Here is a 115,343-nt window from a genome sequence, read left to right as displayed (position 1 = left end):
GCGTGCCGAGGTGAGGCACAATCGCCCCCAAGTTCAGCGAGCCGCCGATCGCCCGGTTATGGGCATCGTTTTGGCGCAGTTTGTTGCCGATCACCGTTTTTTCTTCGTTGGCCCACAGCGTACTGAAACCACCGGGCAGCGTGGCGCTCACGGTATTGATCAGCGTCCAGGATCGGTCTGTGGCTACCATGCTCTGCGTGCTAACCTGCACCGCATCGATGATCGGTATGCTTAAACGGCCTTCCGCCACCGAAGTGCTGTCCAGGGAATAGCCGGACAGCGCCCAGTTAAAGCGAGACAGGTTGCCAGAGGCTGAAGCCCCCAGCAGGTAGCTATCTTTAGCCTCAGCGAAGCGATCGTTGTCGCCACGCCACTCATCCATACGCACCATGCCGCCCCAATACTGCCAGAACATCGGCGCACCCGCGGCGTGCAGCGGACTATAGAGTTTGTTAACCCGCTGCATACGGCGGTTGATCACCTGACCATTGACGATCACCTCAACCTGCACATCATAAATACCAAAAGGCAGCGTGCCGGTATCCACTTCGTGGTTACCCATAGAGAAATTCTGTACGCTGAGCAGACGGCCATCACGTGACAGGTGAACCTCACCCGCCGAGGGGAAGAAGGCGACAATCGGTGTTAACGACTGGCTATTATCAAACACCGTCGAATTGGCCCGGCTGCCATAGGACATGCCGTAGATTTTGCTCGAATTGATGGTGGTCACTGGCCCCAGCGATTGCAGGTTCCAGCTGTCGAGCATGCCTGCGGCAAAGCGTCGGCCAGCGAAGTCACGCTCATACATCAGCTTATACAGCGTCGAATCCTGGTTGCTGCTGCCAATCCCATAGACAGAACCGTTCACTTCCACATGATGCTCACGCAGAGAAGTGACGTTATTCAGCGATAAATAGCTGGAGGTAAAACCTTCACTGGCTTTGGTGCGATTATCGTAAACGCCCAGGTTGTAGGCCAGCGTGCTGCTTATCTCATCAACACTCGACGCACCAATATCGCTGGCACGCTCACGCAATACCGTACCCAAGGCCGATTGCTTCACTACCAATTGCAGGTTCAACTGGCGGAAATCCAACGCCAGCCAGGCATCATCCGACAGCGTAATGCGTTGCTTGTCATCAAAGTTGGCGTCATTGAGCGTATTGAGCTGCTTGGTGATCGCGGCGGTCAGCTGTGCGCCACCTTCGTTATCTTCCAGGGTAATTTCGCTAATTTTCAGATGATTGTCATCAAGCACCAGCAATGCGCGCCCAATGCGTTGATCGTCTTTCAGGGTGCTGTTTTGTTCAAAATGCAGCAATAATGGGATGCTCATCCCCTCACGCAATGCCATGCTGAAAGTCTGGGGGATCAACACGCCATCAATTTGGGTTAACCCGGCGGCAAGAGCCGACTGCCCAGGGATCATCACGGCCGGGATAACGCTCATCCCCACCGCTACTGATATCTTGAGTAATGCACTATCCAGTGCTAGTTTCACGTCTAACTCCTTGAACTATTATGCATCCCTTTACTGCAACATCCCGTGGCAGCCCAACTCGGTGTTATTTGACTTGAATAAATTGCTCTCCATACCAAAGCGCAACGTGGCTTTTCTTATCATTGATATCCACTTTTGACAGGCCACGATCTTTACCTGGCATGACAAAGTAGTTTTCCTTGCAACTGCTGCCTTCTTTCTTATTCTTGCAGGGGCCGTAGGCCACCATTTTGAAGGTGGCATTGCCGGTATTGGCGACTTTGTTATTGGCAAACTGATGATTAAAATTAACCTGGCGTGGCGTAACGACTAAAATGGTGCCAATACGCGCGGAGGTGGTGGCCACGCCATTGCGTTTGGCGGTGTTCTGCCCCGCATCCGTCAATGCCTGATCGAACCAGACAATCCGGTAATAGCGCTCTTGGCTATCTTCTGGGCCCTTATAATAAAAACGGATCACATCCCTGGCGTTGGCTGGCATCATCAGGCTGGCCGGTGACAACAGCATTTCGTCTTTCGTCGCCATCGGGATCACCACGCCGGATTCCGTCGGGTCGGAAATCCTTTCTATTTTTATATTCACCAGGCGGCCGCTATCCGTCGTATTTTTAATTTCTTTACTTAGCGTCGCGCTATTACTGGGCATAAAGGAACTGACCGCGCCAACATCCAGCGCAAAGGCGCTATGGCATAGGGACAGCAACAGGGGAATAGAAAAATAGAAACGATTCATAGCGGTATTCCAAACTCTTTAGCTGACAAAAACAGGGGGTTTCCCCCCTGTTAAGACGCATTACTCTGGGGAAACGATTATGCGGTAGTCCAGGTAGCGTTGAACTCTACGCTCACGTCGCCACTCCAGATACCTTCAGGCAGGGTGCTGAAATCAGTCACAGCAGTTGCGCCATCAGCCGTTGCGCCGATGATGCTGAAGGTGAACTGATCTTGTGCACTGGTACGAACAGCTTTGTCGTAAGCGCCAGACAGTGCGCTCAGGTTGCCACCCATAATACCGGCATTAACGTCGATCATGGTGGTTTCAGCAGTTTTCTCTACTGCTGCGCCATTGTAGTTAACGCCCACTTCCAGGGTAGAACCAGAGGTGTCGAGCTGAGTCAGAGTATTGGCCACCAGCTTGGAGGTCAGTTTAAAATCGGTGGCGGTTCCTTCGCCCTCGATAGTCACGTCGAACAGACCTTTCTGGCTGTTGAAACCTTTGATGCCTTCAGCATATTGGAAAGACAGGCTGCCGATTGGCGTCACAACCAACTTGCTGGTGGTATCTTTCTTGGCAGTGGCTGACCAGGTAGCCAAGGCTTGTGCGGTAACGTCTGCTGCCTGAGCGGTGCCCACTACTGCGAATGCTGAAACGATTGCCAGAGCAAGTGTGATCTTTTTCATGGTAAAACTCCCTAAGTTATAGATTTCTATTGTCCGTTAAATGTGCCGATCTTTGTCATCTCCACTCACTCCGGTATTGCCAGTTGCTAGCGGGATAACGCCAAGTATTGATATGCAACGTGAGTATGCCTCCCGTCCTACTTGACGAGAAAAATCTTAACCCAAATTAATCTTAATATAATCATTAACTAGTAAATGTGAAATGTTTAGATTTAAATCCTGTGTTTAATCTTTTTAATACTCAATTAAGGATAGAAACCCCACCTACGTAAGGAAGGTAGCAGAATTATCCTAGATTAATTCGAGCAAACATTAACCACATTATAACTGTCGTTATTCGGTGCCATTTCTGGTGAAAAATCAGCCTGTACATTTAATGTGTGTCAGTTAAGGCACCCCATTTTCCCTCACCCCAACCTTCTCCCAAAGGGCGAGGGAGCTAGTACAGCGCCGTATTCAGGTGCAAAGGTGAGCGGCGACAAGGTTGATGCAGAGGCGGAGTGCCGTAATAAAATGGTGGCACGTTCGGTCCCCTCTCCTTTTGGGGTAGGGTGCTGGTATGGTGCCGTGTTCGGGTACAGAGGTGATCTGTAACAAGGTTGATGCAGAAGCGGAGTGCCGTAATAAAATGGTGGCACGTTCGGTCTCCACTCCTTTTGGGAGAGGGCTAGCGTGAGGAGCATTACTGTTTCAGGGTAGTCAGCCAGCGGAATAATAAGGGGGATAAATCACTGCAGCGATCGTACTTGAGGGAAAATAACGTTAGTAAAGTGGTTAAATCTCAGGCCACGATGTTCTGGCTGTCGGTCGTTTATCCCGCCAGCCAAGCATCATTATTCAATTAAAGGGAGGATTCGCTTTCCAGACCAGAGCAAAGTTCAATCTTATGCTCTCGCAAAATCTTGCAGCGGAGAAAAAATAGCCGTGAGATGCCAGAAATATACGACTTCACCTGATTGCCACGCATCAGTAACAGGTATTCATCCGGTTGGCATTGGATTTTTTGCCTTGCCACCTGCACCAACACATCATCGCTGAATGCCGGATCTGCCCGAACCGTGGAGTTCGACATAAATACCGCACAGTTACCCGATTTGCCCAGATAGCTCTCTTGCCGGATGCTTGGATTGAAAATATAGAACGCGATGCCGGCCAACACCACACACACAAAGCCCACTATCCCCCAACCATAGCGCAAGGAAGCACGTGAAAACACCTTGCCCACCACCACGGGTATGGTTTTAGCGGCTGATACCGGCGGTTCGGCATCAAGGATCGGCGTATCCTTTTCATCCTCACAAGACACAATCTGGATTTCGCTGTGCAGCATAAAACCCACCTTGGGAACCGTGACGATCACTTCCTCATCAATTCCCAGCGCCTTGATCACTCTACGTAACTTGCTCACGCACTGGTTAAGATTATTGTTACTGGAAATCATCCCATAATCATCCCACACCTTTTTGAAGATCACTTCACGGCTCACGGCATCGCCCTGGTGGACAATCAGTAACTGTAGCAAGCGCTTGGATGGGTTGGAGATGGTGACAGTATCGTCAAACAGATCGCTCAAACTCAGCGTTCCGCTATCGACATCGAAGATAATACGGTCATTAAGTTTATATTTCATTATATTCACGACTTTCACTATAAAAACAGACAGCCCAGGCATTAATCGTTAATAAAATCATTTAATTGAAATTAAAAAAAAGCCTGCGTGAACGTTTTTATCGCTAGTAAATAGACCGCGGGTAATTGTCATTAACTGTGGCATTTTTCCTTCTCCCTGGAATAAGAATTTTCTCATGACCAAAACAAAGATTATCGAAACAAGCTGATTATTGATATATTGATTCGTTAAAATTCATAAGGTTAGATTTTTATGTCGCCATAAATTTATTTTTAGCGAAAAACTTCACAAAAACACCCTGCAGAGCCTTTTTTAATGTAAAAATATCGCAGATTTAACCATCACTAAGATCTTACAGGACTGGGAAAGTAGGAGTTTTCAGCTATCGTTGATAACCTTTATCATTTAAATCAATAGTTTTAACCTGCCACACTGCCAGATAACTGCCTTAGCATGACACTGACTTTACATAGCGATATAACCTGGTGTTACCCATACTCATTAGGATGTATACCAGCACCACATTAAGGTGGATCCTTAAAAATAACTTATTAACTTTTTATAGGTAAATATTATGTGGTAGCAGGCTGGCGGTGCCACTGGCTGGCACCTGGACGTGATGGAATTATTGCGGCTCAATGCCTGGTATTATCCGTTGTGGAGTCTGTGGCCACGATCTTGGGGCAGTGATAACCACCCCGGTGTTTATCAGATTCGTGGGGTTTAAGGTCACTGCACCGCAGTAAGCAACGTAATATTTGCCTGCATAATCGCCTCACGCGCCGCTTCCGGCAGATGATCGTCAGTGATAATCACCTCAAAGACCGAAATCGGCAGCGCCAGATAGGTGGCCACCTTGCCATATTTGGAAGTATCACTCAGCAAAATGCGGCGGCGGCTGGCCTCAACGATGGCGTTTTTCACCACCACCTTATCCTCGTTCGGAGTAGACAAACCCCGCATGCTCCATGAAGAAGCAGAGATAAACGCCAGATCGATAAACAGATTACGTAAAGCCTGAGCCGCAGCGGCGCCCACGCAGGAACGGTTTTCCCGGCATACCGTACCGCCGGTGTGGATCAGCTTGCACTGGCTGTGTTCGAGCAAATAGGCGGCGATAACAAAATCGTTGGTTACCACGGTGATATCGTCACGGTCGCCGAGCTGGCGAGCCAGGGCCAACGTGGTGGTGCCTGCGTCCAGATAGATGCAACTGTTGGCCGGGATCTGCCGCGCGGCCAGTTGCCCAATAGCGGCTTTCTGCTGGCTGAACATCCCTTCCTTATCCTGATGCGAAGGCTCAATCGCCACGCGCTCGGCCGCCTGTACGCCGCCGGAGACGGACAGTACACTGCCCTGCTCTTCCAGTTTTTGCAGATCGCGCCGGATGGTCATGTGCGAGACTCCCAGCCTTTCGGTCAGTTCAGCTATGCTGACTGCGCCGCGCTCGGACACCAGCGCCAAAATTTGTTGGTGGCGTTCAACAGGTATCACGGTTCCCCCTCTCAGACTGCGATGATAATAATTGTGATTTTACGTCAATTTTCGTGCGACGGTAGTAAAGCTTTTCAGGCTGTGAAGCCGGTCATAATCATAAAAAACATTTAAAAGCATTATGTTAGCAAGAGTAACCGTTTTTTAGACCGTCCGTTACATTGTTAATAATTGTGAAGACGATCACCGATATCCGCGCCAATAACGCTTACATTTAACACATCAAAACAAATAATCACTAAAATTAACAGAGGTGCATCATGGCACAACCAGGAAACTATGCAGTTTGTATCGTCGGTTTGGGTTCAATGGGCATGGGCGCGGCAACGTCCTGCATCAATGCCGGGCTGACTACCTATGGCGTCGATCTCAACCCACAGGCACTGGCAGCGCTACAGCAAGCCGGTGCCAAACAGGCCGCCACCAGCGCAGCAGACTTTGCAACCGAACTGGATGCGGTGCTGCTGTTGGTGGTTAATGCCAACCAGGTAAAACAGATCCTGTTTGGGGAAAACGGCCTGGCGGCCCAGTTGAAACCGAATACGCCGGTGATGGTGTCCTCCACCATTGCGGCTGCGGATGCCAAAGAGATCGAACAGAAACTGTTGGCGTATAACCTGCCGATGCTGGATGCCCCGGTTTCCGGCGGTGCAGCCAAGGCAGCGGCTGGCCAAATGACCGTGATGGCCTCGGGCAGTGAGAGCACCTTCGCCCAGTTGCAACCGGTACTAGATGCCGTGGCCGGGAAAGTGTACCGCATCGGCGACGAGATTGGCCTGGGTGCAACGGTCAAGATCATCCATCAACTGTTGGCAGGCGTACATATTGCCGCCGGTGCCGAAGCGATGGCGCTGGCCGCTCGCGCCGGTATCCCGCTGGACGTGATGTACGATGTGGTCACCAACGCCGCAGGCAACTCCTGGATGTTTGAGAACCGTATGCGCCACGTGGTCGATGGCGACTACTCACCAAAATCTGCAGTAGATATCTTCGTCAAGGATCTTGGGCTGGTGGCCGATACTGCCAAAGCGCTGCACTTCCCGCTGCCATTGGCCTCCACGGCGTTCAACATGTTTACTTCCGCCAGCAACGCAGGTTTCGGCAAGGAAGATGACAGCGCAGTGATCAAAATCTTCGCCGGGATCGAACTGCCGAAGAATAAGGAGAACTCATAATGTTACTCGGAGTGATTGCAGACGACTTTACCGGCGCCACCGATATCGCCAGCTTCCTGGTAGAAAACGGTTTGCCTACGGTCCAGCTCAATGGCGTGCCGCAGGATGATACCCCTGTCGACTCGCAGGCGGTGGTAATCAGCCTGAAATCGCGCTCCTGCCCGGTCGACCAGGCGGTCGAGCAGTCGTTGCAGGCTTTAGCCTGGCTACAGCGCCAGGGTTGCCGCCAGTTCTACTTTAAATACTGTTCCACCTTCGACAGCACAGCCCAGGGCAATATCGGACCGGTTACCGATGCCTTGCTCGATGCGCTTGGCGAACAGCAAACGGTGATTTCCCCTGCACTACCGGTAAATGGCCGCACGGTATATCAAGGCTATCTGTTCGTGATGGACCAGTTGCTGTCGGAATCCGGTATGCGCAACCATCCGGTGACGCCAATGACCGACAGTAATCTGATGCGGCTGATGGAGGCCCAGGCCAGCGGGCGTTGCGGGCTGGTCAACGCAGTAGAGATGGATCGTGGTGCCGATGCGGTGCAGGAGAAACTGCAACAGTTGGCGCAACAAGGTGTGCGCTACGCGGTATTGGATACCCTGAACGAACAGCATCTGCTGACCCAGGGCGAAGCGCTGAAAACCATGAAGTTGGTCACCGGAGGTTCAGGGCTGGCGATCGGCATTGCCCGCCAATGGGCGCAGCCAGGTCAGGAAAAAGCTCAATCAGCCGGAGCGCCACAGGGGAAGAAAGCCGTGGTACTTTCCGGCTCCTGCTCCACCATGACCAACAAGCAGGTAGCACGCTACCGCCAACAGGCTCCAGCACAGAGTATTGATGTCTCGCGCTGCATCACAGCAGGCGATCGCAGCGCCTACGCAGCCGAACTAAGCGCTTGGGTAGAACAGCAGGCCGCGCAGCCACTGGCCCCGTTGCTGTACGCCACCGTCGAACCGGAGCAACTGCAAAAAACCCAGCAGCAATACGGCACCGAAGCCGCCAGCCAGGCGGTTGAAGCCCTGTTTGCTGAAGTGGTTAAACGCCTGCAACAACAGGGTTTCAGCCGCTTTATCGTCGCCGGTGGTGAAACCTCTGGCGTGGTCACCCAGGCATTGGGGATCCGCGGCTTCCATATCGGCCCATGCATTTCTCCAGGTGTGCCTTGGGTACGCGCAATTGAACAACCGGTATCACTGGCCCTGAAATCGGGCAACTTCGGCGATGAAAACTTTTTCGCCAGAGCACAAACGGAGTTTTCAGTATGACGATGACCGCTGACACTGAACAGCTGGCAAGGGAAGAGATGGTGCGCCTGGGGGCTTCGTTCTTCCAGCGCGGCTACGCTACCGGTTCAGCAGGCAACCTTTCGCTGTTGTTGCCAGATGGTACCCTGCTTGCCACCCCCACCGGCTCTTGCCTGGGGGAGTTGCAGGTAGACAAACTGTCGAAAGTCAGCCTGAGCGGTGAATGGATTTCTGGCGACAAGCCCTCGAAAGAGATCAGCTTTCACCGCGCGCTGTACCAGAACAACCCGGCGTGCAAGGCAGTAGTGCACCTGCATTGCACCTATCTGACCGCGCTTTCCTGCCTGCAAGGGCTGGATACGGCAAATGCCATCAAGCCGTTCACCCCTTATGTGGTGATGCGCGTCGGCCAGGTGCCGGTGGTGCCTTACTACCGCCCCGGCGATCTGCGGCTGGCGGAAGATCTGGGCAAGCTGGCCCCAAGCTACAAGGCTTTCCTGTTGGCGAACCACGGCCCCGTGGTCACCGGCGAGAGCCTGCGGGAAGCCGCGAACAATACCGAAGAAATGGAAGATGCGGCCAAGCTGATTTTCACCCTCGGCAACCGCCCAATTCGCTATTTAACCGATGATGAAATTGCCGAGTTACGGAGCTGAACCATGCCAAAATTTGCTGCCAATTTATCGATGATGTTTACCGAGCATTCGTTTCTGGATCGTTTTGATGCCGCTGCGGCGGCCGGATTTAAAGCGGTAGAGTTCCTGTTCCCTTATGATTACCCCGCCGATCTACTGACGGAGAAACTGCAACAAAATGGTCTACAGCAGGTGTTGTTCAATACCGCGCCGGGCGATGTGGGCGCAGGTGAATGGGGGCTGGCAGTGTTACCGGGCCGCGAGCAGGATGCCCGCGCGGATATCGATCGTGCTCTGGAATATGCCATCGCCCTCAAGTGCCCTAACGTTCACGTGATGGCTGGCGTAGTGCCGCCAGGGGAAGATATTGCCCGCTATCGGGAAACCTTCATCAGCAATATCCGTTACGCCGCCGACGCCTTCGCCCCTCACGGCATCAAGGTGTTGATCGAAGCGCTCAGCCCACCGATCAAGCCCAACTACCTGTTCTCCAGCCAGCATCAGGCGGCGGAACTGGTAGCCACCATCGATCGCCCGAACGTGTTTATTCAGTTCGACTTCTTCCACGCGCAACTGGTGGACGGCAATATCAGTAATCTGATTGCAACGCTTGCCGGGCGCTATGCCCATATCCAGATCGCCTCGGTGCCAGACCGTAATGAACCCGATGACGGTGAGCTGAATTATCCTTGGCTATTCGCCCAACTCGACAAGGTGGGTTACCAAGGGTGGATCGGTTGTGAATATAAACCTCGTGGAGAAACGACGGCGGGTCTGGGTTGGGTGAAACCTTACCTGTAATCAACAACTCGTAGTGCCAACACCAGTTTCAATAATATAAAAAATAAACGCACCCGTATCGCCCCAGGGCGATCGCGGTGCCGGACTCTTACCTGAATTAAAGGCTATGCTATGTCTCCAACTATGCTACTGATCATTGCCGTACTGGGTGTCATACTGCTGCTATTGATGGTCATCAAGGCGAAGGTTCAGCCGTTTGTCGCCCTGCTGGTCGTTAGTCTACTGGTCGCGCTTGCCAGCGGGATCCCAACCGGTGAAGTCATGAAAGTGATGACCGCCGGGATGGGCGGTGTACTCGGCTCGGTGACCATTATCATCGGCCTGGGTGCCATGCTGGGTAGAATGATCGAACATTCGGGCGGCGCTGAATCCCTGGCGCAACGTTTCAGCAAAGCGCTGGGGCCAAAACGCACCATTGCCGCGCTAACCAGTGCCGCGTTCGTCCTGGGTATTCCGGTGTTTTTCGACGTCGGCTTTATCATCCTGGCACCGATCATCTATGGCTTTGCCAAAGTGGCAAAAGTCTCACCATTGAAGTTTGGCTTGCCGATGGCCGGTGTGATGCTGACGGTCCACGTTGCTCTGCCACCACACCCAGGCCCGGTCGCGGCAGCGGGGTTGTTGAATGCCGATATCGGTTGGTTGACCATTATCGGCCTGGTCATCTGTATCCCGGTGGGGATTATTGGTTACTTCGCGGCGAAATATCTTAACCGTAAAGCCTACCCCCTCTCCATTGAGGTGTTGGAACAGCTGCAACTGGCATCCCCAGAACCGGCACCGGAAGACAGAGCCCCACTCAGCGATCGGATCAATCCTCCGAGCGCCGGGTTGATTACCGCGCTGATCGTGATCCCTATCGCCATCATTATGCTGGGTACCGTTTCTGCAACCTTGTTACCTGCCGGTTCACCAATCCGTGATGCCTTGTCATTAATCGGCTCGCCGGGCGTAGCGTTAATGATCGCTCTGGTATTGGCATTCTATTTCCTGGCAATCCGCCGTGGCTGGAGCTTGCAACACACTAGCGATGTGATGGGAGGTGCGTTACCGACAGCAGCGGTGGTCATTATGGTTACCGGTGCGGGTGGGGTGTTTGGCAAGGTGCTGGTCGAGTCTGGCGTAGGTAAAGCGCTGGCAGATGTGCTGACCACCATTGGCCTGCCATTGATCCCGGCGGCATTTATCATCTCGCTGGCACTGCGTGCCTCGCAGGGGTCGGCTACCGTCGCCATTCTGACGACCGGCGGGTTGCTGTCCGAAGCGGTTATCGGGCTTAACCCGATGCAGTTGGTGTTGGTCACGCTCGCCACCTGTTTTGGCGGCCTGGGGCTATCCCACGTTAACGACTCCGGTTTCTGGATTGTCACCAAATACCTTGGCCTGTCAGTGGCTGATGGCCTGAAAACCTGGACGGTATTAACCACCCTGCTCGGTTTAAGTGGCTTCGCCTTTACCTGGCTGCTGTGGCTGGTAGTGTAACTTCCCGGTATTGCTAGAGCCAAAGCAGTTCGGCTACAGTAATGAGTATCTTGAGGCGTTGCTCCGGCAGCGCCTTTTCTCTTGTTCAGGAAGGAAGCCATGCCCACTCACACCGTTGCCCCCACCTTGATCACCGAACGTCTGGTCCTGGATGCCCACCGGCTGGAAGATTTTGACGATTTGGCCGCTATGTGGGCCGATCCTGCGGTAGTGCGCTATATCGGCAGCACGCCACGCGACAAGGAGGACAGCTGGGGCCGCCTGTTGCGCTACATCGGCCACTGGAAATTGCTGGGGTATGGCTACTGGGCGGTGCGGGAGAAAAACACCGGCAGGTATATCGGCGGCATTGGCTTCGCCGATTTTCACCGTGATATTCAACCCGCACTCGATGTCCCCGAAATGGGCTGGACGCTGATCACGGCTGCGCACGGTAAAGGTTATGCCACCGAAGCCTTGAATGCCGCACTAGTCTGGGCCAAAGAGAATTTCTCACAGGACAAAGTCGTTTGTATCATCTCGCCGGATAACCGCCCTTCGCTTGGCCTGGCGAAGAAAGTCGGCTTTGTGGCAAGCCACCGCAGCGAATACCACCAGCTGCCAACGGTGGTGTTATACCGGCCGCTGTGAGTTCAAGATACTCTGGATGAAATTATCCCGTAGCGCATCAGGCCGCTGCGGGTTCCACGCCAGCCCAACCTGCCACTGCGTCTGCTCGCCGCTTAACGGCAGAATATCGACCCCAGCCGGAGCAATAAACGCAATGCTTTGTGGCAACAGCGCCACGCCTATCCCCGCTGCCACCAGCGCCAACAAGGTTTGGATATCCTCTGCCTGCTGTACCACGTTGGCCCGCAGCCCCTGAGCGGCAATAAAACGCAAAGCCTGCTCACTCAACCCTCGGCCACGCGAAGGCTCCAACTGTAACAGAGGAAAACGGTGGAAATCCGTCAACAGACTCTCCTCCTGCAACGCCATCGTTCGCGGCGCGGCCAGCACCAGCCGATCGTTCAGCAAAGGCAAAGCCTGCAAGGGAGCAACAACGGGCAAGCGTACAAATCCAGCCTGTAGATCGCCGCTTAGCAACAACTGGCATTGCCGTTCAGAAGGAAGATCCTCCAAGCCAACCACCACCGACGGAAAGCGCTGGCGAAATGCCGCCACCCGTTGCGGCGCCAGATGAAAGCTGGAAAGCCCAAAGCCTAAGGCCAGACGCCCGGTTTCCCCCTTCACCACCTGCACCGCGTACAGATGAAACTGCTCGTATTGGGTCAATAACTCCCGCGCTCTGGGCAGCAGTGCAGCACCGTTGGCCGTCAATTGCGCACCTTGGCGGCCCCGTTCAAACAGGCGGGTGCCCAGTTGCAGTTCGATGGCTTGAATTTGCTTACTCAACGCGGGCTGGGTGATGCACAGCCGCTCGGCGGCCAGGTGATAGCGCCCCAGTTCGGCCAACGCGACAAAGGCACGTAGTTGACGATTATCCATTCCATTAAGTTATCAAAAGAGGATTTTAATTGATTATACAGTAATCGATGCGGCTGCTGTAATTAGCGAACAAAAACCCCACAGGAGCTTGCTATGACCACGACCCTTCGTGCTGCGTCGGTACAATTTCAACACCGCGCCAACGACAAGAACTACAATCTCGACGTTATGGAAGACTTTATCGCCCAAGCCGCCGCCGACAACGTACAGGTCCTCGCTTTCCCGGAAATGTGCATTACCGGCTACTGGCACGTACGCCATCTGGCCGACAGCGAAATCACCGCTTTAGCTGAGCCTATCGCCACCAGTCCTTCGCTGGCACGCATCCGCCCGCTGGCAGAGCGGTATCGAATGGCCATCGGCGTTGGGCTGATTGAGCTAGGTGAAGACGGCCAGCTGTACAACGCTTATGCGGTTTGCCTGCCGGATGGCCAAACTCATGTGCACCGCAAGCTCCACCCTTTTGAACATCCGCTAATCGCTAAAGGCGATAGTTATACCGTGTTTGACACCCCTTGGGGCGTTCGCATGGGGATCCTGATCTGCTGGGACAACAACCTGGTAGAGAACGCCCGTGCCACTACGCTGCTGGGTGCCGATATTCTGTTCGCCCCTCACCAAACCGGGGGGACAAATTCACGCAGCCCGCACGGCATGAAGCCGATACCGCTGGCGCTATGGCAGCAGCGTAAAGAAAATCCGGCGGCGATCGAAGAGGCTTTTCGCGGCGAAACTGGCCGCGGTTGGCTACTGCGCTGGCTGCCTTCTCGCGCCCATGATAATGGCCTGTTTATTTTGTTCAGCAACGGCGTGGGGCGAGACGATGATGAGGTGCGCACCGGCAATGCGATGCTGCTGGATCCTTATGGACGTATCCTGTCAGAGACCTGGGAAGCGCAGGACTCTATGGTCACCGCCGATCTGGATCTGAGCTTAATCCCCATGAGCAGCGGGCGGCGTTGGATCCACGGCCGTCGGCCAGAGCTCTATGGGTTGCTGACCGAGCCGCAGGGATATGAGCGCGATCCCCGTACGGCGCGTTTTTCATTGCAACCGACCACGGTATTGGGCAAGCCCGATAAATCGATGGATTAGCTAGAGGAGAAATTAGACGGGTACCACATTCAACTAAACGGGCACAGCATGCTGCGCCCCCTTACGTATGGAGTCGGCTAACGCTAGAGGTTTATCGATCGTTTCAATGAGTTACCGGCAAAAAAAATCCGCCCCTAAAAGGCGGATTTTCATTGAGCATGACCAACAAGGTCACACCCTCATGCCCGAAGGCATGGGGAAATCTTAGAAGCGGTAACCTACACCCACATTCCAGGTGCCAACGTCAACGCTGCGGATACGGCTCTGCTCGTAACCCACGTCCAGAGCAACCTGTTGCATTGGGTTGAACTGCAGACCAGCACCGTAGGTGAAGCCGTAGTCGCTGGTGTTGTTGTGGTCTGAACCGTCTTGAGCGTTGGAAGTGAATTTACCATAGCCCACACCGATCACACCGTAGATGCTCGCCCAATCGTTGAAACGATAAGCAGGACCCGCAGTGATGGAGTTGTATTGTGCTTTGTTGTAGAAGCCGTCTTCAGAGTTGTTCTTTTCCAGGTGGGTGAAAGAACCGATCACACCCAGTGGGCTGTTGTCGTACTCGTAACGGTACTTCAGGTTGAAACCACCGGCCTTGTTGGCAACGCCTTGGAGATCGCCCTGGGCATAGCCAGCGGATACGGTGCTCTCACCAGCAAATGCGGTACCTGCTGTTACGGCCAATACACAAGCTGCTACTGCGGAAAGACATGCAATTTTTTTCATAACCACCTCAAACGCGTTTTATTATTAAAGTGCTTCAATTTCTCATACATTGAAAATATAGCAAAAATTAGCGTGAAACTCTGCCTTTAAATGAGTGTCTAAATCTTTGTATCGTGTAACAGAAGATTTCAAGAACACTATAGCATGCTAATTTTCCTATACTTTTCGCGAATTATACTCCTTTTTGTGACGCTAATCACCTATCTGAGTTCCAGAATACTCTTAAAAAAAGCGCACTTATTGGTTGCTTGAACCAAGTTGGCGCATATTTTTGACAGATTCAACCCAGTCCCCCGTTTTTCGCCAACACCTTGCTGCCAATTCCTTTACACTGTGCAACACCTGAATTCATTACCTTCCCAGACGCTGGGGAGTTCCATAAGGCCAGAAAGGATGTCTTCGTCTGTAACCACTAAAGCGTCTTCCACGCTGGTGCCCGTGTGTTTACTGATCATTGCCATGATCTCGATCCAGAGCGGGGCTTCATTAGCCAAAAGCCTGTTCCCACTGGTGGGTGCCGAAGGCATCACCACCTTGCGCCTGAGCATCGGTACGCTGATCCTGTTTATCATTTTCCGTCCGTGGCGCATGCGTTTCGCCGCCGGTAGCCGGTTGCCCTTGCTGATCTATGGTCTGTCACTGGGGGCGATGAACTACCTGTTTTATCTTTCATTACGCACGGTGCCGCTGGGCATTGCGGTAGCACTGGAGTTTACCGGCCCACTGGCGGTGGCAATGTTCTCTTCCCGCCGCCCGATCGATTTTATCTGGGTGGCGCTGGCGATTGCCGGTTTGTGGTTCCTGCTGCCGCTTGGCCACGATATGGGCAGTATCGATCCCGTGGGAGCAGCTTGTGCGTTGGGTGCCGGTGCTTGCTGGGCGATATACATTATTTTTGGCCAGAAGGCCGGAGGCGATCACGGGCCGGGCACCGTAGCCGTGGGGTCATTGATCGCCGCCATCGTGTTCTGCCCGATCGGTGCCTGGCAAGCCGGCAGTGCACTGTTGAACGTGGATATTCTACCGGTGGCGTTGGCCGTCGCGGTGCTGTCTACCGCGTTGCCTTACTCATTGGAAATTATCGCGTTACCCAAGATCCCCGCGCGTACCTTTGGCACCCTGATGAGCCTGGAACCGGCAATGGCCGCCCTTTCCGGCATGATCTTCCTCAACGAGCATCTTAACCAAACGCAATGGTTGGCATTGGCCGCCATCATTACCGCCTCCATGGGGGCCACGTTAACCATCAAGCCCAAGCCACAGGTTGAAAGCCTCTCGTAAGCCCGCTGGCGCCTGGCGGAAAGTCCCCGGCGCCAGGCTCAAAAGGTTGCATGATTGCAAGCCAGTTAACTTTTTTCCTGAACAATAATAGACATACTCTCAGCAGGTCTTTTATTTATTAGGGAGCATCAGGATGATCTATGGCAGTTTGTACAACCCCCGCTTTGGACGTGGTCTCTCACCCGCTTTAGCCAATATCCTCAATACCGTACGTCAGTATGATTTGCCTAACCTGCCGTTGGGCCGGCACGAGATCGATGGCGAACGGGTGTTTATGAACGTGATGGAGCTGATGACGGAGCCAGCAGAAAGCAAACGCGCCGAGCTTCACCAGGAGTATCTGGATATCCAGATCCTGATCGGCGGTGAAGAGCGGATCGATTTTGGCCTGCCAGACAGTTGGGAAAGCAACGATCTTTACGATGAAAGCAAAGATCTGCAATGGCTGGATATCAAACGCAGCCCGCAAACCCTGAACCTAATGCCGGGCATGTATGTAATCTTCTTCCCATTGGAGCCGCACAAACCCGGCTGCCAGATAACTGAGCCGAAAAACATCAAGAAAGTGGTGGTGAAAGTCCACTACGAACTGCTGCTTTGACGCCAAAGAGCCGGTCGCTTGACCGGCTTCCCCTCACCAGATGCTATTCCACCGCAATTGGAGTATCGACCAGTTTAACTTCACGGTCACCTTGCAGCGTTTTTATCTTGTTTTGGTACTCTTTTACTTGTTCAGCATTGTTCAGCAAAGTGTAAGTCAGCTCGAAATCGGTACTCTTCCCAGGCTGTAATTGTTTGATTCGCCCCTGCTCACGTTCGATTTTTACCGGATACGCGTAGCTGGTCCCTGGCTCAATCCCGGTAACATAGCCCTGACGTTCAGTATCCGTGTTTTTCCACAACGTCAATACCGGCAACTGGTGAGTATCAAAACCAATTGCAACTCCCCGATCCGCTTTCTTGTTGTTCATCATCGCCAGGGTTTTTCCTTGAGAATCACTGTAAGGCACGATATTGAACACCATCTCATCAAAGCCTTTGGTAGGCCCCAAGTAAGTATGCCAATCTTTCAAACCGCCCTTGGCATAATCATTAAACGGCGAAATCTCCTTGATTGCCGCACTGAACACCGCTCCCTCTTCCAGCAGCGGCTTACCGAAGTTACTGTGATAAATAATCTGATAGTCACGAGGATAATCAGCATGATTGGTTAGACGATCGTGAACCGTAAACTGCTGCGTACCGGGGACGTAACGCAGTTCAGTCCAGGTTTCCAGATTACTTTTCTTAAAGGTATTCTCTTTCAGCAGACCGCGGATACGGATTTCATATGGCGCTTTTTCTGCAATTTCTACCACCACCTTGGAAGCCGGGGTATTTCCTGCACGCCCGTGTAACGTATACAGCGTGCCATTTTCTACGCCCGGGTGCCCGGTCCATTCGTAGCCGCAGCGCACCAGCATTTCGTTAAAACCGTCAAGCCAACCTACCCCGTTGCGACTCTCCAGGTTGATATAAGCCGGGTTGACCACCTCGGTCACCGGCGAATCCCACCCCAACCTTACGCCGGAACCATTGACATGCAGAATATCCATACCGCGCGTTGGGCTAAGGGTGATGGTCAACCCCTCACTGGTCAGGGTAAGGACTTTCGATCCCTCTTGCTTGCCACCATGCAAGACTTGCTGTTGCAAGCTGAAGCGCTGAGCGGGAATTTTCAGCTGTGAGCTGTCAATCCGCCAATTGCCAAGTTCAATACCGTTCTCACTGTCGGTTAATACGATAGTTTGAGCACCGGCATACCCAGAAATCAAAGAGATAGCGAGCGAAAGTACAGTAAGCTTGTTCATTTATTGTTCCGTCCTGGTTAGCTGAATGGTTTTAGCAAAACCATCACAAACTAAGTTCTTAGCCCACTTGAAAATGCGATGAGGGTCACTTTTTCTACAATGAGGATGGATAAAACAAAAATTTCGTGACCTACAGCCAGTAAAATTATGAACATTGGAGCTTATCTGACAAATTAATCAGATGAAGATCATGTTACAGGCTGAAGTAGATTCAGCCTGGAACAGAGCCTCATGCCTAGCGAACATTAAAAGCTGAATCGAATAAAGCTCACTAACAGAGGCTAGCCAGAAAAGTCGCTGTTTCCGCCGGAGAGCGCAGTTGGATAAAACGAATATGGCGATTGGCTGGGTCCTGCTGGTCCGCCAGATACTTTATACGATTCTTGCGGTAGGTTTTGATGGTCCACAGGATGATCGACTCACGGCTAAAGAAAGAGCGGTGAAAGCTCTCGCAATTGCCGGTATCGGACCAGAGCTCAGTCTTGTGCCAAGCCCGCACCGATGCGCGGCGAACGGCCTGCCATAGCGTGCGACAGAATCCGTAGTCAACCCAGACAACCCAATCAACGTCCCGCCATTTCACGGCTTTGGTACGGGTATAGTTGCCATCCAATACCCACCCCGCAGGGGCTGATACCAACGCCTGCTCGACCAGGTGCAAAAACTCGTCATCTGAGGCATTTTGCCAGTGTGGCCGCCAGTAAAGCTTATCCATTTCGATATAAGGTACGGCCAGCTTTTGCGCCAATTGGCGGGCAACGGTGCTTTTACCGCTGCCACTGGTGCCCACCACATTAATTTTCATGCTTTCCGTCGGTATCCATTTTAACTGACTTATAGACACCTGATATTACAATAGGTCTGCTGCATTTCACTCAAGAAGGTTTATAGAATTAACCTTAAATGTCAGTCTATGCTCAGATTCAATAAAACTTCTGACCCCCTCCGCATCGGGTAATGCTGTTAAAGCTCCTTTTTGTGTAGTCGCCAACGCGCCACAGGCGCTGGCTTGCGTCAGGGCTAATTTCAATTGTTCAAAATCCTGCAAACCATTTCCGAGAGAGATACTTGCCAGCAATCCAGCGATAAAGGCATCTCCTGCCCCCGTCGTATCTACACTTTTCACCTTGTACGAGTCTACGTGTATGACCAGCTCTTGCCATAAGACAATAGCCCCTTGGATTCCACGGGTGACAATTTTAAGGCTAGAAGGAAATCGCTTAACTCTTTCCAACGCTTTTTCATAATGAGTCGTACCGGTTATCCAGTATAATTCTTCCTCTGAGAGTTTTAAAATATCTGACTGATGAGCAAATTGAGTTACCGTTGCCAGCATCTCCTGTGGATTTCCCCACATTTTCTCCCGCAAGTTGACATCAAAGCTCAAGATGCCACCGCGTTGCTTTACTAAACTTATCGCCTTGACCAAGGTCTCCCGGCTCTGCTTGGCAACCAGAGCCAACGAACAAAAGTGCAATATATCATCATCAAAATCGGGTAGATTTTTAGAGGATAAAAACTGGTCGGCAGAAGGATTTACCAGAAATGTAAAACTGCGATCGCCATCATTCCCCAGCGCTACCAGCACGGTACTGGTATGATATTGCTCATCAAATTGTATATGCTGCGTTTCGACTCCCTCTGAATAGAGTGTTTGCTGGAGAAAGTGGCCAAATGGGTCATCACCGACTCTGCCAATAAAACCACAATCACATCCCAAACGAGCTGCACCCACAGCAACATTTAACGGCGCACCACCAGCGCAAGCTTTATATTGCCTATCTGGCTGAGGTAATAAATCGATTACCGCATCGCCAACTGTCCACAGTTTCATAGTATTTCCTTAACCCCCCAATTTTAGAATAAATATTTGAAGCGCACCCTCATGCCATAGCGCATATCGGTGTCACCTGGATTTATCGTCGAAGCATCCAGCCAGGAAGCATAAGCCCCTAGGTAGGTATTAAAGTTTGGCATATCCATAATATTCGGCAGTTGCCAGGAAGTATGAATGGTGTGGATATCGTAGTTTCCTGGTGCCAGGATCGCGCAATCGCCGTCGCATTCAGCATTCACACTGTCCATATTGAAGCGGTCGATTTTATTATGCGCGTAGATATAGCCCAGCTCAACGCGGTGCCATAGCGCATTGATACCTGCGCTGAAGTTCTTTTCATCCGTCGCATCAAGATATGCGGTGCTCAGGTTCACCACCGCCCCGTTCTGCGCATCGGTTTTCAGCGTGTTCCAGCTCATGGTCATGCCGTAGCCGGTTCGACTGGACTGATCGACCCAAAGGCCCTGCTGATTCTGATAGCCGTAGGCATTATTAACGAGGTTGCTCTCCAGTGCTGCAGCCACCGACCACTCGCCGGATTGCCACGCGGCTACAGGGCGCACGTAAACGACGTTTTTACGGCTATCCAGCGCGTTGCCATGATAGTTCTGGTCGACAAACAGCGAACTACCGTCCTCCACCAGCGTATTCACTTCAAAATACCAGTTATCAAGCGTTTTACTGAACAGGAAGTTGCCTCCGCTGCTGCTGCGCCCGCGCCCCTCTTTCATCATGTAAATGTAGCCGTAGCCGTCGGAATACAGGTCGTTGGCCGTATTACCCGAATATTGAATAAAGGTATCCTGATTAAGCGGAAACATATCAAATGCTTCAAAACGCCCCATTTTAATCTTCCAGTCATCCGGCTGGCCGAAGAAAAATGCCGCATCATCAAGATTCATTTTGCCATTCATATCCGCAAGCGGCTGTACGCTGAAGCCGGCATATTTCCCATTCGACCCTTTACGTAATCCATCAAAGCCAAGCAGTATACGCCCGTTAATATCCCAGCGTTCTTTATCGCCCGGCGCCCAGTTTTTATTAGCGCTGGTTTTCAACGAGGTCAGACTGCCGGTACGGCTAGCGCCATCCATATTAAACTCAACGTCACCATAGAATTTTAATTCACCATAGTCATTAAGCTGTAATGCCGGCTTGGTCGGTGTCACGTTGGCCACCGTTACCGGTGTATCCTGCCGTTTCAGCGCACGAATCTCCGTCTCCGCACGGACGGCCCGCTGCTCGGTCTCGTTCAGCCGCTGTTCCAGGTACGCCAAACGCTCCTCGATGGATAGAGGTGCTTGGGCGTTCGCGTAAGCGCTTGCTAAAAGCGTGAGCAAACATCCGACCAGAACTTTTTTCACATGTAAACCATCATTATTTTTCATCGTTAATCCATTATTATTTAATTTATATTTATGGGTGAAGCTCGATGATGACGACAATAATTCCCCACCCGTCATGACAAACGGGTTATTAACACATTTCAAACCTATACTTTAAATCGTTCGGGATGCGGCACCAGCGTGCGAAATACTTTAGTTACCACATCCCTGACATATGAATAGATTATTCGAGCTGCCAGGCCCCCGCCTCAGATAGGGAGGCCGAACCGCTCCAGGAAAATAGCATTAGCTCACGGCGCGCAGCGTCCGGGTAAATACGGCTACTGAGGCACGCTTCGCCATCATTAGCAAAAACTTCCACGGAGGAGCTATCAAAGAACAACCGCAGTTTAAGCGATGCTCCTGCTGTCAACGGTACGCTTCGTACCCCGCACAGGCCATACTGCGGATAATGGCGCTCCAGAACCAGACGCTGCATCTGCGCATCAACATAAACGCGCAGACCGTCGCCGAAGCTGATGCCATACTGTTCTGCGCTGCTGTTAGCACAATCCCAGTTTAGGATCACCTCCATCGCTTCGCAGTTTTCTACCATCGTAGTCTGCTGATTTTTCAACGTGCTGACTGGCCATGGGAACCACGCGCCACGCAGGCCCTCTACCTCTTTGGCCGGGCGCATTTGCAGACGGTTGTCTGCGCCGAGGCTCAGTTCTCGCGGAAGAGAGAGCATTCCCGCCCAGCCATCTTGCTGTTCGGGCAACGGCGATTCCCACATATCCAGCCAGCCGATAACGATGCGGCGGCCATCGGGAGTCAGGAAGCTTTGCGGTGCATAAAAATCGTGGCCGTGGTCGATTTCAATAAACTCGCTTTTGCGAACAAACGGCTGCCCCGGTTGCCATTCACCAAGCAGATAGCCGCTCTGGAACAGATTACGGTTGTTGAAACCTTCAGCCGCCATCCCCTGGGGAGAAAACATCAGGATGCGTTTATCCTCGAGGCTGAAAAAGTCCGGGCACTCCCACATATAGCCCATCTCTTTTTCCGCCTCATCAAGGACTCCGGCATCGTGCCACTGATGCAGGTCGGCGGAACGATACAGGCGCACCTGGCCGGTCTCGCCATCGCGAGCGCCGACTATCATGTACCAGCTATCCCCTTCACGCCACACCTTCGGATCGCGGAAATGGTGCAGACCCGGTGGAGTATCCACCACGATCCCCTGACGCTCGAAGTAGACGCCGTCGCGGCTAGTCGCAAGACACTGCACCTGATAAAGGTTAGCCTCATCGCTGGCGTCGCCATGGAATTTATGCCCGGTATAAATCAACGCCAGCGTGTCGCCATCAACAACCGCCGAGCCAGAGAAACAACCGTCTTTATCTTCCGGGCCTTCCGGAGCCAGCGCGACCGGCAGGTGCTCCCAATGAACCAGATCTTTACTGCGCGCATGGCCCCAGTGCATCGGCCCCCACTGCGTGGAATACGGATGATGCTGGTAAAAAGCGTGATACCAACCATCAAACCAGACCAGACCGTTAGGATCGTTAATCCAGCCCGCGCGTGCGGCAAGATGGTAGCGCGGATACCAACGCAAGTTCAGCGTTTCACGTTTAGCCTGCAGTTCCTGTTCAGCCTTGGATATTGAACACGTCATATTCTTTACTCTTTTCAATCATATAGCGGAAGGTTGCGACATCAGAGGATCTGAAGATAACTTACTGGAGCGCAACAGGAAGATGGAGATAAAGGTGGTGCAGAACACCAGGAGTCCCATAATCAGATAGGATTGGGCAAAGCCGTATTTTTCGTAGCTATAGCCTGCCAGCGGCGACAGTACCGAAGCGATAACCGAGCTGGTGCAGGCGAACCCCACCAGATAGAGAGTGGCAGACAGGCGTTTGTCGAAATTCAAGCTGTTGTATTTAAAGATAGCGACCAGCAGGATCGGCAGCTCTACCGCGTGCAACAGTTTAGTGATGGAAATCAGCAGCGGCCCTTCCACCAGCCCGGAGGCCACCATACGCAACGCCATCACCATCCCGGCGAAAATCAGACCATTTTTCGCGCCGATGCGGTTCACTAACCACGGGGCGCAAAACATCCCGGCGGCTTCGAGGAACACCTGGAACGAGTTGAGATAACCGTACATGGCGTTGCCTTCCTGCAACGTTGGGAACTGTGAAGAGAAGTAAACCGGGAACTGCTGATCGTAAACGCCGTAAATGCAGGTACCGATGACGAAAAACACCAGCGCCCAGAAGCGCGGCAGCGTCAGCAGACGCAGCACGTCATCCAGCTTCACTTTGCCACCGGACACCGCCTCCTGCATCGCATGCGGTGCAGATGACACCCGCAGCCGCGCCAGCAGGATAAAGAACACCAGCCCGGCACAGCTGGAGACCGCGAAGTTGAGTTTCGGGTTGATGTTAAACAGCAGCCCTGCGAAGAACGTCGCCACCGCCCAGCCCAGCGATCCCCACATCCGCGCCTTGCCGAATTCGAACTGGCTCTGGCGCGCCACGCGTTCGGTGTACGATTCGAGCACGCCGATACCGCCGTTAAAGGTTATGCCGATATAGATCCCACCGAAGATACTTCCGAGCAATATATTGATTTGTAACAGATAACTAAACAACAAATAGGCTGGCCCGGAAAGGATTAACAGCCCGGTAAGGGTCCAGAGCAGGTTTTTACGCAGGCCGAGTTTATCCTGGATAAAGCCGTAGAAGATTTGCGCAAATAACGCGGAGACAGAGAGCACCGCGTAGATAATACCGGTATCTCCCGCTTTCAGCCCCACTTCCTGGTGCAACCAGATGGAGAGTAAAGAGCCAGTAGAGGACCAGGACACGAAAAAGAAGAACAGTAATGCACTGAGTAGTGGGTAGCTATGAGAGTGATGCGCTTTCATTATGGCATTCTCGTATTGGAATAATGCTCGCATGGTAACGTTAACAAATAAAAAGGCGCTTGTCGTTTTGCTGAGATTCATGATGTTAATCACAAAAGTTAACGTTAACATTGAAAAAATGAGATCGCGATCAAAAATTACTCGCTACGGTTCTTTCGCTTTCTACGACAGAATAGCCGCTGAACCTTTTACATCAGTAACTTCGTCGTATAGCCTGTTACCTGAGAGTAATGACGAGAGTAATAGATATGGCTTCTCTAAAGGATGTGGCGAAACTGGCCAATGTGTCGCTCATGACGGTCTCCCGCGCGCTCAATAGCCCGGAAAGGCTAAAGCCTGAGACCCTGGCACGCGTGCAGGTCGCCATCAATGAGACCAATTACGTTCCCGATTTGTCAGCGAAAAAAATACGCGGTGCTCATGCTACGCCGAATACTATCGGGGTGCTGGCTCTCGATACTGTTACCACGCCATTCTCGGTGGAAATCACTCTGTCGATCGAAGAGACCGCCCGCGCGTATGGCTGGAACAGTTTCGTGGTAAATATGTTCTCTGACGATAACCCAGATACCATTGTCGACCTTCTGCTTTCACACCGGCCAGACGGCATCATCTACACCACCATGGGGCTACGTCAGGTGCCACTGCCGCCCAAACTGCTCAGCCTCCCGTGCGTGCTGGCCAACTGTGAAAGTTTGCACGATCCTGTCGCCAGCTACATTCCGGACGACGAACAAGGTCAGTTCGAGGCGGTCCAGGCTCTGCTCGCGGCAGGTCATCGTCAACCACTCTGCCTGCATCTGCCAAAACACCATCTTGCCACCTTGCGTCGCCGTCAGGGACTTGAGCGCGCCTGCCGGCAAGCAGGTATCAATCCTGACACCCTCATGCATGTCTATATGGAGCATGGCGATGAGCACTACCGTGATATCCCAGCCATTGTGCTAGCGCATATCAAGCAGGGTAATCCGATGTTCGACTCGGTCATATGCGGCAACGATCGTATCGCCTTTATGGTCTATCAGACACTACTGGCGCAGGGCCTGCGCATACCACAAGATGTGGCAGTCGTGGGTTACGACAATATGGTTGGCATTGGCGAGCTATTCTTACCGCCGCTCTCGACGGTACAACTGCCGCATTACGAAATAGGTCGTCATGCTGCGCTGCATATTATCCAGGGCAAAACGCAGACCGATACGGTCAAGATACCCGCGCCCTTGCTCAACAGAGACTCGATCCATAGCAAGCTGTGATGGTACAAAAAAGAGTTACGGCGCACCCCCTGGGGATAATTGGCTATCAATATGAATTAATGGAAAAAACAAGCCCTATTTCAACGCTCAGAAACACCCTGCAATAATTGCGTATTGAAATATCCCTTCAATCGGTGTCTATTATTAGTGGGGGATCTCAACCCTTACCCTCAAAAAGCTTAAAAAACGTTTTTTATCAACACCTCACGAATCATCAAATATGCCATACGCCTTTCTACTGAAAATATCCAGCGGTTATTGCCTATTTATTTAATCGCCCTTTTCGCCCTGCAAAATAAATTTAAGCTGCTATAATTTCTCCCGTAACAAAATAGGATTACACCCATCAAGAAGAGGATATCTATATGAGTACCGCTAAACTGGTGAAAACGAAATCTTCTGACCTGTTGTACACACGTAATGACGTGGATGAGCAAACCAAGCAGGCCGCAATCAAGGCGCTGAACCATCAGGTTGTGCAGTTCATCGATCTGTCGTTGATCACCAAGCAGGCGCATTGGAACATGCGTGGTGCCAATTTTATTGCCGTGCATGAAATGCTTGACGGCTTCCGCACCGCCATCACCGACCATCAAGATACTTTTGCAGAACGTGTCGTACAACTCGGTGGCGTTGCGCTGGGTACGGTACAGGTGGTGAATGACAAAACCCCGCTGAAAAGCTATCCGACCAATATTCACAGCGTGCAAGATCACCTGAAAGCGCTGGCCGATCGTTATGCAGCCGTCGCCAACGACATCCGCCAAGCCATCACGGAAGTTCCGGATGAAGACACCGCAGACATGTTCACCGCCGCATCGCGCGATCTGGACAAGTTCCTGTGGTTTATCGAATCCAATATCGAATAAAGCCAGGCATCTTTGCACGAAACAACAGGTTGTGGGCCTTGCCCCAGCCTGTTTTTTTATCTGCCAGCCGAGTTGTATAAAAAACAGGCTGGATTACACTGATTATGATCCAATCAGGATTGCAAGCATTCACAGGTTCAATAGTGAGGTGGGCATGGCAGGCGGATGGACAGCGGACGGCGCGGTGCAGGATCAAATCGACTCAACGGTAGATGATGCCGTACAACGTGCTCGTCAGGCGCTCGGCCACGGCGAAAGCGAACACTATTGCCAGGAATGTGGCACAGAGATCCCCGAAGCCCGGCGTCTGGCGCTACAAGGCGTGCGTTACTGTGTTAACTGCCAGGCTGAAATGGATAAAAAACAGGCTGCCAGCAGCCTATTCAATCGCCGGGGCAGTAAAGACAGCCAGCTGCGTTAACCCGACTTCCCTTCAAAACACGCCTGTTTGCACCAAATGAAATCGGACTATGGCTATAAAGTTAGAGTTAGTTATCATTATTGATCGATAATTGTTAATTATCGGTTGTTTCCTGGCTATTGTTTAGTTGATGATAGCTCCGTTGCACCACCACGGTCGCGCCGCACCATTTTGGTGCCCATCTATGGTGCATAAAAATTATAATTGGCTATCCAAACCCAACACCACAACGCAACCCCTTGTTTTTATAATGATTGCAAACTTGGCACGATTCTTCCATAGCACAAAATGCAACATAAAAAATGGGTAATCCGCAACCTGTACAGGAATTCCTCTCATGAAGTCTATTTTTAAAGTTTCCCTGGCCGCACTTTCCCTGGCCTTCGCCGTTAGCTCTCACGCAGCAGACAAGCTGGTTGTCGCCACGGACACCGCTTTCGTGCCGTTTGAATTCAAACAAGGTGACCAATACGTCGGTTTCGATATCGACCTGTGGGCGGCGATTGCCAAAGAGCTGAAGCTGGATTACACCCTGAAGCCAATGGACTTTAGCGGCATCATTCCTGCGCTGCAAACCAAGAACGTCGATCTGGCGCTGGCCGGTATCACCATTACCGACGAACGCAAAAAAGCGATCGACTTCTCCGACGGCTACTACAAAAGCGGCCTGCTGGTGATGGTCAACGCTAACAACGACAGCGTGAAAGGCATCCAGGATCTGGACAGCAAAGTGGTAGCAGTGAAGAGCGGCACCGGCTCGGTGGATTACGCCAAGCAGCACATCAAAACCAAAGATCTGCGCCAGTTCCCGAATATCGACAACGCCTATATGGAACTGGGCACCAAGCGTGCTGACGCCGTGCTGCACGATACGCCAAACATCCTGTACTTCATCAAAACTGCAGGCGCTGGCAAGTTCAAAACCGTAGGCGAATCCCTTGAAGCCCAGCAGTATGGCATCGCCTTCCCGAAAGGCAGCGACGAGCTGCGTGAAAAGGTCAACGCCGCACTGAAAACGCTGCGCGACAACGGGACTTACAACGAAATCTACAAAAAATGGTTTGGTACCGAACCTAAGTAATTGATGAAGTTAATAAGCCAATAAGTTATTAGTTAAGCACAGGGGAGGTGTACCCGCCCCCTGTGCTTTGTTGTTTATTGATCCCCTTGCTTGGATCACCGGGAGATAACACTATGCAATTCGACTGGAGCGCCATTTGGCCCGCCATCCCAATTTTGTTAGAAGGTGCCAAGATGACCCTATGGATTTCGGTCCTCGGTCTGATTGGCGGCCTGATCATCGGCCTGGTTGCCGGCTTCGCCCGCACCTATGGCGGCTGGATCGCCAACCATGTGGCACTGGTATTCATTGAAGTGATCCGCGGCACGCCGATTGTGGTACAGGTGATGTTTATCTACTTCGCCCTGCCGATGGCCTTTAGCGATTTCCGCATTGATCCTTTCACCGCCGCCGTGGTCACCATCATGATCAACTCGGGCGCCTATATTGCGGAAATTACCCGTGGTGCGGTGTTGTCGATCCACAGCGGTTTCCGCGAAGCCGGGCTGGCGCTGGGGCTGTCACGCCGCGAGACCATTCGCTATGTCATCATGCCGCTGGCACTGCGCCGCATGCTGCCGCCATTGGGAAACCAGTGGATCATCAGCATCAAGGATACTTCGCTGTTCATCGTGATCGGTGTAGCGGAACTGACCCGTCAGGGGCAGGAAATTATTGCCGGTAACTTCCGCGCGCTGGAAATCTGGAGCGCCGTTGCGGTGGTGTACCTGATTATTACCCTGATGCTGAGCTTCGTGCTGCGTCGTCTGGAAAGAAGGATGAAAATCCTGTGATTGAATTTAAAAACGTCTCCAAGCACTTCGGCCAGACCCAGGTGCTGCACAATATCGATCTGCATATCAAACAGGGTGAAGTGGTGGTGATCATCGGGCCTTCTGGTTCCGGTAAATCAACCCTGCTGCGCTGCATCAACAAACTGGAAGAGATCACCAGTGGTGAACTGGTGGTCGACGGCCTGAGGGTGAACGATCCGAAGGTTGACGACCGCCTGATCCGTCAGGAAGCCGGTATGGTGTTCCAGCAGTTCTACCTGTTCCCGCACCTGACGGCGCTGGAAAACGTCGCCTTTGGCCCAATCCGCGTACGCGGTTTGAAGAAGGCCGATGCCGAAAAGCTGGCACACACGCTGTTAGCCAAGGTTGGGTTGGCCGAGCGTTCTCACCACTACCCTTCCGAGCTTTCCGGCGGGCAGCAGCAGCGGGTGGCCATTGCCCGGGCGTTGGCGGTGAAGCCTAAAATGATGCTGTTCGATGAACCCACCTCGGCGCTCGATCCGGAATTGCGTCACGAAGTGCTGAAGGTCATGCAGGATTTGGCCGAAGAAGGCATGACGATGGTGATCGTGACTCACGAAGTCGGCTTTGCCGAAAAAGTGGCCTCACGCCTGATCTTCATCGACAAAGGCCGGATCGCCGAAGATGGCAACCCTCATGACCTGATCAACAACCCGCCGAGCCCACGCCTGCGCGAGTTCTTGCAGCACGTTTCCTGAAGCGATAAACAAAAAGCCCCACAAGGGGCTCAGATTGATGACAAAGTGGCAATATTGCTGAATGGGTCGGGATCTATCTATACCAGTATTTGCTAACCCATTGATTATCCAGTCGGGCGCAGCATGCAGCGCCCCTACATTGTAAGCCCGGTGAGGGTTTGTCAGCAGTCTCAAGCCCCGCAAGGGGCTTTTTATTGATGGCAATGATTGCTCAATCACATGTTCAACTGCAGAGTCATGCTCGCTGCACCCATTTAACAGTATGCAACTCTGCAAAACCTCAGTGGATCACGTCACCCTGTTTGACCGAGGTAAACGCCTGCATCAGCTTGACCACGTCCTGCATACCTACATTGACCTGATTGATCACCTCCCCGGCATCCTTGGCTAGCGCCACGCCGCCGCCCGCCTGTTCCACGCAGGTCACCATCTTGTTGATTGCCGCCGTTACCCCTTGCTGAATGGTTTTGGTGACTTGCTCAATCTCGCTGGCCGCTTTACGGGACTGTTCGGCCAAGGTACGCACCTCATTAGCCACTACGGAAAAACCGCGCCCATGCTCGCCCGCATGCGCCGCTTCGATCGAGGCGTTAATCGCCAGTAGATTGGTCTGGGCGGCGATTTTGCGGATCGCCTCCACCATATTGCCAATCTGTTGCGAACAGCGCCCCAAATCGCTGACCACGTCCGAAGTCTGCCGCGCGGCCATCTCCACCTGCTGCATCCCCTGCACCGCCTGCTGCACAATGATCGCCCCTTGCGCAGCGGTTTTATCGGTCCCCATGGAGAGATGGTGGACATTTCGCACCATTTCCTCTTCATGTTGCTGTTGGAAAGTCTGGCGGGTGATGTCCTGGGCGATTTTCACCACCTTTAATACCCGCCCTTCATTGTCGATGATTGGGTTGTAGCTGGCTTCCAGCCATACCCGCTCCCCACGCCGGTTGATGCGCTCGAAACGCCCGGTCAAAAACTCCCCCTGGGCCAGCCGTTGCCAGTGCTGATGATACTCATCAGAGTCGGCGAACTCCGGCGTACAAAGTATGCTGTGCGCCTGGCCGCGTGCCTCTTCCAGCCTATAGCCCATCAGATCGAGCATATTGTCGTTGGCATCCAGGATAATGCCGGTTGGTGAGAAGGTGATCATCGCCATTGAGCGATTCAGCGCCGTTAACAGGCTCTGATGCTCCTGGGCCTGAGTGATACGGCTGGTCACCTCGCTGGCAATCTTGATGATCTCCACCACCTCACCGTGCTTATTTAACACCGGGGTATAAGTTCCCTGCAGCCAGACCACTTCACCATCCTTGCGAATGCGCCTGATATTATCGGTAATGGCTTCGCCGCGATTTAACCTTTGCCAATGCCGCTGATAGGCCGGGCTGGCGACATAGCTTTGATCGCAGAAAATACGATGATGCTGACCAATGACTTCCTGGCGCTCAAACCCCATCGTTTGCAAGAACAGATCGTTGGCACGTAATACAGTGCCGTCGGGTTTAAATACGATCATCGCTACCGCGTCTTCAATGGCTGCCAATTCAGCATGCCACGGGCTATTTGACTGACGGAGGTTTAAAAACATCGGGTAAATCCTTCTGGCAGATGGAGTTAACGGCAAGCACTCTCTATTTTTTCTGCATCTATTGCTCGCCAGTAAGCGCGCTATCGCCCTGAACATTGCGCACGACAATGCTCCAGATTAACTGGATAAAAACGGTTATTAAGCTAGGTAATTATTGTTTTTTTAACTAATGAGCAGCGTGGGAATTTATTAACAATATTGAGGATAACGCAAGCCAGACAGAATGAAAGGAACGACAGAATAAATAATCGTTGCCGGCACGATCGCCGGCAACGGTCGGGCAATTACTGCCAGCGTTCTGCCGCCCAGGCGGCTTGCTGCTCGGCATCAAGGAAGGTCCAGGCCACAAAGCGGCTAATCTTCTGCCCCTGTGCCATTTCGATGGTGCGCACCTCAGCAGCCCCGGCCTGCTTGAGCGCGTAGTAAATGGCAGGCAGCGTGGTGTTTTTCGAGATCAGCGATGTGAACCACAGGCAGTTCTTGGCTTTGCCGACGCTCTCTTCCACCATCTTGCGAACAAAGGCCTCTTCGCCTCCTTCGCACCACAGTTCGTTGTTCTTGCCACCGAAGTTCTGCACCGGCTTTTCTGCCACCGCCCCTTTGCCCAACTTATGCAACTTGAGGCGAGTGCTGGCGCGCGCTTCCTGCTCGGAACCGTGGAACGGCGGGTTACACAAGGTGGCATCGAAGCGCTCGGCAACGCCGATAATGCCGTTGAAGATACACTCCAGCTGTTTCTGCTGGCGCAGGCGCACGGTGTTTTTTAACGTCGGGTTCATGGCCACGATCATCTTGGCAGCCCCCAGCGAGACCGGATCGGTTTCCGAACCGGTAAAGCGCCAGCCATATTCGCGCTGGCCGATGATCGGGTAAATACAGTTGGCCCCCACGCCGATATCCAGGATCGCCACGCCTTTGCCACGTGGGATCTCGCCGCCGTTGCTGGTCGCCAGCAGATCGGCCAGGTGATGCAGATAATCGGCACGCCCCGGGATCGGCGGGCAAAGATAGTCGGCCGGGATATCCCAGTGTTCAATGCCGTAAAAGTGCATCAGCAAGGCACGGTTGAGCATTTTCACCGCGGCAGGATCGGCGAAATCCACCGAGATATCGCCCCAGGCGTTGGGCTTCACAAAGGGTTCCAATCCCGGACAGGTAGCGATCAAGGTAGGGAAATCATAGCGTGAGCGATGGCGATTGCGCGGATGCAGGCCGCTTTTCTGCTGCGGGAAACTTTTCTTTTTTTCCACCGTGACGGGCTCTCTGAAAGGGTTTTCTGGCGCGTAAGATAGCACAAAGCCCGGCGAGGCGCTTGCCGCAGAGGAGAAAAGTGCCAAGTTGTACTAGAGTTGGCTGCGCTGCGCCCAGTAGGCCAACAGGTGCAGGCTGGCAGAATAGTAGTCCTCATCAGGCGCCAGGCGATCTTTCAGCGGCCCCCGATCTCCCACCGTCAGATCCCTGACCGCCCTCATTCCCGGGCTTTGATTATACTCTGAGCGTTGGCCGCTAAGCACATCCAGCCAGGCCGGTGTCGCCCGGCGATCAAAGCCGCGCCAAAAGCTGGCAAAGGGGCTCAGTGACAGGCTGTCGGCCTTGTCCCAATAGAGATAAAGCGGAACCCGCACCGCATCAAAACCAAATCGCGGCGCCCAGTTGCTGGCCGGAGCCATCTGCCCATTGGCCTGTAGCGTGACCCAGTCGCTGGGCAGATGCTGTTTGCCAAAGCGCATTCTGCTGACCATGGTCATGCTATCGTCGATAAGCTTTTTCCACGCCGGCAAATGGCTTTCCTGGTAAAACGCGTGCCAGGCGGGAAAGACAAAATAGGAAGGATTCACGATCACCGAACCGTTTTGCCTGAAACCGTTAGCACCGGGTAACATCACCCGATATCCAGCATAGTCGATCACAGTATGTTTGAGCAGGGCTTGCTGTATCTGCGCCGAGGAGGTTAGGTAGGCAGGCACATTCCAGCGTTTCCCCGCCTTCAACAAGGCCCAGGCGATTAAGATATCGCCATCGGTGGCATTATTTTTATCGGCTATCGGCACTGCCTTCCCCGGCTCATAGCGCCAGGAAAACAGGCCGATATCCTGGCGATACAAGGTGTTGCGGGTCCATTGCCAGAGGTTGTCAAACGCAGGACGGTCGTCATTGTAGACCGCCAACAGCATGGCAAACCCTTGCCCTTCGGTATGGCTGACGTTGTTATTGCCGGTATCGACAATCCGTCCGTCAGCTAACAGGAAACGCTGTTTGTATTGCGCCCAACCGCTGTCGGCAGCTTGGGCACCAAGGGAAAACACCAACCCCAGCCAAAGCAGGAGTACGCGGAGCCTACCAAACCTGCTTTTCGTCATCATGTTTGCCTGCGTTGCTCGTTTCTGTAGCAAAAGACCAGGGTGTTATCTTTGGCCGGGCTGCGCCAGCGCAGGGAAACATGCGGCTCACCGCCCTGAGCCAGCAGCCAGGTGTCATAGGCCCCCTCAAGCACCGTGGCAAAAGAGAGTGCCCAGACGTCCTCGTTGGCCGGATCGGCACTGTGCGGGTAGGCATAATGGGTCAGGATCATCTGTTCGCCATTCGCCTCAATCTGCACCCTGCCCCAGTCAAACTGACGTAGTAAGGCATTGAGAGCATCCTCCAACTCTCCCACCGTTTCCGCCTCCGGCAATGGCAGCTTCTTCGCGAGGTTACTCCCCATCAAACGCAGAAAATCGCGGCTGTCCGTATCATCAGCAGAAGCCAGAATGCCGGAGAACACCACTTCGATCAGATCCTGCCAACCCGCCTTAAACTGACGCTGGCGATAATAATCAAGCTCATACCAGGTAGTGTTAATATCTTGCATGGTTATTTTCCATCTAACAGATATTTAAAATAGAGCAAAGCCGTGCTCTCGGAATAGCTGCCGAAAGTGTCATAACCCAACTGCCCCCCAACCAACACGCTTGGCGTGACCTTATAGGTCCCCCCCGCCTTCAGGCTGTAGCCAATGCCACTCTTGTCCTCGCTGGCATATCTGGCCTCTTTGCCGTAACCCTGGCTGACCAGGCTTTCCAACTGAGACTGGAGCTCCGGATCGTTCGGGTAATACAGGCTTTCCTGATTGTTATAGGTCTGATAACCGACGTTGCCACTCAGAATATAGGTGAAGTTATCCTGCCTTTTGGTGTACTCCACCGGCAGCGAAATGCTGAGATAGTCCTGCGGGCTGAAGTAACCCCCTTGGCCATAACTGAAATAGCTGAGGTTTTTGTCAAAGTCCATATAGTTGACGTTAACGCCCACCTTCAGCTCGCTATCATCATCCTTATAAGGGCGGATGTAGGCTCCCAGGATGCCGGTCACGCTATGGTTATCCGCCACGTTATCACCCACGTAGCTGTAATATCCCGCGCCACCGTAAGCTCCGAGCACGCCATCATCGTATCCAAGATTTACGCCGCCGCCGTTCTTGGTCACCGCCCCCCATTTCTTGCCGGTGATGGTATCTTCGGTCCCGACATAGGAGAGCAGGCTATCTTTTACCGCGCGACGTTCAAGCGTCATATCCAACGTTGAGTGTTCGGTCAGCTTGGGTGACCATTTCACGCCACCCACTACCGAACTGATGCCGCTGCCCATTGGCGTACTGCCCACGTCCAGCTTATAGCTGTCACCGCTTAGTGCTAACGCCAGCTCTACCCCGGTATCTTGCTGCTGCCCCGGTGAATCGGCATAGATATCGTTCGGGCCAAAGGTCTTCGGCTGTGTCACCAAGCCAGCCAACGTCTGCCTTTCGTTAAAGGCCTGATCCTGCGCCACCGTGGCAGCGGCACACTCTGGCGAGGTGGCGTCAATAGAACACAGACTATCGCGGGTAGCATGCAGTTGCTGATAACGCAGATCGGCGGCCTGTGCGGCAGCAATCGAGGTCTGTGAGGCAATGACGGAGGCCTGAGTTGCGGCTTCGATAGCCCTGGCCTGCTGCAGCGCACCGGTACCAAAACGGCTGTTGGCGCTGTCGGATGGCGTACCGGATTTCAGCATCACCGGCGTCACATCAACACTGAGCCTGCCATTATCGAACGGCATGCCTGACAAGGTGATCGGGCTTCTCACTTCCGTGATATTACTCAGGCCGTTTTCACCACTGCTGTTATCGCGCAGAGAAATATTCCCCTGAACCCAGGTGGCAGTCTTGCCCTGCACCTCGTCCATCAACTTATCAATCTGCTGCAAGGTAGGATTTTTCACCACCGCAGCTGGAGCGCGGGCATAACCCGGGGCTGCAACCTGCCAAGGCAGCACCTCACCGTAAGCCGAGGAAGAGGTATTCACGCTCGACGATGCCGTGCTCTGCGCGGTAAACGGGTTATCCGCCAGCCGCAAACCGCCAATCACTGCCGGCCCCCCGCCTGGCGCACCGGTTACGCCATTGACTCGGTTTTTCGCCTCGCGCAGAAACACCATCGCCTGTGGATAGTTACCGTCCGCTTGAGCAACGCGCGCCGCCAGCAGCAACTGATCCGGCGTTTTAAGCGCAGGCAAGCCGCGCAGTAACTGTTTGGCCCGATCGACATCGCCATCGGACAATGCAACCCCAACAGCACCTTCGCGCGCCCCCTGATTCAGGCTGTCACGGCTGAGCAGATAGTTGTAAACCTGCCCGGCCTCTTTGTTCATGTTGCCAGACTGATAGAGTCGCCCCATCGCCAGCATGATATCGGTATTTTGCGGATCGTTTTGCAGCGCGCCGATCAGCTTGTCATACGCCGCACTGTACTGCCCCTGTAAACGCAGTTTATCCGCCTCATTGATCACGCTGCCGTTGCGCAGTTGGCCAATCTCGCGGGTTGAACTGCGCGCCCGCAGCGCCGGGTTATTCAGCCAGGCATCGGCCTCCTGGCTTAACCCAGCCTGATTGAGCACCGCGATCTGGGCCGCGTAATCGCCCGCATTGCCTTTAACCCCCAGGCGCATGTTGTCACGCACCAGTTGGACCGCCGTTGAGGTATCCCCCACCGTCATCAAATCTTTTGCCAGTTCCCCAAGGGCCGCGGGTTCAGTCGGCGGCTTTTGCGCCAACTGCCGCAAGATGACCGCTGCGCTGGCCGTGTTGCCCTGGCGAAGATAACTTTCTGCGCTGGCCCGCTGCTGGTTAGCCGACGCAGAAGCCGCCAGAGCCCGCATGCTGCTGTTCTGCCTCCCTTGCGGGATACGCGCCATCAGGGTGGAAACGTTCAGCCAGTCGTTACGTTCTGAGGCAAACAACGCTGCCGCGTACAGGCTGTCTGGCGAAGCGCCAACCTGCATCAGCGGGGAGATCAAGGTTTGCGCCTGCAACTCTTGCCCCTGTTTGTTCAGGATGCGTGCCATATCGAGCCGCACCCAAACGTTCGAGGGCTGCTTTTCCAGCGCCTGTTGCAGGATCATCATCGCACGCTGCGGATCGCCATTCTGCATGGCGGCCTCGGCCTGCCTGCGCTGGGGATCGACATTCACCCCCACCACCGCCTGAGGAACTTTAGGCCGTTGATCGGCTGGAATAGTTTGCAGGATCTGCGCAGCTTCCGGGCCTTTGTCACGCTGTTGCTGCAACAAATAATACAGCCCCAGCCTGGCGTCATTATTCTGCGGATTTTGCGTCAGCAAGCCTCGATACATCTGCTCAGACGCCGTGAAATCCCCTTTCTTGCGAGCCAGATCGGCCCGGAACAGCGTCGCCGCGTTGCCTTTATCCCCTGTGGCACGGCTCAGGGGCGCACTGATCGCCAGAGCTTCATCCAATTGCCCTGCGTTGGCAGCCTGCTTGGCTTTATCCAATGTCGCGTAAAACGCCGCTTCCTGAGCCAACGCTCCCCACTGCGCACTCTGTGGGCCGCCCTGTTTTGCCGCCTGGGTGAGGTAGTTTTCTGCCTGCGCGAAGTCTCCGCTGCGCATCGCCGTAAATCCCATCCCGGCCAAAGCATCCGCATCATTCGGGTTGCTGGCCAGGATAGCGGCAAACTGATCCTTGGCGCCGCCCAGATCCCCTTTATTCAGCTCAGAGAATCCTACGCCTTTGGCCGAACCGGCAATAGTCTGCTGATAATAGCCAGCCACAGCCTTGTCCTCCGGATGCCGTTGCTGATAGGCATCATACAGCGGCTTGTCAGCCGGAAGCGGAGCCAGCCACAGCAGCGCCTGTTTCAACGCCTGATCCGCTTCATTATTGTTCGGGGCCATCGCTGCCAACATATCGATCCCTTCACGGCGGGTCGATTCCTGATAGGTCAGCACCTTGCCCAGCACCACGCGGGTTTGCGTGTCATTGGGTTGCATAGCCAGCCGCTGCTTGAGGCCATCAATCGCCTCCTGCCTGCCCGCAGGTGAACCTGCCAAAGTGAGGTAATACTCATTGGCAAGGTTATCGATCGGTGTCTTGCCGTTGAACACCGTCTGATAGGCCGCAGCCGCCTGGGCAAACTCCCCCTTGGCCGCCAACTGCCGAGCCTGCGCTAACAGATTCTTGGAGACCGACGGAGCCGCTTCGGTGTTACTCAACGCCTGGAGACGAGGATCGTTAGGCGCGACGGCACTCAGTTTTTTGCGCCAGATTTCGGCCTTGGCCTTATCCCCGCCCTGCATGGCATACAGGGAGAGCAGATACATCGCCTCGGCGTTGTTCTCGTCGATCAGCAGGACTTTCTGCAACGCCCCCTGGGCCAGTTCGTCATGCGATTTGTCATGCCAGTAAGCCGCCTGTTGAAACAGGGCTTTCAGCGCCGGGTTATTGTCATCCGCCAACGCCGACACCGAAAAAATCGTCAGCCCGGCCAGAGAGACCCAATACAGTTTCTTTTTCAGCAATAGGTTCATTGGCGGCTCCTGTCTAGCTTCTGGTCGAGACGTGTTTTAACGTTCATCTTCTGCATCTCTCCCCAGGCGTTTGGCGGCGTGCTTGCGTAGCAAGATATACAGCCCCAGCCCCAACACCACGGAAATCCCCAACACGGTCAGGGATAAAAGCACCACATGTTTACTGGCATACCAGATAAAGATCAGATACCAGGGCAGCTCCCCGCTCGGGAACTGTTCGCCAACCTGGAAACTGCGTACGCCGTTCTGATCGGTGATCACCGCCAGATCGCCACGCACCCCGGCGTTGATCCGGGCAGATTTCAGATCGCCATAGATCTTGTTCAGGCCATCGTCGGAAGAGGCGCTGGCCACCACCACCACCCGTTGCGGATCCCAACCGGAGCGGAAGCTGAAAAATCCACGCCAATCCGTCAAAGAGGAGAGGTAACGATCGGCGTCGATGCTCTGGGTCCGCCAGTTACCTTTCAGGTAGGACTGCAGTTTTTCCAGCGTAGACTGCGCCTTCACCACCAGCGCGCCGCTATCGTTTAGCGCAAAAGGCACCTGTTGCAACAACCGCTGATAGAGGGCGCTCTGAGCCAGTGAGGCGACTACCAGCACATCCTTGCCCTTGAAGTGGTCTAACTCGTTCTCGTTGCCCCGCAGGCCAAAGCGGATATCTACGTTACCCACCGAGCTGCCAGTAGCCGCACCGGAACGAGCAGTCAGGTTCAACAGCGCACGCACTTCGTTGACGGTAGGCTTTTCCGCCATTAACAGCACGGTTTGCGAGAAGTCCGCCAGCTTGGAGAATGGGAAGGAGGCCCCGACGTAATAAGAGAGATTGGGCAGCTCGGTGAAATGGTAGGTATCGCTCAGATCAATATACGAGTTGGGCCCGATATGGCTCTTGAGGGTGTTGCTATCCGCCGGATCGCAGGAGGAGCCGTTTTTCGGCACGATAGAGAAATAAAGCTCCAGCATGTTGTCGCCGTAAATCAGATACGGTGGCAGAGCCAAGGTGTATTGTTCCTGGCGAATATCACCGCCAAACTGGTGCCACAGCAGCTCCAGCAGTCCGCGTTTGTTCACCGGCAGGTTACGCAGGAAGGTGCCATTCAGCGTGGCACTGAGCTGGGATTTATTCTCATCGATCCAGTTGTCGGTGGGGAAACGGTAGTTGATTTGCAGCGGGACGTTTCTGCCATCCCACATAAACAGGTCCGGGGCGGCACGGAAAGCAATGCGCACCGCGTCATGGTAAACACCAGTGACGGTCAGTTCCTCATTACTGGCCACCAGCTTATCAAAGCTGACCGGCTTGCTGGTATCAATCCAGCGTGGGGCATCGTAGGGCTGGCGCAGCGGAATAGTCACCGGCTTCACAGCCAGCGAAGCAGTTTTCTCCGGCAACGGCTGGCTGACCAGACGATACGCGGCCTGGCGCATCTCGGTGGCGTTACGCCCCATCACCAACAGCAGCTTGTAAACCGGGTTCAGCGGATTATCAATCATCTGAATGGTCGGGCCGTCGGCCTGTGGCAGAGTCAACTGGCCAATCTGCTCGCCGGGGCGCGCAAAGATAATGCCGTTCTGCTCAGGCAAGCTGTCCTGCAACACCTGGAAGTTCAGGTTGTTATGGCGCGTAATTTTCCCCAGATAAGAGCTGACGATAGCGGCGGCTGCCACCTCCTCCGGCCGTTTTTCCTGGCCGAAGATCACGTCCACCAGGGTGGGTTGCATGGCCTGAGGATCGAAGAACGGATTGGGGAAACGGCCAAGGTTCGGGCTGATATTCAGCACCTGGTTTTCCAGATGCAACTGGCTGGTTGGCAGCACCTTGAGCCAATATTTGTTAGCCGCCCCCTTTTCGCACAGCATGGCCGCATTGCTGCCATTGCCGATGCTGAAACTCAGGTTGTTGCGCGCTACGATCATGGCGGCCGGGATCGGCACCTGCAAACTTACCTTGCCTTCATGCAATTGGTTCAGCTTCTGGGTGCTCAAGGGTTGCCCATTGAGCATCAGTTGCAGTTCGGTATCGGTTCCCATCAGGGCCGGGGAAATGTCGAGATCCAGCACCAGATTGCCGTCCGTTACCACCCAGTCTGAGGGTAAGGTAAAGGTGAAGCCGGACTGCTGTTGCCAGTTGCTCAACGTCAATCCTGTGGTTTGCCCCATCTCGCCCACGCTGAGCGTGGAAGCGAGCGACTGATTGAAGACGGTAACCGGTGGCGTAGCAATATCAAGCGGAGCCGTTTGCTCAACACTGCCCGGCACTGCAACCGTTGGTGGAGCATCTGTTGGACGCGGCAAGGTAGGAAAACCTGGCATCTCGACACCCTCGCTGGCATGAGACGGCGCAGGCTGCGGATCGGCCGCAAGGGCGAGACCAGAAAGCCCCATCCCCAACATCAGGCCGCTGACCAGGGCAATGAGCGTAGATCTGCCTGTTGGCAACTTGGTTTTCACCCGGCTCATAGGGCTTGTTCCTTATCCCGCTTTAGCTCAGGCCGTTTCTGCTGCTTTTTGGCCCGACGATCGCGCCAGGAAAAATAGAACAACTCGAAAATACAGCGCAGGACGCCCAACAACGAACGCAGTGGCCGATCCTGGGGGAAAGGTTTGGTCTGGATCCAGGCATCTGCCCGCGCCAATACTACCCGCACCAGCTCCCGTCGTTTCTCAATCGGCATCTCTTTGAACATTAACCGGGTCACCGACTTGTCGGCATCGATCAGCTCTACCGGGAAACAGACGGCACCAGACTTAAGCGATATTTCCACCTCTTCAATCTGATCGTTGAGGAAGCGCTCATCCGGCGTTTTCAATTTGACCCCGCCCATCGAAAGATCCAGGGTTTCGGTACGCATCGCCGCGCCGCTGGCAAAATACAGCACCGCAGGCAAAGTGGCATCGATACGGATGGTTTTTCGTACCTGGCGCGTTTCCCGCGCTACGGCAATGGCAGCCAGCAGGATAATCATGCTGAAACTGGCCCAGGCAATATTTAGCCAAATTACCTGCGGGTTAGCACCATAGTGATCCGGCATTACCAGGCGGATCACGCCCCAGGCGGTACCGATTAACAGCAAGGACACGGCGATAATATGTGGCCGGACAATATGGGAATCGAAATAGTTAACGTCCAGCAACGCACCTTTATCCGTCACGTTAAACTTGCCGTGCTTTGGCGAGATCATCGTCAGCAGGGTCGGTATCACCAGATGGAAACACATCACCGTTTCATAGATTTCCCCCCAGAACGAATAGCGATAGCGTCCGTTGGCTCTGGAGTTGATATAGATCGACATCACCAGATGCGGTAACACATAGGCGAAAATCAGCCCGGCGGAGGAGGCAATGATATTGAGGTTGAACAGCAGATAAACCAGCGGTGCCACGCAGAATATCACCCTGGGTAAGCCGTACTGGAAATGCAGCATGGCGTTCAGATAGCATAAACGCTGCTGCCAGGTCAGGCCGCGCCCCAGCAAGGGGTTATCCACCCGGAAGATCTGCGTCATGCCACGCGCCCAGCGGGTACGTTGGATCACGTGCAGCCCCAAGCGTTCGGTGGCCAGCCCGGCTGCCAATGGCAATGCCAGGAATGCCGTGTTCCAGCCCCGGCGCTGCATCTTCAAGGCGGTGTGGGCATCTTCGGTCACGGTTTCTACCGCAAAACCGCCCACCTCTTCCAGCGCCGAACGGCGGATCACGGCACAGGAGCCACAGAAGAAAGTGGCGTTCCAGTTATCATTACCCTGCTGCACCGGCCCGTAGAACAGTGCGCCCTCGTTAGGGACTTTACTCGCCTCTGACAGGTTGCGTTCAAACGGATCCGGGGAATAGAAGTAGTGCGGGGTCTGGATCAACGCCAGGCGCTCATCCACCAGGAAGCTGCCGACCGTCGCCTGCAAAAAGGCGCGGGTTGCCACGTGATCGCAGTCAAACACGGTGATCAATTCACCCTGAGTCACTTTCATCGCGTTATTCAGATTGCCCGCTTTGGCATGGTGGTTATTGTTGCGGGTAATATAGCCTACGCCCGCATCGGCACAGAATACGGCAAACTCATTACGTTTGCCGTCATCCAGCACGTAGATTTTCATTTTGTCTTTCGGGTAGTCAATGCACTGCGCCGCCAGGATGGTGTCGCGCACCACGTCCATACTTTCGTTGTAAGTAGGAATATAGACATCTACCGTTGGCCATAGCGACGTGTCGTCGGGCAGCGGTTCAATAGTGCGTTTTAATGACCAGGTGGTCTGAATATAACCAAACAGCAATATCACCAGGGCATACAGCTCGGTGATAAACAGGGCAATACCTAGCACAGCCTCCAGAGTACTGTTGAAATGCAGGGTTTCTGTCGCGCGCCAGTAGATGTAACGTAATGACATCAGGGTCGACATCACAATCATGACCAGGGTAACTTTTTTGCTTTTACTCACCCCTAAAATAAACACGATCGCAATGCAGATCAGGCCAAAGATATACTGATTATCACTGCTCATGGGGGCAATGATAATCAACAGCATAAAAGGTAAGGCCAACAGCAGTAAGAAATAAAAGAGTATTTTATTCATAACTAACCAGACAATCCTTACGAAGAGCCATAAATAGACGTAGTATGATGATACGTACCATCTCCAACACTAAGCCCTAAAATTACTGCGACCTTTTTACTGATCTGCTCAATATCAAATGCGGCAGCCGACACCGGGCTAATATCCATGATCGCCCGTTGCGATGCGTTGGCCTCTGGGACACACTCATCGCGGTGGATGGTTCCTAGCAGTTTGTCTTGCAAACGATGTTCGAAGAATTGCGTCACGTCCCTGCTCAACGTACGCCGCATGTCACTCTGGTTTACCACATAATACTCGCCGACTTCATTGCTGGCGGGCGCACTCATAAACTTATGCTGCTCAATAGTGGGCAATAAACTGAGCGATGCGGTATCGGCCAGCAACACCATAATGCGCATGTCCGCCGCGGCCTGCATGGCCTGCACTGCCGCGTTGCGCCCCGGCGGCATATCGGCGATCACCACCATGCCGGGGATCTTCAGCACCGCACTCAGGCCACGTTGAATAAACATGGGCTCATTGAGCAGATTGTCATCGAACTGAAGGCGCTGCTCATCGGTGACGTCACCGTAAGGTAAAACGAACAGGTTCGGCCCAACTTTGAGAATAAACTGGCTCCAATCGGATAAACTTGCCGACTGGGCAACAAAACCTCGGTTATCAGAAATAGGCACGCCAAAATGCAGCCTTAACGCATTTTGCGTGTCGAAGTCGACAACCAACACCTTACTGCCGCTACGGGCCAATGCATAAGCCAGATTAGCAGTAACCGTGGTTTTCCCTACCCCTCCTTTCGGAGAACAAACACAGACTAACGGCATGAGGCAATAGACTCTAAAAGTGGTTTGAGTAATGTATTACGACCAGCGTCCATCACCTCACCGGCAGAGGACGCTTTCTTGCTGAACATCTGCTTAAAACGTTGGTTCTCTGGCTGCGGAGCGGACGGCGGAATGCTTGCAGGGGAATTAACAGGGTTACCCTGAGCAAGAACGTCACGCGGGCTTTCCGGCTGGGCGGTTTTAGTGAGTTTAGGCTCCACCGGCGGAGCAAAACGATCAAAATTATGAGGAATGTGGCCGGGCAAGGCGGTATTTTCTGTTATCACCGCCTTGGGCTGTGCAGGAGGCTCGAACCCTAAAGGCGCGCTGGAAGAGAGGTCTGTACTAGTGATCGGCGTTGGCTGCGAGGTGCTGGTAGGGATGCCGCCATTACCTGCCACCTGATCAACAATAGACCAGCGGTGCGGAGCCGATGCCACATCGTCGCGAGGAAATTCTTTATAATCAAGCCCTTTGAGATTTGTCTTGTCTTTAAATCCTTGGACATCATCATATTTACTCATAATCCAGACCTATAAGATTACACTTGGCACTGTATGAATACATACAAATCACGAATACAAAATAACGTGATCTATAACCCAAATAAATAATGGAAAACGTCTATGTATTTTAAGCGCTTCTCTTCTTATGGTTTAGATAGAGTAGCTTACAAGTCCCTTTTTACAACCAAAACGGAGCAAACCTCCGCAATCGATGGAAAATCCTGCAAGACCCCAAAGCTGATGGGCTGAGTGTAATCTACTTCTTTAAAGTTATACACTGAGTTTTAAACGTTTTTACCCTGTCTTATCACATATCCCACCAGCTTATGCCATAATTTAAGTGGTTAGTAATATATAGTTTGGCATTTGAGATTTTTTTTACTCAAAATAACCAGCACAGCAGTGATAAATACTCGGGGCAAAGGTATTCGCCCCTGGTAATAATTGATGGTAATAAGACAGATTATCGCAGTCTGACCAGCCCCTGCTCGAATGTCTCCACTTGGCCGGCAGCGACCAGGCAACAGGCAACCTGCCGAGCGATAGGCTCGGGAATGGCAACCTCACCAGCCAGACAACGTTCTGTCCAACGCGCCGTAGTTGCGGCATCCTTGGCGGCAGGCACCTCAGCTAACGCATCCTGTTCTGGCCGTTCCAGCAAAATCTGCTGCTCACCACCGACGATATAGTGGATTTTTGGACAGCGTTGCGGATTGGCGTAAGCCTCCCCTTCGGTGCCATGCATCAGTAATCCCCGTGCACCGATCTGGCAGAAAAATGAGGCAACGCGCTCGACGTATTCCGGATGAGAAACGCTGGCGATGCGCAGCACGTCCTGCTCACCAAATGGCGTCGCCAATTTTGCCAGCGTGTGGGCGCTGTTACGCACGCCCATCTTCCAACGTAAGCCAAGCTGGTTTTCCAACGCTGGCGCAAGCGCCGACACTGGGATAAACACCGCATCTCCACCGTCCAAACGCTGTTGGGCAGTCTGAGGATCTTCAGACCACGGCACCCCAAGCTCACGGAAAATCTCTGCGCTGGTGACACGCGTGCTGTCGTTCACTACACCGTGAACCACTACCGGCAGCCCGGCTTTGGCCAACAACAGCGCCAGTAATGGCGTCAGGTTGGCCTGTTTACGAGCACCATTGTAACTGGGTAGCACCACCGGCATCGGGCGGCCCTGCGGGGGTTGCAGCCGCATTACCTGCTGTTGCATCGCCTGATAGAAGCCGAGCATTTCCTCCTCGGCTTCCCCCTTGATACGCATGGCGATCAGGATAGCTCCCAACTCCAGGGGCGGCACGGCATCGGCCAGCATCGCCTGATAGAGCTCAAAAGCCGTTTGCCGATCCAGATCGCGCGCATGGTTCTTGCCACGGCCTATTTCTTTGATAATTTTGCTGTAATCCATCATTCGCTCTGCAGAAAACATTTGTATTAAGCATACCTTATCCGCGACGGCGCTCAACCTCATCGGCAAGTTGCTGCTGGCAATCGTCACCGACTCGCAGGCCGTCGATCACCCCGTCGATATCACCAGCGCTGCGGTTCTGGCTCATTTTCCATTTCCCTTCACGCCGGGTGACGATGATTTCGATGCCAATAATGCCTTTGATATTGGCGGCAATATACTCCGCAGGCGCATCGTCAAGACGCCAAGGTTGCGACTGGTTGCCTTCATGCACCGCCGTCAGTTCCGTCAGCAACTGACGCAGCCAGGCGCTATCTTGCGTGACCATTGGCGTTCCCCACATGTGTACGCCGGCATAATTCCATGTCGGCACCGCTTTGCCAGTGAGCCGCTTGGTTTCATACCATCCCGGCGAGATATAGCCTTCGGCCCCCTGGAATACTACCAGGCATTCTTGCCCGGCTTGCAGCACCGACCAATGTGGGTTACCTCGCGATAAATGCGCCCTGAGTGTCAGTTGCCCCTGCTCATCGGTATCTATCAGAAAGGGGATCGGATCCGCCATCAATCCTTGTGGCCCTTGGCTGATGATCAACCCCAACGGATTGGCGCGAACCAAAGCTATCTGGGCGTCCAAATCGTCTTCACGGAATGACGCTATCTGGTACATGGCTGACGTTTTCCTTATTTTATTGCTGAGAGCTTGCGGATATAGCGAGATCTAGTGGATTAAGGCAGTATCCGCAAGCATAGAATAGAATGATGTATTCCCCGTCATACATGGCATGAAAAATGGGGAGCTATGTCGCTATGGCAGCGATCGCCGTAGCAGTGGAGTTCCGGTGATAGCTGATAAACTACAACGCAGCGCCGGGCAAACCGGCGCAATAATGCGTTAACAGCCCCTGCCTAACTGCCGGTGGGTAAAGAGCAGCAGGACCAAAGCAGCCAGCATCGCCAGCAGGTTGTAACCCATTGCACCAGCAAAGGCTCTGGCATAGCGCTGTGGCTCTGCCCCCCGGCCAGCAACGGAACAAAGAACATACCGCTGGCCGCTATCCCCAGAGCACCACCTACCTGCTGAACCGTTGACACCAGGCCTGCAGCCATACCGGCCTGATGCTCCTTCGCCAGGCCAAGCACCCAATTAAGCAAGGGCGTCATACTCAATGCCTGACCAAAGCCCAAAATCATCAGGCCGGGTAAAAGTTGTAACGGATGGCTGAACGCCCGTCCCCATAGCACCTCCACCACCAGCAATACCATGCCACTGGCGTAGACCACCACCCCGCCAGCCAACACAATATTCCCCCAGCGTTGCACCCAGCCCGGAGCCAAAAAGGAGGCCAGCATAAAGGCGGCGCTGGCCGGAGCGAACAGGCAACCCGCCTGGAATGGCGTCAGCCCTATTCCGGCCTGTAACAGCAGGGCAAAACAAAGAAAGAATGAGGATGCGGTGGAGTAAATCGCCAGCACAATTGCCGTGCCACGGCCAAAATGACCTTGGCGAAATAGCGCCGGATCGAGCACCGCATCACCGGAGTGACGGGCAAGTTGCCGTTCCCAGCGCACAAACCAAGCTAATAGCGCCACCGCCAGCACCATCATCGGCACAGTCCACCAAGGCCAGTGGCGCGATGGGCCTTCGAGTAACGGGAACAGTAACAGCAGCAAACCGCCAGCGGCCAGCAGCAGGCCTTTAGCATCCAGCCGCTGGGCCTGCGCCAGTCTGGACTCAGGAATGCGTCGCGCCGCCATCACCGCCAATACGCCAATCGGCAGGTTGATCAGAAAGATCATGCGCCAACTGCTGCCCAGAATATTGGCCTCGATAATAAAACCGCCCAACACCTGGCCACAAATCGCCGCCAGCCCCAGCGTCATCCCCAAACGAGCAAAGGCTCGCCGCCGCTGCTCTTCGCCATACAGCACGCGTAATAAGGCATAAATTTGCGGAAACAGCAGCGCCGCCGCCGCACCTTGCAAAAAGCGAGCAACAATCAGCACCCACAGCGAACCGGCCAAACCGCAAAGCGTCGACGTCAGCGCAAAAGCCAACATGCCATAGCTAAACATACGCCGCCGGCCGAAGCGGTCACCCAATCTCCCGCCAGCAATCAGTAAAATGCCAAAAGCCAGTTCATAACCGGCAATAATCAGCCCAACCTCTGCAAAGCTGGCGTTGAATTGTTGCTGGATAATCGGCACCGCCACGTTAACCACAAACAAATCGAACATAGTGACGAACCCACCGAGCAGCAACACCGGCAGCCCAGGTAATCCAGCCTTGCTGTTAGAAAAACTCTGTTCCATAACGCCCCCTGATATCATGATGGCGGCAGTATGGAACATGCTTTAAACTGTTACTATATAGCCATTTATACTATTACTAAGAGTAACAGGACCCGTCGATGCCACCACGTACCCTTAACCGAACCCGCCAAGAGCTGGCAGATTTTCTGCGTATGAAGCGTGAAAAACTCTCTCCCCAGGCCGTTGGCCTGCCGAGCGGTACGCGGCGGCGTACGCCTGGTCTAAGACGTGAAGAGGTTGCCGCATTAGCTGGCGTGGGCCTGACCTGGTACACCTGGCTGGAACAGGGGCGGGAAATCAATGCTTCGGTGGAGTTTTTGGAGGATCTGGCACGGGTTCTGAAGCTGGATGCGACCGAACGCTATCATCTGTTTTTACTGGCGCATCAGCGGCCACCGGTGGTAGCAGGCCATCAATGGTGCCAGGTTACCCCTTTGGTACGCCGCTTGCTGGACGATCTCACCCTACGCCCGGCCTATGTGATGAACCTGAGCTGGGATATTATCGCCTGGAACCCGGCGGCAGACCGCCTGTTTGCCATCGCTGAACGTCAGCCAGAACAGCGCAATATGCTGTGGATGCTGTTTGCCGATCCCGAACTCAATCAACGGTTGATGGGATGGCAGGAGCAGGCCCCGCAAATTCTGGCCAGCTTTCGCCGTGATTACGCCCGCGCCCCTCAAGATGCCACCATGTTGCAACGCATTCAGGCTCTGAGCGATGTTTCACCCCAATTTCGCCAACTGTGGCAGCAGCACGATATTCATGGCCGCTGCCAGGGGCAACGCACTTTCTTGGTTGCAGGGGCAGGCGAAGTCACGTTTGAACACGCCTCGTTTATTGTCGACGAAGAAAACCACCTGCGGCTGGTCATGTACAGCGCACAACCTGATTGCCTACCCAGTGCCGCGTTTGAAGCAATGCTGTAATCAGCGGGTACGGCGGCGAGCAAACGGATTTTTGCGCTTTTTCTCTTTTTTGGTGGCTTCTGCCGCAGATTTTAACGCCGCCTTATGGGCTTTGTCCGCTTCCGGCACCTCGCGCTGTTCGATCGGGAACACCGGCAGCGCCGCCAACAGGCGTGAGCCATAGCTCTTGGTCAACAGGCGGCGGTCATAAATCACGATTTCACCGTGGCACTCGTTGCTTCGGATCAGGCGGCCCACCTGTTGAATCAGGTTAAACGACGCGCTTGGCAAACTCTGCACCTCAAACGGATAACGATTGAGGGATTTAAGCCATTCGCCCTCGGTTAGGATCACCGGGCTGTCGATCGGCGGGAAAGCTATCTTGTGGATATGCACCTGGGTCAGCAGTTCACCTTTCAGATCCAAACCTTCGGCAAATGACTGTAGCCCGACCAACACGCTGGCAGTGCCTTTCTCTACCCGCTTACGGTGTTCTTCCACTAGCCGGTAGCGTGGCTGATCGCCCTGCACCAGTAACATCAGACGCAGATCGGTGACATAGCTGAGGAAGGTCTGCATCGCACGGTGGCTGCTGAACAGGATCAGCATTCCCTTATGCTGGCCGCTGGCCTGCTCGCCACGGAAAAAGCGCGCCATCTCTTCCAGATGCTCGGCCTCGTTGGCCATCGCCGGTTCAAAACGCATTTTGGGAATGACGATTTTACCCTGTTCGACGTGATTAAACGGCGAAGACAGCGTTTCGAAGCGATCGCCCGCTTTTTCGCTCAGCCCGCTCATCTCTTGCAGCCGCGAAAAGCTATTCAATGAACGTAACGTTGCCGAGGTGATCACCACGTGCGGCACCTTGCGCCACAGCAGTTTTTCCAACTGATCGCTGACGCGGATGCCCACGCAATGCAGATAAAGATGGGTAACGTTATCGCGTAGTTCACGCGCAATCCATTTGGAGATCGGCGCGTTGGAGGATTTATCCATCGCCGCCAGCCGCCACAGCTTGCTCATCGCCTCCAGATAGCCCAACGTGCGACTCATCTGGATGATGGAACGATGCAGCCGCACAATGTCGTGCTTGCCGGTCTGCTCGGTGAGGTCGTTAAGAATAAATTCGGCCAGGCCGCGCAGGCCGTCCGTCAGTTTGAACAGACGTGCGCAGATCTCGACCATCTCCGCAGGCAGTTCGCCCATTTCGAAGCGATATTCGGCGTTACCGCTATCTGGCGGCAGGTAGGCGTTGGCCTGGTGCTCAAAAATCTGGATCAGCTCACGCAATTCTTCGCAGTGGTTTTTTAGCCGTTCGCTATTGGCCAACCCCGGCGGGTTCTTTGGCCGGTACTGTGTCATGCACTGTTCTACCTGGCGCACGATCATATCGAGCTGGAGGTTGGTTGACAGCGCGGTGATCTCACCGTCAATCTCCAGCGCATCCCGTGCCACCTCCGGCAGATGATGGCCTTCGTCCAGCACCAGCAGCAGCTCTTTCGGGTTCGGCAATACCGACTCGGTTTCCAGCGCCGCCATCACCAGCGCGTGGTTGGCTACCACCACGTCGGCGGTTTCAATTTCTTTGCGGGCGATATAGAACGGGCATTCACGAATATAGTGGCAGTTGCGCCCCAGGCAGTTGGCCTTGTCGGTACTCAGCTTGCCCCATAGGGGGTCATCGATCGATAGCTGGTAGTGATCGCGCAGGCCATCCCATTCATGGCGCGCCAGGGCTTTCGCCAGCTTTTGGCACAGCGCCTGCTCTTCACCACTGGATGGCGCCAGCTCGTCTTCGTCCAGGTACAGCATCAAATCGCCCTGCTCGACCACGTCGGTGCTCATCGCCGCCAGATTGCGCGGGCAAACATAGCGCCCACGGCCAAACGCGCCGGTGAATTTCAGATCGGGAATGATCTTTTTCAACAGCGGCAAATCTTTGCTGTAGATCTGATCCTGCAGCGCCACGTTGGCGGTACTGACAACCAGCGGTTTGCTTTCGGCACGGCCAACGGCAATACCCGGTATCAGGTACGAGAGCGTTTTACCCACGCCGGTTGGCGCTTCGATCGCCAGATGGCGTGGGTAATCTCCGGCCAGAGTCTTCGCGACTTCAGCGATCATCTGCCGCTGAGGGGCGCGGGAAATAAAATCCGGTATTTGCTGCTGCAGGGCTTTGTACCACTGGCCGATCTGATCTTTAACTGCGGGGGAAAGCGCCATTCAACTCTTATCTAAACGAAATGATGGCGCTATTGTCCCACAGACCGTCCGCGGCGTCAGCCCGAGTTACGATTGGCTGGTCAACATTGCGAAACGCACCTCAAGGAAGCCCCTTCTCCCACAGTGGGACATCGAACTTTTTGCGCATAACCTCGCATGTTTGCACAACAGAGCCCCGCCCATCTGCAACAAAAAATGCATCTCCTGGGTTATTTTTCACTATTCAATATCCATTTACCTGACCTGTCATAAATACATCACACAACTGCGGTAAAAAATCTGCGCTGCGCTAACTCCGGCAGCAAAGTAAAACAGCGATACAGCTGATGATAAACGTCTTTCAATCATATAAAGCAGGGAACACCATGAAACCTAATCTTCTTGCCGTTATTGCGGCACTTTTCATTGCCCAGACCGCACAGGCAGCAGAGATCTACAATAAAGACGGCAACAAGCTTGATTTTTATGGTCGGGTAAAAGCACTGCACTATTTCTCTGACGATACCAGCAATGATGGTGATAAAACCTACGTACGTATCGGCTTTAAAGGGGCAACCCAGATTAACGATATGCTGACCGGTTATGGCCAGTGGGAATATCAGATCGCCGCCAACCATAGCGAATCGGATGGCACTAAAGACACTAAAACCCGTCTTGGTTTTGCTGGCTTGAAAGTGAAAAACTTTGGTTCATTCGACTATGGCCGTAACTACGGCGTTATTTACGACGTTGCCGCCTGGACGGATATGCTGCCGGAATTCGGCGATGATACCTATATCAAAACCGACAACTTTATGACCGGGCGCGCCAACGGCGTGGCTACCTACCGTAACAACGACTTCTTCGGCCTGGTCGACGGCCTGAAGTTTGCGTTGCAGTACCAAGGCAAGAACGAAAACGATGGCCGTGCCGGCAGCAAAGCTAACGGCGACGGCTTCGGTCTGTCTTCCAGCTACGAGATCATCGATGGCGTCAGCGTTACGGCCGCCTATGCCTCTTCTAACCGGACTACCGGCCAGAAACAGAGCAGCTATGGCAAGGGCGATAAAGCCGACGTGTGGGCAACTGGCCTGAAATACGACGCCAACAGCGTGTATCTGGCCGCTACCTATGCCGAAACTCATAACCTGACGCCAATTTCCGGCACTGCGACCATTAATAATGCCGCGACCTCCGTAAGCGGGTTTGCCAATAAAACCCAGAACGTGGAAGTGGTTGCGCAATATCAGTTCGACTTTGGCCTACGCCCGTCACTGGCTTATGTCCAGTCTAAGGCAAAAGACATTGAAAATATCGGTGACACCGACCTGGTGAAATATATTGATGTGGGTGCTTACTATTACTTCAATAAAAACATGTCCACCTATGTGGATTATAAAATCAACCAGCTCGATGACAACAACAAGCTAGGTCTGAAAACCGACGACGTGATTGCCGTGGCTCTGACCTATCAGTTCTGATTTACGCTGTGACACATAACCACTACTGCAATTTATAGCTACGGCTATTTCTCAAGTGACTTCGCCGGGTGAACTCGCCCGGCTTTTTCATCACGACTCTTCAGCCAGAACCACACATGCCACCGAAACTGCAGAGCCTGCTATTAGACGGGCGCAGCATGCGGCGCCCCTACTTTCGAACATGTTCCCCCCCCACAGGTTTGTGGCGTAAAGCTTGCCTGTTAGTCTATTCCCGGCTAAATGTATAGCTTTGGTTATTTGCTTTGGAACCGTCATGCCTATCGATAGTCAGTTCGAGTTTCACACCGCCTTGCCCTACAGCAGTATGCAGTTGGCGCAAATGCTCAGCCACTGTTTTGAGAACTACATTGTTCCCTTTGTGATCGACGGCGAAACCTTTAGCAGCCGCTTTGCCGCCGAAGACCTCAGCCTGAATCACAGCATTGTCGTCACCCACCAGCAGCACCCGGTGGCTCTGGCCCTGATCGCGCGCCGGGGCCAACATAGCCGTGTAGCGGCCTTGTCTATCCGCCCGGAAATGCGTGGCAGAGGGTTAGGCAGGACGTTGATGCAACGCATTATCGCGGATGCCCATACGCGAGGCGATCGCCAGCTTTCGCTGGAAGTGATCGCCGGTAATCAAGCGGCACTGGCGCTGTATCAACAGGCTGGCTTGGCCATCACCCGTACGCTATTGGGATTTCACGCCCCCTTGGCAATCCCGGAACCCTCGGCAGCCTTGCAACAGATCGACCCGTTGGCACTTGCCCAGCAGATGACCGCCGACGGCCAGCGTGGCTTACCGTGGTTGATCGCCCCAGAGTCGCTGTACAAGCTGCCCGGTACCCCACGCGCCTTCACTCTGGACCAGCAGGCTTTTGCTTTGGTGATGCCGGGCGCACAACAGTGCCATCTACGCATGATTTATGTGCCACCAGCGCTACGCGGCCAAGGCCAGGCGCGCCGTCTGTTGCAAGCGCTGCAAGCCCAGTTTGCCCCACTGGCGCTGTCGGCCAATGTGTTTGTCCCAGACGACGTCGCTCCCTTCTTCCAGCACCTTGGCTGGCGCGAAGATCCGTTGCGTCAGTTTGAAATGACAATGGCAATGTGATGCTCTCCCCCTGATTGATCCAGGGGGAAAATTGTGGGGCGTGGGTTACAGCAGTGTACGTAGCAGAATAAACATCAGCATACTCAACACCACGACCGCCAGCGTATTACGCAGGAAAACGGCCAGAACAATGGCGAACACGGCTCCCCATAGATAAGGGTTTTCGGGCAGTGCACGCCACTCATCCCCGTTGAAAGCGATGATTGGTCCGCAGATGGCGGTCAGTACTGCAGGTACCGAGAAGCTCAACAGGGTCCTCATCCGTTGCGATAAGCGCACCGGCAGGCCAGGTGCCAGGAAACAGTAGCGGTTGAAGAAGACGATCACGCCCATCAACACAATGGTCAGCCAGATCATTCTTTCCCCCTGCTGCACAGCAGCCCAACCAGCATCGCCACCACGGTGGTAATAATCAATGCCCCAGGCACTTGATAATGGTGCAAACCAATCGACAGCACCAGGGATGTCAACACGCAGGCCAGCACCGGCAGATTACGTACCAGCGGCACAATGATGGCGATAAAGGTCGCGGCGATCGAGAAATCAAGCCCGTAGCGATCCAGATCGATGCTGCTGGCCGCCACTACGCCGAGCAAGGTGGCAAAGAACCAGCTCAAATAGAACGCCAGCCCTGCCCCCAATGCATACCAACGGTTAAAGCGTGCCGGGCCATGATCGCCGGTCAGGGCAAACAGCTCATCGGTCAGCAAAAACGCCAGTGCGACACGCCATCTCAATGGTAGCGGAGCAATACATTCCCGCAGGCGCAGGCCGTAGAGGAAGTGCTGGGCGGTGACAAAAAAAGTAGAAATCAGGATCGCCAGCATACCGGCACCGGTCTTGATCATCCCCATAGCCACCAGTTGGGAGGCCCCGGCAAAAACAATCGCCGACATCCCCAGCCCCTCTGCCGCCGTCAGGCCACTCTGGATCGCCATTGACCCTGCCAGGATCCCCCAGGGCAATACCGCCAGGCACAGCGGCAGGATCGCCACAGCACCCTGCAAGGCCGGGCGCAGGCGCAACGTTGGCGGCTCCGTGAGTGTTGATTGGTAAGTCATTATTTTCTCCTTCGAACGAAGGAGTAGAATAGCGCAGGAAAGAGGGCGAGTATTGTATCCGCTTGCGTATTTATCTCAACGATTTGACGTAGTCACCGGGCGTCACGCCGATGGACTTGCGGAAATGACGGTGGAAATGGCTCTGATCGTGAAAACCGCAGGCCAGTGCCGTTTCCAGCACGCCATTGCCCGCCTTTAACAGCTGGCGCCCTTTACGTAAGCGCGCCTGGATCTGATAGGCATGGGGCGGCAAACCGGTCGCCTGTTGAAACTGACGCAACAAATAATAAGGACTCAGCCCGGCTTTCTCTGCCAATTCCAGCAGGGAAATATTGGCCTCGGGGAAATCATCCAGGAAGGCTTTGATCCGCGCTATCTGGCTTTGCGCCTTACTTTGGGTGGCAGGCTCTATGCGGCTTTTGCCGTGGCGCAGCATTAACCAGGTCAGCGCCGAAAACACCAATGTCTCTTTCACTAGGCGGTTTTCGTTACTGCGCATCATGCCAAAGGCTAAGCGTAATTGCCCGGCGAGCCCGGCATCCTGCACCACTGGATTAGGGAAATAGGGCGCGGCCCCGGCGACGGTTTTCAGATCGCGGGATAAGAAGGCCAACAGCTCCGGTTTGGGGTACATGGCCTGATAGGACCAGCCGTCTTCGCTGGCAGAGCTACCGGTATGGATATCATCGGCGTTGACCAGGATCACACTGCCCAACGGCGCGACATGCTCGCCGCCGGTACGGTAAAAACGCTGGGCCCCCTCGTCAATCACGCCTACGCAGAAACCCTCGTGACTGTGGCGGGAGAAGGTCTGGTGGCGATAGGTGGCCTGCAACACTTCCAGCCCGCCGAGATCGTCGACGTGCATGAAATTAGCCTGTTCCTGACGCCCTTTCCGGCTCATGCTCTTCGCCATACTAACCTTCCCCGCTGAATGAAAAGCATTCTAGCACTCACCTGAACCAGGCGTTTGTACAAAATTGCTCGGATCCTCGGCTGGCTGGCTAATGGCCGCACTGCGCCAGGCGCTGTAGATCGCCAACAGCGGAGCCAAGGCAAACAGCAGGAACAGCCAATGAGCAGCGGAGGCCGCACCCTCAATGCCACCCGGCGTGGTAAATCCGGCCAGGTTGGTGACCATCCCCGCCAATGCCGCGCCAAACGCCGTGGCGAACAGTTGCACCGTGGTAATGGAAGCCCCGGCGATATCTTTATCGGCCTGAGGAGCCACCTGCAAAATGCGCGTCAGCAAGTGCGGCCAACCAAAACCGATCCCGAAACCGACCAACGTCAAAGCCAGCACGATCGGCGCCAGTGCCTGCCAGTGGCCATTAGAGGGAATAGGCATCAGTACCGCCAACCCCAGCAAACCAAGCAGCACCAAAATCGGCCCGCTGATGATCGCCAAACGGATCCCTACCCCGCGCCAACCGGAGCTGAGGATTTCCGACAGGGTCCAACCCGCCGCCATAGTGGCAGCAATATAGCCGGAAATCAGCGGTGACTGACCATGCAGAGTTTGTAGGAAATAAGGCACAAAGATCTCGCTGGTCATGCCGATCACCAACAGAGTTACCGTAGCGTACAGCGAAGCCAGAGCCGAACCACGACGCAATGCCTGATATGGCAGCAGGCGGGCGCGGGAATGTCCCTCACGCCGGATTAACCCAATCAACAACAGCAACGCCAGCACGATGCCGCCCACGTTTAACCAACCGCTATCTGCCAGGCTGCCAGCCGATACCACCAATACCGCGCCAGCCAGCAGCAGCAACTGCATCAACGGTAACGGCGTTGGCCGCTGCTGCGGTTTACCTTTGGGCAGGATACGGAACGTAAAGGCGGCGTACAGCACCATGATCGGCAACAGAATACCGAACGCCCAGCGCCAGGCGTTCAATTCGGCAAAAATCCCGCCGACGGCAGGGCCCACCAACGTGGCAATCCCCCACATCGCGGAGATTAGCGCCATGGCGCGTGGCCAGAGTTTCTGTTCAAACACCAGGTTAATCATCGCGTAGGACAGTGCAAAGATCAGGCCGCCGCCAAACCCCTGTACCGTGCGGCCAATCAACATCACCGGCATGGAGGGGGCCAGCGCACACAGCATCGCGCCCACGATGAAGAACAGCGACGCCACCAGATAAGCACTACGCGCCCCGTAGCCACTCAGCAAACGTGCCGACAGCGCCGAGCCTAAGATCGAGGCCACCACAAACAGGGTGGTGTTCCAGGCATAGAGATCCAACCCACCGATGTCCTGCACCACTGACGGTAAAATGGTGGTCGCCACCAGAATATTGATCGCATGCAAGGCGACGCCGAGCGACAGTGCGATGGCACTGGCGGCATTTTTGCCGGAAAAGAGATCGCTCCAACGGCTATTATCATCGGTTATCACGGTTATCGTCCTGTTTTCAGAGGAATGGCATTGAGTTGATCTTGCTATTAGGCTAAATTTAACAAGCAATATCTTGGAATAATTAAGGGCGAGGCGCTGTAATATGTCAAGAATTAACTTGGAAAATGGCGAATGCACCGCACATTCGGTCAGTGACCGCTTGCTGAAGCTGTTGAAAACCCACGGTCCGCAGCAAGCCTCAGAAGCGGGAAAAGTCCTCGGCACCACCGGTGAAGCAGCTCGTCAGCAATTCGTCAAGCTGGCAAAAGAAGGCCTGGTGGAAGCCAAGGCCGAAACCCGCGGCGTTGGCCGCCCGGTACAGCTCTGGCAGTTGACCGCAGCAGGTAACGCCCACTTTCCCGACGCCCATGCCGAATTAACCGCCCAACTGTTACGCACGGTGCGTGACAAACTGGGTGAACAGGCGATGGACCTGCTGATCGACAGCCGAGAGCAGGAGACCCGAATTAATTATAAACAGGCGATGATCGGTGCAGCCGATTTACGTGAACGTGTTGCTCGTCTGGCGGCCATCCGTTGCCGTGAAGGGTATATGGCCGAGTGGAGCGAAGAAAAAGACGGCGCGTTTCTATTGGTGGAAAACCACTGCCCCATCTGCAGCGCCGCGGCGGTATGCCAAGGATTTTGCCGCGCCGAGCTGAACGTATTTACCGAGGTGCTGCAAGCCAAGGTTGAGCGCAGCGAACATATTCTTACCGGTGCCCGCCGCTGCGCCTACCAGATCTCTCAGTCGTAATTCCTTGATTGTAGGCCAGGGACTGGCAGCCTCCCCCGGTACCACGACACGACTAAACGGGTAGAAAAGCATTGCTTATCGGCCATGCCTTAAGGTTTACTGAGTGTCCTAACGATTTTTCACCCTATCGAATAAAAACCCATGCTGAGCCAACAAAATCGTCATCTCCTGCCGTTAATCGGGGCGCTGTTTACGTTATATATTGTCTGGGGATCGACCTACTTCGCTATCCGAGTGGGAGTGGCAAGCTGGCCTCCCTTGATGATGGCGGGCATTCGTTTTCTGATTGCCGGTATCATTCTGTTCGTTTTCCTGTTGCTGCGGGGACATGCCCTGCCCACTCTGAAACAGTGGGTCGCCGCTGGCACCATTGGCATTCTGTTGCTGGCCGTGGGTAACGGCCTGGTCACGGTTGCCGAGCATCAGGATGTGCCCTCAGGCATTGCCGCGGTGATGGTCGCAACGGTTCCGCTGTTCACCCTCTGCTTCAGCATGTTTTGGGGTATCCGCAACACCAAGCTGGAATGGACCGGCATCGCCCTTGGACTGGTGGGCATTGTGTTGCTCAACACCGGCAATAACCTGGTGGGTAACCCGACCGGCGCGCTGTTAATCCTGTTGGCTTCCGCCAGTTGGGCCTTTGGTTCGGTACTCGGCTCACGCATTTCGCTCCCTGCCGGGCCAATGGCCGGTGCCGCAGAAATGCTGGTGGCCGGCGTGGTGCTGACCATCGCCAGCCAACTGAGCGGTGAGCATTTGGATAAAATGCCCACCTTCAGCGGCTTTATAGCGCTCGGTTATCTGATTGTTTTCGGTTCAATGCTGGCGATCAGCGCCTATATGTTCCTGCTGAAAAACGTACGCCCGGCTGTAGCGACCAGCTATGCCTATGTTAATCCGGTGGTGGCGGTGCTGCTCGGCGTCGGCTTTGCTGGCGAATCCCTGGGTCCGCGCGAGTGGCTAGCGTTGGTGATTATCGTCTCGGCGGTGGTATTGGTGACGCTGGGTAAATACCTGTTTGCCCGCCCGGCCAAGGTGCAACCAGCCGTCAAGTAAAGCATTACTCCTAACTTCTCCCCAAGGGGGAGGTTAGGTCTGCTAGTTGTTATTCCAGCCTCAGCCTAACCACTAATGAATAATAAACTCGGGGGTCACTAGACCTACCGCCGATGTTAGTGGCGGATTTGCGCCAAATCGTCCGCGGAAAGACCGGTCAACTTCATTACCATGGCACGATCAAAGCCTTCAGCCAGCATGGAACTCGCTATTTCCAGCACGGTTTCCCGCCCTTTTTCCATGCCTTGCTCAATGCCTTTTTCCATGCCTTGCTTAATCCCTTTCTCGAAACCTTTTTGCTCGAGATATTCTGCAATAGTCATCAATTCCTCCTCATGCCGCGGCGCGCGTCTGGCCAACTCACGGATCAGGCTACCATAACATTATGAGCGAATGGGTTCTGAATCCGCCTCGCAAAACCTTTGAACCTCAGTTGCGAACCTGATCCTGCCCAAAAAGACCAGAGGATCGGTGCAGTCCGCATACCCCCAATTAAACGAGTGTTGTTTCACCCGGGGAAGGGGCTATAATTCCCGCTGTTCTGGACAACCTGCGAAATAATCATTATGCGGAAAAAAGCGTTCCTCATCGTCATCGCCTTATGTGCCTTCGGCTCTCTGAGCGGCGTGTTCCTGGCCGGGCTGAATATGTACACCCGTTCCACCACGCCACAAGAAGAGACCACTACCACCAACGATGCCGCTACCGATAGCGCTCCAACGGCCACTATCCAAGCGAAATAACCCGCTTTATAACGCCGTGACGCCAGCGTTGGCCGCTAGCCTTTCAAGCTCGGCCACCCGCTGATAAGCGGCACGCGACACCAGGCTAAAATCGCCGATCAGCAGGCTTTCACTGGCCGTATGGTTGACCATGGCGCTGGCCGCGGTGCGCAGGATTGCCAATTGTGAGTCTGGCGTTCCAGCCGCCGTGATCAACGGCAAGCCCGGTACCGCAGCGGTACGGCCAATAATCTTCAGCCCAGTAACGGCCTGTGGCCGTGCGCGTTTCAACAGGGCAAAGCTGATACAGTCGATAGCCGCAATATCCGCCAGCCCCTCTAGGATCATCTCCAATGAGCGATAGTGGCTGCCAGAGGCGATCGCCTGGCGGAAAAACCGCCCTTCTCGCGCCAACGGTGCAATCAAGGCTCGCAGGCTGTTATACCCCGACTGTGAATCACGGCTGTTATACGCCACCACGCGATCGCGAAAATCTTCCAGACGGTCAGCCGGTTCATCCTCACGCACCACCAGCCAACTGCTGTAGTTCGCTCCGCTGCAACCCTCCACGCGGTAATGGTAAGTGCCCACCAGCTGTACCTGTGGTAACACCGTCACCAATGGATAACCACAAGTCTGGCTAAGTAGCAGATCCGGCCGTTGCCAGTGTTGCGGCAAATCCTGCGGCCAACTCAGCGTCTGGGGAACCTCCGCCATACCCAGTTGCTGCAGCTTATCGCGTAGCGCCTGCCAGAACGGTTCCACCTGTTGGTGGCTAACGCCGTACATCGGTAAAGAGACTATCGCCATGGAAGTTACCCCGCAGAAGATGAGACAGTCAGCCGTTGCTGACGCCAGGCGGTGAGGTAGCCTACCCAGCGTTCGAACAGCATGTCGGTAATGATCGCCAACAACGCCACTACCACCGCTCCCTGGATCACATACGCCGTATTGAAGCCGCTCAGGCCAATAATGATCGGCGTTCCCAGCGTTTTGGTGCCTACCGTCGAGGCTATCGCCGCCGTGCCGATATTGATAATCACCGAAGTACGGATCCCCGCGACGATCACCGGGGCCGCCAACGGCAACTCAACGCGCCACAAAACTTGCCAGCGGCTCATCCCCACCCCTTGAGCCACTTCACGTGTACCCGCCGGAACCGACTCTATCCCGGTCAAGGTGCCTTGCAGGATCGGTAATAAACCATACAGCACCAGCGCAATAATCGCTGGCTGTTCACTAAAGCCCATTACCGGTACCGCCACCGCCAATACCGCGACCGGTGGAAAAGTCTGCCCAACGGCAACCACGGTTTCCACCAATGAGCGAAACTCCCTCCCGGCACCACGCGTCACCGCAATGCCAGCGCTTACGCCAATCATTACCGCAATCAGGCTCGATACGGCTACCAGCGATAAGTGCGCAACAACCAGCGAGAAAAAGCTGTCCTGCTGATACACCGGCCGCTCCAACTGTGGGAACCAAGCGGCAAACAGGCCGTGCAGATGGTTCATGCCGAAGACCAACGCCACTAGCAGAGCAAATGTCCACGGCAGCGGATCGCGCCACCAGCGCGTGATATTCATGATAGCGCCTTGTGTGTAATCAAATCGCTGAAATGCAACACGCCAAGCGCTTGCCCCTGTTCGTCAACCACCGGCAAACGTTCGCTGCCTCGGGCAACAAACACCGACAGCGCCTCACGCAGGCTCATCATGGCCTGGATAGGTTCCCCTTCCGCCTCGCCCGGCTGCACCCTTTCGGCTACCGTGCCCAACGCCAACAGCTTGATCCCCCGATCGCTGCGGCCAAAGAAGTCACGCACAAAATCATTCACCGGGTTGGTCAGCAGCTCCAACGGAGTGCCCTGCTGCACCACTCGCCCCTGATCGAGCAGCACGATCCGATCGGCCAGCCCCAGCGCTTCATCGATATCGTGCGTCACCAGTACGATGGTGCGGCCAGAAAGTTGATGAATGCGGGCAATCTCCGCCTGCAACGAGGCCCGGGTAACCGGATCGAGCGCACCAAAGGGTTCATCCATCAGCAACACCTCCGGATCGGCGGCCAGCGCTCGTGCCACCCCAACCCGCTGCTGCTGTCCGCCGGAAAGCTGATGTGGATAGCGGCGGCGGAACAGGTCCGGCTCCAGTTGCAGCAGCTCCATCAGCTCAGTCACCCGATCGCGGATGCGTGCCCGTGGCCACTTCAGCAACTGTGGCACCGTGGCGATATTCTCTTCTACCGTCCAATGGGGGAACAGGCCAATCGACTGGATGGCATAGCCCATTCGGCGGCGCAAATCCTGCGGCTTGAACTTATGGATCTCCTCACCGGCAAACCTGATCTTGCCTTTATCATGCTCGATCAGGCGGTTGATCATCTTCAAAGTGGTGGATTTGCCAGAACCGGAAGTGCCGATCAGCACGGTAAACTCCCCTTCCGCCATGCTTAGCGAGAGATCGTCCACCGCCGGTTTCCCCTGAAAAATCTTGCTTACCCGGTCAAAGTTAATCATCTGGCAGTCACTTCCAACATTGAAATTATGAATTTAAACAGCGAATCGACGATCACCGCCATGGCGATCACCGGGATCACCCCGAGCAGCACCAGATCCAGCGCGCTGCTGAGTAATCCTTGAAACACGATCGCACCAAAACCCCCGGCCCCGATCAGCGCGGCCACCACCGCCATTCCCACGGTTTGCACCGCCAGGATCCGCACGCCGGTCAGGAACAGCGGCAATGCCAGTGGCAGCTGTACCCCAAAGAAAATCTGCCCGCGCGTCATTCCCATGCCGCTGGCGGACTCAATCACGCTGGCGGGCACGCTTTGCAAACCGGCGACCACGCTACGCACCAGCGGCAACAGGGCATAGAGCACCAATGCCACAATCGCCGGGGCCATGCCGATACCGCTGATGCCTAAGTTAGCCAACCAAGGGAGCGCCGCCGCCAGCCCGGCCAACGGGGCGATCAACAGGCCAAACAGCGCAATGGATGGTACGGTCTGGATGATATTCAGCGTAGAGAAGATCGGGCCCTGCCAGCGGGTTGAACGAAAACACAGCACGCCCAACGGCACGCCAATCAGCAGAGCCGGTACCAAGGTAGCCAGCAAGATGGTCAAATGCTGGAGTAACGCAGCGTCAAATACCTCTTGCCGGTTGTGGTACTCCTTCATCAGGGAAAGCTGGTCCAACTGATGGGTAAACAGCAGCAGCGCGGCAGGTAGCATCACCAAAGCGTTACCCAGAATGCGCCACAGGTGCGAGGGAGTGATCCGCGTCATGGCATCTGCGGCGATCAGGCCGCTCAATGCTGCCATTAACGCACAGCCGCTGCTCCAGGAAGTCCGCGCCAACGGCGAGCCTTGCAATGCCAGTTGCTGCGCGGTATAGCCGCTCAACCAAAAGATCATCGCCAATAGAACAGCGGCAACGCAAGCGGTCAGCCGCGCCCGATTGCGCGTGGGGGTCAACAGGCTGAGCACGGCCAACGCCAGTAATGGCAGCAGCAGCCACAGCGCTGGGCCATGCAACAGTGAAATCAGAGAGATACTCTTGCCAGACAGCAGGCGATTAGGGGCATAACTGAGGAACGGCAGGCCAAAGGCCGCAAGCAGCAGCAAAACAAACAGTGTCAGTAATACGCGGTTTTTCAAGACAATAATCAAAATCACTCCCAGGGTCTAATCAGCCAGTTAAGCGCAGAATGCATAGCTACGCGTAAGCTGACGTCCCCTCACCCTAACCCTCTCCCACAGGGAGAGGGGACTGAACGTGCCACAAATGAGCTCCTGCACCTAACCTCAATGCCGCATCCGTTCCATCTCCTGCGGGGAGGGGATTAAACGTTCTAAAGATTGAATCCTGCTCCGTATCGGTTCCCAAAGGAAGAGAGGATTACCCATGCCACAGATTGAATCCTGCCCTTAATGGCTGCTCTATACCAGCCCCCTCTCCCTGTGGGAGAGGGGACTGAACGTGCCACAAGTGGGCTCCTGCACCTAACCTCAATGCCGCATCCGTTCCATCTCCTGCGGGGAGGGGATTAAACGTTCTAAAGATTGAATCCTGCGCTTAATGGCTGCTCCGTACCAGCTCCCTCTCCCTGTGGGAGAGGGTTGGGGTGAGGGGCAATATCAGATTCAGTCGTCAAATCAAGGTTACTTAATCAACCCTTTCTGTTTCAGGTAATTGACCGCTACCTGTTTGGCATCCTGACCTTCTACGGCGATCTGCGCGTTCAACTGCTGCAAGGTTGGGCCGTCTAACGTAGCGAATACCGGTTTGAGCAGTTCGGCGATATTGGCGTGCTGCTGCAGCGTTGCTTCACGAATAATCGGAGCCGGGGCATAGATCGGCTGTACGCCCTGTGGGTCTTCCAACGTTTGCAGCCCCAGCGCAGCTACCGGGCCATCGGTCCCATACGCCATCGCCGCATTCACCCCAGAGGTTTGTTCCGCCGCTGCCTTGATGGTCACCGCCGTATCGCCGCCAGCCAGTGACAGCAACTGATCCTGATTAAGCTTGAAGCCATAAGCATTCTGGAAGGCCGGTAGCGCGTCCGGGCGTTCGATAAACTCCGCCGATGCCGCCAGTTTGAACTTACCGCCGTCGTTGATCCACTTGGCCAGGTCTGCCAGGGTTTTCAGATGGTTGGCCTGCGCCACGTCCTGGCGAACGGCGATCGTCCAGGTGTTGTTTGCCGGGGCGGCATCCAGCCAGACGATTTTGTTCTGGTCATAGTCGAGCTTTTTCACCTTCTCGAACCCGGCCTGAGCGTTTTTCCACGCCGGATCTTTTTCATCGGAGAAGAAGAAGGCACCGTTACCGGTGTATTCCGGGTAGATATCAATCTCGCCGGAGGTGATCGCACCACGCAGTACCTTGGTGGTGCCTAGCTGCAGTTTGTTGGTGGTTTTGATGCCGTTGGCTTCCAGCACCTGCACAATGATATTGCCAAGCAACGAGCCTTCGGTATCAATTTTAGAACCCACGCGTACCGTATCGGCCGCCTGTGCAACACCGCTGGCTCCTGCCAGCACGGTCAAAGCCAATGCCAAAAAACGTGCGCGTAATGGGGTAATAGCCATGCTTTATCCTCTTTGATGATGCTTTCCGGCTATTTCGCCAGATCGATTGGAAAATCCTGCGCGGTATGGGTCCAGCGTATCACATGCTGTTTCCCGACACTCTCCTGTTCAAACGGGTGTACTTCAACGGCAATCGGCGTCACGGCATGATCGACAAACCAGTTGCCATAGCCCTGTACCACAAACCCCTGGCTGCGTTGCCGGTAGGCCTGCTGCTCTGCCAGATAGACTTTTCGCAGCCCATACCAAGGCAAACCGGGTAAATCATGATGCACTAAATGATAGTTCAGATTAAGAAACAGCAGCCGCCACGGCCAAGAGGCCTCATTAATAATAGAACGTGCCTGCGGAGCGTCCACCGCGCGATGCTCGTAAAACGAACGGATCTTGGTCAACCCCAGCGCCGGGTAGCTCACCGCCAGCAGATAAAAGGCGGCAGAAATGCCCTGCGTTTGCAGCCAGGCAAGCAGAGCCACCAACAGTGCACCCTGTACCAGCCACATCGCCAAAGTCCGCAGATCCCCAGCCAGTATGGCTTTCAAGGCATTGGCCAGCGTGGCGGCAATATCCCATGCCGGGCCAAGCGTGACTCGCCCAATCAGGGTGTTACGCACCTTGGCCAACAGAGGCAGCAAAACAGGAAAACGCCGCCACTGCGCCCGGCTGAAATAGTAACTTTCCGGATCTTCGGCAGGTTGGGTCAGATGATCGTCACGGTGATGCTGAATATGGCTGTCGCGGTACAGCCCGTAGGGATACCACACCGCCAGGGGAAGCAGGCCGAACAGTTGGTTGAACCGTGGCCAGCGGGTAGGATGGCCGTGGATCAGCTCATGCTGCAACGAGAGATACCAGGTAGTCGCCAGCGTCAGCAGCGGTGCGCCCAGCCAGGGGCCAAGCTGCTGCCAGTAATGCACCACACCGAACCAACTGCCGTAAACCAGCAGCATAATGCCCCAGGTCGGCAGTTCCAGCCGCCAGACCCATTGCCGGTTAAGCTGTTGGATCCACGCTCGTTGTTCGCCGTGCAGATAGTGGCTATGGGGTTTGTCTGAGGGCATTTTCCGGCTCGCTGAGGCTATTTTTCTCAGTATCGGCGAAGCGGATCGGCGCTCAAAATAACAAAAGTGGTAAAGCAAAGTTAAAAATCAGCATCATGACGTTACGTCTATGAATGACGATCCTAGAAGGCAACAACAGACCTTGCCTTGCCAACCTTCAGAGTCATTCCCCCGTAACGGCATAAGCCTGCAACCGCTCACGCCACCAGAGGCTGGCCAAGCCGGTAGCACTTTCTCGCCAACCGAAATAGGCAGTGTCGCTATCACGCTCTGCTTCCACGCTTTTCGCTACCAACTGGCCGGTTTTCAGATAAGGTTCTGCCAGATAATGAGGCAGATAGCCGCAGCCCAAACCGGCCAACTGCGCCTGCAATTTGGCCTCAAAACTGAATACCGTCAGTTGATCCTGCTCATCCAGCACGTGCAGACTTTGCGGTGAATTCACCCGCGATGAGTCATGAACCACCACTGCGCGATGCTGGCGGATGGTGCTTTTCTGCAACGGTTCCGGCTGGGCGGCCAACGGATGGTACGGGGCGACGGCAAACACATACTCCAACTGCCCTAGCGGGCTAAAAGCATAGCCCGAGCGCGAAGGCGGCTCACAAATCGCACCGATAATAATATCGGCACAGCCGTGTATCAGCGCCTCCCAAGAGCCAGCCAGCACTTCGTGGCTGAAACGCAGCCGGGTGTGGTGGTGATTACGGTAAAACTCATCAATCAGCGGTAGCAGCCGGGCAAAAGGGAACGATGCATCCACCGCCAGGGTGAGATCGCTCTCCCAGCCACTTTCTACATAGCGCGCCTGCTGCTCCAGATCTTGCGCAGCACGCAGCAATATCCGCCCCTTTTCTAGCATCAGCTTGCCGGTAGCGGTGAATTTTGCCCGGTGACCGGAGCGATCGAGCAGCGTGATCGCCAGATCGCTCTCCAGTTTCTGCACCATGTAGCTCAGGGCAGAAGGCGTTTTAAACAGCGCGGCTGCCGCTGCAGCAAATGATCCATGACGATCCAGTGCGTCCAGGATCAATAGCGCTTCCAGATTTAGTCTCACCCCTTTCTCCCATAGATAAAAAAACTTAACAAGAAGGTAAAAATTCTACGCTATCTTTGAAAACGGCACCTACCTACCATTCATTCCATTGATACAGCGCATCCGTCTTATTCACGGTAATACAATTGGAAGGTACATTATGTCGAAGTTTCAACTGCTTGATCCGAAAAATTCCGCACTCATCTTTATCGATCATCAACCGCAAATGGCTTTTGGTGTGGCCAATATCGATCGCCAACAGCTGAAGAACAACGTGGTAGCTCTGGCCAAAGCCGGCAGCATCTTTAATGTTCCCACTATTCTTACCTCTGTCGAAAGCGAAAGTTTCAGCGGCTATATCTGGCCGGAATTGCTGGCGGTGCATCCAGAGCTCACCCCGATTGAACGTACTTCGATGAATTCCTGGGAAGATGCGGCATTCGTTAAAGCCGTGGAGGCCACCGGCCGTAAAAAACTGGTGATCTCCGCCCTGTGGACCGAGGTCTGCCTGACCTTCCCGGCATTGATGGCACTGGAAGCCGGGTATGAGGTTTATGTGGTCACAGACACCTCTGGCGGCACCTCGGTGGATGCCCATGAGCGCGCTATCGATCGCATGGTGCAGGCTGGGGCTGTTCCGGTGACCTGGCAACAGGTGCTGCTTGAGTACCAACGCGATTGGGCACGCAAAGAAACCTACGATGCGGTGATGGATCTGGTACGTGAACACAGCGGTGCCTACGGGATGGGCGTTGACTATGCTTACACTCTGGTGCATCACGCCCCGGCTCGCAGCGGCAAGTAAAACCGCGCAGGGCTCACCTTGACTGACCGCATTAGCCTCCCGGCCGCACGCCGGGGTTTTTCAGGAGCTGGATCCATGTCCCATCAGCAACACGTTACGCTGGTGATCACTCACCATCTGGCTCCCGGCCAGGAACCAGCCTATGAAGCCTGGTTAAAACGCATCATGCCCGATGCCGCCCAGTTTGACGGCCATCTAGGCGTTAACGTCATTCGCCCCTCCGGCAACCAGCAAGCTTATACGGTGCTGGTACGCTTCGATAATCTGGACAATTTATACCGCTGGATCCACTCGCCGCAGCGTCTGAAATATATCGAAGAAGTCACCCCACTGCTGCTGGGTAGCGATCATATTGAGATCCGCCCCGGAGCCGAATTCTGGTTCACACCTGCCAGCGCCAACGTGCGGCCACCGGCCAAGTGGAAACAGTTTTTAATCACCCTGCTGGTGATTTTCCCTTCAACCAATCTGGTGCCCTGGTTTTGGGGCAAGCTGCTGCCGGAACTGAGCGGCACACTGGCTGGACATTTACTCAATGATGCCAGCGTTGTCGCCCTGGTGGTATTCCTGTGGATGCCGTTGGTTACCCGTCTGTTTCATCAATGGCTCACCCGCCATTAAAGGAAAACGCTATGAGTCACAACGCTTCATTGATCATCAGCAACGGTAAATTCCATACTGTCGATCGCGAAAATCCCACCGCTCAGGCCGTGGCGATCAAGGACGGTAAGTTTCTGGCCGTCGGTAGTGAGAACGACGTCATGCAACACGCCGGGCCGGAAACCCAGATAATCGACCTGCAAGGCCATACGGCGGTGCCCGGCCTGAATGATTCACACCTGCACCTGATCCGGGGTGGTTTGAATTACAACCTGGAACTACGCTGGGAAGGCGTGCCTTCGCTGGCCGATGCTTTACGTATGCTCAAGGAACAGGCACTGCGTACTCCCAGCCCACAGTGGGTCAGAGTGGTCGGTGGTTGGACCGAGTTCCAGTTCGCCGAGCGCCGTATGCCAACGTTGGATGAAATCAACGCTGCCGCCCCAGACACGCCGGTATTTATTTTACATCTGTACGATCGCGCCCTGCTTAACCGCGCTGCGCTGAAAGTGGTGGGCTACACCAAGGACACACCAAACCCGCCAGGGGGCGAAATCCAGCGCGACGGCAACGGCAACCCAACCGGAATGTTGATCGCCAAGCCCAATGCCATGATCCTCTACGCCACCTTAGCCAAAGGGCCAAAGCTGCCGCTGGAACAGCAGGTGAACTCCACCCGCCAGTTTATGCGCGAACTCAACCGCCTGGGCCTGACCAGCGCGATTGACGCAGGCGGCGGTTTCCAGAACTATCCCGAGGACTATCAGGTCATCGCGGAACTGCACGAAAAACAACAGCTGACCCTGCGTATCGCCTACAACCTGTTTACCCAACGGCCAAAGCAGGAGTTGGAAGACTTCCAGCTTTGGACGGATATGCTCAAACCCGGCCAGGGAACGGACTTTTACCGCCATAACGGCGCGGGTGAAATGCTGGTGTTCTCGGCAGCCGACTTCGAGGACTTCCTGCAACCTCGCCCGGATTTGCCTGAAGGTACCGAGGATGAGCTGGAACGCGTGGTACGCCATCTGGTGGAACACCGCTGGCCGTTCCGTCTGCATGCCACTTACGATGAATCTATCAGCCGGATGCTGAACGTGTTTGAGAAGGTCAACCGCGAAATCCCCTTTGCCGGTCTGCACTGGATTTTTGACCATGCGGAAACCATTTCTGAGCGTAATATCGAGCGAGTGAAAGCCCTCGGGGGCGGTATCGCCGTACAACACCGCATGGCGTTTCAAGGGGAATACTTTGCCGAACGCTATGGCATCGAAGCCACCAAACAGACTCCACCGGTCGCCAAAATGTTGGCGGCAGAACTGCCGGTTGGACTAGGCACCGACGCCACCCGCGTCGCCAGTTACAACCCTTGGACAGCGCTGTACTGGCTGGTTTCTGGCCGTACGGTCGGCGGTATGGCAATGTATGACGATCAGGCTCGTTTGGATCGTGAAACGGCATTAATGCTTTGGACACAGGGCAGTGCCTGGTTCTCTACCGAACAAGGGAAAAAGGGCCAGATCAAGGTGGGACAGTTGGCGGATATGGCCGTGCTGTCACAGGATTACTTCAGCGTACCGGAAGAGCAGATCAAGGGAATTGAGTCGGTCATGACCGTGGTGGATGGCAAAGTCGTCTATGCTGCGGGCAGTTTCTCGCCGTTCTCTCCGCCGCCGTTACCGGTACTGCCTGAATGGTCACCGGTGGTGAACGTACCGGGGCATTATCGCTCCGCACCGCCCGCAACCACCAGCAAGGTAGGTGCATTAAGCCAGGCACACCAGTGTTGCGGCCCTTGTGGCGTTCATGCTCACCAGCATGACATTGCCCGCCGTTCCAGCATTCCCATCTCCAACGAGAATGCTTTCTGGGGCGCATTTGGCTGTTCTTGCTTCGCGTTTTAACCGTTCAGGGCCTTGCAGGCTGCCAAGTAGGGGCAGCATGCGGCGCCCCTACAGATAACGCATCAGTTGCAGTTTCGTTAGCCGCCTATGCAAGTTACAGAGTCAATCGCGGTTGATATCCAGCCAGCGGCGCTGTTCGGCAGAGGCGGCAATCGCATCCAGCACGCAGGATACCTTCCAGCCTTCCTCGAAATCAGGCCACATCCGATCACCCGCGGCAATGCCATTGACCAGATCGCGGATCTCCACCGTTTTCTGATCGTTAAAGCCGATACCATGCCCGGCGCTGATGCAGAATGCGGCATAATCCGGATGCTTTGGCCCTACCATGATGGTTTTGAAGCCCTGCCGCTCCGCCGGTTCATCATGGCGATACAGTTTCAGTTCGGCCATACGTTCCTGAGTGAAACTCAGGGTGCCCTTGGTGCCGGTCACCACATAGGTCAGACCCATTTTGCGCCCGCAGGCAATGCGTGAGGTTTCTATGGTGCCCATCGCGCCATTGGCAAAGCGCACCAGCGCGCTGGCCTGATCTTCGTTTTCAACTTGGCACATCTTGGCCGGGTTGTTCGGATCGGGCCGCTGTTTGATCAGGGTTTGCATATCGCCCGATACCGCGACAATATGCCCCACCAGATAATGCGCCATGTTCACGATATGCGCCGCCAGATCGCCCAACGCCCCCAACCCAGCGGTGGCTTTGCGGCAGTGCCAGTCGATCGGCGTACGCGGGTCGGCCAGATAATCTTCATTATGCGTACCGTAAAAATGCACCACCTCGCCAATTTCACCGTTGGCGATGATTTCCCGTGCCAACTGGCTAGTTGGGTTTTTCATATAGTTGAACCCAACCAGGGTTTTGACCCCTTTGGCCCGCGCGGCCTGCACCATCTCGGCGGCGTCTTGCGCATTCAGCGCCAGCGGCTTCTCGGAATAAACATGCTTGCCCTGTGCAATTGCCGCCAGGGCCATCTCTTTATGCAGGAAGTTCGGGGCACAGATATCCACCACGTCTATGGCGGGATCGGCCACCAGTTCGCGCCAGTCACCGGTTGAACGAACGAAGCCAAACTCCGCCGCGCGCAGGGCTGCCAGCTCGGGTGTGACCTCCGCCAACATCTCCAACACCAACTCCCCTTTCAGCGGGAACACCGTGCCAGCCTGTGCATAGGCGATAGCATGACAACGGCCAATATAGCCGGTACCGATCAATCCAACGCGCACCTGTTTCATCGTTTTCTCCCTTGCCTTTTTTGGAAAATAAAAATCATTATGTATTTATATGAAATTTAAATTTCATTAACAAGCCGATAATCAACTTTGCCACGGATCCGTGACTGCCCTCATAAAACGCGGTGGATAAAGAACACAGGGTTAGCAAAATAGTGGGGAGGTACGGCTGGTATTAAGCTAAACCGCGCTGCTATTATAAAGCCGCGCGTGTGGGCCTTGATGCCACACTTTCGCCCCCTCAACAGAAGACACCTCATGCCGCCGAAAATCTTGCTCAGTGCCTGCCTGGCCGGTTTCAACGTACGTTATAACGCCTCCAGCAAAACCGTTATCGATACCACCTTACAACAGTGGCAAAAGGAGGGACGATTGGTGGTGTGCTGCCCCGAATTGGCCGCAGGTTTCTCCACGCCGCGCCCACCAGCAGAGATTGCGGTCGCAGCTAATGGCGCTGAAGTGATAGCCAACCGGGCCAGAGTGATCGACGCGCAAGGGAACGATGTTACCGACCAGTATCTGTTGGGTGCCCATCTGGCGCTGGATACCGCTCGCCTGCATGGCTGCCGTTTTGCCCTATTGAGCGATCGCAGCCCTTCCTGCGGGAGCCAGACCATTTACAACGGTGCATTCAACGGTCAAACCCAGCCCGGCAGCGGCGTCACCGCTGAGCTGCTACGCCAACATGGCATCGAAGTATTTTCCGAGCATCAGGTCGACGCGTTAATCGAGCGTGTCCGGTTAGTCGAGCTGGGCCAGACGATCCGCTAGCCGCTGACGCAGATGGGCAATGCCCTGCGGGTGCCGTACAAATTCATCCGCAGGCATCATTTGCCAGCACTGCCCTTCATTACCAAAGCGTATCGCCGCAATTTGTGCGAGGGTGATTTCACCTACCATAAACCAGGTGGGCGGCGAGCCAGGCTTGATCCCGGCGTAACGCTGCTGCCAGACAATTTGCCGGGCGGGCAATAGAATACCGAACTCCTCCTCGGTTTCCCGTTGCACACATTGCACCGGGGTTTCGTCCCCTTCACGTCCGCCGCCGGGCAAGTCCCAGCAGCCGGGCCAGGGGATTGCCGGGTTGTCATCGCGCAGGTAAACCAGCACCTGGCCGCCGTACAGCAAGGCGATTTTCGCCCCGCCAAAGTCTTGGTCAATCATCTGCCCTACCCCCTTTCAAACCGCAGCATACCAATATGCAAGATCGTTGAGGTATAGTGAAAACCTTCTTTGTCCTGACAGGCGAACAATAATCATGAACTCTGCTTTTTTAGTGACCGCACAATGGCTTGAGCAACATATCAACGATGAAAATCTGACGCTGGTTGACGTGCGTATGGCGCCTGTCGGTCAGGTGCCGAAGCAAGACATGTTGGCCGAATTTGAGCGGGGCCATATACCCGGTGCGGTGTATTTCGATATTGACGACGTCGCGGATAAAAATACGACGCTGCCGCATATGCTGCCCACGGCAGAAGCCTTTGCCGCCGCCGCAGGTAAACTGGGCATCAATGACCAACAGACCATTGTTTTCTATGATGGAGGCAATCAGTTCTCTGCCCCACGCGGTTGGTGGACGTTCCGTAATTTCGGCGCACAGCACGTATTCGTGCTTGATGAAGGTTTGCAGGGTTGGACATCACGCGGTAACGCCTTGGAAACCGGCCCCGCACAGCCTACCCCCGCCACCTTCCGCGCGCACTTTAATGCCGAAGCGGTGGTGGATATGCAGCAGGTGGAACAGGCGATGAACGACCAGCGGCAAATCCTCGACGCCCGTGCCGCACCACGTTTCTATGCGCAAGCCCCGGAACCGCGCCCTGGCCTGCACCGTGGCCATATTCCGGGCAGCATCAATATTCCGTATGGCGATCTGCTGGAGAACGGGCGTTTCAAATCACTCGAAGCGCTGAAAAAAACCTTCGATGAAAAAGGGGTCGATATCAACGCCCCCACCATCGTCAGCTGTGGTTCTGGCGTCACCGCCGCCGTGCTGGCCTTTGGCCTGCAATCACTGGGTGCCAAGCAGGTGAAACTCTATGACGGTGCCTGGAGCGAATGGGGTGCATTGAGCGGCAAGCAGCCGATCGCCCAAGATGAGTCAACTGACCACTAACAAAGAGGCTATCGTGTTCACGATCCGTCAAGCGTTGCCCGCTGATTTAGCGACCGTGCGGGAAATCGGGATTGCCAGCTACCTCGCTCACTTTGCTGAACTTTGGCAAAACCAGCAGGAGTTGCAGGCGTTTCTGAGCAAGGATTTTGCCGAACAGGCGTTGGAGCCCTCATTACAAGACCGCGATACCTGCTGGCTGCTTGCTTATGAGGGGAGGACGCCGGTAGGCTTTGCCAAGCTTAATTTCGACAGCCTGCAGGCAGCGACTGCAACCCTCGGGGCCGAGCTGCAGAAGATTTATTTCCTGCCGCAGTTTGCCGGACGCGGCTATGGGGAACGGCTATATGCCGAAGTACAGCGACGAGCCATTGAGAGAGGGCAACCCATCCTGTGGCTGGACGTGCTGAAAAGCAACGTGGCTGGCCAACGCTTTTATCAGCGCCAAGGCATGGCGATCGTGGGCGAGGAAAGCTATACCAGCGTCAGCCAATCCGTGGCCATGTGGGTGATGGCGAAAAACCTATAGCCACTTGGCGTTGTGGGTAAAGGAGATAGTCAGCCAGCGGTGCGGGCTATCTTCACCAATAGCGTCGGCTATCTGGTCACGGATTTTATCCAGCTTGTGTACGCCGCTGTGTTCCATCTCTGGCGGGATCACGATGTGGATCTCAATAAACAGCCCGCGGCCAACACGGGTGGCGTAATTGGAATAATCCAGGAAGCCATACTCCAGCGTCAGCTGCGCCATAATGGCTTCCACCTTGGCATCCAGGCTGTCCGGCGTCATCTGCAGCACTTCCTGAATGGCAGATTTTACCGTTTTGATCGGCACCGGGATCAAGACCAGCGTCAACAGTGCCAGCGCGACAGGGTCGGCATAGACGTTGAGGTGTTCATAACGGGTTCCTTCCATTAGCCAGGAAAGAATAAAAGCCACCAATAACGCCGAACTGATGCAGGCCGACATCAGCCAGCTTTTGTTATCCAGCGCGATCAGTTCCGATTTAACCTGCTTATTCAGCCGGGTTTGCTTAACGTAGAGGGTAAAGCAGAAAAGGCTGACGGTAACGGCATAGACAATCGCCCAGCCCAGCTCGAGTTCACGCCCTCCGTCGGCAATGCCTTTGACGGCGTTCACAAAGGCATACAGACACAGCAACGTCAGTAAACTGCCGTTAAATGCCAGCACCATTGGTTCGACATGCCAAAAACCATACTGAAAACGGCGGCTATGGGGTTGCCCCAGCAGGCGGGACACCAGCAGGGATAATGAACACATGCCTGCATCCAACGCCGAGAACATGCCGTCAAACACGATTGACATGGAACCGCAGACAATCCCAAACACGATCCCGGCACTGGCAATAAACAGCGTGCAGAAGATCGACCTGCGCAGGATTTTTTGTTCTATTGCCGTGCTGGTTAACACCGGTGGCAACGTGGTGGGTGCTGTCGTCATAATTCCCTTATTTCCGTCGGAAAGTTCGGACATGTTCTACCGCCAAGCGGCATCTTACTGAGTATGATCGACAAATGCAGGGGGCACAAAAAAAAAGCGCCCTCGATGAGGACGCCTGATGGCTTGCTACGCGGGATTATGCGCCGCGTATGCGCTGGGTCAGCCCTTTCAGGAAGTAGCGCAGCATCTGATCGCCACATGGACGATAGTTTTTGGTGCCTTCTTTGCGGAACAGCGCGCTCAGCTCAGGCTTGGAGATACGGAATTCCACCGCGGTGAAAATCTGGTGCAAATCGACATCTTTCAGTTCAAACGCCACACGCAGCTTTTTCAGCACCAGGTTGTTGGTGATCGGCAGCTCTACCGCCGGTGCCGGGAATTTATCGTCTTTGCCACGCTTGAAGAACACCAGGCCATTGAGGAAATGAGCCATCACTTCGTCGGGGCAGTTGGCAAAACCCGGCTCGCCTTCCTTGATCATGTAGGTCCCCATGGCTGCGACATCGACGTCAAAACCGTCCAGCTTGACGATCTCTACCATCTTCGCGTCATTAATAGCCAGCATGTAGCGCACGCTGCGCAGCACATCATTGTTAATCATGGAATAGCCTTTCGCTTGTCAATCAGGAGAGGCGTGCAGCGCTGCACACCTTGCATGGCGGCAGTATAGGGATCCGGCGGGGGTTTCTCAATGGAATTTCCACGGGCAAACCAGGGTTTACCCGCAAAGGTTAATGATTTTTCGGGTAAAGCGGAATTTCTTCACCAACGATATATTTGTTACGCAGGATGGCGGAGATCTTGTCCATCAGCATCACGATCACCACCAGGATCAGGGTGATAAACATCACCACGTCCCAGTTCCACAGCCGCATATTCTCGGCATAGACCAGGCCGATCCCCCCGCCCCGACAAAACCGAGCACCGCCGCCGAACGGGTATTGGACTCAATCTGGTACAGGCTCAGCGCCAGGAAAGTCGGAAAGGATTGGGTGAAAATGCCATAACGGTGTTTTTGCAGCCCATTGGCTCCCACCGCCGTCAGCCCACGGCTGGGGGATTTATCCACCGCTTCGTGGCCTTCGGCATACAGTTTGCCAAGCAGGCCGATATCCTGCATCACGATGGCCAACACCCCGGCCAGCGGCCCCATGCCCACGGCACGTACGAAAATCAGCCCCCAGATAGCCATATCGATACCCCGTAGAATATCCAGCAGGCGGCGTACCAGCGTCGCAATTGGCCTTAGAACAGGCGAGGACATCACATTGCGCGCGGCAAGAAACGACAGCGGTAAAGCGAGCAGCGTTGCCGTAATAGTGCCAGCAAACACGATCGCCAGAGTGATAAAGATCTGTTGGAAATAGTAGCCAAACGGCCAGTTGGCAAAGTCATGCCAGACAAACATGCGCATAAAGTAGCGGCTAATCTGTTGGCAACCGTTGGCAAACTGCGGCCAGGAAATGCCAAACACCAGGAAGAAGAAGACGTAATACAACACAATCGCCACGGTAATCATGCCTAGGGTGCGCAGATAGCGCCCTTGGCGTGAGAAGATTTCCGGGTTCTGCTGCTTGAGCTGCTGCAGATTGGTGGCAGAGATCGGCTGAACGGACATTAGGCTTTCCCCTCGACAACGCGTTTACGTAATTCACCGGAGGCGTAATCCAGCAGCGAAACCACCACGATAATCAGCAGCAGCGTCATACTGACCTGATCGTAACGGTCGAGTTTGATATTGGTCATCAGTTCCTGACCTATTCCGCCCGCCCCTACCAGGCCGAGGATGGTCGACTGGCGGAAGTTGATTTCCAGCCGCATAAAGCTGTAGGACAGGAAGATGGGTTTGACCTGCGGCCACAGGCCGAAACGCATGCGCTGTAACGGCGTGGCCCCACAGGCGGCCAGCCCGCGCACCGGCTTGTTGGAGGCGGTTTCGATCGATTCATAGAACAGCTTGGTCAGGCTGCCGATGGTGTGTAGCGCCAACGCCATAAAACCGGGAATGGCACCGATGCCAAACGCCATCACAAACATCACCGCCCAGGCCAGCTCCGGCATGGTACGCAGGAACGCCACCAGCGTGCGGATGGCAAAGCGCAGCGTCGCCGGGCTGTGGGTGTTATTGGCCGCCAAAAAGGCCAGCCCGCCTGCCACCAGCACGGAAAGAATGGTCGCCGCCAGCGCCAGTTGTAAGGTTTCCCAGATCAGCGGTAATTGGATATGTAACCGGTAGCCCCAATAGGCGAAGGAGCCTTCGGTATGACCGTCGGCGAACAGCAGCGGCCAGTGCAGCACCGGGATGGTTTCTGCCAGATAGTCAAAGAAATGGGGGATCGACACCCAGACGGTATGCAGGTTGAACTCGGCGATATTGCCTGCGCCAAGATAAAGCGCTACCAGCCCGAGCGACCAGAGCAGGGTTTCACGCTTCTGCTTACTGCGGATCCGTTGGTAGTAGTGTGCAAAGTCGGTATTCAAAATCGCTTTCCATCTTCTTGTATTGGAGAGTATTGTCCCCTCACCCCTACCCTCTCCCACAGGGAGAGGGAGCTGATGCAGTGTTGCCATCAGGTACAGAGTTCGGTCTTGGGCCCATTCCTACGCAACTCTCTTCGAAGTAGAAGGCGCAGGTTCAGACATGCCAATCCCCTCACCCCTACCCTCTCCCACAGGGAGAGGGAGCGGCCCGGAGCGCTTGGTTAGCCCCCACTACTCCGGAAAGTAGGGAGTAAAAACCAGAAAGGCAAGGTATTGCGCAGAGCAATCAACAAGCTCGATCGGTCCCCTCTCCCTGTGGGAGAGGGTTAGGGTGAGGGGCCGGGAACGAAGCCGCCTTAGCGATCGCCCTTGGTCAGCTCACGCTTCATATCGATAATGGTCTGGTATTCCGCCAGCGTGACCTCGCCAATGTGCTGCTTGCCGCCCATCGCCTTGATAAAGCACTGATGGTTGTCGGTATCCAGCTTCTTGATGGCGGTAACCACCTTGGCTTTGAAATCCGCAGGCAGGGAGTTGCTCACCAGGATCGGGCCATTCGGGATCAGCGGCGACTGCCAGATAATGCGGATCTGCTTCATCAAATCCGGATGATCCATACGGATCATGCGGTTGAAGGCTCCGCTGGTATAGCCGGTGTTGTAATCGCCAATCATCGAGGCCCAGGTCACCGCGCCTTCGAACTGGCCGTTCAACACGCCGAGTACGTCCTGCTCATGGCCACCAGAGAAGGTGACGCTGGAGAAGAAGTTGTTGTACTTGTTATCCGGCGTGCCGCCAAATTGCTTCTTGAACACCTGGTTTGGCACCAGGAAACCGGAGGTCGAATCCGGATCCGCAAAGCCGAAGGGTTTGCCTTTCAGGTCTTCCAGCTTTTTGTAAGGGCTGTCGGCTTTCACCACCACCACCGAGTGATAACCGCGTGACTGATCGGTATCATCCACCGCGATCCCCACCAGATCGACCGCCTTGGGATCCTTGATATACACCGAAGCAAACGACGAAGGCGACATGCTCAACACCAGATCGATCTTGCCCCCGAGCAGGCCCTGGATCACGCCAGAGTAGTCGGAAGAGTTACGCAGCTTGGTGTCTACGTTCAGCTCTTTATCGAGAAAATCTTTCACACACTGGTTATCGCCAATCTGTTGGGTGGCGTTCTGCCCACCCAGGATCCCCAGGTTTAACTCTTTCGGCGCTTCCGCTGCACCTGCATTAAATACCATCATTACGCCGGCCATCATGGTGGTCAGTGTGAATACTTTTTTCATTGCGCATGCCCTGTGTGAAAAGGTAGAGGTGACGTTCAAGTGATTAATGGATCTGATTGGCTTCTTCGCCATACAGCTGCTGCAAAATACGTTCGTTGAGCTGCGACGGGTGGCCGTCGAAAATGATTTTGCCCTGGGCGATGCCAATCACCCGGGTGCAGTATTCCCTCACCAGTTCGACCGAGTGCAAGTTCACCATCACCGCAATATCGTTCTCGCTAACTTTCTGTAGCGCATCCATAATGCGGCGGGTGTTTTTCGGATCGAGCGAAGCTACCGGCTCATCGGCCAGCAGAATTTTGGGGTTTTGCATCAGGGCACGGCAGATAGCGACGCGCTGCATTTGGCCGCCGGACAGGTTCTCTGCACGTTGCAGTGCATGCGGCAGCATATTCAACCACTGCAGCAGCTCGATGGCCCGCGCACGGTCAGTATCGTCGAATACTTTGAAGAAGGATTTCAGCGTCGAGGTGTGGCTGAGGCGGCCAAGCAGCACGTTGGTGATCACATCCAACCGGGGGACCAGGCAAAAATCCTGGAAGATCATGCCACAGCGGGCCCGCCACTGGCGCATCTGGCGGGCTGAGAGTTGCGCGATATCCTGTGCAACCCCATCGTCCTCAAAATGCAGCATCTCGCCACAGCTGGAAGGTATAGTGCCGTTCAACGTATGCAGCAGGGTGGATTTACCGGCCCCGGAGCGGCCTATTACCGCCACAAACTCCCCTGCGTGCAGATCAAAATTGATGTCGTCGAGGACGCGTTGCTGAGATTGATAAGCCTTACCCAGCCCTTTTACCGCTAATACCTTGCGTAACGGGATCGGTTGCTGCCCTGGATAGTCGGTCGGTGCCAGTTTTAACAGTGCCTGCGCCATATGATTTCTCTGATTTCAGTGGCTAATCTTATGGGCACCTATTAACGAATAACTGTATGACACGCAGATGATGGTTTTATGGCCGGGAAATGACGTTCAACGCCATTTCCCGTGATTGGCAGGATTAAAATAAGCGAGTAGAGGTTTTATCGGCGTTCTATTTCGCTCAATGCCGCACGCATCCCGTGGTCAAGAATGGCTTGCAGATCGGTGGCCACGGCAACAGTCAGCCCAGGAACGGCATTGAGATTTTGCCCCCAGTGCGCCTCATCGGCCAGCACGCTTTCTACCAACGCCGCGAGCGTCAGGTCGTGATGTTCTACTCCAGCCCACAACGTTGCGAACCTCGTCAGCCAATGGGCGTCATCCTGTAATGCATAGCTACCCGCCTGTCGTTCGCCACGATAGAAGGCCAACAACGCGGCCAAGGCAAAGGTCAGCCGTTTCGGCAGCGCGGCATTTTTCTGTTGGCCAGCCAGCAACTGCGGCAAAATACGCGTGCGGAATTTGGTCATGCCGTTCAGCGCAATCGACAGCAACTGATGCTGAATAAACGGGTTACGGAAACGGTTCTGGACCGCTTCGGCAAATGGCCGTAACTCTTCCTGCGGCAGATCGAGCACCGGCATAATCTCTTCGGTAATGGTGTTCGCCACATAGCCGCCGATCTGCTCATCGCTCATGGCCTCGCCCACGGTATTCAAACCGGCCAGGAATGCCACCGGCACCAGTGCCGTATGCGCCCCATTGAGGATCGCTACCTTGCGTTCTTTATAAGGTTTGATGTCATCGACGATGTGGACATTCAGATCCAACTTATCCAGATGCAGCTCTTGCGCCAGCCACTGCGGGCCCTGGATCACAAACAGGTAGAAATGTTCCGCCGTGTCGAGGAAGCTATCTTGGTACCCCAACTGCTGTTGCCACTGATCTACTTCATCGCGTGGGTAGCCAGTGACGATACGATCGACCAACGTTGAGCAGAAGGTGTTGCAGTCGTTCAGCCAATCGGTAAACGCCTGCGGTAACTGCCACTGTTGTGCATAGCGCAACACGTACTCTTTCAGCGCTTCGCCGTTGTAATCGATCAGCTCACACGGCAGCAGTACCCAGCCCTTGTCTGCGGCACCGTCAAAATGACTGAAACGCTCAAACAGCAGCCGCGTCAACTTGGCCGGGAAGCTGGCCGCCGGAGCGTCGGTGAACTTATCGTCCGCTAAATAACTGATCCCCGCCTCGGTGGTGTTGGAGAACACGAAGCGGATCGCCGGATCCCGTGCCAATGCCAGATAGCTGTCGTACTGGTGGTAAACGTTGATTTCCCGGTTGACCGAACGGATCAGTCGCGGCTCGCAAACCGCTTCCCCCTGCTCATTCAGCCCACGGATAATGGTGGTATACAAGCCATCCTGAGTATTAAGCGAAGGCGGCTGCTGGCTGTCAATTGGCCGCACCACCACCACGCCGGCATTCAGCCCGGTATGCTGGTTTAGCAGGTCGATTTGCCAATCGACAAAGGCGCGCAAGAAATTACCTTCACCGAATTGGATAATGCGATCGGGATATTGCGCGCCAGGAAATTCGCTACGATTAAGTTGTTTCATTATTGCTCCTTGCATCCGGTGATCCCCCAGGTCGTAAATTACTCTCGGCAAGACCTGGGGAGTAATCAAGTTAGTTAAAATGAATCACGCCTTTAATCAGTTGTTTATTATTAATTACTTCCGCTTCATAAATATCTGCCAGCGTGGAAAACTCGAATTGATGAGAAAGCATCATCCCGGCAGTTATTTTTCCGGCAGCCATTAAGCGCCCAACCTTGATAAAGTCTTCTTTGGTCGCATTGCGGCTCCCCATCATGGTGGTTTCCTTTTTATGGAATTCAGGATCGGAGAACTGCAGATCGCCCTTGAACAGGCCGACAAACGTAATGCTGCCACCATGGCGGATCAGGTTGACGCTATGGTTCATCGCATGCTGATTGCCGGTGGCATCAATAATTTTTGCCGCCAACATGCCGGAAAACTGGGCTCTTAAGGCCGCGTCAAAACCGGCGTCTGACGGATCTAACGTGGTCAGCCCAAGCATTTTTTCCACATGACTTCGGCGCTCTGCGCTGGTATCGGCCACGATCACGGTTGCCCCGTCCGCCTTAGCGATAGCCGCAACTCCCAGGCCAATCGGCCCTGCCCCTACCACCAATAGATGATCGCCCTGCTCGATGGCCGCTCGGCGTACGGCGTGAGCACTGATAGAGAATGGTTCAATCAGCGCCGCCGCTTGGGGCTCCACATCATCCACGGCCAGCAGGTTACTCACCGGCACGCTTAAAAACTCGCTAAAACCGCCGTCTTGATGCACACCAATCACCGAGATATTTTCGCAGCAATTGGGCCTGCCGCTGGTGCATGCTCCGCAGTGATGACAGGAAACATAAGGGATCACCGCCACACGCTGCCCGACGCGCAATTCACTAACCTGGCTACCGACGCTGACAATCTCGCCGCATATTTCATGCCCCAGCACCCGCGGGTAGCTGAAGAAGGGTTGCTGACCAGACCAGGCGTGGATATCGGTACCGCAAATGCCTACCGTCAGTATTTTTAGTACCGCTTCGTCCTGCGCAGGCTGCGGTACCGGCCTTTGTTGGTAAACCAGCCGGGTCGGCTCCAGACAAACTAGCGTATTCATTGTGGTCATGATCCCTCCTCCTGTGATGTGGCGCTGTTATCCCGCAAAAAGAACAGGCGTATTGAGCTGATGTGGAGAATTTGTGAGTCAGCACAAATTAAACCGGTTTAAATGGGTTTTAAATGCTTAAAAAACAGCTAAACCCACAGAGGGATCTCATGAGCAGAACGCAAAACCTCCGCCAGAACGTGGTTAATCAGATGATCGACGGCATCATCAAGGGCCATATCCGCTCACCGCTGCCTTCCCAGGCGGGGCTGGCAGAAATGTATAACATCAGCCGCACCACGGTGCGCCATACGCTCACGCACCTGCATCAACGCGGGGTACTGGAGAAGGTCAATGATGATTATGTGATCCTGCGCATGCCGCTGGCAGAAGACGGTTTTGAATGCATGAGCCACTCACTGGACGAGCAAGGCAAGCTGTTTGAGAAAGCGTTCTATCAGATGATTAACCAAAAGCAGCTGCGCGCGGGGGATTCGTTCACCGAATTGCAGCTTTCACGCGCGGTTAACGTCAGCCCGGTAGTGGTGCGGGAATTCCTGCTACGCTTCAGCCGCTTTGACCTTATCGACAACGTACGACGCGGCCAATGGAGCATGAAAAAGTTTGATCAGAACTATGCCGAGCAGCTGTTTGAACTCCGTCAAATGCTGGAAACCCACGCGCTATCACGCTTTATCAATCTGCCCGCACAGGATAGCCGCTGGTTGCAGGCCAAGGAGTTGTTGAACCGCCATCGCGAGCTGCGCGACACCATCAGCGACAATTATCGATTGTTCTCTCAGCTGGATCGTGACTTCCATACCCTGATCCTGTCGGCCGCCAACAATCCGTTTTTCAATCAGTCGCTGGAAATCATTTCGGTGATTTTTCACTTCCACTATCAATGGGATGAAACCGATCTCAAGCAAAGAAATATTATTGCGATTGAAGAGCATATGGCCATTTTAAGCGCCCTGATCTGCCGCAGCGATCAGGAGGCCGCCCGTGAGCTGCACCGCCATCTTGATACTGCCAAACAGTCGATGATCCGTTCCATCAAACAGGATGCTGGCTGATTTTTATTGATAAAAAACCGAGTGAAACGGGATTTAAAACCGATTAAAAACAGCAAAATCGTAAGCGCCGCACGGAACCGATTAAAAAAAGCACCAGGAAACATTTTCGCCGCCTAGGCTCACTGCCGAAAGACATACCGTTGTTAACACCGAACCAGGGCCATGCCCCGGAAGAATAACTATTATTAATACGGAATATAGAGGCGAGTGATGGAAAAGATAACCACCGTGAGCACAGGAAAAGAACCGGCGGACAGTTATTCAGATAGCATTAATCCTATACCCAAAGGCGGCATAGCGGAGCGCTCTGCAAAAATTAAAAAAATCCAGAATACGGCAATGATCCTGTTATTTTTTGCTGCCGTGATTAATTTTCTCGATCGCAGTTCTCTGTCCGTCGCCAACTCCACCATTCGTGAAGAAATGGGGTTGAGCGGTACCGAGATCGGCCTGCTACTTTCCGCCTTTTCGCTGGCCTATGGGATTGCCCAATTACCCTGTGGACCGCTGCTGGATCGCAAAGGCCCGCGTATCATGCTGGGTCTGGGGATGTTTATCTGGTCTGTGTTCCAGACGATGTCTGGCATGATCCACAATTTTACCCAGTTTATCTGGGTGCGTATCGGCCTGGGGATCGGCGAAGCGCCAATGAACCCTTGCGGCGTGAAAGTCATCAACGATTGGTTCAACATCAAAGATCGCGGCATGCCGATGGGGATCTTTAACTCGGCCTCCACCATCGGGTTAGCCATCAGCCCACCCATCCTCACCGCCATGATGCTGTTGTTAGGCTGGCGCGGGATGTTCATCACCATTGGTTTACTGGGCATTGTCCTGTCCATTGCATGGTACATGCTGTATCGCAACCGCGAAGACATCAAGCTCAACGAGCAGGAGCAAAGCTATCTCAACGCCGGTAGCGTCAGCGCACGCCGTGAGCCGATGAACTTCAAGGAATGGCGGTCGCTGTTCAAAAACCGCACCATGTGGGGGATGATGATCGGCTTTAGCGGCATCAACTACACCGCCTGGCTGTATCTGGCCTGGCTGCCGGGCTATCTGCAAACCACCTACCATCTGGATCTGAAAAGTACCGGTATGTTGGCGGCAATCCCGTTCCTGTTTGGGGCGGCGGGCATGCTGTCAAACGGCTTTGTCACCGACTTCCTGGTGCGCCGCGGCATGGCTCCGCTCAAGAGCCGTAAAATCTGTATCGTCGCCGGTATGCTGCTTTCCGCAGGTTTTACCTCCGTCGTGGCACAGGCCACCACCACCACCAGTGCGGTGGCATTAATCAGTATGGCGCTGTTCTGTATCCACTTTGCCGGTACCTCCTGCTGGGGGCTGATCCACGTGGCGGTCACTTCCCGTATGACCGCCTCGGTGGGCAGCATTCAAAACTTTGCCAGCTTTGTGTTCGCTTCGTTTGCCCCGGTGATCACCGGCTGGATCCTGGATACTACCAACTCATTCAGCCTGGCACTGACCATTTGTTCCTGCGTTACCCTGATCGGGGCGCTGTCTTACGTGTTTATCGTCAAACACCCGATCACCGACAGCGCGGCTTGATCGTCAGACTTTCCCTCTCCAACCGGAGAGGGATCCTCAATCCAGGGCAAAAAAATCCAGACCTAGCGCGGACTTGACCTGTGCCAAGGTGCCCTGAGTCACCTGATTGGCCCGCTGGCTGCCCTCTCTCAGGATGCGCATCAGCTCGCCCTTATCGGCGCTGTACTCGGCCCGCCGGGTGCGGATAGGCTCCAGCAGGGTTTGCAGGCAATCCTCCAACAACCGTTTAATCTTCACGTCACCCAAGCCGCCCTGACGATAGTGATCCTTCAACTGTGCCACCAGCGCTGCGTCCTCGCAAAACGCGTCCAGATAGGTGAATACCATATTGCCTTCCACCTGGCCGGGATCGCTGACGTTCAGGTGGTTGGGATCGGTAAACATGCTCATCACCGCCTTATGCACTTCGTCGGCGCTGGCCCCCAGCATGATGGTATTGCCGCGTGATTTCGACATCTTGCCCTGCCCGTCCAGCCCCGGTAGCCGACCAACGCGGCTCAGCAACGGCTGGCACTCCACCAGCACCTCGCGATCGACGATGCGGTTAAAGCGCCGGACAATTTCGTTGGTTTGCTCCAGCATCGGTAACTGATCTTCCCCAACCGGCACGTGAGTCGCCCCAAAAGCGGTGATATCCGCCGCCTGGCTGACCGGGTAAATCAGGAATCCGGCAGGCAGGCTACGTGAAAAGTCTTTCTCGATGATTTCGCTTTTCACCGTGGGGTTACGTTCCAGGCGGGCAACGGTGACCAGATTGAGGTAATACATCGTCAGTTCTGCCAGCGCCGGAAGCGCCGATTGCAGGCACAGCGTGGTCTTGGCAGGATCGATCCCCACCGCCAGATAGTCGGCCACCACGTTTAGCACGTTGGCACTGATTTTTTGCGGATTGCTGCCGTTATCGGTCAGCCCTTGCAGATCGGCCACCATCACCGTTTGCTGATGATGATGCTGTAGCTCAACGCGCTGGCGCAGTGAACCGACGTAATGGCCCAAATGCAGTGAACCGGTGGCGCGATCGCCAGTCAGAATGGTGTAACTCATAGCCTTGCTCCTGGAAGTATACAGACCGCCGGATCAACGCATATAAAAATGCCGCCAAAACCGGCGGCATTAAAAATGAGGGATGAATACCCGTGCCGCCCTTAGAAAAGGCGCCACCAGCTAAAACAAGATGTGAACTGCGGGAAGATATTCATTCAGCTACGTTACACTCCGCTCAGAACCGCGTCAAGAGCGACATCCGGCTCAGAAACTCACTTCGGCTGTAGGCACGGCGCGGATCGCTACACCAAAACTTTCGATACTCGACAAGGTGGCATTATGGTGAGTACGGATCTGTAGCCCACTGGCGTGGGGTTTGTCATGGCTGGTATGTGCATCTGCCGCCAGCACCACCGGGTAACCCAGGCCAGCGGCCCGGCGGGTGGTGGTATCGACGCAGTATTCAGTGGAATAGCCGCAGATCACCAGTTGTGTGACCCCTTCGGCAATCAGCAGCTTGCCCAGATTGGTGCGTAAAAAGGAATCCGGCGTGGTTTTATCAACCCGATGATCCCCTGCCTGCACCTGCAGCTCCGAATGGATCTGCCAGGCTGCACTGCCTGCTGGCAGCTCTTCATGAGCCGTCTGATGCTGAATAAAAATCACCGGCGCACCAGCCTGCCGGGCGCGTTCACTCAGTTGATTAATCCGCGTAAGCACCTGCTCGGCCTCTGCCGGTGGGGGATTAAACAGGCCCTGCTGCACATCGATGATTAATAACGCTGACTTCATGGCAAACCCCGTTGGTGGAATGAGTGACCCTCGATACTAAGCCAAAAAACGGCGTTTAGACATGCCCTAAAGATAAAAACTTCCCGGCAAAAACTTGAGTCACAACACAAAATGAAACAGTATTTTTATAAAAAAGAAATTAAGTTCTATAGTTAACTTAGCTTACCGATAGCGCGGTAATGCCATGTGCCTCTCACGAGGTTCCTATTCAGCATGGAGGTTGTTTCTACCGTTGAAACAGGAGGTAAGAAAGCGTGTTTCAGCGCTAATGAGATTGGCAGGCATGCTGAAGAAACGTTAAAGAGTTTTATGACAGGAGTCATTATGCATCAATACTTTACTGTGCGACGTGCGGCCCTGGCCAGCACTATGGCGATCATGCTCGGCGCCAATTTAGCCTATTGCACGCCAGCAACGGCCAACGATCTGGGGCGTGAAATATTAGCTAAAAGCGACGGCTGGGGATCTTATGGCCCCGGAGTGACCGGCGGCAGCGCGGCCGACAGTAGCCATGTTTTCGAAGTCAGCACCTGGCAGGAACTACGCACAGCGCTCGGAGGGAGCAACGCCCAGCGTGAAACCACACCACGGATTATCTATGTCAAAGGCACCATCAATGCCATGGAAAAACATGAGGGTGAAGGCGTATATACCTGCGAAAGCTTGGCCAACCAGGTCATCGTTTCCGACACTGGCTCAGCCTTCAGCATGGCCGATTTTATCGAGCATTTTAATCCCGAAGGCCCTTGGGGGATGGTGACGCCTTCAGGCCCATTGGAAGACGCACGGGTGGCCGCAACCAAGCTGCAAAGCCAACAAATACAGCAACGTTTTGGCTCTAACGTAAGCCTGATCGGCGTCGGTAAAGATGCGCATATTATCGGTGCTCATCTGCTGGCCAAGGAGGTCTCGAACGTAATCGTACGTAACCTGCGGATCTCCGACGCTTACGATTGCTTCCCTGAATGGGACCCAACCGATGGCAGTGCCGGAAACTGGAATAGCCTGTACGATAATCTGTCGATCATGACCACCGAGCACGCCTGGATCGATCATGTCACGCTGGACGATGGCGAGCACCCGCGCCAGTCCTTACCGAAGGTTTATGGCCGATTATTCCAGGTACACGATGGCCTGTTGGACATGACCCATGGCAGCAACTATGTCACAGCTTCCTACAATATCTTTGACGATCACGACAAGGTAAACCTAATCGGTTCCTCCGACTCACGCATCGACGATCGCGATAAGCTCAAGGTCACGATGCACCACAACCACTGGCGCAATCCGGGCCAGCGAGCGCCACGCGTCCGCTTTGGCCAAGTGGATGTCTTTAACAACTACGCCGAGATCCTCGCGGCCCAGGACTTTACCAGCCTGTGGGGGGTGGGGATTGAATCTGCTATCTATGCGGAAAAAAATGCCATCGATCTGGCCAGCGGCATCCCGGCCAGCAAGATCATCAAACGTTACGTAGGCAAGCACATTTTCACCAGCGATAACCTGGTCAACGGCACGCCAACCGATCTGCTGGCGGTGTATAACGCCTCGGTTTCCGCGGCAGATCAGCTCACGGACAACGTAGGTTGGGTTCCTACGCTGCGGTTGCATGTTGACGAGGTGAGTGAAGTCAAAGCCATCGTCACCAGCCAGGCTGGTGCCGGTATCATTGACAGTACCCTGCCCTGATTAGGCTGCTGGCAGGTATTTCCTACCTGCCAGCATTTCAACACGGCGATGGACTTGCCGGCTTGTAGGTCAGACGAGTCTACGTTGCCCAAACACATCGGCAGTACTCAGAGCCGCCACCAGCCCCTGAGGAGTGATCGAATGCGGTTCGTTTTGCATAGTCTCTCCGGGCTGGCAACTGGCGTGAGCTACCTGCAGCAGTTCCTCATCAGTTACCTCAGCCAAGCCGATCTGGGCCAGCGTTGTCGGTAACCCCACTTCTTCGCAAAAACGGTACACCCTATCAATAATCTCTGGTTCCCGATCGGTCAGCATCAACATGGCAAGAGTACCAAACGCCACCTTTTCACCATGCCAATAATCACGAGTCTGTGGTAACACAGTCAAACCGTTATGGATAGCGTGCGCAGCAGCCAAACCACCACTTTCAAAGCCTAAACCTGAGAGCAGAGTGTTAGCCTCAATCACATGCTCAAGTGCTGGCGTCACCTGATTCTTTTCACAGGCACTTTTGGCCAGCACGCCATATTTCAGCAAGGTGTCGTAGCATAATTTCGCCAAGCCAAAAGCAGACATCGGCCCTGGCCGCGTAGTCATATTACCCGCGCCTTTTATCCGGCAATCTTCCGCCTCAAACCAGGTAGCCAGTGCATCCCCCATTCCTGAAACCAAAAAGCGTACTGGCGCTTCAGCGATTACCTGAGAATCCACCAGCACCAAATCGGGATTTCTCGGGATCATCAGATAGCGTTTAAACTGACCTTCCGGGGTATAAATCACCACTAACGAACTGCATGGGGCATCCGTAGAGGCCAACGTGGGTACAATGGCAATAGGCTTTTTCATCGCCGCGCCGGTGGCTTTCGCCGTATCCAATGTTTTTCCACCGCCAATACCGACAATAACATCAGCCCGATAGGATTCGGCCAAAGCAGAAATACGGCTAATCTCTTCGTCAGAACATTCGCTGTTAAAGACTTCGACAAGAAACTCAACCTTTCCTTCTAATGCCAGGCTAATCTGAGTACCTAATTTCTGATGGACAACGGGATCTTGTAACACCAGAGCCCGTTGCCCCAGACGGGATAATTCCTCACCCAGAAGGCAGGAAATAGCTCGAGCCCCCTGTACATAGCGCCCAGGGAAAACTGCTGTCGTGATCATATTACTTCCTTACGATTTTTAAATAACAGAGAGAAATATTGAGGCTAATTAATTTATTCTAACTTTCTAACTCCATTTTTTTGTCGAAATTAATTAGCAACGAACAAATCAAGTAACCTATGGCAGCGGCCGCGAAGAACATCATGGCAATATAATAATTACCGGTGAGTTGGACGATAAAACCAATTAATATTGGAATAATGGCGGCAAATAAGTTACTGCTAAAATTCATAGTGCCACAAATAGTGCCTGCCACTTTTTGTGCCCCGAGCAATGAAGGGATAGACCAATAAACACTTGCCCAGCGAAGAGGGAACATGGCGATCCCTAACAACACTACCGCAGCAACTGGATGATTGATATTGGCACAGATAAAGATCCCCACGCCAGCAGTGACCGCTGAAATACCCAGCATGGTGTGCATGACCTTGTTGGTATCAGCACCTGAATTTCTCCAGCGGTCAATGATATACCCCCCCGTGAGTTGGCCTACAAAACAAAGCAGGAAGATAAAAGCCATGGCACCCCCCATCGACTTGATATCAAACCCATAGGTCTTTTGAAAATATAAGGGTAGCCAGGTCATTAAACCATAGAAAACAGTACTATAACAAACCCACCCACCGATCAACGCCAAGACATTTCGCTGTTTCAAATAAGGGATAACGTCCTTGATTTTGTATTTTTCAGCTTTTTTAGTAGCAAACTCATTATCTTTTGTAATGTGTTCGAGTTCGGCCTGATTGATTTTCGGGTGTTCATGAGGATAGGTTCGGATATACCACCAGGCCAGAACACCGGCCAGCATGGTGCCTATACCGGCAATAATGAATGCCATGCGCCATGAGCCAAAGAAAGCGATCAACCAGGTCAGAATCACCGCGCCCAAGGCCGTGCCTAACGCCGCCCCACCATCCAGCAGCATAGATCCGCGCCCACGCTCTGTCGGTGTCAGCCAGGTCCCCATCAGTTTGGCACCAGCAGGCATAATAGGCGCTTCAGATAGGCCTAGCCCCACGCGAGACAATGCCAATAAACTGGTGGTATGGCACAAGGCCGCAATCGCCTGGAAAGCTCCCCATAAAATGGTGGCCCAGGCAATAATGGTACGAGTTTTGAATTTATCTGCCAATACTCCGCTGGGTACCTGCATTAAGGCATAGGCCCAAAAGAAAGTACTGTGTAATAAGCCAACCACGATCGTATCCTGGATATTAAACTCCTCAACGATATATGGCATGGCAATGGCCAGAGAAGTTCGATCTATGTAATTTGTTGCACCTAACAGCAATAGTATTAAAAATATATTCCACCTAACATGGGTTGGTGAAGCGTTATAAGAAACCTCACTCTTTATTATAGACATGATTTTCTCCTGGCTATGTGCGACACATAGAATAGTGGATACACTATCAATTAAAGGGATTGAGCCCGAAATTTAATCGGGCACAATTGAAAACAATTACATAATTGAACCTATATTCCATGGCACGAACTCCAGGCTGCCATAACCGAACTGTTCACTTTTAGTTTTTCTTCCCGAGGCCATTTCAAGGATCATGATATAAAGCCGTTCACCCGCCTCGGCTATGGTTTCCTTACCTTCCACAACATCGCCGCAGTTCATATCCATATCTTCCCGCTGACGGTTCCACAACGTGTTGTTGGTGGCCATTTTCAGGCAAGGAGTGGGTTTGCTGCCAAAAGCCGACCCGCGACCGGTGGTAAAACAAAGCAGATTTGCCCCGCCGGCTATTTGCCCAGTAACGGCGATTGGGTCATAACCGGGAGTATCCATAAAGACCAACCCTTTGGCCGTAACGGGCTCGGCATATTCATACACTTCAACCAGGTTTGAGGTACCCCCTTTAGCGATACCGCCCAACGATTTTTCCAACACGGTGGTTAGTCCCCCAGCTTTATTACCTGCCGAAGGATTATTGTTCATTTCACTCTTGGTACGCTTGCAGTAATCTTCCCACCAATCAAAACGGGCAATAAGCTTTTTACCGACCTTCTCAGAAATCGCCCGCCGGGTTAACAGATGCTCTGCGCCATAAATCTCTGATGTCTCAGACAGAATCGCTGTTCCCCCCTGCTGCACAATTTTGTCAGCGGCATAGCCCAATACCGGATTGGCAGAAATGCCGGAGTAACTATCCGAACCACCACATTCGAGGGCAAGAATGATTTCTGAAACAGGCACCGCTTCACGTTTGACCTTATTGGCCTGCGTGAGCATACCGTCGATAACCGCAATACCCTTACTAATGGTTTTCTGAGTACCACCGGTTTCCTGAATCGTCAAGGTATGCAGCGAGGATCCCTCCTCAAGCCCTTCAACCTGCATGAGATCTTTTATCTGGTTTGATTCACAACCCAATCCGATGATCAGCACACCGGCAAAATTGACGTGGCGGGCGTAGCCACTCAATGTCCGACGCATCACAATCATGGCTTCACTATCAAAGCCAATGGCGCAACCAAAACTTTGTGGCAGTGCCACAATGCCATCCACGTTTGGGTAATCGTCCAACCCAACTTTTTTATAGTGATCCTCGATGGCCCTTGCCACCGTGGCACTACAGTTGACCGTGGTCAGAATGCCAATGAAGTTACGGGTTGCTACCCGACCATCTTGCCGTTTGATGCCCATGAAGGTATCGATTCTTTCGGGCTTAGGCAGGGTTACGGTATCCTCCCCGAAAGCGTAATTACGGGTAAAATCCCCCATCCCCAGGTTGTGCATGTGGATATGCTCACCGGCTCTGATCGGCTGTGTGGCAAAACCGATAATCTGGCCGTAACGTTTCACGGGCGCACCCACTGCAATATTGTACAAAGCAACTTTATGCCCTTCCGGAACCTCATTCAGGACTGTAATTCCCTCTGTGGGGAGAAGGGTGCCAGCCTCAATGTGTGTCCGCGCGATCACGACATCATCATTAGGATTAATTTTAATAACAGGATAGACATTGCTCATTTCAGTTATCCTCTTGGTTACCTAATCGCACTAAGAATTTCTTTCATCTGTTCAATTTTTTCAGCAGAAAGTTTCCTGGTAGGTGCAACCACTTCCGTTGAGATATCAATACCACTGGCTTTAATGGCTTCTTTGATGACCCCAAAGAAAGGAGTCTCCAGGGCATATAGCGATGAAAGCCTGGCAAGACGACGTTGTAAGGCAAAAGCTTTTTCATAATCCTTGTTGATGAAGGCCTCATAGATGCCGCCGGTCACTTCAGGAGCAAAATTGAAGGTGGCAGGAATACCGCCATGCCCGCCAAGGATCAAGGTATCAAGCATATATTCGTCGTAACCAGAAAAGATAATAAAGTTTGGTCTAAAAGCGTGAACTCGATTGATAATTTCGCGCGTGTGGCTGATGTTATCAATCGTATCTTTAATGCCAACAATATTGGGCACATCCCTGGCAAGGCGTGTGATGACGTCGAGACCAATGTCCTGTCCGGTTAGGGCTGGGAAGTTGTACAGAAATACCGGTAACGTGAGCGCTTCTGCAATTGTGCGATAGTGCTGATAAATATACTCTTCATTTAACTGAGCATAATAAGGGTTAACCACTAATACCGCATCGGCGCCGATGGCCGCCGCATGCCTGCCATAATCAATAGTTTCCGCCGTACCCGACGCCGCAATACCCAGCAGCACCGTCACCCGGCCTTCTATGTATTGAACACAGAATTCTGCTACTTCAAGACGTGTTTCATGTGACAGATGGCAAAACTCGCCTCCACTACCGAGGATCAATACGCCTTGAGCACCGGCAGCAATGACATGATCAAGCAGCATCCCCATGCCCTTTCTATCAAGCTTACCGTTTTCATCCACCACAGTAGGAACCGGGGGAAATACACCTCTGAATCTATTCACCGTTGCCACCTCACCTTGTTCTATATATGGAACTGATGTTCCGCATAAAGAAAATGATGCGCGAAATGAGGCATTGAGTCAATCCGCTCAAAGAGTGAACTGTGATCGTTCTCTGATTTATCGCATTACTACAAGATTAGGTGGGGGCAGGCCAGGGTATTACCTGGCTCAGGCTTTGATCAAAGTACTCAGGAGGGAACAGGTATGTTGCACCTGATTGGCAATCTCTTGCCATTTTTCTTCGGGAAGTTGGAAAAGCACCCCAGAAACGCTGATTGCAGCGATAACGTCCCCCTGAGCATTACGCACCGGAGCGGAAATACAGCGCACGCCGATGCAATCCTCCTCATCATCACAAGCCCAGCCACGCTGACGAATTTCAGCCAATTGTTGTTTGTAGATGGCTCGTCTGGTGATGGTTTTTTCCGTATAGGCAGTGAAAGGTTCGCTTTCTGGCAACAAATCGTCGATCTCTTGCTCTGCCTGCCAGGCCAATAGCACCTTTCCCAATCCGGAACTGTATAGAGATAACCGTTTCCCTTCCCAGCTGCGCACCACAACAGCCTGCGGGCTTTCCATTTTAAGCAGGTAGATGGCTGCACCACCTTCAAGAACACCCAGGTGGCAGGTTAGATTGGTGCTGTCACGCAGCTCTGCCAACAACGGAGTTGCAACGGTTTTGATATCAAAGTGTTGGATAGCCTTATTGCCCAGTTCAAACAACAACAAGCCCAATGAGTATTTATCCCGTTCCTGGCGCAGCATTCCATGAGCCACCATTGCATTTAGCAACGTGGAGGTACTGCTTTTGGGCAAATCTACCCCCAGATAGATTTGGCTGAAGGTCGCATTCCCTTTTTCAGCCAAAAAATTACAGACGCGAATTGCTTTATCAAGAGCCGGGACTGGTGTCGTTATCGTCTTCATTCGATTGTCAGTTTGCAAGAGAACTTCATGAAAGATCAGCGGTAATGGTAACGTTTTTAGCAGGATAAGTATTCATTAAATGTCCAATATCACATTAGCCTCCCGTACAGAAAGTGAGGCATAAACACTGACTCCTCACTTTCTTACTGGTTTACTCGGTTAACATAATGGCTGACGCGGGCGGAAGATATGATCGACACCCTGTTCACGCAGCCTTGTTACCAAATCGTGACCACCGTTGGGCGTGGCCTGAGCCAATTCCCGTTCGGTGGCAAACACCGGGCTGGCCCAGAAAATATTCACCGTATCACCGTATTGTTTAGGCAATACCAAGTGCTCACTGTAGGGATAAAATGACGAAGAGAGTACATAGCCTTCATAGCCCTGCGGAGCCACCGCCGACGCCAGAGTATGCCCTTCGCCAAACCAGGTGATGTTCGCCCAAGGCACATGGGCAAATCCCGCTAACGCGCTGGCCATCTGCACCGCATTCTCTTCGGTCATATACTGCCCATCGATGGCGATTGCCATCTCCATCCGGCGGAACCTGGCGGCATCGTCGTTGAACAGAATCTCTACCCACGGCATTGGCCGGATGCTGGCCCCCATGGTCAGGAAATAGTAAACCCCGTCGCGCTCATGCTGGGTGATGGCCATCGGCGGCCATTTGCCCTGATCGATAGCGTAATACTTCACCGAAGGGCCAAAGTGTTGTTCGTACTGTGCCTGGTAATCGCTCTGCATTTTTGGCCAGGGATTACCCTCTTCCCGCTGCCAGCTACGCCAGAACTGCCGGGTATTTTCCGCCAGCGCATATTGCGTATTGGTGGATGCGGAGCCCAGCGGATAGGCCAATGGATTCTCTTTGATGCAGCTTGCCGAATAGCAGACCGAGTGATCGATGTATAAACTCCAGCCGGGGATCACTGCTAGCAGTTGCCCGTGATACCACAGGGCAGCCCCGTCGTCGCTTTCCGTCCAGATCACCATCAGCCCAGCGGGATCCAATGGCGCTTCGCCTTCCAGATTACGGCAAAACTCGGCCGCCAACATTGGGGGAAGACCGGCTTCCATAGCGGCGCGATCTTCCTGCTGCGGAGCCGTAGCCAGGTTGCGCAGCCAACAGGCACGTACCTGAAAACGTTCACTGTACTCTTCCGTTGGGTAGATATAAAAATAGGCGGCCCGGCTATCTTGCTGAACCACCGCGACCAGCGTTTGATTCTCGTTATTCACTTCAGCAAGTACGTTTGACTCGTTCATATCACCTCAAGGGGTTGCTGGCGCACAAATAGGCTGTACGCTAAAAATAGAATATTTCTCTGGGCCAGTGTAGAACGCATCGTCAATCGGGATCACGGGCAATAGTCTCAAAAGTGGCCGCGCTGGCTAACATTGCGCTGATGCGCTCTTATTCATGCGCCGCATCGCCCGATGGTAGGAGCCATTGCGTACCGAAGCGCGCAGCACCCGCCCAACACCGCCAACGCCAATACGCACGCACCGCCGCCGGGTCGCTCCAGGGGTAAATCCCAACTGTTGCTGCGCCCAGTCCGGCAACAGATCGATCCCTGCCTGCATCACCAATGCGCCGAATGGCCGGGCCAGCGCGCTGGGAGCCGGGGCAGCCAGCAGAATGCGCGCCACTTCCAGCGTGCGTTCATCGCAAACCAACTGCGGGCGCATCTGTTGCAGATAATCGTCAACCGCTGCACAGGATTTTGGAACATCGCACGCGCCCAAGGCTTCCGCGACGAGAGCCGCTTCACGGTAATAGGTATCCTGTTGAACAAGGGACAGATGCGGATTGCGGTAACGCAGGTGCGAGGCCAGGAAACGACTGCTTTCGGCAACATGGACCCAGGTGAGCAGATGCGGATCGCTGGCGGCATAAGGCTGGCCGTTATTATCGGTGCCGTTGACCTGTAAATGGATGGCTTTGACTTTGTCGATCAGGCGTTGCGCCTCTGCACTGGGGCCAAACGTGGTGACAGAGATAAACTGGCTGGTACGACGCAGGCGGCCCAGCATATCCTCGCGGAAGTTGGAATGATCCCACACGCCCGCCAAAGCCAACGGGTGCAACATCTGCAACAGCAGCGCACTGACGCCGCCGCAAAGCATGGAGGTGAAGTCACCGTGCACTTGCCAGGTGACCGACTGCGGGCCAAACAGCCCCGGATCGCCAGCCGGATTTTCAAAATCAATCCCGCCGAGTGCCAGCCCGGTCAGGCTGAGCACCTGTTTCTCTATCGCTGCGCGTATCACTTCCATCCCCCTGTCCACGGCCTATGGCGCAGTTTATCATAGTGAGGGGCTGAGACTGCTCAACTCGCTATGTGGATAGCTTAACGAACAATGACAATAGATTGAGAATGTCGATGATAACGATAAGAACGCGTGTAGCTGCGGATAACGTGCAGCTAGTAGAAATCTGGCAGCGTTCGGTGCGCGCCACCCATCACTTCCTGGCCGAAGAGGATATTGCGCGCCTGTATCCGCTGATCCTCAACGACTATCTCCCGGCGGTCAGCGTCTGGGTGGCCGAAGATGCTGCAGGGCAGCTATGTGGTTTTATTGGCCTGGATGGCAACAAAGTGGAAATGCTGTTTATTGATGCCGATCGGCGTGGCGAAGGTATTGGCAAGGCCCTGCTGGCCGAGGTTGAGTCCATGCATCAGGAACTGCTGCTTGACGTCAACGAGCAGAATCCGCAGGCATTGGCGTTTTATCAGCATTACGGTTTTGTGGTGACGGGCCGCAGCGAGCTGGATGGCCAAGGCAAGCCTTTCCCATTACTGCATATGATGCTTAATGGCTAGCAATCACACACGTCCGAACGTAGGGGCGCCGCATGCTGCGCCCCTTGTTTTCAGCCTGTTGGGCTTTCAACAGCCCCGATCAAACTTTATTGCCCACCTGGCTCAAACGCGGCCATACCATCATGGTGGTATCCAGCAACCGCAACAGATCGTCACGGCTAGCCCCTTCACGCGCCTGGGCGGACATTCCGGCAATCATGCAAATAATGTACTTCGCCAATAATCCTGTATCCGTTTTTGCCAGCAACTCCCCCTGTTGTACCTTGCGGTCAAAGCAGGCTTTCAGGCTGGTTTCCTGCGCAAAATGCTTGTTGCGCAGCATCTCGGCCAGATCGTTTGAAGAGTCGGATAAGGCTGCGTTGGCGCATACCATAAAACAACCAGTAGGGTTTTCCGGATCGGTGAACACCTCTGCCGAGGTGCGCAAATAGGCTTCGACGATGTCGGCGATCGGTAACTCCTGGGCCAGCAGGCGGTTGTAACATTCTACGTAGCGGCTCAGATAGCGCTCAACCGCGGCGCGAAACAGCCCCTCTTTGTTACCAAACTCCGCATACAGCGTAGGCGCTTTAGCCCCGGTCGCTTCCACCAGATCGGCCAACGAGGTGGATTCATAGCCATGGCGCCAGAACAGCTCAAGCGCCTGCTCAACGGCCTGATCGCGATCAAACTGCTTCGGCCTGCCGCGTGATTTCTTCGCGCATGCGTCTTCATTATTGATACTCATAGACCCCTCACTTTCCCGGTGGCCCAACGCGGGCACAATCATTAAATTATCGATCGGTATAAAAAATAGTACGCCGCCGATGATAAGCGAGCAACTTTTAATTAGCGATCGGTAAGCAATGTGGCCAATGACGCCCCCTACCGGGCAAAAAACGGCGTTCAATCCGGGTTGCGTCTTGCTACAGGATGACGAAAAATACGAGAAAACATTAGAATTCAGATTAAATAACAATAATTTAATTTAAAATCCTATCTTAACATCCCTTCCCCATCGGCCCGCGGCTTGAGCGGGATAGCACGAATTAATTAACGACCACTAAAAAAACATTTGCAATCGTTCGGGCAGGAGCCTACCATTAAGTTATCGACCGTTAAGTAATTAAACGGGATAACACCAAAACTTTATTGCTCATGTAGAGATAGGAAACCAAATCATGAAAAACCTGAAAATGACCGTCGCCGCCATCGCACTAGCTTCTGTATCTTTCGGTAGCTTCGCCGCAGAGTTGGTCAGCAGCCAACCCACCGATCTGCAACAATCAGGCGTGATCACCGTGAGTGGCGCTTCTGACCTGACATCGCTGGAAAATAAACTGGCGGCTAAAGCGGATGCAGCCGGCGCCAAATCCTTCCAGATTATCGCAACCACCGGCAGCAACAAACTGCACGGCACCGCGATTATCTATAACTAATCATAAACTCGTCGGCCGGAAGGGCGCAGCATGCAGCGCCCCTACGTTTTGAGCCGGTGGGAGAATGTTTGCAGTATCAGGCGGCCTTGGTGCCGCCTTTTGCTATTTACCCCTCAGCCAAACCAGCCCAATAGCCCGAACCATAGATAATCCAACGGTACCAACAGCCCAAAGGTTAACAAGGCCAGCAGCAGACACAGTTTCAGTCCTTCACGCGGCGGAACTTTCCCCATCCCCATTGCCACCACAATCGGTGATGCCTGATACGGCAGCAGCGGCGTGGCATAGCCAATCACCTGCGTCATCAATACCGTGGTTAGCGGCAAGCCACTCCCCTCTGACAGAACCTGCGCCAGCGGCGTGAACAGCGCGGGTACGCCATTGGCCGTCACAACAAAATTCAACAGCGTCGTAATACCGATCAACAGGCCAAAAGCGGTAAATGGCCGATCCTGTGTTTGCGGTATGACGTTCAGCAACGCACTGCCTAACCAATCCCCCAACCCGGAGTGGCTCACCAAAGCCGTCAACCCAAGGATCCCCGCCACATAGAGACAGGTGCGGATGTTGACACCGGCTGCAAACTGCTCCCCCGTCAGGAAACCAATACGCGGCAACAGGCAAACGCAGGCGGCAGCCAGCCCTACCCAGGCGGGAGCAATACCGTGCCAACTATCGGTGATCCACAACAGCACCGTGATCAGTAGCAGCGCGATCAACCGCCATTCCGCTACGCTAAGTGCACTCTGCTCGGAGGTTTTTTCCACCGGCTGTGGTTTGGCGCGGAACAGCCAGCAGATGCATAACGTCAGCAACGCGCCTTTTGCCAGCCCCAGGATCGGCGCATGCAGCAGCAGATAAGACAGGTAGGTGAAGTGAATGCCATAGGCGCTTTCTGCCGCCCCGCTCATCACCAGATTAGGTACGTTGGCAGGCAAAATGCTGGCGGAAAGTTGGAAGGTACCAAACCCTACCGCCAACGCCAGGCCATAGCGGCCACGCGATCCTTCTGCCAACCCGGCACGTTCGGCTAACGCCATGATGATCGGCATCAGCAGGGTAATACGCCCCATATTCGACGGCATGACAAAGGCCAGCGCATAGCTGATGGCCACTACTCCGCCCACCAATCGTGGCCAGGAGCCAGCCAGTAGCGGCAGAATACGGTTGGCCAGCCGATCGGCCAGCCCCGTAGAACGAATGGCCGTCCCCAGCACAAAGCCGCTCAATACCAGCCAGAATGCCGATGAGGCAAACCCGGAAAACACCACTGCCGTCGGCGCTAGCTGTAACACCATCACCGCAGCAAAAAACAGCAGCGCAACCAGATACTCCGGCAAACGCGACGTTGCCCATAAGGCGATCACCACCAAAGTCACCAGCGCGGAAACGCCCATCGGGTAATCCATCATCCCTTCTCCCTGTCATCGTTAGTTTTTTGTTATCAACTGGTTATATCTTCACATAACGGAAACGCCCGAACGGTGAAACGGCTCACAGTTCACGGGCGGCGGCCAAATCGGCCATACTCTCCCCGCGCCAAGAGGCTACTCTGCTTGCAGGCTAGCGCCAGCTATTTTCCCTTTTGCCAAAAGTGGCCCATGCTTAGAGGGGCCGAGCATTTGGCACACGTTTACTGACGAACCGGGGTACTGACTGATGACGAAAAAGACCACGCTGTTACAGTTTTTCCATTGGTACTACCCGGATGGCGGCAAGCTATGGCAGGAGGTCACCGAACGTGCCCCCGCCCTGGCCGAGCTAGGAGTAACCGATCTATGGCTGCCACCAGCCTATAAAGGGGCTGCTGGTGGCTATTCGGTGGGGTATGACAGCTACGATCTGTTCGATCTGGGGGAGTTTGATCAAAAAGGCACCCGCGCCACCAAATACGGCGACAAAGAGGCGTTGACGCAGGCCGTTAATAGCCTGCGCGAACACCAGATCCGAGTGATCTATGACGTGGTGTTCAACCACAAGATCGGCGCCGATGAAAAAGAGCAGGTGCACGTCTATAAGGTTGATGAAGATAACCGTAACGATATCGCAGAGGTTGGCATCGACGCGCTGGCCTACACTCGCTTTACCTTCCCAGGGCGGCAAGGGGCCTATTCCAAATTTATCTGGGACTATACCTGCTTTAGCGGCGTCGATTATATCGAGCAACCGGATGACAAAGGCATCTTCAAAATTGCCAATGACTACGGTGATGAGGGTTGGAACGATCAGGTTGACGACGAAAACGGCAACTTTGACTATTTGATGGGCGCCAACGTGGAGTTTCGTAACCAGGCCGTCGTCGAGGAGCTAAAATACTGGGCACGCTGGTTGATGGAAATCCTGCCTTGCGACGGGTTCCGGTTGGATGCCACCAAACATATCCCTGCCTGGTTCTTTAAAGACTGGGCAGATCACGTGCGCGATGCGGCACAGCGCGATCTGTTTATCGTGGCCGAATACTGGTCACACGATCTGGCGGCATTACAACAGTATTTAGCATTGGTCGATGGTAAGGTGATGCTGTTCGACGTGCCGCTACAGCTGAAATTCCATCTGGCGTCAAAACAGGGCGATGGTTACGATATGTCGCAGCTGTTTACCGATACGCTGGTCGCCGTCGACCCTGCCCATGCGGTAACTCTGGTGGCAAACCATGACACTCAGCCGTTGCAATCGCTCGAAGCGCCGGTCGAACCCTGGTTCAAACCGCTGGCCTACGCCCTGATCCTGCTGCGTGAACAAGGCGTTCCTTGCCTGTTTTACCCGGATCTGTACGGTGCCAGTTATAGCGATCAGGGCGATGACGGCCAGCAATACCAGATTGACATGCCGGTGATTGCCGAACTGGAGAAACTGATCCAGGCGCGTCAACGCTTTGCTAACGGCGAACAACAAGACTATTTTGACGATCCCCACTGCATCGCCTTCAGCCGCAGTGGCACTGCCGAGCAACCGGGTTGCGTGGTGGTGATGACCAACGGGGCCGAAAGCAGTAAAACCGTCGCGCTGGGCGAAAATTTTGCGCATAAATCCTGGCGTGACTTCCTCGGCAACCGCGAGGACGATATCATGACGGATGAGCACGGTAGCGCCGCCTTCCCGGTCAACGGCGGCAGCGTTAGCGTCTGGGTCATGGCCGAAGCAGAGTAAGGTCCTCCGGGGAGGCAATGTACCACCCCGGCGGCAAAACCCATTTTTGCCTTTTTGGTCCGATTTTTCATTAAGACCATAAGCAAATATTCACAGCGGAGCCTAAATAGGGTACAAGGCTGCATGAAAATTCCAAAACGACTCCAGCCATTGGTAGATGATGGTTTAATCGACGACGTCATCCGCCGTTTGAAAAGTGGCAAAGAAGCCGACGTATTTATCGTGCGTTGCGGTAAAGAGATCCGCTGCGCCAAAGTGTACAAAGAAGCCGATAAACGCAACTTCAAGCAGGCCGTGAACTACCAGGAAGGCCGCAAAGTGCGCAATAGCCGCGACGCACGCGCCATGAGTAAAGGCTCCAAATTTGGCCGCCAACAGCAGGAAGAGGCCTGGCAAAATACCGAAGTGGACGCGCTATACCTGCTGGCCAAGGCAGGCGTACGTGTGCCACAGCCGGATATCTGCCTGGACGGTGTATTGCTGATGGAGCTGATCACCGATGAAGAAGGTCTGGTAGCCCCACGCCTGAGTGACGTCACGTTAACGCCGGAACAGGCGTTGAACGATCACGCCTTGATGATGAACTATGCCGTGCGCATGCTCTGTGTTGGGCTGGTTCACGGCGATCTGTCAGAGTTCAACGTACTGATGGATAAAGACGGGCCGGTGATTATCGATTTGCCGCAGGTGGTAGATGCCGCCGCCAACAACCATGCCAAAAGCATGTTTGAACGCGATATCAACAATATGACTCACTACTACGGCCAGTATGCGCCGCAGTTGCTGGGCAGCAAGTATGCCAAAGAGATTTGGGCGCTGTATCAGGAAGGCAACCTGACGCCAGAGACGGAGTTGACCGGTAAGTTTGTTGAAACCAGCAAGCGGGCCGACGTTGACTCGGTGCTGGAAGAGATCCAGGCGGCCAGCGATGAGCACCAGCGGCAACTGATGGCTCGTAACGAAGAAGAAGATTGAGATCCAGCATCAAAATGACCCCTCACCCTAACCCTCTCCCACAGGGCTGTCTCTTATACACATCTCAAGTTGCGGTCAAATGGCCGTAATTTGAGAAACATAGCAGGCTGATTTTAAAGAGAATTTTTCCGAGTGCCCTATTGATTCGCTTGAAATAATTCCCATAAAAAACAGTAAGATGCCGAGTTGTGTATAAGAGACAGCCCACAGGGAGAGGGGACCGATCGAGTTCGATTTCGGTTGCAGAAATCTACCTGACCACCGCACTGAATCAGCTCTCTGTTGCGGAACTCTCACAGTACCTAAACATGGCACTGTACGGCTCCCTCTCCCTGTGGAAGGGGGCCGATCGAGTGGGTCTGAAAACTCAGTGACGCACCTTGGTTGAGGGGGGCGATAAAATTTACTGAGATGACTAAATTACTACCCAATAAGCAGGGGCTAATAGCTCCCTCTCCCTGTGGGCTGTCTCTTATACACATCTCAAGTTGCGGTCAAATGGCCGTAATTTGAGAAACATAGCAGGCTGATTTTAAAGAGAATTTTTCCGAGTGCCCTATTGATTCGCTTGAAATAATTCCCATAAAAAACAGTAAGATGCCGAGTTGTGTATAAGAGACAGCCCTGTGGGAGAGGGTTGGGGTGAGGGGCCTCAAAGCCAACGCCTTACCCGACGGCAAAACGCATTGTAGTCTTGCCCAAAGTTGGCTCGTAGGAACGTCTCTTCACGCGGGATCTGCACGCGATCCAGATAGGCAAAAAATAACCCCCACCATAACCAGACGCCGATACCTCCCAGCAACAGTCCCCAAGCCGCCAACAGCAGGACCTGCCCCAGATACACCGGATTACGGCTGAAACGGAAAACGCCGTTAACCAGCAACGCGCTGACCTGCTGAAATTTTTGTGGATGCAACGTGGTGCCAGCCCGGTGAAAAGCATAACTGGCACTAAACATAATTAGCACGGAAGCCACCGCTAATGCGCCAGCAGTCCAGAGCATAACCCGGTTATCTTGCCAGCCCCCCTCGGCTAGCCAGCAGGTTGCCGTCATCCCCGCAGCACAAACTGCCATCACCACCGGCGGCAAAACCAACCGCTGCAACCACACTACCATTTTCTTGCTCCCTCTCGACCACGCAATACTATTTGCGCTATAACAAGCTCTCCCTGTAACAACACCAAAGAAGAGACGATGAGCCAATATGCCCCACAGTTCTGGCGTGATGAACGCCTGCCGTTCGTTGAGGCCCGCCACGTCGAAGATGGCCGCAAGCTCTGTTATGCGCTGCATAGCCACGAGTTCTTCTGTATTGGTACCATCACCGCCGGTACCAGCACCTATGTTAACGGCGACCAACACCTCCAGGTTAAAACCGGTGACGTGGTGATCATCAACCCGCAGCAGGCGCACGGCTGCAACCCCATTGGTGACCAGCGTTGGGCCTATACCATGTTTTATATCGACCAGCACTGGTTGGCAACGCTACAGCAGGACCCTAGCAGCGGCTTTGTGCCATTCAAGCAGATTATCAGCCAGGATAAGGCGCTGTTTAGCGGCCTGAATCAGCTGTATGGGATACTGACCGATCCACTCTGTTGCCATCTGGAAAAGCAGATCGCCCTGGTGGATTACTTCAGTAACCTGCCGCAGTTACTTGGCGAGTCTCCGGTTTTACAGCAGGATATGACCCCTAAATTGGAAATGGCTGCGGCGTTTATCCGTGCTCATTGTACCCAGTCGCTGACGTTGGAGGCGATCTGCCAAGCGTCGGCCCTCTCCCCTTCTTATCTGATCCGCGCTTTCAAGAAGCGCTACGGCATGACGCCTCATGCCTACCTGGTCAATCAGCGCGTGCAGCACGGCCAGCGGCTACTGAAACAGGGCTTCTCCATTGCTGCTGCCGCCAACGAAAGCGGTTTTGCCGATCAGGCGCACTTTCAGCGCACCTTCAAGCAGTTGCTGGCAGCCACCCCCGGCCAGTATCAGATCCCTTCGGCCAGCAAGTAACAGGCGCTGAACGCCAGCAGCAGCGCCATCAAACGGTTAAAGCGGCGCAGATTGTGCGCCCGCTGCAACAGGCCGCTAAGCATCGCCCCAGCGTAGGCCCAACAGGCTATCGACAGGTAGCAAATCACAAAGTAGAGCGCAGCAAATTGCCACAGCAGATGCATCTCCCCATCACCGACAAAGGCTCCCATACTGGCAACAGAAGCCAGCCAAGCCTTGGGGTTCAGCAATTGCAACAAGGCACCATACCAATAAGAAGGCGTTTGTTGCCGATTACCTTGGCTGAGTTTCCCGTCATCCGCTGCAAGCTGATAGGCCATATAGAGCAGAAAGGCCACGCCGGCCCAAAGGATCACGGTGGTCAGCCCCGGCCATAAGGTAAGCACTTCATGCATTCCCAAGCCAACCGACACCAGCAATAACGTGAAACCCAAGGTCGCACCGGTCACATGCCGCAGGCTGGTCGTAAAGCCAAACTGAGCTCCACAGCTAAGTGCCACGATGTTTACCGGACCAGGGGTAATAGAAGAGGCCAACGCAAAAGCGGCCATAGAAAGGTAAAGCGTCATAGTCAGCACCTGTAGAAGAAAATTACAGGTGCCAGCGTGCCGGGTTACCACGGGGGAGTATTGAAGGAAATTACCCTGCTGCGCTTTTAGAATCATCGCAATCATTAACCAGACTCATAGCATGGGAACTTAACAACAAATCACTCGCCTATTTAACCTTAACGGCCTTTTGCCAAGCGATGCGCTTAATGTTTCCGCCTTAAGAATAACGTTATGAGGGTCAACAGAAGCCACCCCTGAAGGGGCGGCTAAGTGAAGAGAGCAGAGTTGATGAGGAGCGACCGCCGCTGACGGTGAAATATTACTTAAACCAACCAAACACGGTGTTGATCAGCAGCGACGAAATGGTGAAGTCAGGGTCGGCAAAGGTCACACCATTGGCACCCAGGCCAGCGAACAGATGCAGCGTCAACGCAGGGAACACGCACAACAGCAGGCCGTTGATGGTACTGGCAATGATAGCCCCACGGAACCCACCGGTCGCGTTACCGAATATCGCCGCTGCGCCACCGGTAATAAAGCTGGCCATAATGCCGGGTACAATAATCGGCAAACCGATAAACGGGAAAATCAGGATACAGACCAGTTCCACCAGGAAACTGACCAAGAAGCCGATCAGGGTGGCATTAGGCGCCTTGGTAAACAGCACCATCACATCCACTGCTGGCACCGCACCTGGGGCAAACACTTTGGCAAACCCTTTGAACGCCGGCACGATCTCTGCGGTAAACATGTTAACGCCAGCCTTGGCCATATACAGGCCGCAAGCGAAAATCGCCGATTGTTCGAGTACAAAGATCAGTACGTTTTTATCCGCAGCCCCGGCACCATAAACCATGGCCATGGCGTCCTTAACCTGCGGTTGTGTGGCGAAGATGCTGGAGATGACCAGCAGGATTAACATCGTTAGCAGCGTAGCGACGTTAGGCTCCCGGATAAAGTCAAACTTGTTGCTGATCACCACATGTTCGGTATCGTGCTTTTTATTACCGAACCATTTCCCCATATAAGAACCAATAATATAGGAGGAGATCGCCGCATGGGAAATAGCGTAATCGTTAGAACCGATAATATCTCGGCTGAACTTGCTCAATATATACGGTGATATTGCCATATAACAACCAATGAAGATTGAAGCGATAGTCACGATAGCAACATGGCTGTAACCCAGCTCGGCCAGCACCGCCGTCAGCGCAAAGGCCATAAACAGCACCAGGTGCAGGGAAAGATAGATATTTTTAAAGCGGGTAAAACGCGCTAGCAAAATATTCAGCACCATCGAGAACAGCAGGATCACCGCCGCTGTCGCCCCCAGCTTATCAATGGTCGCCGCCATAATAGCTTCGTTGCTCGGCACCACACCAACAATGTTAAATGCGTTAGAAAACAGCGAACTAAATGCGGTCAGCACTTTCATCAGAATGCTGCCACCGACCTTGATCATGGTAAAACCGATGAAGGAGAGCAATGTCCCGGTGATAATCCTTGAAATCGGTGCTCGTTGAAAAATCAGCCCCAGGAAAGCGACGATCGCAATGATCACCGATGGTGTTTTTACCAAACTAAGCAATATGTCCACGATATCCCTCATTATTTACATTATTTATGCAGGAAGGACAGATTTCTTGTTACCCAATAGATCCCAAGCCGCAGTTTGCTAGGGCAAAACGCGCCCTGGCCTACGGTGCTCTAGCTTGAAAGGTGAAGGGAGCAATGTGCCTTCGATGGGCACATTGATACCATGCTGGATTTTGTTTTACTCCCGGTACGTGATTGATTCGAGATCTCAATCACGAAAAATGAAACATTGTTTTATTTATGTAAAACACCTTTTCATTTTTAGTTTTACCCGATGAGACGCCTTGTGAAAACGTTGACCATGATGCGTCTAACTGGCGAGCAGACCAGCGGTTTAGCTACTTGAGGCATAAGCTTATGCAAAAATGTCTTTTTACCTTCTTCACCCCGCCAACCCGCGCCAACCGGTGATCCAAGTGATTATTCCCCTGTAGAAACAGTGTAACCACCGCAGATGGATTTATTCGCCGCTCATTGCTACGTAAATTGTGATCCCGATCACTCGTACAGCTGTCGTACGACGTGCATATTCATCTGAGGTGAGTGCTACTATGTTGAATAATAAAGATAAACCTGCATCATCACCGTGGCTGGCGATCTTCTCGCTGACGGTCGCCTGTTTTGTCATGGTCACCACCGAGTTCTTGCCCATCGGGCTACTCACCAACATCGCCCCTTCCCTGGACGTCAGCACCGGTAAAGCTGGCCTGATGGTCACCATCCCCGGCGTGGTTGCCGCCGTGGCCGCACCGGTCCTAAGTCTGCTCTCTGGGCGACTCGATCGGCGGTTGCTGATGCTGGGCCTGTCCGCGCTGCTGATTATTTCCAACCTGGTTTCCGCGCTGGCGGTGAACTTCCCGATGATGCTGCTTGGCCGTGTGCTGTTGGGCGTCTGCGTCGGGGGATTCTGGTCTTTCGCTGCCAACTATGGTCGCCACCTGGTGCCGGTTGCTAGCCAAGGCCGGGCGACCGCGCTGATCCTGAGCGGCATATCGGTCGGTGCCGTCTGTGGCGTACCCGCAGGAGCATTGATCGGCGATCTGTTCGGCTGGCGTGCGGCCTTCTTTGGCAGCTCCGTATTAGCGGGTATCGTGCTGTTGGCACAAATGCGCCTGCTGACGTCGGTGCCAGCAAGCCGCCCGGTGACCCCGAGCGATCTACTATCACCGCTGCGCCTGCCAATGGCGCGCATTGGGTTAATCGCTATCGTGTTGCTGTTTGTCGGGCACTTTGCCGCCTATACCTACCTGCGCCCACTGTTGCAGCAGGTGTTTGTCCTTAGCCCTTCTGCGATTTCGTTGCAGCTGCTTGCCTATGGCGCTATCGGCCTGCTTGGCACTTTCCTGGGTGAGCGGTTGGCGGAACATAGCCTGCGCGCCACCTTTATCCTGATCACCGCCATGCTGGCCAGCATTCTGATTGTTTCCCCCTTCCTCAGCGGGATCCCTGGTGCCACCCTGATGGTGTTGGTTTGGGGGCTAGCATTTGGTGCTGTGCCAGTCTGTGCCACCAACTGGATGTTTGCCGCCGTGCCCCAGGCACCGGAGGCCGGGCAAGCCTTATTGGTGAGCGTGATCCAGATTGCTCTGGCCTCGGGCGCATTGCTCGGCGGGGAAGTGGTTGACTGGCAAGGCGTCAGCAGCGCAATGCTGTTCGGTGGTGCCCTGATCCTTTCGGCTATGCTGGTGTTCGGCTGGTCATTACGTAGCGGCATGATTAGCGTTAAGCAGCCATAATCATTATTCCCCTAGAGAAACATGCCCCGGGAAATTGCCGGGGCACATTATTGAGAGCGCTATGGATCACCATCTGCTAGCTATTCGCGTGTTTAATCGCGTGGTGGAAACCGGCGGCTTTACCCGTGCCGCCGATTCGCTGCGTATGCCAAAAGCCACCGTCACCAAACTGATCCAGAGCCTGGAAAACCACCTGCAAACCAAGTTGTTCCAACGCACCACCCGCAGCGTTTCGGTCACTTCAGAGGGAGAATGTTATTACCGCCGCACGGTAAAATGGCTGGCGGAGTTGGAGCAGATGGAAGGCTGTATGACCGAATCGCAATCCGCACCACAGGGCGTGTTACGCATTGATGCCGGAGGTTCCACCGCACGGTTGGTGCTGTTACCTGCACTACCCGAGTTTATCGCCCGCTACCCCCAGATCCAGATCGACCTTGGCGTGGGCGATCGCAACATCGATTTAATCAACGACAGCGCAGACTGCGTGATCCGCAGCGGCCCTTTAGCTGACTCCAGCCTGATCGCCCGGCGGTTGTTTGCCTTGCAATGGGCGACCTGCGCAACGCCAGCCTACCTAGCCCGCCACGGCACTCCGCAGCACCCTTGCGATCTGGAGCAGGGATACCCGTTGGCGCACTATCGCCACGCACTGAACGATCGCATTCAGCCGCTGCAATTTGTGGATCAGGGCAAAACCATCGATATCCAGCACCGCTACCAGGTTAGCGTTAATGAAAGTAATGCCCATCTTGCCTCGGGATTGGCGGGCTTGGGCATCATTCAAATACCGCGTTTTATGGCACAGCCGCATCTGGACAACGGCGAACTGATCAGCCTGTTGGATAACTGGCAACCGCCAGATGAACAGATGTATGTGGTTTACCCTTCAAACCGCCATCTCAGTGCCAAACTGCGGGTCTTTATCGACTGGGCGGTAGAACGATTCCACTAGCCTGTCTGCGTGCGGTTTGTGGTAATATTGAGCGCAATATTATTCTGATCCATAGGTGCCCACATGGCATACATTCCAAAAAACTACGCGAGACTGGAAACCGGTTACCGCGAAAAAGCACTGAAAATCTTCCCGTGGGTCTGCGGGCGCTGCTCACGCGAATTTGTTTACTCCAATCTGCGTGAACTAACGGTGCATCACATCGATCATGACCACAGCAACAACCCGGAAGACGGTAGCAACTGGGAAATGCTGTGCCTGTACTGCCACGATCATGAACACTCCAAATACACCGAAGCCGATCAGTATGGCTCCACGGTGGTCGCCGGTGAAGATGCACAGAAAGACGTAGGGTTAGCCACACATAACCCCTTCGCCAATCTGAAAAACATGATGAAAAAATAAGACCGCAGATCACCATGAGTAGGAGCGCCTGTAGGGGTCAATAATTGGGGGTGGAGGGGAAACTACGATCTCTGGCCAACCATTGATTATCCGGACGGGCGCAGCATGCAGCGCCCCTACATAGTGACCCCGGTGAAAGAATATCTACACATGCGGTTTTACCAGCCTCCAGCCTTTAACCCTCTCGTAAGATAACAACCTGATAAGCTATTAACTTAGCCAAACCCAACACCTATCAGAAACCATGAACACACTTCAACCAAGCCGCAATCTATGCCGTAGGGGCCCCGCATGCTGCGCCCCCTACATAGTTACCCCGGTGAAAGAATATCTACACATGCGGTTTTACCAGCCTCCTGCCTTTAACCCTCTCGTAAGATAACAACCTGATAAGCTATTAACTTAGCCAAACCCAACACCTATCTGAATCCACGAACACACCTCAACCGAGCCGCAATCTATGCCGTAGGGGCGCCGCATGCTGCGCCCGGTGAGCTGCTTTACCATCAATCCTGGCTGCATTCCCCTTCAATAAAAACTTATCAAGCTAGTAAGTTATTAAACAAATAAACCCACAAGTTAAGACTTTACCTACTTGGCAAGCCGCTGCCAATGGGGCATATTGTCGTCATACGCACTTGTTAACTCATTTAATTACCAACCTAGCAAGCGCATTAACTTATTAAGTTAGTTAATTGATAAGTTATCCGCTTGGCAACTTGAGAGATGGCAACATGATTGTTTTGATTGGTTCGCAGAAAGGCGGCGTCGGCAAATCGACCATGGCGGTAAACATCGCCGGATATCTGATCCTGCAGCAGAAGAAAACGGCCATTATCGTCGATGCCGACGACCAGAAATCCATCATGACCTGGTTCAACGACCGTCAAAATGTCGAAGGGCTTCCGCAGATCCCGGTGGTGGCTGCCTCAGGCAAGATCAAAGAAACCCTGCTGGAACTGAACCGTCACTACGATTATGTGATTGTAGATACCGCTGGCCGCGACAGCGCAGAATTACGCTCCGGGCTGCTGGCCGCCGATCTGTTTATCTCGCCGTTGCGCCCTTCTCAGATGGACCTGGATACTATCGGCTACCTGTCCGAGATGTTCTCCACCGCCCAGGAATACAATGAAAAGGTAAAAGGCCACATTGTGCTCAACCTGTGCCCAACCAATATCTTCATTAACGAAGCCAACGAAGCGGCCGAAGTGCTGAGTGAATACCCGGAACTGAAGTTGGTAAACAACCGCCTGTGCGATCGCAAAATTTATCGCGATGCCTGGGGCGAAGCGCTAACCGTGCATGAAGCGCACAATGAAAAAGCGCAGCACGAAATCGAAAGCCTGGTAACAGAGGTGATCCTGTGAAAAAACGTACGCCAACCCACCGCATGTCGGAAGATGAATTTATCAACAGCGCCACTTCACATACGTTGATTGTTCCTGCTCCTGCCGCCGTTGCCGAAAAGCCCCAGGGCCGTAAGCGCGTTTATAAAGCGCTGTCCGTCAGCCTGACGGATAACCATGTGGAGATGATCGACGAAGTAATCGGTCATGCGGCGCGTAACGGCATCGTGCGCATCACCCGTTCCGATGTGATCAAGTTAGCCATCGACACGTTGGCCGACAAGAGCGAGGCGCAATTGCTGGCCCTGCTAAAGAAGATCTGAGCAACTCAACAACTTGCCAGCTTAACAAGTTAACAAACAAGTAAGCTGGCAAGCTTAACAAACAAGTTACCAAACCGATAAATTATTAAGCTAGTAACTTAATGTTGTTGATAGTAAAGCATTAGTCTAACGCCAGCATGCCCATGCGCTGTAAAATCCTCTGCCCTCTAACACCCAGAATAAAGGCCACCAACTCTTCTGCAACCGTACAACCTTCATCCAATAGACACAGGCCATAGGTCACTTTGAAGTCGAGGGCGGCAGGTAACATTCGTACTTTTACCTGCGGGCAAACAGCTAGCGCATCTGCATAGCTGGCATAACCCAGAAAAATATCCGCCTGACTTTCTGCAATCAGATACTCAGCCGCTAACCGGCCTGTTGGTATTGGCGCAGAGTCTGGCCCCCCACCAGCGCCACTGCCCGGCTTCGCAATGCGCTCCCCTGCCCCGGCAATAACCGCTCCAGGCGATCGAACAACTGTTGCGCATAGTCACCGGAAGGATCGGCTAGCGGCGTTGAGGTGCCGACACGCCATTGTGGGTCGCACAGCAACGTCAGCAAATCCGGTTGAGTTAACTCCGGGATATTACGCACCGTGGCGCATAGGTGATTGCGGGTAAACGGCTGTACCGCCTGCGCAAAATCGAGTGCCACCAGCCGCTGTGGATGTTCGAGATTGGCAGAGGCAAACACCTGAGGCCTTTCCCCCTGCTCAATCCGTTCCCGCAGCATCCCTGCCGGGCCAAAAGTGGCCTCGACCCGGTGACCGCTCTCCTGCTCAAACGCCACCAACAGCGGAGTGAACGCCAGCCGCAAACTGCCTGCGGCAAAAAGAGTCATGTTATTCACGATTGCGCTCCCGTTGGCTGTGGAAGATGGGCACTAACGTTTCCAACTGGCTGCCAGCAAAGGGAATGGATACCCGTTCAATCGGCAAATGGAACAGCGGCGAAAGATTGTCTGCCGTCAGTACCTGCTGGCAACTGCCTAACTGATGTCGCCCTTCTGCCCCCAGCAAGAGTGCACGGTCTGCCACGGCATGAGCATGATTAGGTTGGTGAGTCGAGAATATCACCGCCATCTGCCGGTCACGCGCCAGTTGGTCGATCAGGGTCAGCACCCGGTCCTGATGGTGCAAATCCAGTGCCGAAGTTGGCTCATCGAGGATCAGCACTTCACAGGCCATTGCCAACGCCCGGGCTATCAGCACCAATTGGCGCTGCCCTCCGGAAAGGCTGCCAAACTCACGATCGGCAAATGCCAGCATATCCAGCGAATAAAGGGCCTGTTTGGCTAACTGATGATCCTCAGCCGAAGGGGCACGAAACAGCCCGACATGCCGAGCCCGGCCCATCAACACAATATCCAGCACCTTGTAGGCAAAGGGCGGCGTGAAATACTGCGGCACAAACCCTAATCCGCAATGGGCGACAACGCTCCCTTGCTGTAACGGCAAAGTGCCCAACAAGAGTTGCATCAAGGTGCTTTTGCCACGCCCGTTGGGGCCAAGCACTGCCAGCACTTCTCCCCGCTGTAACTGCAAATCAAGCTGTTGGAACAACTTGGGTTGTCCTGGCCAGCCAAAGCTCAGGTTGCTGACCTGTAGCAGCGTTTCAGCCATTCCAGCCCCTTACCTGCGCACGCCGTAGCAGCAAGGCAAACAGAGGAGCGCCGATCAAAGCGGTGAGAATGCCCAACGGAATTTCGCTGCTGCTCAGGGTACGAGCCAAATCGTCGATCAACACCATATACAGTGCACCAAGGCACATCGCCGCGGGCAATAAGCGCCGATGGTCTGGCCCCACCAGCAAGCGGGCCAGATGCGGGATCAGCAACCCCACCCAGCCAATACTGCCGCTGACTGCCACCTGTGCTGCCACAATCACCGCACACAGCGTCAGGATCAACCAGCGAGTACGTTCAACGTTAATCCCTAACGCAGCCGCATCCTCATCTCCCAAAGAAAGCAGGTTAATACGCCAACGCAGTGCCAATAACAAGCCACCGGCCAGCAGTAGCGGCAGGAACAACATCAGCAACTTATGGCTATCCGCCGTGGCAAAGCTGCCTAGCAGCCAGAACACAATGCTGGGCAGCTTCTCTTCGCTATCGGCCAGATACTGCACCAGGCTGACGCAGGCAGAAAAGAAGCCGCTGAGGATCACCCCGGCCAGCACCAAAGAAAGAATATTGCGCCGGGCAACGGCGCTGGTGATGGCAAAAATCAGCAACAGCGCCAACATGCCAAAGACGAAGGCACTCAGCAACAGCATCAATACCGGCAGGCCAAGCAGGATCGCCAAGGTGCCGCCAAAAGCAGCTCCAGAAGAAACTCCAATAATATGTGGATCGACCAACGGGTTACGAAAGACCCCTTGCAAGGCTGCCCCACACAGCGCCAAAGCCGAGCCTGCCCCCATTGCCAACAGCACGCGTGGCACACGCACGCCGAGGATCACCTGCCGTTCGATCTCCGTGATATCTGCATGCTGGCCTATAATCGGTTCCAACAAAATCATCAGGCTATGACCAGCCGTAACCGGATAGCGGCCAAAACCCAGGGAGAGCAATGCGCAGCAGGCCGTGAGCAGGAGCAACAACCCCAGTTTCATTTGCCGCTCTGGCAGCAACTGGCGCGGTAATAGCGTTGGTAGTAGGTGTCTACGTGCTGTTGCAGATCAACATCGGTGAAACGCTGTGGGTAGAGCGTTTTTGCCATCCACAATTCCCCAAGCGCCAGTGCTTCCGGCATTGGGTAGCCCCAGGCTTTGGCATATTCCGGCATCAGGTAAACCTGTTTGTGTTTCACCGCCTCGATCGGCTGCCACTGTGGCGAGGTGAGGATCTGCTGCACCACGTCGGGATAACGTTCCTGCACAAAGATCACCGCCGGGTTCCACTTCAGCACGTCTTCGATGGAAACCTGCTTAAAACCCTGAATGTCTTTGGCCGCGACGTTCACGGCACCGGCATGTTGCATCATCAGGCCGGTGTATTTACCCGAACCGTAAGTAGTGAGATCCGGGTTGGCCATATAGACCCGCACCCGTTGATCCTCTGGGATATCCTGCAGACGCTTGGCCACCAACGCGCGCTGTTGGAAAACATCTTTCACCATCGCATCCGCCTGTGCCTCGCGGCCCATCACCTTGCCAATCAGGCGAATACCATCCTGCAGGCCAAGGTTATAAACCCGATCTTCATTTTCTAGTACCGGATTGATTTTCCCAGCCTGAGCCGCCGGTTCACGGCGCAGCGAGATTGCCACCACCGGAATACCTGCCTGCTCGATCTGGGAGATCATATCCGCCGGGGCATAGTTGGCCACAAACACTACCTGCGGGTGCAGAGTCAGCAGGCTTTCAATATTGACCGCCGTAAGATCGCCCGGCATGGGCATCTTGGCCAGGCTGGGAGCCAGCCGTAAATAGTTCGGCCCCAGCTGTTTCTGCCAACTGCTGAGCACGCCAACCACCTGCGGCATGGCGTCTAGTTGTACAAGCAGGTTTAACGTCTGATGTTGTAGCACCACGGCACGGGTAATGTGGTCCGGCAGCGTCACGGTGCGGTTGAGTTGATCGGTGACCTGGCGATCCGCCAAGGCGGCGGATGAGAAAAGAAGAGCAAGCAGTAATAGGCGTTTGAACATGAGAGTTTCCGGTGGATTATCGTTATATACAAAATGATATAGCGATAATCACAATGAAACAATCTGCCGGATCAAACAACGCGTTGAAAGGAGGTATAAACGGGAGAAATATGCCCCTCACCCTAACCCTCTCCCACAGGGAGAGGGGACCGATCCAGTTAGGCTGAAAGTGTAGTGATTCTTCATAAGCACCGGCTGACTGACCCTGCTCATCCTGGTTAAAGTGATGATCGAGTTGCTTGATCACCTCTTTACTTCCAAAAGAGCAGGGGCTAACAGCTCCCTCTCCCTGTGGGAGAGGGTTGGGGTGAGGGGCTAGCGGTTAACGGAGCGAGCTATGCGGGTATAGGTGTGGCGTACACCGCGGATCGCCACGCTGTAGGCAAAGATATTCTCCGGTAACGCCAAGCCAAGATAGCCGGTATCGCCAATATGGTGCAGATCGGCTCCGGCCATTTTGCTCATCAGGGCAATCTGGCGAATGGTTTGCACATCGGCCCCCTCCTGAGAAGTGCCGATGGCGGTCATCGCCAGCGCGCCCTGTTGCTGAGTAAACGTAATCAGCTCGGCGACCTTTTCCTGAGACATTCCGGGGATGGTGCCCGGTGCAGGTAATAGAACAATGTCAGCCCCGTTTTCAATAAACAGCGCAATATCTTGTTCGGTGATCAACTGACTGCCGCTTTCACGCACAATCCCGGCGCCGTGCATTTTGCCGGTCACCAGCACCAGCTTATCGCCCACTTCGTCACGAATATGCTTCAGCGCCTCGGCGATGGCCTGGTTGCTGACGCCGTTATTCGGGTTACCGGTCAAGACCACCATGCGAGCGCCAAGCTCATACAGTTTTCGGGCGTTTTCCGCCGTGGCCGCGCGCCCCGCTGTCATCTGCCA

The 115,343-nt window shown here is 54.1% G+C and carries 106 protein-coding genes and 2 pseudogenes (2 of these 108 running past the window's edge); 40 read left to right on the top strand and 68 right to left on the bottom strand.

Going from position 1 to position 115,343, the window contains the following annotated elements; translation table 11 throughout:
* The 5 genes from D9980_RS02795 to ygbI form a co-directional block, all read right to left on the bottom strand.
* On the bottom strand, positions 1-1,453 hold the 5' portion of the coding sequence (locus D9980_RS02795; RefSeq protein ID WP_202913985.1) for a fimbrial biogenesis outer membrane usher protein. 1,031 nt of this gene lie to the left of the window's left edge; only the first 1,453 of its 2,484 coding nucleotides appear in the window; the start codon lies at positions 1,451-1,453; its stop codon lies off the left edge, out of view.
* 115 nt (positions 1,454-1,568) lie between these two features.
* On the bottom strand, positions 1,569-2,237 hold the full coding sequence (locus tag D9980_RS02790; RefSeq protein WP_121606336.1) for a hypothetical protein: 669 nt from the start codon (positions 2,235-2,237) through the stop codon (positions 1,569-1,571).
* Positions 2,238-2,314: 77 nt separating this feature from the next.
* Positions 2,315-2,905, bottom strand: coding sequence for a common pilus major fimbrillin subunit EcpA (locus tag D9980_RS02785; protein WP_065686866.1), 591 nt, complete (start codon positions 2,903-2,905; stop codon positions 2,315-2,317).
* A gap of 841 nt (positions 2,906-3,746) precedes the next feature.
* Positions 3,747-4,535, bottom strand: coding sequence for a winged helix-turn-helix domain-containing protein (locus D9980_RS02780; protein WP_121606335.1), 789 nt, complete (start codon positions 4,533-4,535; stop codon positions 3,747-3,749).
* 729 nt (positions 4,536-5,264) lie between these two features.
* Entirely contained in the window at positions 5,265-6,029 is a 765-nt protein-coding gene (gene ygbI / locus D9980_RS02775; protein ID WP_121606334.1) for a DNA-binding transcriptional repressor YgbI, read from the bottom strand.
* A gap of 260 nt (positions 6,030-6,289) precedes the next feature.
* On the opposite strand from ygbI, the gene ltnD reads away from it, so the two are divergent.
* The 6 genes from ltnD (at position 6,290) to D9980_RS02745 (ending at position 11,993) form a co-directional block, all read left to right on the top strand.
* A complete protein-coding gene (gene ltnD, locus D9980_RS02770) occupies positions 6,290-7,204 on the top strand; it encodes an L-threonate dehydrogenase (RefSeq protein WP_024484550.1) in 915 nt (304 codons plus the stop codon).
* Positions 7,204-8,466, top strand: a complete 1,263-nt coding sequence (gene otnK, locus D9980_RS02765) for a 3-oxo-tetronate kinase (protein WP_121606333.1) — start codon at positions 7,204-7,206, stop codon at positions 8,464-8,466. Before ltnD ends, otnK begins: the two co-directional genes overlap by 1 nt.
* Before the next feature lie 2 nt (positions 8,467-8,468).
* Positions 8,469-9,101 (top strand): 3-oxo-tetronate 4-phosphate decarboxylase, encoded by a 633-nt coding sequence (otnC, locus tag D9980_RS02760; RefSeq protein ID WP_024484552.1) that lies wholly within the window; start codon positions 8,469-8,471, stop codon positions 9,099-9,101.
* Between the two features lie 3 nt (positions 9,102-9,104).
* The gene (locus tag D9980_RS02755) at positions 9,105-9,881 is read left to right on the top strand and encodes an HPr family phosphocarrier protein (protein WP_121606332.1); all 777 of its coding nucleotides are present in this window, start codon (positions 9,105-9,107) and stop codon (positions 9,879-9,881) included.
* 111 nt (positions 9,882-9,992) lie between these two features.
* The gene (locus tag D9980_RS02750) at positions 9,993-11,363 is read left to right on the top strand and encodes a GntP family transporter (RefSeq protein ID WP_121606331.1); all 1,371 of its coding nucleotides are present in this window, start codon (positions 9,993-9,995) and stop codon (positions 11,361-11,363) included.
* A 99-nt stretch (positions 11,364-11,462) separates the two neighbouring features.
* Positions 11,463-11,993 carry a GNAT family N-acetyltransferase gene (locus D9980_RS02745; protein ID WP_121606330.1) on the top strand — a complete coding sequence of 177 codons (531 nt, stop codon included), beginning with the start codon at positions 11,463-11,465 and terminating at the stop codon, positions 11,991-11,993.
* Here D9980_RS02745 and D9980_RS02740 read toward each other — a convergent pair.
* On the bottom strand, positions 11,976-12,851 hold the full coding sequence (locus D9980_RS02740) for a LysR family transcriptional regulator (protein WP_121606329.1): 876 nt from the start codon (positions 12,849-12,851) through the stop codon (positions 11,976-11,978). The genes D9980_RS02745 and D9980_RS02740 overlap by 18 nt on opposite strands.
* A gap of 93 nt (positions 12,852-12,944) precedes the next feature.
* Here D9980_RS02740 and D9980_RS02735 point away from each other — a divergent pair, with 93 nt between their 5' ends.
* Positions 12,945-13,946: a nitrilase family protein gene (locus D9980_RS02735; protein ID WP_121606328.1), complete on the top strand. Its 1,002-nt coding sequence runs from the start codon at positions 12,945-12,947 to the stop codon at positions 13,944-13,946.
* Between the two features lie 204 nt (positions 13,947-14,150).
* Here the strand turns inward: D9980_RS02735 and ompX are convergent, their stop codons facing one another.
* Positions 14,151-14,669 carry an outer membrane protein OmpX gene (gene ompX / locus D9980_RS02730; RefSeq protein WP_024484558.1) on the bottom strand — a complete coding sequence of 173 codons (519 nt, stop codon included), beginning with the start codon at positions 14,667-14,669 and terminating at the stop codon, positions 14,151-14,153.
* A gap of 393 nt (positions 14,670-15,062) precedes the next feature.
* On the opposite strand from ompX, the gene rhtA reads away from it, so the two are divergent.
* Entirely contained in the window at positions 15,063-15,950 is an 888-nt protein-coding gene (rhtA, locus tag D9980_RS02725; protein WP_024484559.1) for a threonine/homoserine exporter RhtA, read from the top strand.
* Positions 15,951-16,083: 133 nt separating this feature from the next.
* Positions 16,084-16,551, top strand: coding sequence for an N-acetylneuraminate anomerase (gene nanQ, locus D9980_RS02720; RefSeq protein WP_024484560.1), 468 nt, complete (start codon positions 16,084-16,086; stop codon positions 16,549-16,551).
* Positions 16,552-16,594: 43 nt separating this feature from the next.
* On the opposite strand, the gene D9980_RS02715 is transcribed toward nanQ, so the two are convergent.
* The 6 genes from D9980_RS02715 to D9980_RS02690 all read right to left on the bottom strand — a co-directional run bounded on the left by D9980_RS02715 (position 16,595) and on the right by D9980_RS02690 (position 23,900).
* Positions 16,595-17,800, bottom strand: coding sequence for an aldose 1-epimerase family protein (locus tag D9980_RS02715; RefSeq protein ID WP_121606327.1), 1,206 nt, complete (start codon positions 17,798-17,800; stop codon positions 16,595-16,597).
* Positions 17,801-18,071: 271 nt separating this feature from the next.
* The gene (locus D9980_RS02710) at positions 18,072-18,605 is read right to left on the bottom strand and encodes a shikimate kinase (RefSeq protein WP_121606326.1); all 534 of its coding nucleotides are present in this window, start codon (positions 18,603-18,605) and stop codon (positions 18,072-18,074) included.
* Positions 18,606-18,671: 66 nt separating this feature from the next.
* The gene (locus D9980_RS02705) at positions 18,672-19,634 is read right to left on the bottom strand and encodes an aminoimidazole riboside kinase (protein WP_121606325.1); all 963 of its coding nucleotides are present in this window, start codon (positions 19,632-19,634) and stop codon (positions 18,672-18,674) included.
* A 23-nt stretch (positions 19,635-19,657) separates the two neighbouring features.
* The gene (locus D9980_RS02700) at positions 19,658-21,001 is read right to left on the bottom strand and encodes a carbohydrate porin (protein WP_121608934.1); all 1,344 of its coding nucleotides are present in this window, start codon (positions 20,999-21,001) and stop codon (positions 19,658-19,660) included.
* 205 nt (positions 21,002-21,206) lie between these two features.
* Positions 21,207-22,640 (bottom strand): glycoside hydrolase family 32 protein, encoded by a 1,434-nt coding sequence (locus tag D9980_RS02695; RefSeq protein WP_121606324.1) that lies wholly within the window; start codon positions 22,638-22,640, stop codon positions 21,207-21,209.
* Positions 22,641-22,658: 18 nt separating this feature from the next.
* Positions 22,659-23,900 (bottom strand): MFS transporter, encoded by a 1,242-nt coding sequence (locus tag D9980_RS02690; protein WP_121608933.1) that lies wholly within the window; start codon positions 23,898-23,900, stop codon positions 22,659-22,661.
* Between the two features lie 245 nt (positions 23,901-24,145).
* Between D9980_RS02690 and D9980_RS02680 the strand changes: the two genes are divergently transcribed.
* From D9980_RS02680 to glnQ, 6 genes are all read left to right on the top strand, one after another.
* Positions 24,146-25,153: a LacI family DNA-binding transcriptional regulator gene (locus tag D9980_RS02680; RefSeq protein ID WP_121606322.1), complete on the top strand. Its 1,008-nt coding sequence runs from the start codon at positions 24,146-24,148 to the stop codon at positions 25,151-25,153.
* A 365-nt stretch (positions 25,154-25,518) separates the two neighbouring features.
* Complete coding sequence (gene dps / locus D9980_RS02675) at positions 25,519-26,022, top strand: DNA starvation/stationary phase protection protein Dps (protein WP_024484568.1); 504 nt, start codon at positions 25,519-25,521, stop codon at positions 26,020-26,022.
* Between the two features lie 154 nt (positions 26,023-26,176).
* Entirely contained in the window at positions 26,177-26,443 is a 267-nt protein-coding gene (locus D9980_RS02670; protein WP_021805127.1) for a DksA/TraR family C4-type zinc finger protein, read from the top strand.
* Between the two features lie 337 nt (positions 26,444-26,780).
* The gene (glnH, locus tag D9980_RS02665; protein WP_121606321.1) at positions 26,781-27,524 is read left to right on the top strand and encodes a glutamine ABC transporter substrate-binding protein GlnH; all 744 of its coding nucleotides are present in this window, start codon (positions 26,781-26,783) and stop codon (positions 27,522-27,524) included.
* 113 nt (positions 27,525-27,637) lie between these two features.
* Entirely contained in the window at positions 27,638-28,297 is a 660-nt protein-coding gene (gene glnP, locus D9980_RS02660) for a glutamine ABC transporter permease GlnP (protein ID WP_021805129.1), read from the top strand.
* A complete protein-coding gene (glnQ, locus tag D9980_RS02655) occupies positions 28,294-29,016 on the top strand; it encodes a glutamine ABC transporter ATP-binding protein GlnQ (RefSeq protein ID WP_121606320.1) in 723 nt (240 codons plus the stop codon). Before glnP ends, glnQ begins: the two co-directional genes overlap by 4 nt.
* A 280-nt stretch (positions 29,017-29,296) precedes the next feature.
* On the opposite strand, the gene D9980_RS27210 is transcribed toward glnQ, so the two are convergent.
* From D9980_RS27210 to D9980_RS02595, 12 genes and pseudogenes are all read right to left on the bottom strand, one after another.
* On the bottom strand, positions 29,297-30,601 hold the full coding sequence (locus tag D9980_RS27210; RefSeq protein ID WP_121606319.1) for a PAS domain-containing methyl-accepting chemotaxis protein: 1,305 nt from the start codon (positions 30,599-30,601) through the stop codon (positions 29,297-29,299).
* A 284-nt stretch (positions 30,602-30,885) separates the two neighbouring features.
* On the bottom strand, positions 30,886-31,851 hold the full coding sequence (gene rlmF / locus D9980_RS02645; protein ID WP_186530747.1) for a 23S rRNA (adenine(1618)-N(6))-methyltransferase RlmF: 966 nt from the start codon (positions 31,849-31,851) through the stop codon (positions 30,886-30,888).
* A 93-nt stretch (positions 31,852-31,944) separates the two neighbouring features.
* The gene (locus tag D9980_RS02640) at positions 31,945-32,964 is read right to left on the bottom strand and encodes a glycosyl hydrolase family 8 (RefSeq protein WP_238393679.1); all 1,020 of its coding nucleotides are present in this window, start codon (positions 32,962-32,964) and stop codon (positions 31,945-31,947) included.
* Positions 32,961-33,452 carry a cellulose biosynthesis protein BcsD gene (gene bcsD / locus D9980_RS02635; protein WP_121606317.1) on the bottom strand — a complete coding sequence of 164 codons (492 nt, stop codon included), beginning with the start codon at positions 33,450-33,452 and terminating at the stop codon, positions 32,961-32,963. Before bcsD ends, D9980_RS02640 begins: the two co-directional genes overlap by 4 nt.
* Before the next feature lie 2 nt (positions 33,453-33,454).
* On the bottom strand, positions 33,455-37,444 hold the full coding sequence (locus D9980_RS02630; protein WP_121606316.1) for a cellulose biosynthesis protein BcsC: 3,990 nt from the start codon (positions 37,442-37,444) through the stop codon (positions 33,455-33,457).
* A gap of 36 nt (positions 37,445-37,480) precedes the next feature.
* On the bottom strand, positions 37,481-39,907 hold the full coding sequence (gene bcsB, locus D9980_RS02625) for a cellulose biosynthesis cyclic di-GMP-binding regulatory protein BcsB (RefSeq protein ID WP_121606315.1): 2,427 nt from the start codon (positions 39,905-39,907) through the stop codon (positions 37,481-37,483).
* Positions 39,904-42,015 (bottom strand): UDP-forming cellulose synthase catalytic subunit, encoded by a 2,112-nt coding sequence (gene bcsA, locus D9980_RS02620; RefSeq protein ID WP_121606314.1) that lies wholly within the window; start codon positions 42,013-42,015, stop codon positions 39,904-39,906. The genes bcsB and bcsA overlap by 4 nt, the downstream gene beginning before the upstream one ends.
* 17 nt (positions 42,016-42,032) lie before the next feature.
* Positions 42,033-42,839 carry a cellulose biosynthesis protein BcsQ gene (bcsQ, locus tag D9980_RS02615; RefSeq protein ID WP_121606313.1) on the bottom strand — a complete coding sequence of 269 codons (807 nt, stop codon included), beginning with the start codon at positions 42,837-42,839 and terminating at the stop codon, positions 42,033-42,035.
* The gene (gene bcsO, locus D9980_RS02610) at positions 42,830-43,363 is read right to left on the bottom strand and encodes a cellulose biosynthesis protein BcsO (RefSeq protein WP_121606312.1); all 534 of its coding nucleotides are present in this window, start codon (positions 43,361-43,363) and stop codon (positions 42,830-42,832) included. Before bcsO ends, bcsQ begins: the two co-directional genes overlap by 10 nt.
* A gap of 445 nt (positions 43,364-43,808) precedes the next feature.
* Entirely contained in the window at positions 43,809-44,762 is a 954-nt protein-coding gene (gene ybiB, locus D9980_RS02605; protein WP_121608932.1) for a DNA-binding protein YbiB, read from the bottom strand.
* Positions 44,763-44,799: 37 nt separating this feature from the next.
* Positions 44,800-45,432, bottom strand: coding sequence for an FMN-binding negative transcriptional regulator (locus tag D9980_RS02600; protein WP_121606311.1), 633 nt, complete (start codon positions 45,430-45,432; stop codon positions 44,800-44,802).
* Between the two features lie 225 nt (positions 45,433-45,657).
* Positions 45,658-47,075, bottom strand: a pseudogene (locus D9980_RS02595) (MFS transporter).
* A 98-nt stretch (positions 47,076-47,173) separates the two neighbouring features.
* On the opposite strand from D9980_RS02595, the gene D9980_RS02590 reads away from it, so the two are divergent.
* Positions 47,174-48,004 carry a helix-turn-helix transcriptional regulator gene (locus tag D9980_RS02590; protein WP_121606310.1) on the top strand — a complete coding sequence of 277 codons (831 nt, stop codon included), beginning with the start codon at positions 47,174-47,176 and terminating at the stop codon, positions 48,002-48,004.
* Here the strand turns inward: D9980_RS02590 and dinG are convergent, their stop codons facing one another.
* Positions 48,005-50,206, bottom strand: a complete 2,202-nt coding sequence (dinG, locus tag D9980_RS02585; RefSeq protein WP_024527491.1) for an ATP-dependent DNA helicase DinG — start codon at positions 50,204-50,206, stop codon at positions 48,005-48,007.
* Positions 50,207-50,571: 365 nt separating this feature from the next.
* On the opposite strand from dinG, the gene ompC reads away from it, so the two are divergent.
* Together ompC and D9980_RS02575 are read left to right on the top strand one after the other, a co-directional pair.
* Positions 50,572-51,666 carry a porin OmpC gene (ompC, locus tag D9980_RS02580; protein ID WP_121606309.1) on the top strand — a complete coding sequence of 365 codons (1,095 nt, stop codon included), beginning with the start codon at positions 50,572-50,574 and terminating at the stop codon, positions 51,664-51,666.
* Between the two features lie 274 nt (positions 51,667-51,940).
* Positions 51,941-52,777: a GNAT family N-acetyltransferase gene (locus D9980_RS02575; protein WP_121606308.1), complete on the top strand. Its 837-nt coding sequence runs from the start codon at positions 51,941-51,943 to the stop codon at positions 52,775-52,777.
* A 45-nt stretch (positions 52,778-52,822) separates the two neighbouring features.
* On the opposite strand, the gene D9980_RS02570 is transcribed toward D9980_RS02575, so the two are convergent.
* The 4 genes from D9980_RS02570 to D9980_RS02555 form a co-directional block, all read right to left on the bottom strand.
* On the bottom strand, positions 52,823-53,134 hold the full coding sequence (locus tag D9980_RS02570; protein WP_021805142.1) for an AzlD domain-containing protein: 312 nt from the start codon (positions 53,132-53,134) through the stop codon (positions 52,823-52,825).
* Complete coding sequence (locus D9980_RS02565; protein ID WP_024485883.1) at positions 53,131-53,838, bottom strand: AzlC family ABC transporter permease; 708 nt, start codon at positions 53,836-53,838, stop codon at positions 53,131-53,133. The genes D9980_RS02570 and D9980_RS02565 overlap by 4 nt, the downstream gene beginning before the upstream one ends.
* 70 nt (positions 53,839-53,908) lie before the next feature.
* The gene (locus D9980_RS02560; protein WP_370454283.1) at positions 53,909-54,754 is read right to left on the bottom strand and encodes an AraC family transcriptional regulator; all 846 of its coding nucleotides are present in this window, start codon (positions 54,752-54,754) and stop codon (positions 53,909-53,911) included.
* 30 nt (positions 54,755-54,784) lie between these two features.
* On the bottom strand, positions 54,785-56,239 hold the full coding sequence (locus D9980_RS02555) for an MFS transporter (protein ID WP_121606306.1): 1,455 nt from the start codon (positions 56,237-56,239) through the stop codon (positions 54,785-54,787).
* Positions 56,240-56,342: 103 nt separating this feature from the next.
* Here D9980_RS02555 and D9980_RS02550 point away from each other — a divergent pair, with 103 nt between their 5' ends.
* Both D9980_RS02550 and yedA read left to right on the top strand, forming a co-directional pair.
* Positions 56,343-56,996 carry a metalloregulator ArsR/SmtB family transcription factor gene (locus D9980_RS02550; RefSeq protein ID WP_121606305.1) on the top strand — a complete coding sequence of 218 codons (654 nt, stop codon included), beginning with the start codon at positions 56,343-56,345 and terminating at the stop codon, positions 56,994-56,996.
* Between the two features lie 141 nt (positions 56,997-57,137).
* The gene (yedA, locus tag D9980_RS02545; protein WP_121606304.1) at positions 57,138-58,052 is read left to right on the top strand and encodes a drug/metabolite exporter YedA; all 915 of its coding nucleotides are present in this window, start codon (positions 57,138-57,140) and stop codon (positions 58,050-58,052) included.
* 116 nt (positions 58,053-58,168) lie between these two features.
* On the opposite strand, the gene D9980_RS02540 is transcribed toward yedA, so the two are convergent.
* Entirely contained in the window at positions 58,169-58,375 is a 207-nt protein-coding gene (locus D9980_RS02540) for a hypothetical protein (protein ID WP_121606303.1), read from the bottom strand.
* A gap of 243 nt (positions 58,376-58,618) precedes the next feature.
* On the opposite strand from D9980_RS02540, the gene D9980_RS26815 reads away from it, so the two are divergent.
* Positions 58,619-58,795 carry a hypothetical protein gene (locus D9980_RS26815; RefSeq protein ID WP_164721870.1) on the top strand — a complete coding sequence of 59 codons (177 nt, stop codon included), beginning with the start codon at positions 58,619-58,621 and terminating at the stop codon, positions 58,793-58,795.
* Positions 58,796-58,801: 6 nt separating this feature from the next.
* Here the strand turns inward: D9980_RS26815 and D9980_RS02535 are convergent, their stop codons facing one another.
* From D9980_RS02535 to D9980_RS02505, 7 genes are all read right to left on the bottom strand, one after another.
* Complete coding sequence (locus tag D9980_RS02535; RefSeq protein WP_121606302.1) at positions 58,802-59,584, bottom strand: phosphate/phosphite/phosphonate ABC transporter substrate-binding protein; 783 nt, start codon at positions 59,582-59,584, stop codon at positions 58,802-58,804.
* A gap of 5 nt (positions 59,585-59,589) precedes the next feature.
* Complete coding sequence (locus tag D9980_RS02530) at positions 59,590-60,360, bottom strand: ABC transporter permease (protein ID WP_121606301.1); 771 nt, start codon at positions 60,358-60,360, stop codon at positions 59,590-59,592.
* Positions 60,357-61,292 carry an ABC transporter ATP-binding protein gene (locus tag D9980_RS02525; RefSeq protein ID WP_121606300.1) on the bottom strand — a complete coding sequence of 312 codons (936 nt, stop codon included), beginning with the start codon at positions 61,290-61,292 and terminating at the stop codon, positions 60,357-60,359. Before D9980_RS02525 ends, D9980_RS02530 begins: the two co-directional genes overlap by 4 nt.
* Entirely contained in the window at positions 61,289-62,443 is a 1,155-nt protein-coding gene (locus D9980_RS02520; RefSeq protein ID WP_024485895.1) for an ABC transporter permease, read from the bottom strand. The genes D9980_RS02525 and D9980_RS02520 overlap by 4 nt, the downstream gene beginning before the upstream one ends.
* Positions 62,444-62,941: 498 nt before the next feature.
* Positions 62,942-63,871 carry an ABC transporter substrate-binding protein gene (locus D9980_RS02515; RefSeq protein ID WP_024486419.1) on the bottom strand — a complete coding sequence of 310 codons (930 nt, stop codon included), beginning with the start codon at positions 63,869-63,871 and terminating at the stop codon, positions 62,942-62,944.
* A 29-nt stretch (positions 63,872-63,900) separates the two neighbouring features.
* A complete protein-coding gene (locus tag D9980_RS02510) occupies positions 63,901-64,932 on the bottom strand; it encodes a fatty acid desaturase (protein WP_121606299.1) in 1,032 nt (343 codons plus the stop codon).
* 163 nt (positions 64,933-65,095) lie between these two features.
* Positions 65,096-65,989, bottom strand: a complete 894-nt coding sequence (locus D9980_RS02505) for a LysR substrate-binding domain-containing protein (RefSeq protein ID WP_121606298.1) — start codon at positions 65,987-65,989, stop codon at positions 65,096-65,098.
* 139 nt (positions 65,990-66,128) lie between these two features.
* Between D9980_RS02505 and D9980_RS02500 the strand changes: the two genes are divergently transcribed.
* The 3 genes from D9980_RS02500 (at position 66,129) to D9980_RS02490 (ending at position 69,277) form a co-directional block, all read left to right on the top strand.
* Positions 66,129-66,773, top strand: coding sequence for a hydrolase (locus tag D9980_RS02500; protein ID WP_121606297.1), 645 nt, complete (start codon positions 66,129-66,131; stop codon positions 66,771-66,773).
* Positions 66,774-66,848: 75 nt separating this feature from the next.
* Positions 66,849-67,394: an antibiotic biosynthesis monooxygenase gene (locus D9980_RS02495; RefSeq protein ID WP_121606296.1), complete on the top strand. Its 546-nt coding sequence runs from the start codon at positions 66,849-66,851 to the stop codon at positions 67,392-67,394.
* An 11-nt stretch (positions 67,395-67,405) separates the two neighbouring features.
* Positions 67,406-69,277, top strand: a complete 1,872-nt coding sequence (locus tag D9980_RS02490) for an amidohydrolase (protein ID WP_121606295.1) — start codon at positions 67,406-67,408, stop codon at positions 69,275-69,277.
* Between the two features lie 102 nt (positions 69,278-69,379).
* Here the strand turns inward: D9980_RS02490 and D9980_RS02485 are convergent, their stop codons facing one another.
* A complete protein-coding gene (locus D9980_RS02485) occupies positions 69,380-70,510 on the bottom strand; it encodes a Gfo/Idh/MocA family protein (RefSeq protein WP_121606294.1) in 1,131 nt (376 codons plus the stop codon).
* A 255-nt stretch (positions 70,511-70,765) separates the two neighbouring features.
* Here D9980_RS02485 and D9980_RS02480 point away from each other — a divergent pair, with 255 nt between their 5' ends.
* Complete coding sequence (locus D9980_RS02480; RefSeq protein WP_121606293.1) at positions 70,766-71,278, top strand: DUF523 domain-containing protein; 513 nt, start codon at positions 70,766-70,768, stop codon at positions 71,276-71,278.
* Here D9980_RS02480 and D9980_RS02475 read toward each other — a convergent pair.
* The gene (locus tag D9980_RS02475; RefSeq protein ID WP_024486424.1) at positions 71,249-71,671 is read right to left on the bottom strand and encodes an NUDIX hydrolase; all 423 of its coding nucleotides are present in this window, start codon (positions 71,669-71,671) and stop codon (positions 71,249-71,251) included. The genes D9980_RS02480 and D9980_RS02475 overlap by 30 nt on opposite strands.
* A gap of 94 nt (positions 71,672-71,765) precedes the next feature.
* Here D9980_RS02475 and sseA point away from each other — a divergent pair, with 94 nt between their 5' ends.
* Both sseA and D9980_RS02465 read left to right on the top strand, forming a co-directional pair.
* Positions 71,766-72,626: a 3-mercaptopyruvate sulfurtransferase gene (gene sseA / locus D9980_RS02470; protein WP_121606292.1), complete on the top strand. Its 861-nt coding sequence runs from the start codon at positions 71,766-71,768 to the stop codon at positions 72,624-72,626.
* The gene (locus D9980_RS02465) at positions 72,607-73,152 is read left to right on the top strand and encodes a GNAT family N-acetyltransferase (protein WP_238393678.1); all 546 of its coding nucleotides are present in this window, start codon (positions 72,607-72,609) and stop codon (positions 73,150-73,152) included. The genes sseA and D9980_RS02465 overlap by 20 nt, the downstream gene beginning before the upstream one ends.
* On the opposite strand, the gene D9980_RS02460 is transcribed toward D9980_RS02465, so the two are convergent.
* The 8 genes and pseudogenes from D9980_RS02460 to D9980_RS02425 form a co-directional block, all read right to left on the bottom strand.
* The gene (locus D9980_RS02460; protein WP_121606291.1) at positions 73,147-74,085 is read right to left on the bottom strand and encodes a cation diffusion facilitator family transporter; all 939 of its coding nucleotides are present in this window, start codon (positions 74,083-74,085) and stop codon (positions 73,147-73,149) included. The genes D9980_RS02465 and D9980_RS02460 overlap by 6 nt on opposite strands.
* Positions 74,086-74,221: 136 nt before the next feature.
* Positions 74,222-74,686, bottom strand: a complete 465-nt coding sequence (locus tag D9980_RS02455) for a DUF1456 family protein (protein WP_021180467.1) — start codon at positions 74,684-74,686, stop codon at positions 74,222-74,224.
* Positions 74,687-74,816: 130 nt separating this feature from the next.
* Positions 74,817-75,703: pseudogene (gene phnE / locus D9980_RS02450) on the bottom strand (phosphonate ABC transporter, permease protein PhnE).
* Entirely contained in the window at positions 75,703-76,566 is an 864-nt protein-coding gene (gene phnE, locus D9980_RS02445; protein WP_024486430.1) for a phosphonate ABC transporter, permease protein PhnE, read from the bottom strand. The pseudogene phnE (D9980_RS02450) and the gene phnE (D9980_RS02445) overlap by 1 nt, the downstream one beginning before the upstream one ends.
* 356 nt (positions 76,567-76,922) lie before the next feature.
* Positions 76,923-77,855 (bottom strand): phosphonate ABC transporter substrate-binding protein, encoded by a 933-nt coding sequence (phnD, locus tag D9980_RS02440; protein ID WP_121606290.1) that lies wholly within the window; start codon positions 77,853-77,855, stop codon positions 76,923-76,925.
* Between the two features lie 43 nt (positions 77,856-77,898).
* Complete coding sequence (gene phnC / locus D9980_RS02435) at positions 77,899-78,732, bottom strand: phosphonate ABC transporter ATP-binding protein (protein WP_121606289.1); 834 nt, start codon at positions 78,730-78,732, stop codon at positions 77,899-77,901.
* A 146-nt stretch (positions 78,733-78,878) separates the two neighbouring features.
* Positions 78,879-80,336 carry a tagaturonate reductase gene (locus D9980_RS02430; RefSeq protein WP_121606288.1) on the bottom strand — a complete coding sequence of 486 codons (1,458 nt, stop codon included), beginning with the start codon at positions 80,334-80,336 and terminating at the stop codon, positions 78,879-78,881.
* Positions 80,337-80,406: 70 nt separating this feature from the next.
* Positions 80,407-81,432, bottom strand: coding sequence for a zinc-binding alcohol dehydrogenase family protein (locus D9980_RS02425; protein WP_121606287.1), 1,026 nt, complete (start codon positions 81,430-81,432; stop codon positions 80,407-80,409).
* Positions 81,433-81,581: 149 nt separating this feature from the next.
* Between D9980_RS02425 and D9980_RS02420 the strand changes: the two genes are divergently transcribed.
* Positions 81,582-82,487, top strand: coding sequence for a GntR family transcriptional regulator (locus tag D9980_RS02420; RefSeq protein ID WP_024485333.1), 906 nt, complete (start codon positions 81,582-81,584; stop codon positions 82,485-82,487).
* Positions 82,488-82,697: 210 nt separating this feature from the next.
* Positions 82,698-84,056 (top strand): MFS transporter, encoded by a 1,359-nt coding sequence (locus D9980_RS02415; protein WP_121606286.1) that lies wholly within the window; start codon positions 82,698-82,700, stop codon positions 84,054-84,056.
* A 36-nt stretch (positions 84,057-84,092) separates the two neighbouring features.
* On the opposite strand, the gene trpS is transcribed toward D9980_RS02415, so the two are convergent.
* Positions 84,093-85,100, bottom strand: a complete 1,008-nt coding sequence (gene trpS, locus D9980_RS02410) for a tryptophan--tRNA ligase (protein ID WP_046808111.1) — start codon at positions 85,098-85,100, stop codon at positions 84,093-84,095.
* 204 nt (positions 85,101-85,304) lie between these two features.
* Entirely contained in the window at positions 85,305-85,832 is a 528-nt protein-coding gene (locus D9980_RS02405; protein ID WP_121606285.1) for a cysteine hydrolase family protein, read from the bottom strand.
* A 324-nt stretch (positions 85,833-86,156) separates the two neighbouring features.
* Between D9980_RS02405 and D9980_RS02400 the strand changes: the two genes are divergently transcribed.
* The gene (locus D9980_RS02400) at positions 86,157-87,521 is read left to right on the top strand and encodes a polysaccharide lyase family 1 protein (protein WP_162304220.1); all 1,365 of its coding nucleotides are present in this window, start codon (positions 86,157-86,159) and stop codon (positions 87,519-87,521) included.
* Between the two features lie 69 nt (positions 87,522-87,590).
* On the opposite strand, the gene D9980_RS02395 is transcribed toward D9980_RS02400, so the two are convergent.
* From D9980_RS02395 to D9980_RS02365, 7 genes are all read right to left on the bottom strand, one after another.
* Entirely contained in the window at positions 87,591-88,685 is a 1,095-nt protein-coding gene (locus tag D9980_RS02395; protein ID WP_121606283.1) for a glycerol dehydrogenase, read from the bottom strand.
* A gap of 58 nt (positions 88,686-88,743) precedes the next feature.
* Positions 88,744-90,051: an MFS transporter gene (locus D9980_RS02390; protein WP_121606282.1), complete on the bottom strand. Its 1,308-nt coding sequence runs from the start codon at positions 90,049-90,051 to the stop codon at positions 88,744-88,746.
* 96 nt (positions 90,052-90,147) lie between these two features.
* On the bottom strand, positions 90,148-91,668 hold the full coding sequence (locus D9980_RS02385; protein ID WP_121606281.1) for a UxaA family hydrolase: 1,521 nt from the start codon (positions 91,666-91,668) through the stop codon (positions 90,148-90,150).
* A gap of 17 nt (positions 91,669-91,685) precedes the next feature.
* Positions 91,686-92,588, bottom strand: coding sequence for a dihydrodipicolinate synthase family protein (locus tag D9980_RS02380; RefSeq protein ID WP_121606280.1), 903 nt, complete (start codon positions 92,586-92,588; stop codon positions 91,686-91,688).
* Positions 92,589-92,747: 159 nt separating this feature from the next.
* Positions 92,748-93,506 carry an IclR family transcriptional regulator gene (locus D9980_RS02375; protein ID WP_121606279.1) on the bottom strand — a complete coding sequence of 253 codons (759 nt, stop codon included), beginning with the start codon at positions 93,504-93,506 and terminating at the stop codon, positions 92,748-92,750.
* Between the two features lie 159 nt (positions 93,507-93,665).
* Positions 93,666-94,769: a suppressor of fused domain protein gene (locus D9980_RS02370; RefSeq protein ID WP_121606278.1), complete on the bottom strand. Its 1,104-nt coding sequence runs from the start codon at positions 94,767-94,769 to the stop codon at positions 93,666-93,668.
* A 126-nt stretch (positions 94,770-94,895) separates the two neighbouring features.
* The gene (locus tag D9980_RS02365; protein WP_121606277.1) at positions 94,896-95,780 is read right to left on the bottom strand and encodes an oxygenase MpaB family protein; all 885 of its coding nucleotides are present in this window, start codon (positions 95,778-95,780) and stop codon (positions 94,896-94,898) included.
* A 107-nt stretch (positions 95,781-95,887) separates the two neighbouring features.
* On the opposite strand from D9980_RS02365, the gene D9980_RS02360 reads away from it, so the two are divergent.
* On the top strand, positions 95,888-96,328 hold the full coding sequence (locus D9980_RS02360) for an acetyltransferase (protein ID WP_121606276.1): 441 nt from the start codon (positions 95,888-95,890) through the stop codon (positions 96,326-96,328).
* Positions 96,329-96,407: 79 nt separating this feature from the next.
* On the opposite strand, the gene D9980_RS02355 is transcribed toward D9980_RS02360, so the two are convergent.
* Positions 96,408-97,055, bottom strand: a complete 648-nt coding sequence (locus D9980_RS02355) for a TetR/AcrR family transcriptional regulator (protein ID WP_121606275.1) — start codon at positions 97,053-97,055, stop codon at positions 96,408-96,410.
* Between the two features lie 433 nt (positions 97,056-97,488).
* On the opposite strand from D9980_RS02355, the gene D9980_RS02350 reads away from it, so the two are divergent.
* Positions 97,489-97,746: a YdgH/BhsA/McbA-like domain containing protein gene (locus D9980_RS02350; protein ID WP_024485340.1), complete on the top strand. Its 258-nt coding sequence runs from the start codon at positions 97,489-97,491 to the stop codon at positions 97,744-97,746.
* A 113-nt stretch (positions 97,747-97,859) separates the two neighbouring features.
* Here D9980_RS02350 and D9980_RS02345 read toward each other — a convergent pair whose 3' ends face one another.
* Positions 97,860-99,158 (bottom strand): SLC13 family permease, encoded by a 1,299-nt coding sequence (locus D9980_RS02345; RefSeq protein WP_046808110.1) that lies wholly within the window; start codon positions 99,156-99,158, stop codon positions 97,860-97,862.
* A gap of 247 nt (positions 99,159-99,405) precedes the next feature.
* Between D9980_RS02345 and amyA the strand changes: the two genes are divergently transcribed.
* Together amyA and D9980_RS02335 are read left to right on the top strand one after the other, a co-directional pair.
* The gene (gene amyA / locus D9980_RS02340; protein WP_121606274.1) at positions 99,406-100,896 is read left to right on the top strand and encodes an alpha-amylase; all 1,491 of its coding nucleotides are present in this window, start codon (positions 99,406-99,408) and stop codon (positions 100,894-100,896) included.
* A 123-nt stretch (positions 100,897-101,019) separates the two neighbouring features.
* Complete coding sequence (locus tag D9980_RS02335; RefSeq protein ID WP_021805181.1) at positions 101,020-101,871, top strand: PA4780 family RIO1-like protein kinase; 852 nt, start codon at positions 101,020-101,022, stop codon at positions 101,869-101,871.
* Between the two features lie 652 nt (positions 101,872-102,523).
* On the opposite strand, the gene D9980_RS02330 is transcribed toward D9980_RS02335, so the two are convergent.
* Entirely contained in the window at positions 102,524-102,988 is a 465-nt protein-coding gene (locus D9980_RS02330) for an isoprenylcysteine carboxylmethyltransferase family protein (RefSeq protein WP_162304219.1), read from the bottom strand.
* Between the two features lie 78 nt (positions 102,989-103,066).
* On the opposite strand from D9980_RS02330, the gene D9980_RS02325 reads away from it, so the two are divergent.
* Positions 103,067-103,882: an AraC family transcriptional regulator gene (locus tag D9980_RS02325; RefSeq protein WP_121606273.1), complete on the top strand. Its 816-nt coding sequence runs from the start codon at positions 103,067-103,069 to the stop codon at positions 103,880-103,882.
* On the opposite strand, the gene D9980_RS02320 is transcribed toward D9980_RS02325, so the two are convergent.
* A complete protein-coding gene (locus tag D9980_RS02320; RefSeq protein WP_121606272.1) occupies positions 103,858-104,451 on the bottom strand; it encodes a LysE family translocator in 594 nt (197 codons plus the stop codon). The two genes, D9980_RS02325 and D9980_RS02320, sit on opposite strands and share 25 nt — an antisense overlap.
* A gap of 301 nt (positions 104,452-104,752) precedes the next feature.
* Positions 104,753-106,030, bottom strand: a complete 1,278-nt coding sequence (locus D9980_RS02315) for a PTS ascorbate transporter subunit IIC (protein WP_024485353.1) — start codon at positions 106,028-106,030, stop codon at positions 104,753-104,755.
* A gap of 550 nt (positions 106,031-106,580) precedes the next feature.
* On the opposite strand from D9980_RS02315, the gene D9980_RS02310 reads away from it, so the two are divergent.
* From D9980_RS02310 to D9980_RS02290, 5 genes are all read left to right on the top strand, one after another.
* Positions 106,581-107,765 carry an MFS transporter gene (locus tag D9980_RS02310; RefSeq protein ID WP_024485354.1) on the top strand — a complete coding sequence of 395 codons (1,185 nt, stop codon included), beginning with the start codon at positions 106,581-106,583 and terminating at the stop codon, positions 107,763-107,765.
* Positions 107,766-107,826: 61 nt separating this feature from the next.
* The gene (locus tag D9980_RS02305) at positions 107,827-108,720 is read left to right on the top strand and encodes a LysR family transcriptional regulator (RefSeq protein WP_121606271.1); all 894 of its coding nucleotides are present in this window, start codon (positions 107,827-107,829) and stop codon (positions 108,718-108,720) included.
* Between the two features lie 63 nt (positions 108,721-108,783).
* The gene (yajD, locus tag D9980_RS02300) at positions 108,784-109,125 is read left to right on the top strand and encodes an HNH nuclease YajD (protein WP_021180444.1); all 342 of its coding nucleotides are present in this window, start codon (positions 108,784-108,786) and stop codon (positions 109,123-109,125) included.
* 734 nt (positions 109,126-109,859) lie between these two features.
* Positions 109,860-110,495, top strand: a complete 636-nt coding sequence (locus tag D9980_RS02295; RefSeq protein ID WP_024485357.1) for a division plane positioning ATPase MipZ — start codon at positions 109,860-109,862, stop codon at positions 110,493-110,495.
* The gene (locus D9980_RS02290) at positions 110,492-110,797 is read left to right on the top strand and encodes a hypothetical protein (RefSeq protein ID WP_024485358.1); all 306 of its coding nucleotides are present in this window, start codon (positions 110,492-110,494) and stop codon (positions 110,795-110,797) included. Before D9980_RS02295 ends, D9980_RS02290 begins: the two co-directional genes overlap by 4 nt.
* A 121-nt stretch (positions 110,798-110,918) precedes the next feature.
* Here the strand turns inward: D9980_RS02290 and D9980_RS27150 are convergent, their stop codons facing one another.
* The 6 genes from D9980_RS27150 to D9980_RS02260 form a co-directional block, all read right to left on the bottom strand.
* Positions 110,919-111,125: a hypothetical protein gene (locus tag D9980_RS27150; protein WP_255417748.1), complete on the bottom strand. Its 207-nt coding sequence runs from the start codon at positions 111,123-111,125 to the stop codon at positions 110,919-110,921.
* Between the two features lie 41 nt (positions 111,126-111,166).
* On the bottom strand, positions 111,167-111,640 hold the full coding sequence (locus tag D9980_RS02285) for a substrate-binding domain-containing protein (RefSeq protein ID WP_255417747.1): 474 nt from the start codon (positions 111,638-111,640) through the stop codon (positions 111,167-111,169).
* Between the two features lies 1 nt (position 111,641).
* Entirely contained in the window at positions 111,642-112,421 is a 780-nt protein-coding gene (locus tag D9980_RS02280) for an ABC transporter ATP-binding protein (RefSeq protein WP_121606270.1), read from the bottom strand.
* Positions 112,414-113,412 (bottom strand): iron ABC transporter permease, encoded by a 999-nt coding sequence (locus D9980_RS02275; protein ID WP_024485361.1) that lies wholly within the window; start codon positions 113,410-113,412, stop codon positions 112,414-112,416. The genes D9980_RS02280 and D9980_RS02275 overlap by 8 nt, the downstream gene beginning before the upstream one ends.
* On the bottom strand, positions 113,409-114,449 hold the full coding sequence (locus D9980_RS02270) for an ABC transporter substrate-binding protein (protein WP_121606269.1): 1,041 nt from the start codon (positions 114,447-114,449) through the stop codon (positions 113,409-113,411). The genes D9980_RS02275 and D9980_RS02270 overlap by 4 nt, the downstream gene beginning before the upstream one ends.
* A 315-nt stretch (positions 114,450-114,764) precedes the next feature.
* A protein-coding gene (locus D9980_RS02260) for a PEP phosphonomutase (protein ID WP_024485363.1) crosses the window boundary here: on the bottom strand, positions 114,765-115,343 show its 3' portion. The gene runs 345 nt beyond the window's last position; 579 of the gene's 924 nt are visible here — the last part of the coding sequence; the start codon falls outside the window, past its right edge; it ends in the stop codon at positions 114,765-114,767.

It is taken from the genome of Serratia sp. 3ACOL1 (genome assembly GCF_003668775.1).
Lineage (GTDB): Bacteria > Pseudomonadota > Gammaproteobacteria > Enterobacterales > Enterobacteriaceae > Chania > Chania fonticola.
The sequence above is the reverse complement of the archived record's forward strand: the minus strand, read 5'-3'. Positions and strand labels throughout refer to the sequence as shown.

Bases quoted from the DNA above. Each gene is read 5' to 3' on its own strand.
- D9980_RS02365 (WP_121606277.1), bottom strand. From the start codon at position 95,780: ATGGAAGTGATACGCGCAGCGATAGAGAAACAGGTGCTCAGCCTGACC.
- bcsB (WP_121606315.1), bottom strand. From the start codon at position 39,907: ATGAGCCGGGTGAAAACCAAGTTGCCAACAGGCAGATCTACGCTCATT.
- D9980_RS02560 (WP_370454283.1), bottom strand. From the start codon at position 54,754: ATGGCGAAGAGCATGAGCCGGAAAGGGCGTCAGGAACAGGCTAATTTC.
- D9980_RS02530 (WP_121606301.1), bottom strand. From the start codon at position 60,360: ATGAATATCACGCGCTGGTGGCGCGATCCGCTGCCGTGGACATTTGCT.
- D9980_RS02370 (WP_121606278.1), bottom strand. From the start codon at position 94,769: ATGAACGAGTCAAACGTACTTGCTGAAGTGAATAACGAGAATCAAACG.
- D9980_RS02385 (WP_121606281.1), bottom strand. From the start codon at position 91,668: ATGAGCAATGTCTATCCTGTTATTAAAATTAATCCTAATGATGATGTC.
- bcsQ (WP_121606313.1), bottom strand. From the start codon at position 42,839: ATGCCGTTAGTCTGTGTTTGTTCTCCGAAAGGAGGGGTAGGGAAAACC.
- D9980_RS02460 (WP_121606291.1), bottom strand. From the start codon at position 74,085: ATGACGACAGCACCCACCACGTTGCCACCGGTGTTAACCAGCACGGCA.
- D9980_RS02330 (WP_162304219.1), bottom strand. From the start codon at position 102,988: ATGGTAGTGTGGTTGCAGCGGTTGGTTTTGCCGCCGGTGGTGATGGCA.
- D9980_RS02430 (WP_121606288.1), bottom strand. From the start codon at position 80,336: ATGAAACAACTTAATCGTAGCGAATTTCCTGGCGCGCAATATCCCGAT.
- D9980_RS02705 (WP_121606325.1), bottom strand. From the start codon at position 19,634: ATGAAACTGTGGACAGTTGGCGATGCGGTAATCGATTTATTACCTCAG.
- D9980_RS02750 (WP_121606331.1), top strand. From the start codon at position 9,993: ATGTCTCCAACTATGCTACTGATCATTGCCGTACTGGGTGTCATACTG.
- D9980_RS02305 (WP_121606271.1), top strand. From the start codon at position 107,827: ATGGATCACCATCTGCTAGCTATTCGCGTGTTTAATCGCGTGGTGGAA.
- otnK (WP_121606333.1), top strand. From the start codon at position 7,204: ATGTTACTCGGAGTGATTGCAGACGACTTTACCGGCGCCACCGATATC.
- D9980_RS02715 (WP_121606327.1), bottom strand. From the start codon at position 17,800: ATGAACAAGCTTACTGTACTTTCGCTCGCTATCTCTTTGATTTCTGGG.
- D9980_RS02565 (WP_024485883.1), bottom strand. From the start codon at position 53,838: ATGACTTACCAATCAACACTCACGGAGCCGCCAACGTTGCGCCTGCGC.
- D9980_RS02670 (WP_021805127.1), top strand. From the start codon at position 26,177: ATGGCAGGCGGATGGACAGCGGACGGCGCGGTGCAGGATCAAATCGAC.
- D9980_RS02785 (WP_065686866.1), bottom strand. From the start codon at position 2,905: ATGAAAAAGATCACACTTGCTCTGGCAATCGTTTCAGCATTCGCAGTA.
- D9980_RS02525 (WP_121606300.1), bottom strand. From the start codon at position 61,292: ATGATTAACTTTGACCGGGTAAGCAAGATTTTTCAGGGGAAACCGGCG.
- D9980_RS02575 (WP_121606308.1), top strand. From the start codon at position 51,941: ATGCCTATCGATAGTCAGTTCGAGTTTCACACCGCCTTGCCCTACAGC.
- D9980_RS02735 (WP_121606328.1), top strand. From the start codon at position 12,945: ATGACCACGACCCTTCGTGCTGCGTCGGTACAATTTCAACACCGCGCC.
- phnD (WP_121606290.1), bottom strand. From the start codon at position 77,855: ATGAAAAAAGTATTCACACTGACCACCATGATGGCCGGCGTAATGATG.
- D9980_RS02285 (WP_255417747.1), bottom strand. From the start codon at position 111,640: ATGACTCTTTTTGCCGCAGGCAGTTTGCGGCTGGCGTTCACTCCGCTG.
- phnC (WP_121606289.1), bottom strand. From the start codon at position 78,732: ATGGCGCAGGCACTGTTAAAACTGGCACCGACCGACTATCCAGGGCAG.
- D9980_RS02455 (WP_021180467.1), bottom strand. From the start codon at position 74,686: ATGATTAACAATGATGTGCTGCGCAGCGTGCGCTACATGCTGGCTATT.
- D9980_RS02425 (WP_121606287.1), bottom strand. From the start codon at position 81,432: ATGACCACAATGAATACGCTAGTTTGTCTGGAGCCGACCCGGCTGGTT.
- D9980_RS02550 (WP_121606305.1), top strand. From the start codon at position 56,343: ATGTCAAGAATTAACTTGGAAAATGGCGAATGCACCGCACATTCGGTC.
- D9980_RS02590 (WP_121606310.1), top strand. From the start codon at position 47,174: ATGCCACCACGTACCCTTAACCGAACCCGCCAAGAGCTGGCAGATTTT.
- D9980_RS26815 (WP_164721870.1), top strand. From the start codon at position 58,619: ATGCGGAAAAAAGCGTTCCTCATCGTCATCGCCTTATGTGCCTTCGGC.
- D9980_RS02355 (WP_121606275.1), bottom strand. From the start codon at position 97,055: ATGAGTATCAATAATGAAGACGCATGCGCGAAGAAATCACGCGGCAGG.
- trpS (WP_046808111.1), bottom strand. From the start codon at position 85,100: ATGAGTTACACCATTCTGACTGGCGATCGCGCCACCGGTTCACTGCAT.
- D9980_RS02480 (WP_121606293.1), top strand. From the start codon at position 70,766: ATGCCGCCGAAAATCTTGCTCAGTGCCTGCCTGGCCGGTTTCAACGTA.
- D9980_RS02570 (WP_021805142.1), bottom strand. From the start codon at position 53,134: ATGATCTGGCTGACCATTGTGTTGATGGGCGTGATCGTCTTCTTCAAC.
- D9980_RS02320 (WP_121606272.1), bottom strand. From the start codon at position 104,451: ATGACGCTTTACCTTTCTATGGCCGCTTTTGCGTTGGCCTCTTCTATT.
- D9980_RS02495 (WP_121606296.1), top strand. From the start codon at position 66,849: ATGTCCCATCAGCAACACGTTACGCTGGTGATCACTCACCATCTGGCT.
- bcsO (WP_121606312.1), bottom strand. From the start codon at position 43,363: ATGAGTAAATATGATGATGTCCAAGGATTTAAAGACAAGACAAATCTC.
- D9980_RS02535 (WP_121606302.1), bottom strand. From the start codon at position 59,584: ATGGCGATAGTCTCTTTACCGATGTACGGCGTTAGCCACCAACAGGTG.
- D9980_RS02485 (WP_121606294.1), bottom strand. From the start codon at position 70,510: ATGAAACAGGTGCGCGTTGGATTGATCGGTACCGGCTATATTGGCCGT.
- D9980_RS02395 (WP_121606283.1), bottom strand. From the start codon at position 88,685: ATGATCACGACAGCAGTTTTCCCTGGGCGCTATGTACAGGGGGCTCGA.
- sseA (WP_121606292.1), top strand. From the start codon at position 71,766: ATGAACTCTGCTTTTTTAGTGACCGCACAATGGCTTGAGCAACATATC.
- glnP (WP_021805129.1), top strand. From the start codon at position 27,638: ATGCAATTCGACTGGAGCGCCATTTGGCCCGCCATCCCAATTTTGTTA.
- bcsD (WP_121606317.1), bottom strand. From the start codon at position 33,452: ATGCAAGATATTAACACTACCTGGTATGAGCTTGATTATTATCGCCAG.
- D9980_RS02695 (WP_121606324.1), bottom strand. From the start codon at position 22,640: ATGACGTGTTCAATATCCAAGGCTGAACAGGAACTGCAGGCTAAACGT.
- D9980_RS27210 (WP_121606319.1), bottom strand. From the start codon at position 30,601: ATGTTTTTAAACCTCCGTCAGTCAAATAGCCCGTGGCATGCTGAATTG.
- D9980_RS02400 (WP_162304220.1), top strand. From the start codon at position 86,157: ATGCATCAATACTTTACTGTGCGACGTGCGGCCCTGGCCAGCACTATG.
- D9980_RS02270 (WP_121606269.1), bottom strand. From the start codon at position 114,449: ATGTTCAAACGCCTATTACTGCTTGCTCTTCTTTTCTCATCCGCCGCC.
- D9980_RS02740 (WP_121606329.1), bottom strand. From the start codon at position 12,851: ATGGATAATCGTCAACTACGTGCCTTTGTCGCGTTGGCCGAACTGGGG.
- ompC (WP_121606309.1), top strand. From the start codon at position 50,572: ATGAAACCTAATCTTCTTGCCGTTATTGCGGCACTTTTCATTGCCCAG.
- D9980_RS02420 (WP_024485333.1), top strand. From the start codon at position 81,582: ATGAGCAGAACGCAAAACCTCCGCCAGAACGTGGTTAATCAGATGATC.
- ltnD (WP_024484550.1), top strand. From the start codon at position 6,290: ATGGCACAACCAGGAAACTATGCAGTTTGTATCGTCGGTTTGGGTTCA.
- D9980_RS02325 (WP_121606273.1), top strand. From the start codon at position 103,067: ATGAGCCAATATGCCCCACAGTTCTGGCGTGATGAACGCCTGCCGTTC.
- D9980_RS02510 (WP_121606299.1), bottom strand. From the start codon at position 64,932: ATGCCCTCAGACAAACCCCATAGCCACTATCTGCACGGCGAACAACGA.
- D9980_RS02755 (WP_121606332.1), top strand. From the start codon at position 9,105: ATGCCAAAATTTGCTGCCAATTTATCGATGATGTTTACCGAGCATTCG.
- dps (WP_024484568.1), top strand. From the start codon at position 25,519: ATGAGTACCGCTAAACTGGTGAAAACGAAATCTTCTGACCTGTTGTAC.
- D9980_RS02390 (WP_121606282.1), bottom strand. From the start codon at position 90,051: ATGTCTATAATAAAGAGTGAGGTTTCTTATAACGCTTCACCAACCCAT.
- D9980_RS02375 (WP_121606279.1), bottom strand. From the start codon at position 93,506: ATGAAGACGATAACGACACCAGTCCCGGCTCTTGATAAAGCAATTCGC.
- yajD (WP_021180444.1), top strand. From the start codon at position 108,784: ATGGCATACATTCCAAAAAACTACGCGAGACTGGAAACCGGTTACCGC.
- glnH (WP_121606321.1), top strand. From the start codon at position 26,781: ATGAAGTCTATTTTTAAAGTTTCCCTGGCCGCACTTTCCCTGGCCTTC.
- D9980_RS02640 (WP_238393679.1), bottom strand. From the start codon at position 32,964: ATGATGACGAAAAGCAGGTTTGGTAGGCTCCGCGTACTCCTGCTTTGG.
- D9980_RS02295 (WP_024485357.1), top strand. From the start codon at position 109,860: ATGATTGTTTTGATTGGTTCGCAGAAAGGCGGCGTCGGCAAATCGACC.
- amyA (WP_121606274.1), top strand. From the start codon at position 99,406: ATGACGAAAAAGACCACGCTGTTACAGTTTTTCCATTGGTACTACCCG.
- D9980_RS02745 (WP_121606330.1), top strand. From the start codon at position 11,463: ATGCCCACTCACACCGTTGCCCCCACCTTGATCACCGAACGTCTGGTC.
- D9980_RS02680 (WP_121606322.1), top strand. From the start codon at position 24,146: ATGGCTTCTCTAAAGGATGTGGCGAAACTGGCCAATGTGTCGCTCATG.
- D9980_RS02790 (WP_121606336.1), bottom strand. From the start codon at position 2,237: ATGAATCGTTTCTATTTTTCTATTCCCCTGTTGCTGTCCCTATGCCAT.
- D9980_RS02540 (WP_121606303.1), bottom strand. From the start codon at position 58,375: ATGACTATTGCAGAATATCTCGAGCAAAAAGGTTTCGAGAAAGGGATT.
- D9980_RS02275 (WP_024485361.1), bottom strand. From the start codon at position 113,412: ATGAAACTGGGGTTGTTGCTCCTGCTCACGGCCTGCTGCGCATTGCTC.
- D9980_RS02600 (WP_121606311.1), bottom strand. From the start codon at position 45,432: ATGTACCAGATAGCGTCATTCCGTGAAGACGATTTGGACGCCCAGATA.
- D9980_RS02415 (WP_121606286.1), top strand. From the start codon at position 82,698: ATGGAAAAGATAACCACCGTGAGCACAGGAAAAGAACCGGCGGACAGT.
- D9980_RS02465 (WP_238393678.1), top strand. From the start codon at position 72,607: ATGAGTCAACTGACCACTAACAAAGAGGCTATCGTGTTCACGATCCGT.
- ybiB (WP_121608932.1), bottom strand. From the start codon at position 44,762: ATGGATTACAGCAAAATTATCAAAGAAATAGGCCGTGGCAAGAACCAT.
- otnC (WP_024484552.1), top strand. From the start codon at position 8,469: ATGACCGCTGACACTGAACAGCTGGCAAGGGAAGAGATGGTGCGCCTG.
- D9980_RS02515 (WP_024486419.1), bottom strand. From the start codon at position 63,871: ATGGCTATTACCCCATTACGCGCACGTTTTTTGGCATTGGCTTTGACC.
- ompX (WP_024484558.1), bottom strand. From the start codon at position 14,669: ATGAAAAAAATTGCATGTCTTTCCGCAGTAGCAGCTTGTGTATTGGCC.
- D9980_RS02710 (WP_121606326.1), bottom strand. From the start codon at position 18,605: ATGAAAATTAATGTGGTGGGCACCAGTGGCAGCGGTAAAAGCACCGTT.
- dinG (WP_024527491.1), bottom strand. From the start codon at position 50,206: ATGGCGCTTTCCCCCGCAGTTAAAGATCAGATCGGCCAGTGGTACAAA.
- D9980_RS02345 (WP_046808110.1), bottom strand. From the start codon at position 99,158: ATGATGGATTACCCGATGGGCGTTTCCGCGCTGGTGACTTTGGTGGTG.
- nanQ (WP_024484560.1), top strand. From the start codon at position 16,084: ATGATCTATGGCAGTTTGTACAACCCCCGCTTTGGACGTGGTCTCTCA.
- D9980_RS02310 (WP_024485354.1), top strand. From the start codon at position 106,581: ATGTTGAATAATAAAGATAAACCTGCATCATCACCGTGGCTGGCGATC.
- D9980_RS02335 (WP_021805181.1), top strand. From the start codon at position 101,020: ATGAAAATTCCAAAACGACTCCAGCCATTGGTAGATGATGGTTTAATC.
- yedA (WP_121606304.1), top strand. From the start codon at position 57,138: ATGCTGAGCCAACAAAATCGTCATCTCCTGCCGTTAATCGGGGCGCTG.
- D9980_RS02350 (WP_024485340.1), top strand. From the start codon at position 97,489: ATGAAAAACCTGAAAATGACCGTCGCCGCCATCGCACTAGCTTCTGTA.
- D9980_RS02280 (WP_121606270.1), bottom strand. From the start codon at position 112,421: ATGGCTGAAACGCTGCTACAGGTCAGCAACCTGAGCTTTGGCTGGCCA.
- D9980_RS02475 (WP_024486424.1), bottom strand. From the start codon at position 71,671: ATGATTGACCAAGACTTTGGCGGGGCGAAAATCGCCTTGCTGTACGGC.
- D9980_RS02405 (WP_121606285.1), bottom strand. From the start codon at position 85,832: ATGAAGTCAGCGTTATTAATCATCGATGTGCAGCAGGGCCTGTTTAAT.
- D9980_RS02360 (WP_121606276.1), top strand. From the start codon at position 95,888: ATGATAACGATAAGAACGCGTGTAGCTGCGGATAACGTGCAGCTAGTA.
- D9980_RS02500 (WP_121606297.1), top strand. From the start codon at position 66,129: ATGTCGAAGTTTCAACTGCTTGATCCGAAAAATTCCGCACTCATCTTT.
- D9980_RS02630 (WP_121606316.1), bottom strand. From the start codon at position 37,444: ATGAACCTATTGCTGAAAAAGAAACTGTATTGGGTCTCTCTGGCCGGG.
- bcsA (WP_121606314.1), bottom strand. From the start codon at position 42,015: ATGAATAAAATACTCTTTTATTTCTTACTGCTGTTGGCCTTACCTTTT.
- rhtA (WP_024484559.1), top strand. From the start codon at position 15,063: ATGTCTTCGTCTGTAACCACTAAAGCGTCTTCCACGCTGGTGCCCGTG.
- D9980_RS02780 (WP_121606335.1), bottom strand. From the start codon at position 4,535: ATGAAATATAAACTTAATGACCGTATTATCTTCGATGTCGATAGCGGA.
- D9980_RS02490 (WP_121606295.1), top strand. From the start codon at position 67,406: ATGAGTCACAACGCTTCATTGATCATCAGCAACGGTAAATTCCATACT.